Genomic DNA, 115,075 nt, shown 5'->3' on the forward strand with positions numbered 1-115,075 from the left:
CCTAGGGCTAGAAAGCGCGGTGCGCGAGGCGGTGCTCAAGCAGGCATTCGAGCTGTATTACCAACCCAAAATCAGCTTGGTAGACGGCCGCATCTGTGGCCTGGAGGCTCTGCTGCGCTGGCCGCGGCCGGGCCAGCCGAGCATTTCGCCAGCGGTATTTATCCCGGTGCTCGAACGCATCGGGCTGATCACCGACCTGGGCAAGTGGGTGATCGATAGCGTCTGCCGGCAGATCGCAAGCTGGCAAAGCGCCGGGTTGGGCCCTTGGGAGGTGGCGGTCAACGTGTCTGGCCAGCAGATTATCGAAGGCCACCTGATTGCCGACATCAAGCAGGCGTTGGCCCATCACCAGGTCGACCCGCGCTGGCTGGAAGTCGAACTGACCGAAGGGTCGCTGATGGAAAACACCACCCACACCGTCGCCAGCTTGCGCGAGCTACAGGGCAGCGGAGTGAAGATATCCATTGATGACTTTGGCACCGGTTATTCCAGCCTGGCCTACCTGCGGCGGTTCCCTCTGGACAAACTGAAGATCGATATTGCCTTTATTCGGGAGGTGACCAGCAACCCCAAGGACGCCGCGATCACCCGCACCATTATCGAACTGGCCCATAGCCTGGGCCTGCAAGTGGTGGCCGAAGGCGTCGAAACCCCGGAGCAATTGGCGTTCCTGACCGCCAACGACTGCGATCAAGTGCAGGGGTACTTGCTCAGCCGGCCCCTACCTTTGGGGCCACTGGAAGAGCTACTGCGTGAAGATCGCTGTTTCGTTAGCGATCTGGCCACGCCGTGAGTACATCGAAACCGTCAGGCGTGACCACTACCATGTGTTCCCACTGGGCAGACAGTGACTGGTCGCGGGTGACCACGGTCCAGCCATCAGCGAGGGTTTGCACCTGACGCTTGCCGGCATTGAGCATCGGCTCGATAGTGAAAATCATCCCCGGTTTGAGCGCCAGGCCTACTCCGGGCCGGCCGTAATGCAGCACCTGCGGCTCGTCGTGGTAGACCTGGCCGATGCCGTGGCCGCAGTACTCACGTACGACACTGAAGCCTCCGCGCTCGGCCACGGTCTGAATGGCGTGGCCGACATCGCCCAACGTCGCCCCCGGGCGCACGCTACGGATACCGGCCCACATGGCCTCGAAGGTCACGTCCACCAAACGTTTGGCTTCGGCACTGGGGGTGCCGACGAAATACATACGGCTGGTATCGCCGAACCAACCGTCCTTGATCACGGCGATATCGAGGTTGAGAATATCGCCCTCCTCCAGCACCTTGGGTGAGGGGATGCCGTGGCACACCACGTGGTTGACCGAGGCGCAAACCGTCTTGGGAAAACCATGGTAGCCAACGTTGGCAGGAATCGCCTTTTGCACATTGACGATATAGTCGTTGCACAAGCGGTCAAGCTCGTCAGTGCTGACGCCGGGTTTGACATACTCGCCGATCATCGCCAGCACGTCAGCGGCGAGCTGGGCGGCAACACGTGACTGGGCTATTTGCGCGGCGGTATTAAGGGGGATAGCGGACTTTTTCATGCCCGCTATGCTACCCGAGACCGGCCACTGGCAGCAATCACGGCGCCATCCTTGCGGTTTAATACCTAGCAGCCATGCTGCAAGTTATAAAAGTTATAACTTGCTTACTTTTCGGCACATTCATACCTTCTATAGTTAGACGAAAGAGTGATTGGATTTTTACTGACGCCCTCACTATTGTCGCTTCACCTCTTAACTTTCAGTGGGTGCTTGTTATGTCCATCGTATTTCAGCCGGTCGCCGGCCGTCTCGGCGCGCAAGTCAGTGGTGTTAACTTGGGCGCAGACCTCAGCGCGGAAACTTTCAATGCGGTGCATCAAGCCCTGCTCAAGTACAAAGTATTGTTCTTTCGCGAACAGCATTTGGACGATCGCCAACACGAACACTTATCCAGCTACTTCGGCGAACAAGTGCCCCACCCAACCGTCCGTTCGGCCCAGCAAAGCCAGGCGATCCTGCACCTGGACGCGCGGGAAACCCGGGCGAACTCCTGGCATACGGATGTGACGTTCGTGGCCAACCCACCCAAGATATCCATTCTGCGCGGGGTGGTCATACCGGCCTTTGGCGGTGATACCGTCTGGGCCAATACGGCGGCCGCGTATGCGGACTTACCGGCCCCGCTGCAATTACTCGCCGAACAACTTCGTGCCCTTCACAGTAATGTCTACGATTATGTCGTGCCGCGCCATACCGGCGAATTGGGCAGTCGCCGTTACCGTGAAGAGTTCACTGCGGATGTTTATGAAACCGAACATCCGCTGGTTCATGTACATCCTGAAACAGGTGAAAAGGCGCTGGTATTAGGGCATTTCGTAAAACAACTTCAGGGGCTTGCGCCTAACGATTCAAAACACTTGCTGCGTTTATTCCACGAGCGCATCACCCACTTGGACAATACCGTGCGTTGGCGCTGGCAAACCGGGGACGTGGTGATCTGGGATAACCGCGCGACCCAGCACGTGGCCATTAACGACTACGGCGAAGCCGAACGCATCGTACGCCGTACGACCCTGGACGGTGACGTGCTGGTAGGGGTCGATGGGCAACCGAGCCTTGCCATCAAGCCCAGTGCGGATGCGCGCTCGCCCAAACACGAAAGCGACAAAAAACACCTCGCTGCCTGACCACCCACCGGGACTCACTCTATGCCTAATCGCACCTTATCCAAGCGGCTGCGCCTATCGGCCGTGGCCGTCGCCCTCACCAGCCTGTTGGGTTTTAGCCAAGCCCAGGCCGACGTGTTGCGCATCGGCGTAGCCAGCGCCGGCGGCGGCGACCCGGTCACGTTCAGCGGCTCGTCATTAGGCATTGTGCGCAACCAGCAACTGCTGGAAAAAGCTTTCGCCGGCAGTGACACCCAAGTTCAGTGGTTTTTCTTTAAAGGGGCCGGGCCTGCGGTCAACGAGGCGTTGTCCAACCAGCAATTGGACTTCGCCTTTGAAGGCGACCTGCCCCAGGTCGTGGCCCGGGCCAACGGCCTGGACACCCGATTGCTCGCAGCCCTGGGGGTGCGCTCGCGGGTTTACCTGGCGGTGCCCAAAGGCTCACCGATCAAGTCGTTCGCTGACTTGAAAGGCAAGCAGGTGGCGATCTTTCGCGGCACCAATGGGCATTTGGTGGCGATCAACCTATTGGCCGCCCACGGTCTAAAAGAAAAAGACCTGAAAGTGATCAACCTGGACACCGGCAGCACCCTGGCCGCGTTGGCGTCCCAGGGAGTCGATGCCGCTTTCGGTGGCCGCGAGTTGTTCAAGCTACGCGACCAAGGCCTGATCGATGTGATCTACACCAACCCCGAGGAAGACGTGCGCTATACCCGACAAACCGCCCTGGTGGTGCGCGGCGACTATGAGAAGCACCACCCGGAGCAAGTGCAGAAGGTGGTCGATACCGTGGTGCAAGCGGCGCGCTGGGCCTCGGAGCAGGACAATCGCGACGCCGTTTTGGCCGAATGGGCCAAAACCAACGAACCCCTGGCGTCATTGCAGGCGGACTTCCCCCAGCCGGCGCTACGCGACAATGTTTCGCCGCTGATCGATGACTTCGTCCGCCAGCGCTACCAAGCAGTGGCCGACCAAGCCCGCGAGGAGAAGTTGATCCGCCGGCCGGTAAGCATCGACGGCTGGTTCGAGACCCGCTACCTCGAACAGGCCCTGAAAACCCAAGGCTTGCAGGGGTACTGGAGCGCCTACGGCGCCGACGGCAAATCGAGCGCCGCCAGTACCGCCCAGGCAGCGACCGTCAAGAGCGGAGGTTGAACATGGCCCAGGCAGATGCATTGGTGCGCCAACCGCGCACACTGGCAACTTCAACGCCGCCCCGGCGGGCGCTGCCCGGCGGCGCGAGCCGCTGGCGCATCCGCGTGACAGACTTGGGCCTGGCCTGGTTGCTGCCGCTGGCGCTGCTCGGGTTATGGACCCTGGGCACCGAACAGGGTTGGCTATCGGCCCAAGTGCTACCGCCACCGGCGTATGTCTACGAAACCTTGGCCGACCTGTTCAGTAGCGGCGAGCTATGGCTCAATACCGCCGCCAGCCTGCAACGGGTGTTGCTGGGTTTCGCCCTTGGCGCCGTGCTGGGCATCGCCCTGGGCTGTGCCATGGGGCTGTCACGCCGCGTCGAGGACTACCTACTGCCCACCTTCAATGCCCTGGTGCAGATCCCGGTACTGGGCTGGCTGCCCTTTGCCCTGCTGCTGTTCGGCATCGGTGAAACCCTCAAATACGTGCTCATCGCCAAGGCCGCCATGGTCCCGGTGGCACTGTGCACCTTGCAGGCCTTCCACCAGGCGCCTAAGGCACTTCTGGAAGTAGGCCGCGCGTTTGGTTTCAGCCCTCGCCAGGCGGTGTTGCGCATCGTCTTGCCCGCAGCGGTGCCTACCCTGTTCACCGGTTTGCGCCTGGGGTTTACCAAGGCCTGGTTATCGTTGGTGGTGGTCGAGCTGGTGGCGTCTAGCGAAGGTCTGGGCTATCTGATTGTCTACGGCCGCCAGCTGTTTCAACTGGACTTGGTCATGGCCGCAGTGATGGTGGTCGGGGCCCTAGGCTGGGTGATCGATCGCAGCTTCGAACGCCTCGAACAACGCCTGCACAAAGGCTGGGGGCAAGCATGAGCGACGCACTCAAGCCGACAAATCGCTATCGCGGCGCCGTCTTGCCATTGGCCGCGGTGGCCCTGTGGTGGTGGGCGGCGGACCAGGGCTGGAGCCAATCCCCCTTACTGGTGTCGCCGCAACAGGTGTTCGAAACCGGTTGGGAACAGGTGGCTTCCGGGCAATTCTGGCGGGCCATCAGCGCCAGCCTGGCGCGTAACTTGAGTGGTTTTGCCATCGGCACCACCCTCGGTTTATTGCTCGGCTGCCTGTTGGGGCTGTCGCCCTTGAGCAAGCGCCTGATCGGCCCCAGCTTCAATACCTTCAAGCAGATTTCCCTGTTCGCCTGGATCCCGCTGATTTCCGTGTGGTTCGGCCTGGGGGATGTGGCCAAGGTGGTGTTTCTGTCCCTGGCGGCGCTGGTGCCCGTGGTGGTCAACACCTGCGATGGCTTGCGCAACGTGCCTACCAGCCTACTGGAGCTGGCGCGGGTGTATCACTTCAGCCGCTGGCAAACCATCGTGGGGGTCATGCTGCCCGCCGCCCTGCCATCGATCTTTACCGGCCTGTATTTGGCCCTGGTGTACTCCTGGTTGGCGACCATTGGCGCCGAGTACCTGCTGGTGTCTGGGGTGGGTATCGGCAATACCCTGATTGAAGGCAGCGAGCACTTCATGATGGACCTGGTGTTGTTCGGCATGCTCGTAATCGGCCTGGTGGGCTGGAGCCTCAACGCCCTGGCGCGCATTGCCGAACGCCGTATGCAGCGCCTCTACGGCATTGCCCCACACTGATCAGCTTCCAAGGAGCCGCCCCATGCAACGCAATAGCTTGACCCTGGAAAACATCAGCAAACGCTTCCCCAACCAATCGGCGAACGATCGGCCCCTGCATGTGCTGGACAACATTGACCTGGACATCGCCGCCGGCGAATTCATCAGCATCGTGGGGGCCAGCGGCTGCGGCAAGTCGACCTTGCTGCGCCTGATTCTGGGCCTGGATGAAGCGTTCGACGGGCGTATCCTGCTCGATGGCAAAGCCATCAAGGGTACCGGCCTGGAACGCGGCATCGTGTTTCAGGACCACCGGCTGTTCCCCTGGCTGACGGTCGAACAGAACATTGCCGTAGGCTTGAAAAACGCGCCGCTGTCTGCCGCGCAGAAGCACGACAGCGTGCGCGAACACATTGCCCTGGTAGGGCTGGAGGATTTCGCCCAGGCCTACCCCCAGCAAATTTCCGGCGGCATGGCGCAACGGGTGGCGATTGCCCGGGGCTTGGTCAATCGGCCTCAGGTGCTGTTGCTCGATGAACCCCTTGGAGCGCTGGACGCCCTGACCCGGCGACGCCTGCAGGGGGAATTGCAGCGCATTTGGGAGAAAGAAAAAATCACCATGATCCTGGTCACCCATGACGTCGACGAAGCGGTATTTCTGGGCGACCGTGTGGTGGTCATGCAGCCGAACCCGGGGCGCATCCGGCGCATCCTCGACATCGACCTGCCGCGCCCCCGCAACCGCAGCGATTCGCGCTTCATTGCGTTGCGCGACGATGTGCTCAGCGATTTCGCCGAGGCGTGATCCAGGCCTGGTACTTTCTGCGCCTCGACCAAGCCCGCTGGGGCATCCCGGCCTATGAAAGCGACACAGGGATATTGCCGTTCAAAGCTGGGATCTTTGCAAACACCTCAGCCATAAAATCCATAAACACGATAGCCCGCGTAGGCAGCAATCGGTTGGCGACATAAACCATCTGCACCGGGACAGGGGGAGCCGTATGTTGGCTGAGGATAAACTGTAATTTCCCGCTGTTCAGCCCGGCCTCGAACAGCCAGGCGGGCCCGTGCGCCACACCCAGGCCTGCCACGGCCGCCGCGCTCACAGCGTCGGGCGAGTTGACCCTGAAGCGGCCGGTCAGGGGAATTTCCGTATCGCGGAAACGCCAGGTCGCCCCGGACGACAGTAAGGTGTAGATGATGCAGTCGTGGTCGCGCAGATCATCCGGGGTCTGCGGAACGCCGCGTTTAGCGAGGTAATCGTTGCTGGCAACGAATACCCGGTCGTACCAACCAAGCGGCCGGGCGCGCAAGGCGCTGTCCTCCAGTTGCCCTATGCGAATGGCCAGTTCGGTGCCTTCATTGACCAGGTCTACGTATCGATCGTTGAGTTGCAGATCCAAGATCAATCGAGGGTAGCGCTGCAAAAAGGCTGGCACGTACGGCAGCACGAACGCATGTGCGAGGGCTGTCGGACAGGCTACGCGCAAGAGTCCCGACGGGTCGACATTGTTTCTGAAGGACGATTCGGACTCATCCACCGCGTCCAGGATACGCCGGATGTCCGCATAGTAGCGCTCGCCCTCCGGCGTCAAGGACAGCTTGCGGGTCGACCGGTGGAGCAAACGCGTCTGCAAATGCTCCTCCAGCGCCGCTACATAGCGGCTTACATTGGGCTGCCCCAGGCCCAAATCACGCCCTGCCGCCGAAAAGCTGCCCGTTTCTACAGCACGCGCGAAGCATGTCATCAAAACAAATCGGTCCACTTCCCCACCTATTCATGCCTAAATTGCATGGATTATATGCCAATCGGCAGTCTTATCCGATAAAGAGCATAAGCGCATAGTTCTCCATATCGACCGCGGTGGTCGTCATTCACCGGAGAATTCATATGTCCCGCTTGCAAGGTAAACGTACGCTCATCACTGGCGGCACCAGTGGCATCGGGCTGGAAACGGCCAAGCAATTTCTGGCCGAGGGTGCCCGCGTGATCGTAACGGGTGTCAACCCCGATTCGATTGCCAGGGCTCAGGCCGAATTAGGCCCGCAAGTGCCGGTGCTGCGCGCCGACTCAGCCAGCGTTGCCGCACAACAGGAGCTGGCGCAGGTGATCAAGGAACACTATGGCCAACTCGACGTGGCCTTCCTCAATGCCGGGGTATCTGTCTGGAAGCCCATTGAGGAATGGACCCAAGAGATGTTCGACCGCTCCTTCGACATCAACGTCAAAGGCCCGTACTTCCTGATGCAGGCGCTGTTGCCGGTCTTCGCAAATCCTGCTTCGGTCGTGTTGACGACCTCCATAAGCGCGCATGCAGGCGCAGATCGCTCGTCTGTGTACGCCGCAACGAAAGCTGCATTGCTCAATATGTCGAAGACGCTTTCGACCGAATTGCTCGGCCGTGGCATCCGGGTCAACGCAGTGAGCCCTGGCCCGGTCGAGACTCCGCTCTACGACAAGCTCGGTATTCCCGAAGCTTATCGCGAACAGCTTAACCAAGAGATCGCGGCAACCATTCCGCTCGGGCGCTTCGGTACCGCCGACGAAGTGGCCAAGGCAGTACTGTATCTGGCCTCCGACGAGTCGCGCTGGACGGTGGGCTCGGAAATCGTCCTGGACGGCGGCCGCCTGCTAAATGGCTAAGCTGTTGCGCCACGAGACCTTTTTCGTTGGAGGCTCGCCAGAGAAATTCTAGGCAGTAAAGGGTTGCCGGCCGAAAAACGGATGGCTGGGGTCGTTGTAACCCGCTGTCGACGCATGTCCCGTCACGACCAGGTCGTTGACCAGCGCTTCGTCTTCGCCAGTGAACGCGTAATTGAGCGCCGGCAAATAGTCATCCCATTGCGCCTCAGTCCGTGGGCCGGCGATGGCCGAGGTGATCAAGCGATTGTTCAACACCCAGGCCAAGGCGAACTGCCCCGGCGAAATGCCGCGCGTTTCGGCGTGGGCCTTGATGCGCTGGGCCAGGTCGAGGGATTCGGGCCGCCATTCGGTCTGCTGCAAGCGTTTGTCCTGGCGCCCGGCACGGGTATCGGCCGCTGGCGCCTGTTGTGGGTCGTATTTACCCGTGAGCACGCCACGGGCCAAGGGGCTATAGGACACGACGCCGATTCCATAGTAGTCGGCCGCCGGCAGATGCTCGACTTCAATCTGGCGGTTGGCCAGGTTATACAGCGGCTGGCTGGCGGTTGGGCGCTCGATGCCGAGCAAGTCAGCGGTACGGCTGAATTCGGCGAGTTTCCAGGCGCGGTGGTTGGATAAACCGTAGCTGCGGATTTTCCCTGCACGCAGTAAGTCCGAGAGAGCGCGCAAGGTTTCCTCCACCGGGGTGCTGGCGTCTTCGCGGTGCAGGTAGAACAGGTCGATGTAGTCGGTGTTTAGGCGCCTGAGGCTGGCTTCCACCGATTGGATAACGTTGTTGCGCGAGGCGCCCTGATTGTTGGGGCCATGGCCGTCGGGGTCGGGGTTGACGAACTTGGTGGCCAGCACCCATTGCGCGCGACGTTCGGCGATCAACCGGCCGACGACGACTTCCGAGCGGCCGGCATTGTAGCCATTGGCGGTGTCGATAAAGTTGATGCCTTGCTCGAAGGCCTTGGCGGTTATGCGCGCGGCTACGTCGTCTGGCGTTTGCCCGCCGAACATCATGGTCCCCAGCGTTAGCGGCGAGACTTTCAGGCCGTGGCGGCCAAGGGTGCGATAGTTGATGGTGCTCATCGAGACTCCATTAAGCGATAGTCGAAACGGTTAACATCCATTCATTACTTAGCGTAAAAACGCACCGTACACACTTAATAAAAAGTCATAAGCCTATGCCGATTGAATAGCACTGTACGCCGAGCAACAGTCAATCATCAAATACGCTCCAATTCAAACTTACCGGGGTTTATTCGATAAATTTAAAAAACCGCTCAAAACCATATTAATCAACAAGTTAAACCAAATGGCACAGCACTTGCTCTGGCTTGTATATCAGGCCTTATTGTGGAGTACGTGAAGTGTCATCTTCGCCCCTGGATTACCCAGACAGCCCTTTATCCCAAGCGTTTCGCCAACCGTTATTTCTGGGTTTATTCCTCCCGGTACAGTCAGGCGGCTGGAGCCCCTCAGCGCTGCCACGCAGCACAACCTGGACGTTCGACTATAACCGCCAACTAACCTTGAGGGCGGAAGCCTTGGGTTTCGACTTGGTATTTGCCCTCGCCGAATGGCTGGGCAAAGGCGGCTATGGTGGCGATATCCGTTACCACGATGAGTCCCTGGACGCTTTTATCACCCAAGCTGCACTGGCCTCGGTCACCCAGCGCATCCTGCTGATATCGACCCTGCATGTTCTTTATGGCCCCTGGCATCCGCTGCACTTGGCCAAGTTCGGCGCAACCCTGGACCACATCAGCAATGGCCGCTGGGGGTTGAACCTGGTGACCGGGCACCGCCACCGCGAACACCGCCGGTTCGGCCAGGCGCCCATCGAACACGATCAGCGCTATCGCCAGGCCGAAGAGTTTATCGAGATCGTGCAACGCTTATGGCAGAGCCCGGACAACCTGGACTTTGCCGGCGCGCATTACCGCCTGGAAGAGGCCTATGTGAGCGTCAAGCCACGCTATGGCCGCCCCGTGCTGGTCAACGCGACCGGTTCGGCGGCCGGTATCGAGTTCGCCGCGCGCCACTCTGACATTGTCTTCACCACCAGCCCCGGCAGCGCCGAAATCGAAAACGCCCTGGAAAAACTGCCCGAGCACTTGCAGCGCATTAAGCACGCCGCACGCCAACACGGGCGACAGCTGCGCACCCTGATCAACCCCCTGGTGATCTGCCGCGACAGCGATGCCGAAGCCTGGGAGGTGCATGGCGCAATCAGCGCCGCCGGCGACCCCGGGGCATTGGCCGGCCATGCCAGGGAGGCCAGCGACGCCCACGCCTGGCGCGGCCATCAGCCAGAGCAGAAATACGTCGGCGGCAATATCCAACTGGTGGGCAGCCCCGAGACGGTCGTGCGCGACATTATCCGCCTCAAAGAGGCCGGCATCGATGGCCTGCAGTTGAGCTTCTTCGACTTTGCCCCCGACCTCGAACAGTTCGGCGAGCGCGTCTTGCCGTTACTGCGCCAAGCCGGCTTGCGCCACTAATCTCTTGCCCTGGACTTTGCCCATGACCGTCACCCGCCGCCACTTCGTCGCAGGCCTGTCTGCCCTTCCGCTGCTGGGCGCCACCCTACCCTTTGCAGCCAATGCCTTGGCCAGCACCAGCCCTGCCACGGGGCCACGTTTGCTCAGCCTCCTGAGCAACCCGGAACCACCCTCGTTAAGCGCTTTTAATACCAGTGCCGGCACCAGCATATTGGCTAGCAGCAAGGTGCTCGAAGGGCTGCTCGGTTATGACGATCAATTGCAACCCCGGGCCGTTCTGGCCACCGAATGGAGCGTGGCCGATGACGGCCTGAGCTACCACTTCAACCTGCGCCGCAACGTCAAATGGCACGACGGGCAGCCCTTTACCTCGGCCGACGTGGCTTTTTCCCTGGATCTGATCAAGCGTTATCACCCGCGCGGCAGTGCAACGTTCGCTAACCTGATCGGCGTTGATACACCGGATGATTTCACCGCCATTGTGCGTCTGAGCAAGCCGGCGCCCTACCTGATTCGCGGCTTTGCCGGTGGCGAAACGCCGATCTTGCCGCGCCACCTCTACGCAGCGGGCGATCCGCTGAGCAACCCGCACAACAATGCACCGATCGGCACCGGGCCGTTTCGCTTCAAGCGCTGGGAACGCGGCAGTTTTATCGAATACGAACGCAACCGCGACTATTGGAACCCAGCGCAACCGGCGATCGATACGCTGATCCTGAAAATCGTTCCTGACTCGGCCGCGCGCCTGGCAGCCCTGCAAAACGGCAGCCTCGACATTGGCGGCGAAACCCCCGTGCCGCTCAGCGACCTGCAACGCCTGACCGCCTCGGGGCAACTGCGCTCCACCACCCGTGGCTACCGCTATTCGGTCGTGCCGACCATGCTCGAATTCAACCTCGACCACCCGTTGCTGGGGCGCCTGGAAGTGCGCCAGGCGATTGCCCACGCGCTGGACCGCGAGGTCATCCGCAAGGTGGTCTACTACGGCTATGCCGAAGCCAGTGTGTCGCCCATTCCGGCCAGTTTCAAAGACTACGTTTACCAAGGCGCCAACCCCTACCCGTTCGACGTGGCACGGGCCAATGCGTTGCTCGATGAGGCTGGCTTGGCCAAAAACGGCGACCACCGTTTCAGCCTGACCCTCGACCCGCTGCCCTACGGTGACAGCTACCAACGTACCGGAGCGTATATCCGCTCGGCCCTGGCGCGGATCGGCATTGACGTGCAGCTGCGCGCGCAAGATTTTCCCACCTACGTCAAACGCATCTATACCGATCGCGACTTCGCCTTTGCCGTGGTCGGCATGGGCTCCATGTACGACCCCACGGTGGGTGTGCAGCGGCTGTTCTGGTCGAAGAATTTCCGCAAGGGCCTGCCCTTCTCCAATGGCAGCCATTACCACAACCCAGAAGTGGACCGCCTACTGGAAGCCGCCGCCGTAGAAACGGACGAAGTCCGCCGGGCTGAGCTGTTCAAAGCGTTCCAGAAAATCGTCATTGAAGAACTGCCGTCAATCACCCTGGTCATGCAGCAACAGGTCACCGTGTTCAACGCCCGGGTGCGCGGTTTCGAAGAAGACGGCAATGGCCTCAACGGCAGCCTGGCCGGCGTGAGCCTCGACGCCGAGGCAGTCGCCCATGGCTGAACGACGCTTATGGCGGCTGACCCGGCGCAGCCTATGGCAGGCCGTGCCCACCGTGGTCGGCATCGTGCTGCTGAACTTCTTTTTGCTGCGTTTGATTCCTGGCGATGCGGTGGACGTGCTCGCGGCCGAGTCGGGCAGCGCCACCGCGCAAACCCTCGCGCGCTGGCGCGAGCATTTCGGCCTGGACCTGAACCTGGGCCAGCAATTGTGGGCTTACCTGCACCACCTGCTGCAACTGGACCTGGGGCTGTCGCCGCGCTTCAACCTGCCCGTGACCGAGTTGGTGTTCGCGCGGCTACCCAACACTCTGCTGCTGATGCTCGGTGCCCTAGGTACGGCCTTACTGGTGGGGCTTGCCGCGGGGGCGGCCATGGCAACCTGGGTCGGGCGCTGGCCGGATCGGCTGATCTCACTGGTGGTGCTGCTGATGTACTCGACCCCCGGTTTCTGGGTCGGTCTGATGGCAGTCGTGCTGTTTTCGGTGCACCTGGGCTGGCTGCCCAGTGACGGCATCGCCACCCTTGGCCAAGACCTGCAGGGCAGCGCCTGGCTGCTGGACCGTGTCAAACACGCGCTGTTGCCGATTTTCACCCTGGCGACCTTCTATATCGCCCTCTACGCCCGCCTGACCCGGGCCGCCATGCTCGACGTACAGCGTCAGGACTTCGTGCGCACGGCGCGGGCCAAAGGCTTGCACCCAGCGCGGGTGGCCCTGCGGCATATTTTGCGCAATGCGCTGCTGCCGGTGACCACCCTGGCGGGGCTGCACTTCGCCGCGCTGTTCGGCGGCGCAGCCGTCACCGAGACCTTGTTCGGCTGGCCCGGCCTGGGCCGCCTGACCCTGGAGGCGGTGATGTCGCGCGACTTCAATCTGCTGCTGGGGATCCTGCTGTTGTCTTCGATGCTGGTGGTAGTGCTGAACATCGCGGTGGACCTGCTGCAGGCCTGGCTCGACCCACGCATTCAACCCGACTGACGATTGCCCCACGCAAGGAGCTGCACATGGACATCGCGCTATTGAACCCCGATCGAGGCGGGCACAGTGAAACGCTGTGGAGCGCCTTGCGGCGTAACCCCGCCGCCCTGGCCGGTGCGACCCTGCTGAGCAGCGTCGTGCTGCTGGCATTTGTCGCCGATCAGCTCTACCCCGGTGACCCGCTGGAGATGGTCGGCCTGCCCCTGCAATGGCCAGGCGCCGACCCCGCCTACCCGCTGGGGACCGACTCGCTGGGGCGCGACGTCGCCGCCGGCATTGCCCACGGCGCCCGCGTGTCGCTGTTGATCGCCTTGAGCGCCACGCTGCTCAGCGTGTTGATCGGCGTAACGGTGGGAGCCCTCGCGGGCTACCACGGCGGCTGGCTGGGGGACGCCCTGATGCGCGTCACCGAGGTGTTCCAGACCGTACCGTCGTTCCTCCTGGTCATCGTTATCGTCGCCATCGGCAACCCCAGCGTCGGGGTGATTGCCCTGGCCATCGGCGTCTCGTCCTGGCCCACCGTCGCACGCTTGACCCGGGCTGAATTTCGCACCCTGCGCGAAGCCGATTTCGTCACTGCGGCGCGCAGCCTGGGGTTCAGTCAGCGGGCGATCATCCTACGCGAGATCCTGCCCAATGCCCTGGCCGCCCTGGTGGTGACCAGCTCGATTCTGGTGGCTTCGGCGGTGCTGATCGAAGCCGGGCTGGCGTTCCTCGGCATGAGCGACCCAAACCACGCCAGTTGGGGCGGCATGATTGGCAGCGGCCGGGAACAGATCGCCGCTGCCTGGTACCTGACCGCCCTACCGGGCGTAGCGATCATTGTGCTGGTGCTGGCGTTGAACCTGCTGGGGGATGGCCTCAACGATGCCCTCAACCCGCGCCTGCGGCGGTATCGATCATGAGCCTGTTGGATGTGCGTGGATTAGGCGTGAGCTACGACGGGGTGGCCGCCGTACGCGATTTGAGCTTCACCCTTGGCGCCGGCGAAACCCTGGCATTGGTGGGGGAGTCGGGCTGCGGTAAGTCCACCACCGCCCTTGGGTTGATGCGCCTGCTCCCCGACAGCGCTCAACTCCACGGCCAAGCCTGGTTCGAAGGCCGCGACCTGCTGGCGCTGCGAGCGCGGCAGATGCGCCAATTGCAAGGCAGCGCCGTGGGGATGATTTTCCAAGACCCGCAGTCCAGCCTCAACCCAGTGCTCAGCCTGGGCGAGCAGGTGTGCGAAAGCTTGCTCGCCCACACTGACCTCACTCATCGCCAGGCCTGGTCGCGGGCTGAAGAACTGTTCGGCCTGGTGCGCCTGCCCCGGCCCAAAGCCCATCTGCGCGAGTACCCGCAGCATTTGTCGGGCGGCCAGCGGCAACGGGTGATGATCGCTCTGGCGATTGCCTGCGAGCCCCGGCTGTTGATCGCCGACGAGCCCACCACGGCCCTGGACGTCAGCGTGCAAGCGCAGATCCTCGATTTACTCGATGGCCTGCGGCGTGAGCTGCGCATGGGCCTGCTGCTGATTACCCACGACCTGGGGGTGGTCGAGCAGCACGCCGATCGGGTGATTGTCATGCACGACGGCCGCGCTCTTGAGACTCAGCCCGCTGCGGCGCTATTCGAAAACCCTCGGCACCCCTACACCCGGGGCTTGCTCCAGGCATCCCTGGGCCAGCAACACCGGCAACATTATCTGGACAATCGCCTGGCGGAAATTCACGTCACCCGCCACGCCCACCGGACGAACCATTATCAGGTCAGCCCCACCCACTACCCGGCCGCCCAACGCCCCCAGCCGCCCAAAGCCGGGCCGCCCTTGCTGGTCGCCGAAGGCCTCAGTGTGGGCTACGGCAGCCGCCAAGTGCTGGATCAACTGTCACTGAGCATCGGCGAGCGTGAAACCGTAGGCCTGGTGGGTGAGTCCGGCTGTGGTAAATCCACCCTTGGCCGCGCACTGCTCAACCTGCTGCCGCGCCGCCAGGGCCGCGTGCTCTACCAGGGTAACGACTGCGCCGAGCTGAGCGGCCAGGCCTTACTGCAATGGCGCAGCCAGGTGCAGATGATCTTCCAGGACCCCTCTGCCGCCCTCAACCCCCGCCACAGCATCGACACCCTGCTGACCCGCGTGCAGCGCCTGCACGGGCAAACCGATCGCCAGCAGATGCGCCGCGACCGCGAGGCCATGCTCGATGCCGTCGGCCTGCCGCGCAGCAGCCTGCAGCGCTTGCCCCACCAGTTTTCCGGCGGCCAGCGGCAACGGGTGGGCATTGCCAGAGCTTTGATTCTGCGCCCCAAACTGCTGATCTGCGACGAGCCCGTGTCGGCCTTGGACGTATCGACCCAGGCGCAGATCCTCAACCTGTTAGTGGAGCTGCGCGAGGCGTTTGGTTTGTCTTACTTGTTCATTTCCCATGACCTCTCGGTGGTGCGCTACTTCGCTGACCGCGTGCTGGTGATGCAAGCCGGACGCATCGTCGAACAAGCCAGCGCTCAGGCCCTGTGGGCACAACCCCAACACCCGTATACACGCCGTTTGCTCGAGGCCATTCCCGGCCCACGCAGGGCACCCATCATCGGCCTACCCTTTGCGCTGGGCTGGTAAGCATCGAGATTGTTCAGGAGCACTGCCATGACCCGTCGTACCGACCAACTCAAGCTGGGCCTGTTTCTGCGGGCCACCGGGCACCACCTGGCGGCCTGGCGCGACGTAGGCGCCCAGGCCGATGCCGGGGTGCGTATCGAGCACTACATCGGCCTCGCTCAACAAGCCGAAGCCGCCGGGTTCGATACGCTGTTTCTCGCCGATAGCGTCTCGGTACGCGGCATCGATTCGAGCACCTTCGACCGGGTGATCGCCCCCAGCCTGACGTTCGAGCCCTTGACGCTACTGGCCACGCTGGCAGCCGTTACTTCGCGCATCGGCCTGATTGCCACAGCCAGCACCAGCTATAGCGAACCCTACAACCTGGCGCGTCAGTTCGCGTCCCTGGACCACATCAGCGGGGGCCGGGTCGGCTGGAACCTGGTGACCAGCAGCGACCCGCAAGCAGCCGACAACTTTGGCGGCGCCGGCCAGGCCGCCCATGCCGACCGCTATCAACGCGCACGGGAATTCCACACGGTGGTCGACAAGCTGTGGGACAGCTGGGAAGACGATGCGCTGGTGCTCGACCGCGCCAACGGGATATTCATCGACCGCAACAAGCGCCATTTTACCGACCACCACGGCGAGCACTTTGCCGTACGCGGTCCCTTGAACGTGCTGCGCTCACCCCAAGGCAAGCCGGTGCTGGTGCAGGCCGGAGCCTCTGAAGATGGCCGAGCACTGGCTGCGGCCACGGCCGAAGCGATCTTTGCCGCCCACCAGAATCTGGCCGATGCCCAGGCTTTCTATCAGGACATCAAGGGCCGCGCGCAAGCCCTGGGGCGTAACCCCGAGTACATCAAGGTGCTGCCTGGGGTGAGCATCTTTACAGCCGCGACCTCCGCCCAGGCCCATGCCAAGCACCAACGTTTGCAAGACCTGGTGCACCCGGAGGTGGGGCTCAGCCTGTTGTCATCGCTGTTGGGCGGAGTCGATCTCAGCGGCTTACCGCTAGACGGCCCCTTGCCCGCCGATGTCCCAGCCACCAATGCCTCGAAGAGCCGCCAACAATTGATTCTGCAACTGGCCGAAGAAGGCCTGAGCCTGCGTGAGCTGTACCTGCGCCTGGCCGGCGCCCGCGGCCATTGGACCCTGGTGGGTTCACCTACGGAAGTGGTGGACCAATTGGAAGCCTGGTTCCAGGGCCGAGGGGCCGATGGCTTCAACATTTTGCCGCCGACCTATCCCGAGGGCCTCGACGATTTTATCCAGTTGATCCTGCCCGAGCTGCGCCGCCGTGGGCTGGTCGGCACGGGTTACGTTGGCAAAACCTTGCGTGAGCACTTGGGCCTGCCTTATCCGCAGCATCCAGCAGCGCGCCAACGTCAATTACGGGCCTCGGCCTAAAGCCCTCTGCTTCAAGGAGCAACCCTGATGAGCCAAATTGATTCCGCCTGGGGCGCCGGCCCCACCCCTGGCTACGAAGCCCTGGCCGAACCCTTCCGAGCACTCTTCGCCAGCCTTGCTGAAGGCGCCATCGAGCGCGAGCTGGACCGCCGCCTGCCCTGGCAAGAGCTGCAAAGCCTGAAAGACGCCGGGTTTACAGCGGTCCGTGTTCCCGTCGAATACGGTGGGCGGGGGGCTAACCTGCCTGAGCTGTTCAACTTGCTGATCGAGCTGGGCGCGGCTGACTCCAACTTGGTGCAAGCCTTGCGCGGGCACTTCGGCTTCGTCGAAGACGTGCTCAACCACCCAGACCCCGCCTATCGCCAGCGCTGGTTGGAACGCCTGGGCCGCGGTGAAGTAGTCGGCCCCGCCACGGGCGAAATCGGCCAGGCGCGCCAAGCCCAACATGGTACCCAGTTGCAATCGAGCGCCAACGGCTGGCGGCTCAACGGCAGCAAGTTTTACACCACAGGTTCCCTCTACAGTGATTGGATTTTCGTCAGCGCCAGCGGGCCCGACGGCGAACGCCTGGGCGCTACCGTGCGCAGCAATGCGCCGGGTGTCGAGGTGATCGACGATTGGAATGGCTTCGGTCAGACCTTGACCGCCAGCGGCACGGCGCACTTTCGTGACGTGCACGTGGACCCGGCCAATGTGGTCAGTTTCGAGCAGCGTTTCGGCTACTCGCCAGCGTTCTACCAGATGGTCCATCTGGCTAATCTGGCCGGCATCGGCCGCGCCCAGACCAACCAAGTCGCCCGTGCGGTAGCCCAGCGCACGCGCAGCTTCAGCAACGGCAATGCCGACCGCGTGGCCAACGACCCGCAGGTGTTGCAGGTGGTCGGGCAAGTGCGCGGGGCTGCCTACGGCGCGGGGGCCATCGTGCTGAAGATCGCCGAGGCGCTGCAACGGGCCCACGTCGCTACGCTGGCCGGTGACACCCAAGCCATCGAACAGGCGGTGATCATCGCCGAGCTGGAAGTGGCCCAATCGCAAACCCTGGTGAGCCAATTGATACTCGACGCCAGCACGCTGGCGTTCGATGCCCTCAGCGCCTCCGCCACGTTACGCCCCCAAGGGCTCGACAGGTTCTGGCGCAATGCCCGCACCCTGTCCTCCCACAACCCCAGGTTTTATAAAGACCGGATCGTCGGCGACTACGCGGTGAACGGCACCGCCCCGCCGGGCCAGTGGAAAATTGGCGTGGCTTGACCAGACAGGGCTGGGGCTGCCCATGGGGCGCATAAGCTAATGCATAAAATGTATTTAAATAATATTTTTTATAACTTTATGATCAGACCCAAATCCTATCCAACGTCCCACTGTGTTTGGAGCGCCCTATGCCACCGCGTTTTTCCCCGACCGCCTCAAGGCTGCGTCGGCCCCTCTGGATTGGCCTGCTGGCCGCTGCTGCCGGCTTGCTGGCAAACCCGGCCTATTCGGCAGAAACCGTGCGCATCGGCTACCAGAAATCGTCCACCCTGATGACGTTGCTGAAAACCCAGGGCACCCTGGAAAAAGCCCTGGCCAAAGACGACATCAAGATCACCTGGCATGAATTTCCCAGCGGGCTGCCCCTGCTGGAAGCCCTGAACGTAGGCAATGTTGACATCAGTGCGGATGTCGCCGATACGGTGCCCATTTTCGCCCAGGCGGCCCAGGCCAAACTGACCTATTTCGCCGAAGAGGCCGCCTCGCCGCAAGCGCAAGCCATCGTTGTGCGCCAAGACTCGCCCGTGCAGCAATTGGCCGACCTCAAAGGCAAAAAAATTGCCGTGACCAAAGCCGCTGGCAGCCATTACCTATTGATTGCCGCATTGAGAAAGGCCGGGCTGAAATTCTCCGACATCCAGCCCGCCTACCTGTCCCCGGCGGACGGCCGCGCCGCGTTCGAAAATGACAAGGTCGATGCCTGGGTGACCTGGGAACCGTTTCTCACCAGCGTGCAGCGCCAGTTGCCCACCCGCACCCTGGCCGACGGTAACGGCCTAGCCAGCTACAAGCGCTATTACCTCACCAGCACCCGCTATGCCCAGGCTCACCCCGAGGTACTCCAGCACGTCTATGCACAGCTGCAAGCCTCGGGTAACTGGGTAAAAGGCCACCCTGGGGAAGCCGCGCGAATCCTAGGCCCACTGTGGGGCAACCTGGACGTGGCCACGGTGGAGGCCGCCAACGCTCATCGCAGTTACCGGGTGCAGCCCGTCAAGCGCGAACAATTGGCTGAACAACAGCAGATCGCCGACGCCTTCTTCGCGGCCGGGCTGTTGCCCAAGGCGGTGGATGCCGGTGCGGTCGAGGTCTGGCAACCTTAAGTAGCCGGTTGATTGATGATGCCAAACGGCACATGTACCGATGGCGCCACCGCACTGGCGGACTTGAGGTGGCCGGGCTGGTCGTCGAAGAAAATATGCGGTTTGAGCACCGCCAATACCCGGCCTTTATCGATGCCGCCGAGGAAAAACGCATCATTGGCCATGACGCCCCAGCTTTTCAGGGTATTCATGGCGCGCTCGTGGGAAGGCGCGTTGCGGGCGGTGACAATGGAAACCCGTAGGCGGTTCTCGTAGTCCGGGTGCAGGACCTTGTGCTGTTCTTCGGCGGCCTGGATCCTGGCCATGCGCACCATAAACTCCTTCAACGGCCCGGGGTTGTGCGGTTGCATGACGTTTTTCACTTCATGGGCATGAAACTCGCGCAGCCCCTCGGCTTGCATCACCGACTCGGACTCATCCCCCGCCAGCACCCCGTCGAAGTCAAACGCGATGCGCAGGGTGCGGTCTTCATCATCATCGTCGAACTGCGAAGCCAATACCTGCCCAGCCGCGTGCCCCGCGCGAATGGCAGCGTCTACATCTGGCTTGTTGGCCGACAAGAACAGCGCAATGTTCAACGCCGGAATGTATTCGTAAGGCGAGCGACCCTGCATGAAAATCGCCCGGGTCATGCCTAACCCGTAGTGCTCAATGGTTTTCATCACCCGCAGGCCAGTGTCGGGGTCGTTGCGCGAAAGCAGCACCACTTCCACCAAGGGGTCGTTGGCGTCCGCGCTGAGGTCGTTGAGCGACAACAAACGCCTGATAAAAGGAAAGGCAATGCCCTTGGGCAGCGGGTCGTCGAGGTGGGCTTCCTGGAACTTGCGATACGCCGCTTCGCCTTGGCTCTTGAACACCGCGTCGGACGCCTGCAGGTCAAAAACAGCACTTGAGGCGACGCCGATGACCAGGCGGTTGTCCAGTTCGTAAGGCATCTAATTTCCTCTGACAAATAGGCATTCGAGCGCTGGCTGGGTGGAGATCAAAAGCTCGGGGGCAAGGCCCCCTCCTACGGCGCGCATCGATTATGAAGTGCGCCCCGTAGGAGGGGGCTTGCCCCCGAGCTCTCAAGCGTTTCAAAGGTCCCCAGAAACGAAAAAGCCCCGCATAAGCAGGGCTTCATCTCTATATGTGGCGGGGAACTAGGGATTCGAACCCTAGAAACGCTATTAACGTTCGCCGGTTTTCAAGACCGGTGCATTCAACCACTCTGCCAATTCCCCGCGGATGCTACACATCGCGGTCTGCCGCGTTGCGGGCGCCATAATACCGGAATGAAACACACTGTCAAACTCTCTGTGTAGCGGCTTTGCATGGGTCTGTTATGATCTTTGCATCCGAACGTTTCAGGAGCGCCATTAGGCGGCTCCGACCCCGGATCTAACGTAACGACCACAGGAGTCTCGCCATGCGCGAACAGGATTATGCAGTTAATCACAGCTCGCAGGCAGAGCAGCTAGAAGTTAGCCGCGTCCTGCGCAATACCTACGGCCTGCTGGCCCTCACCCTCGCCTTCAGCGGCGTCATGGCCTTCGTGGCGCAGCAGATGCGGGTGGGTTACCCCAACATTTTCGTCGTGTTGATTGGTTTCTACGGCCTGTTCTTCCTGACCAACAAACTGCGCGATTCCGCGTGGGGTCTGGTCTCGGCATTCGCCCTCACCGGCTTCATGGGCTTTCTGCTGGGCCCAATCCTCAACCGCTACCTGGGCATGCAGGGCGGCGCTGAAGTAGTTGGCTCGGCATTCGCCATGACCGCCCTGGTGTTCGGTGGCTTGTCGGCCTACGTGCTGATCACCCGCAAAGACATGAGCTTTCTCGGTGGCTTCATCACCGCCGGCTTCTTCGTGTTGATGGGTGCGGTACTGGCCAGCCTGTTCTTCCAGATCAGCGGCTTGCAGTTGGCTATCAGCGCCGGTTTTGTGTTGTTCTCGTCGGTCTGCATTCTGTTCCAGACCAGCGCGATCATTCACGGTGGCGAGCGTAACTACATCATGGCAACCGTTAGCCTGTATGTGTCCATCTACAACCTGTTCGTCAGCCTGCTGCAGCTGTTTGGCATCATGGGCCGCGACGACTGATCGCACCCCGCAGCGTAAAAGCCCGCTCTTTGTAGCGGGCTTTTTTTGCGCGTGTTTGAAGGCTGACGGGCAGCGCACCCACGTAGTCCTTGGTCGCTGCCAGCACAGGCTTTATCATTGCCGGGTTGCCCGCCAAAGAGCCGCCCATGAAATTCGCCATCGCTGTTTTTGCCCCTGCCCATGCGCCCGCCGCGCGCCGCGCCCTGCTGTTTGCCGAAGCGGTGCTGGCGGCAGGGCATGAGATCGTCCGCCTGTTTTTTTACCAGGATGGCGTGCACACTGCTTCGGCCAACGTGGTGGTGGGGCAGGATGAAACGGACGTCGCCGCGCAGTGGCGCGATTTCATCAGCCAGCACCGGCTGGACGCTGTGGTGTGTATTGCGGCAGCGCTGCGCCGTGGCGTATTGAACGCGCAAGAAGCTCAGCGTTACGCGCGGCCGGCGGCCAATCTGCCTGCACCTTGGGAGTTGTCCGGGCTGGGCCAGCTGCATGAAGCCGTGCAACAGGCCGATCGGCTTGTCAGCTTCGGGGGTGCTTGATGGCCAAATCCATGTTGATCATCAGTCGTCAGGCGCCCTGGGCTGGCCCTGGAGCCCGGGAGGCGCTGGACATCGCCCTGGCCGGTGGCGCTTTCGACCTGCCATTGGCCATGCTGTTTCTCGACGACGGCGTGTTGCAATTGCTGGATGGCCAGGCACCCGCCGCGTTGCAGCAAAAAAACCTCGGCGCCAACTTGCAAGCCTTACCGATGTTTGGCGTCGATGCCCTGTATGTCGCTGCAGCCGATCTGGCTGCTCGCGGGGTTAGCGCCGGGCAGTTGGCGATCCCTGCCCAGGCCCTCGATGAAGCCGAGTTGCGCGCACTGCTCGACCGCTACGACCACGTGGTAACCCTCTGATGAGTACCTTGCATATCCTCTCCCACTCGCCCTTCAGCGACGCTCGGCTCGACAGCTGCCTGCGCCTGCTGGGCGACGCCGATGGGCTGCTGCTGACTGGGGATGCCGTCTACGGCCTGCTGCCCAATAGCGAAGCGGCGGCAAAACTACACGCCGTGGGCCAGCTGTACGCGCTGAGCGAAGACCTGCAAGCGCGGGCGATCAGCCCCGATGCACGGGTGCAGGTGGTGAATTACCCAGGTTTCGTCGCGCTATCTTTGGCCTACCATAAGGTCAACAGCTGGCTATGAGTACCCTGACCGTCGACGGCCGTCACCTGGCGCTGGATCAGGACGGCTACCTGTGCGAATTGAGCGACTGGTCCCCTGAGGTTGCCAACGCGCTCGCCGGGCAGGCGGGCCTGACACTCAGTGCCGAGCATTGGGAAGTCATCGAGCTGCTGCGCCAGTTCTACCAAGAGTTTCAGCTGTCCCCGGCCACGCGCCCACTGATCAAGTACACGGCGCTGAAACTAGGGCCCGAAAAAGGCAACAGCCTGCACCTCAACCGCCTATTCAATGGCACCCCTGCCAAACTCGCCGCCAAGCTGGCGGGCCTGCCGAAGCCGACCAATTGCATATGACCGACCTTAGCCCGCTGACCCTGCAAACCCCAGCCGAACACCCGTTCGCGCAATTCGTGCGCATCCTTGGCAAGGGCAAACGCGGCTCGCGCGGCCTTGACCGCAGCGAGGCACGCGCGGCCATGGGGATGCTCTTGGACCAACAGGTCGAAGCCGCCCAGGTGGGGGCGTTCCTGATGCTGCTGCGCAACAAGGAAGAAAGCCCCGAGGAACTGGCCGGCTTCACCGACGCCCTGCGTGAGCGCTTGCAGGTGCCAGCCCTGGCAGTGGATATCGACTGGCCCAGCTACGCCGGTAAAAGGCGCCACCTGCCTTGGTACCTGTTGGCCGCCAAGTGCCTGGCCAATAACGGCCTGCGCATTTTTATCCACGGCGGCGGCGCCCATACCGCCGGGCGCCTGTACACCGAGCAGTTGTTGGAGCCTTTGGGTATCAGCCTGTGCCGGGACTGGCCGGCGGTCGCAGCGGCCCTTGACCAACACGGCCTGGCCTTCGCCCCGCTGCAAGACTGGGCGCCGGTGTTGCAACAGATGATCGAGATGCGCAACATCCTCGGCCTGCGCTCGCCCATCCACTCGCTGGCGCGCATTCTGAACCCACTCGGCGCCAAATGCGGCTTGCAAAGCATCTTTCACCCGGGCTACCAGGCAGTGCATCGCGACGCCAGCGGCCTGCTGGGCGATACGGCGATTGTGGTCAAGGGTGACGGTGGCGAGATCGAAATCAACCCCGACAGCCCCAGCCACCTCTATGGCACCCAAGGCGGCGTCAGCTGGGACGAAGAATGGCCCGCCCTCGCCGCCCAACGCCATGTCAAACCGGCGAGCCTGGACCCTGCCCTGCTGCTTGCGGTATGGCACGGCGAGGCCACTGACAGCTATGGCGAGTTGGCGGTGGTCGCCACCATGGCGCTGGCCTTGCGCGGCCTAGGCCAGCCCAAGGAACAAGCGTTCGCTGCCGCCCAAAGCTATTGGAGCGCCCGCCACCTATCGCGCTGATCGATCAATTGCACCTGCCGTTTGCACCTTTCGAGCGAACGCCTCACCGTACACTGGGCTCCAAGCTTCTATTACCGGCAAAGGAGTCCAGCATGGGCCTGTTGATCGAAGGACACTGGCGTGACCAGTGGTACGAAAGCAGCGAAGACGGCGCCTTCCAGCGCGAGGCCGCGAAACGGCGCAACTGGATCACCGCTGACGGCCAACCGGGCCCTAGCGGCACCGGTAGTTTCACGGCTGAAGCCGGTCGCTATCACTTGTACGTGTCCCTGGCTTGCCCCTGGGCCCACCGCACGCTGTTGCTGCGCAAGCTCAAAGGCCTGGAAGGCCTGATCGACGTGTCGGTGGTCAGTTGGCTGATGGGGGAAAACGGCTGGACCTTCGACACGGCACTGGGCTCCACGGGCGACGCCCTGGACAACCTGCAGTTTCTGCACCAACGCTACACCGCCGAAACCCCGGACTACACCGGCCGGGTGACAGTGCCGGTGTTGTGGGACAAGCAAACCGGTTGCATCGTCAGTAACGAATCGGCGGACATTATTCGCATGTTCAATGGCGCCTTCGACGGGTTGACCGGCAACCGCCTGGACTTCTACCCCGAAGCCCTGCGCCCGCGCATCGACCAGCTCAATGAGCGCATTTACCCAGCGATCAATAACGGCGTGTACCGCGCCGGTTTCGCCACTTCACAGGGCGCCTATGAAAAAGCGTTCGATGAAGTGTTCGCCGAGCTTGCGCGGCTCGAAGAGGCACTGGGCGAACAGCGCTACCTGGCCGGCGAATACCTCACCGAAGCAGACGTGCGCCTGTTCACCAGCCTGATCCGCTTTGACGCCGTCTACCACGGCCACTTCAAATGCAACCTGCGCCGCATCGTCGACTACCCGAACCTGTCCAACTGGCTGCGCGAGCTTTACCAGTGGCCCGGCATCGGCGAAACGGTCGACTTTCAGCATATCAAGGGCCATTACTACGGCAGCCACCCCACCATCAACCCCACCCGCATCGTGCCTAAGGGCCCGGCCCAGGCGTTCGACAGCGCCCACGACCGTGAGCGTTTGCCGGGCCTGGGCATCTGGGTCAGGGTCGCGCCGTAGGTTCCGGGCGCACCAGCTGCATCTGCTGGCGATAATCGTCGGTGACCTGGCGCGCCTGGCTGTTACTGGTGATCACCCGCGGAGTGATCAGCACGATCAGCTCGGTGCGGTCCTTGGACTTGCTGGTATTGCCGAACAGCCAGCGCAAGCCAGGGATGCGCCCCAGGTAGGGCACGGCTGACACGCTTTCGGAATTGTCCTGCTTGATCAAACCGCCGAGCAGCACCGTCTGCCCGCTCTGCACGGCCACTTGGGTAGCCACCGAACGGGTGGAAATGCGCGGGTTGCTCTGGGTATCAGTAATAGTGGAGTCGTCGGCGTCGCTGACCTGTTGCTGAATGTCCATATACACCAGGCCGCCCGGGTTAATGCGCGGTACCACGTCGAGGATCACCCCGGTCTGCAGGTATTCGACGCTGCTCAGGGTGGTGTCGGCATCGGTGGTGTTGACGGTGGTCTGGTTGATCGGAATGTTATCCCCCACCTGAATCTGCGCCTGCTGGTTGTTCATCACCACCAGCGAGGGCGCCGACAGCACCTGGGTGCGGCCATTGGTTTCCAGGGCGCGCAAGGCGACCTGCAAGTTGCTGCTGACGAACGAGTAGAACAGCGACGAATCGCCCACGTTGACCCCACCGCCGCCCAGCGCGCCCTGGCTGCCGGATTGGTTGGCGACACCCGTGGTGCCGGAATTACCCGCCAGGTTGCCCAGGTACCACTGCACGCCCAGATCCAACTCATTGGTCAGGCGCACTTCGAGAATGCGGGTTTCGATCTGCACCTGCATGGGCGGGTTATCCAGGCGCTTGATGGCGGACTCGATTTCCTTCCATTGCGCTGGGCGGGTGCGTACCAGCAGTTGGTTACTGCTTTTTTGTGCGGTGATGCGGGTGCTGTCGTCCAGGCTCTTGCCGCCGCTGCCGCCCCCTGCGGCATTGTCGCTTTCGTCCGGGCTGTCTTCGTCGCCGTCGCCGCCCTCTTCACCCCCTTGTATCCGTGTGCTGACGCCGCTGTTGCCATTCATGCCATTCATGCCATTCATACCGCCGCCACCGCTGCTGCCCAAGCCTTGCAGGGTGCCGCTACCGCCGCTACCGCTGCCGTTGAGCGACGATAGCGTGGTGGTGCGCAGGCCAGGGGCAACCCTGGCTGCTTCTTCGTCTTTGATCTGCCCGTTGCCGTAGATCTGGCGCAGGTAACGCGCCATGTCCGAAGCCTTCATGTTGCGCACATCATAGACGTACATCTGCGGCTCGTTGCCGCCGCCTTCGTCAATAGTGCGTACCCACTCGCCGACCTCATGCAGGTACTCGGGCTGCGACGACATTGCCACCACCGAGTTGGTCCGTTCGATCGGCAGGAACTTGACCATGCCGGCCAGCGGCGTACCGCTCTGCGGGCCGAACATTTGCAGAAGCTGGGGCATCAATTCGCCCACCGAAGCCCGTTGCAGACCATAAACGCCAATCGACATGCCTTTGAGCCAGTCCACATCGAAGGTGTCGATGGTGTCCTGATAGTTAGCCAGCTCTTCCGGGGTGCCGGCCATGCTCAGCACATTGCGCGAGGGGTCGACCAATAAAAAAGCGTTATCACGGGCGAACGGCTTGAGCAGTTTCTGCATTTCCGTGGCGCTGATATAGCGCAGCGGGAACAACCGCGCCGACAAGCCACTGGAAGGTTGCGCCACGGCCATCTCTGGCACCAGTTTGCCGGCCACTGCCTGGGCAGCCGGCAGGATGACGTAGCGGTCGCCCTGGCGGATCATTGCGTTATTGGTCCAGGACAACAGGGTTTCCAGGATCGACAGCGCCTGCTGCTTGTTCACGGGTTTTGACGTGGAGAAACTCACTTCCCCGGTCACGCCCTGGGCGATGCTGTAGTTCTCCTGCAGCAGGTCGCCCATGACCGTGTTGATCACCGCTTCGATGGGCTGGTTGTTGAAGTTGAACACGATATCGCCTTCGACCGCGTTGGCCCCCGCCTTCGGCGCCGCGCTGGGTGAGCGAATCATGCGCTGATTGCCGCGAATGATCTGCCGCTGGGGCGCGGGTACCGAGGCGCTGGCCTGCTCGCCAGCGCTGCCAGAGGCCGGGGTCACGGCGACACTGTCGGGCACCGGGCGGCGCTGGCTGCCGGTGCCGTCGAGGCCTTCGCGCATCAGCGCCTGGTCGCCTTTGAGCGAATAAGGAGGTGCCGCGCAGCCGCCTAGAGCGACGGCGGCGGCCAGGCAGAGCATGGGTGTGCGCAAAGTAGCGATGTTTCTGACTCCTGAAAGAGGGCCGTTCATGGCGCGGATACGTTAGGAAGTTTTGGCAGCGCCGACCGCGAAGGCGGTGGCAGGCGCGGCGACGGCAAGCGCAAGCTGCGCGTCTGCCCCTGAAGCGTGAAGCGCGCCTCATGGGGGTCGAGCTGTTCGAGGGTCCAGCCATTGTCCAGGCGCTGACCCCGGCGCACGCTGAGGCTACGGCCATTGGCCTGGCGTAGCAGCGCCACTTGGGTACCGCCGTCCAGCACTACCCCACTGAGCGTAAATCCGGCGAGGTCGGCGCTGGCCCCCTGCACGGCGACATCGGGGCTGCGGTCGGCGCTGAAAATCGGCTGCTGCCAGGCCAGTGCGTGGCTGTCGAGGTCGGTACTGGGGGCCTGGCGCGCCGGGCCCGCGCTCGCGGCCAGTGGCTTGGCGGCCGGCGCTGGCAGCCATTCGGGGCTCTGCCCCCAGCCGCTGAGCAGCGCCGCGCACGCGCCGGCCAGCCCCAGGCCTATGAGCAGCAACAGCAATGTGAGCATACGGGGGTTAAGCGTCATGAGGCGTTCTGCCGAGCGGGTGCTTGAGTAGGTGCGGGCGGCAGGTAGCCGCGAATCAGCAGATGCACCGCCAGTTTGCCCGCGCCACCTTTTTCGGGCGAATCGCCACCGCGACGAATATTAAAGCTTTCGATGAACAAAAATGGACGCTCGTACTCCAGGGTGTGCATTAGGGCGATCAACGGTTCGATCGAGCAGTCCATGGTCAGGCTGACCTTGACCTGCCGATATGGCTCGGCGCCGTCCTGTTCGGGGGTGATGGGCATGCGCTGAGTGACCACGCAGCCGGCACCGCGACGGGACTCACGCTTGATCAGGTCAGCGATGCGCTGCATCAAGTCAGCCGCCACGGCACTCGGGTCGCCAGCCGGTAGCAGGCTGTCACGGCTGGCAGGGTCGCGCTGGGCCTGTTCCAGCTGTTCTTGCAGCGCATCGCGCTGGCTCAGTTGGCCGACGTAGCGCTGTTGCTGCTCGCGCAGGGTCTCCAACTCAGCGTCGATGTCGGCCAGGGGGCCGGCGAACCAGCTGCCGATCAACAGCCAGTAAAGCAGCCAAATGGCGGCGACTAGCAGGATCAGTGCGGCGCCACGGCGCTCACGTAGGGTCAGGGGTCGGCGCATCAGCGGCCTCCTTGTGCAGTTGCGCGCGCAGGCTGAAGCGGTCTTTGCCGGTGTCTTCATCGGGGCGGATGACGCCTTCGAACTTGGCATCCATGAGGCTCGGGCAGCGGGCCATGGCACCGATCAAAGCACTGGCTTTGCTGCTTTGGCCAGAAAAAGACACTTCTCCCTGGTCATTGATTTCCAGCTGCTCGACGAAGCTGTCCTTGGGCAAACAACTGGCGAGCTCGGTCAGCACCGTGCTCAGGGTCGGTTGCGCCAGCTTGCGCTGGATCAGGTAACTGGCGGCGCCTTGGGTGTTGGCCAATTCCTGGCGCAACTGGCGGACCTCGGCGACCTGGCGCTGCTGTTCGCGCACTTCATCTTGCATCTGCGCCAGCAGCGCCTGGCGGCTGTCCAGCCAGAGCCACATCAGGGTCAGCAACAAGCCTGCGCAGGCCAGACCCAGCCACAGGTTCAAGCGTTTGCCGCGGGATTTGGCCTGCAAGCGTTGAGAACCCGGCAGCAAATCGACCCCCAGGCGCCCGCCGTCGGCCCCGCGCACGTCCACCCCACTGAGGTGCAACCCCTGGGCGCGGCATTCATCGAGGATCGGCTGCAGGCGTTCACGCAAGATCGCCACCAATTGCACCTGCACCGAATTAGCCTGTTTACCCAGGGTGCGTGCACAGTAATAAAGCTCTTGCGGGCGATACGGCGTGTATTTGTCCAGCTCATAGCCGAGCACGGCATTGACGTCGCGGGCTGCCGCCAACGGCAGGCTGATGGGTTGAATCAGCACCGTCGTGCGCGGCAACAGCAATACCTGACGCGCCTCGTTGGCCGCCGGTACACCCGCTAGCGGCCAGTCGATCAACTGCACGCTGGCACCGGCACCCAGGCGCGCGCGCACTGGGGCCGGGAGCATGCCCAGCAGTTCGTCGCGCCACCAATGCCAGCCACGCTCAGCCTGGCTGCCGCGCCAATGCCCGGCCAGGCGGTCGCGCCAGGCCAGCAGCGGGGTCAGGCGTTGTGGGTCGAGTAACTTCATTCTTCTTGCCAATGCAGGACCCGATACGGTCGGGCCCCGTCCGTGGATGGGTTAAGTAATAGGGTCACGCGCAACGTGGCCGCCTGCCCCTGGGGCAAACGTGCCGTGCTGATCAGCGTGACGATCGGCCCACCTTCATCGCTCACCGCCGCGACTGTAGGCAGGCTCAATACCCGCTTGAGCAAGGGCGTGGCAAACCCTGGGTCGGGCCGCTCCAGCCCGCTCCACAGCGTCATGTTCGGCGCCATGCAACTGTAGACCGCCGCGCGCATGCCCGGCAGTTGCCGCAGCTCCTCGACCACCCGCACCGGGGCCTGCCCACCATTGCGCCGCACTTCCAGCCCTCGGGCGGCGGTACGCGCCGCCGCGGGGTCGGCACCGCAGGCCACCAGCAAGCGGGTGAAGTCTGCAGCACTGGCCACATTGGCATCCAGGTGACCCACTTCACTGCGGGCACTCACACGCAAGGCCACACCATCGAACTGCAAATCATGTACCCGCCCGTCCGCCAGCCACTCACGCTGGCGTGCGGGATCGGTAATACCCGCCACCGCCAGGTTGACCCCGGCTTCGGCCGCCAGCAACGCCTGGGTATGCTGACGTTGCCAAAGCGCCTGGCGACTTTCCAATTGCACCCAGCCCGCCAGCCCCGCGAGCAACATACTCAGTAAGGCCAGCACCCAAAGCACCAGCAACAGGGCAACACCCCGTTGGCCCCTCATTGACCCACCGCCCCGGACAACTCCAACTGCAGGTTGATCGTTTGCGCCACCCAAGGTATTGCGCCTTTCACCTCGGCGTCGATGCGCACGCTACGCGGCAGCCGCGTGGGCCAAGGCCAGTTCGGCAGCCAGCCGGTCAGCTCGCCTTTGGGCGAATAACCACGGTAGCTAATGTTCAAGCTGTCCACACCCCGCAGCAGCACCTGGCTTTGCCCTAGGGGCTGCAAGTCACGCCCGCGCAGTTCAGCGAAGTCAACTTGCAGGCGCCCTTGGCGCAACGCCAGGGTATGTAAATACACGCCCCCGCCTAACGAGCTGGGCAATGGCGCGACAAATTCCAACTGCTGCGCCGAGCCGCCGAAGACTACACGCTGCTTGGCGCCGCTGCGAGCGTAATCCAATGGCAGCGCGCCACTTACCGCGCGGCGCAGGAAATTCTGCGCCGCGCGGGTTTCATCCAGCGCCGTGGTAAAACGCTCGGCCTTGGTCACCGCCCGGTTCGCCCCCACAATGGCCCCGCCCACCAGCGCCAGCAACACCGCCAACAAGCTCAGCACCACCAGAATTTCCAGCAGCGTGAAGCCACCTTCGGCGCGCCTCACGGGCGTTCACCCTTGGCCGGGCCGAGCAGCTTCAGGGTGCTGAAATTGGCTTCGCGGCCGTGCTCGCGCACGTTCAGGTTAAGGTGCAGCAAGCGGGCTTGGCGATGTCCGCCCGGCACCTCACGTATGTCCAACTGCCAACGGATGTCACCGGCCCAGCGCCCCTGGCGTTGGCCAGGCTGCAACGGCCCACTGGTTTCTTCATCCAGCACGGAACGGGCCGCCGCTACTAGCCGATCACTGCGCTGCACCTGCTGCAATGCCCGCGCTGCCTGCCCGAACGAGACCAACAAGACAGTACTGCACAGCGCCAGGATGACCAACGCCGCGAGCATTTCCAGCAGGGTAAAACCGCGCTCAGCCTTCATGGCAGTGCCTGTGACCTGACCGTGCCGGTGAGCCAGGCGATATCCACGCGCCAACGGCGCTCGCCCTGGCTCACCAGCACGTTACCGCCACTGGCGCCGCCGTCTGGGTAGAACTCGAACGCCGCGCCCAACTCGGCGGCGGTCTGCAACTGCACGCGCAGCCCCTTGGGCCAACTGCGCCTTGGCTGCCCGGGTGCCTGGAACTGTTGCTGGGCCAGGTCAAACTCGGTGCGTGCCGGCTGGCCGGTGACGATCGCCCGCACCCGGGTGGCGCGCAGGGCCTCGACCACTTGCGCGACCACCTTGCGCTCGCTGGCCTGGCGCAACCCCTGTTGCAGTCCAAAGCCCACCAGCCCCGTGGCGATGCCGATCAGCACGATCACTACCAGCAGCTCCAACAGCGTGAAGCCACGGTTGCCGCGCCGCGCGAGCATTTATTCCCAGTTACCCAGGTCGGCCTTGTAGCCTTCGCCACCGGCCTGGCCGTCCTGGCCGAAGAAGATCAAGTCGAAGCTGCCGTGCTCGCCCGGAAAGCGATAGCCAAACGCATGGCCAAACGGATCTTTGAGGTCCGACTGTTTGGCGTACGGGCCGGCCCAGCCGGTCACATTAGACGGTTTGCTGGCCAGGGCTTGCAACGTGGGCGGTGGTGCGCCGACGTCCAGGGCGTAGCTTTCGATTTTCATGCTCAGGCTGGCCAACTGCGCCTTACCGGCGCCGTACTTGCCTTTATCGACGTTACCGCCCACCTGGCGCACCACGATGGTCGCGACGATGCCCAGCAGCACAATGACCGCGAGCATTTCCAACAGAGTAAAACCGCCCTGGCGTTGGCGGCGGGCAGCATTGAATCGGTTCATCGTACAGTTTCCTCAAATATTACTGGTAAGGCTCATCAATGGCAGCATGATAGCGAGCATGATCACCGCCACCATCACTGCCATAACCACGGTCAGGGTGGGCACCAACGCGGCCAGCATACGGTCGATACCGCGCTTGGCTTCGACGTCGAACACATCGGCGACCTTGAGCAGCATGCCGTCGAGTTGGCCGGCCTGCTCGCCGACCTCGATCATTTGCAGCGCCAGGTCGGGCAACAGCGGATCGTCGCCGAACGCGCTGGCCAGGGTACTGCCCCCCTTGACCCATTCAGTGGCTTGGGCAATTTGCGCACGGATCGCCCGGTTGCCGCACACCTGCCGCACAATCAACAACGCCTGCAAGAGTGCCACGCCATTGTTAAGCAATGTACCGAGGGTACGTGCCAGGCGCGCCACTTCGATACGCTGCAACAATGGCCCGATCACGCGGACCTTGAGCAGCCGGCGGTCATTACGCTCGCGGCGCTGCGGGTCGCGCATGGCGGCGGCTGTAGCCCAGATCGCCACAATAATAGCGCCCAGCAGTACCAGACCATAACTGCCGAGAAACTCGCCCAAGCCAAGAATCACCTGGGTGATGAGGGGGATCGGCACGCCCAGGTCGCGAAAGATCGGCACGAACTGCGGCACCACATAGGCCAGCAGCAACGCCAGCGAGCCCAGCACACCCACCACCAGAAAGATCGGGTAAATCAGGGCGTTGATCACTTCACCGCGCAACACTTGGCTGCGCTCCAAGTAATCGGACAACTGGCGCAAGGTATTTTCCAGCGCGCCACCGGCTTCCCCGGCACGCACCATACTGATGTACAACGTCGAAAACTGCCCGCCCTCACCCTCTAGCGCCTGGGACAGCGGCTTACCCGCCTTCACTTGTTCGCGAATGCGCTCGATCAGCGCGTGAGCCTTGGGTTCGTGGTTCTGCTTGAGGAGGATGCCCAGCGAGCGCTCCAACGGTTGCCCGGCGCCCAGTAGAGTCGCCAACTGCTGAGTGAAACTGACCAACTGCGCACCGCTAAGGGTGCCGCGGCCCAGGCCCTGGCGCAGGCCGGGGCCACTGACGGGGTCGATCTTCAGCACCAACAGCCCGCGCTTTTGCAACAGGGCCAGGGCCGCCGCCTGATCGTTGGCGTCCAGGCTGCCGTTTTGCGTGGCGCCATCGGCGTCCAGGGCGCGGTATTTGAAATGAGCCATGCTTTATCAATCGCCGCGCGTGATGCGCAGCACCTCTTCCAGGGAGGTGACGCCGGCCACCGCTTGACGCAGCCCTTCTTCATAGAGCGTACGCAGGCCGCCACGGCGGGCCGCCTGCTCCAGGGTCGAAGCATCGGCCTGGCGCATCAGCAGGCTGCGCAGTTCTTCATTCATGACCAGCAGCTCAGTGATCGCGCTACGGCCAAAATAACCGCCGCCTGGCGCCTCAGTGGCGGGCCGATAGAGCAGGATCGGCCGCTGCTCGGTGAAGCGCTCCAGGCCGTGCTCGGCCACCAGCTCTGGCGGCGCCTCGAAGGCAATCCGCGTGGCTGGGTCCAAGCGCCGCACCAAGCGTTGGGCGAGAATGCCTTTAACCGTCGAGGCAATCAGGTAGCTTTCCACGCCCATATCGAGCAAGCGCGTGATACTCGCTGCCGCGCTGTTGGTGTGCAGGGTAGACAGCACCAAGTGGCCGGTCAGCGATGACTGAATGGCAATGCGGCAGGTTTCCAGGTCACGCATCTCACCGATCATGATCACGTCCGGGTCCTGACGCACGATCGAACGCAGGGCTCCGGCGAAATCCAGGCCGATGGCCGGCTTGACCTGGATCTGGTTAATCCCTTCAAGCTGATATTCCACCGGGTCTTCGACGGTGATGATCTTGCGTTCGGCGGTGTTGAGCCGTGACAGCGCGGTGTACAGGGTGGTGGTCTTGCCGGAACCCGTCGGCCCGGTGACCAATAAGATACCGTGGGGGTTCTCCAATACATCGAGAAAGCCCGCCAGGCGCTCGCCATCGAAGCCCAGGCTCTGGAAATCGAACTTGACTGTCTGCCGATCCAGCAAACGCATCACCACCGACTCGCCAAAACTGGTGGGCACGGTCGACACTCGCAGGTCGAGCTCTTTGCCCTGAATGCGCAGCATGATCCGCCCGTCCTGGGGCAGGCGGCGCTCGGCGATGTCGAGCCGGGCCATGATCTTGATCCGCGAAATGACCGCAGCCGATGAACTCGACGGCGGCGCTTCGGCTTCGTGCAGTACACCGTCGATGCGGTAGCGCACCTTTAACTGGCTCTCGAACGGTTCTATATGTATGTCGGAAGCACGCTGATCCACCGCACGCTGCATGATCAAGTTGACCAGGCGTATCACCGGTGCCTCGGAGGCAAGGTCTTTAAGATGTTCGATGTCTTCCAGGGAACCGCTGTCTTCGTCGAGGGTTTCGATCAACGAGCCCATGGCCGAGCGGCCTTTACCGTAGTAGCGCTCGATCAGGCTGTCGACTTCATTACTCAAGCCGACCGCCAGCAACACCGGCGCATCGCAGGCATAGCCCACGGCGTCGATCGGGTAGGTATTGGCCGGGTTGGCGGCCAGCAATTGCACGCCCTGCTCGTCCCAGCGCACCGGCACCACACGGTAGTGGCGCATAAAGCGCTCGGTCAGTGGCGGTAAGGGGTCGAGTACCGCTGGTGCGTCTTCGGCCATGACCAGCGGTGCCGACAACAGCGCCGACCAGGCGCGGGCCATTTCCAATTCCGAGACCAGGCCCAGGCGCGTCAGCAGCGCGGGCAGGTCGGTCTCGTCTTCAGGGCTTTCCGCTGCCAGGCGGCGTGCTCGTTCCAGGTCGACATTCTTCAGCCCGGCATTGAGGGTCAGCCAACGGCAGATCGCCTCGCTGGACGGGACTTGCAGGCTCGGAGCGTCGGCGTGGTTGAGCGGCATAGGCACGGGCATGGTTCATATGAGGGGCGGGAAAGGCATCAGGGTGACGCCCTTCCGTGACGCAAGGGCGATCAGTTGGACACTTTCGCCGCGTCGGAGTTCAGCGGACGGCCGCCTTTGGCGGACTCGTTCTTGTGCTTGGCCTGCGCCTTGTCGTTGCGCCCTTGGGTCATGACGCCAGCATCGGCCGCACCGGAAGCCTGAGCGGCCTGATCAGGGGTCTGTACGGTTTCGCTTTCTTCAGCGGCAAAAGTTGCGCTGGCGAAAGACAAAGTGAGGGCGGCACAGGCGGCTGCGAAAGACAGTTTCATAATAACTAACTCCAGGATGTAAAAAGTCCCGCGCCACCCTAAGCCGCCAATTACCGGCGAACTGTAGGACAATCGAGGGATATTAAAAGTGGCCTGCTAGCGAGGCGATTTTACTAAACCAATCGACCAGTAGGTTTAGTGAAGGTTCACACACTCAGATACAAAAACGCAAAAAAACACGAAAAAAAACCTTTCGATTGACAAAATCGGACAAGAATTGTCTTAATTCCGCCGCCGATCGACGTCAGGCAGACACAAACGATGGCACATTAATGGCAACTTCCCATATAAACAGAATGACCGATAAGTTTGCAGTAACTCGTTAAAACGTGTGGTTTTTAAAGTCACCCTAGTTTGAATTATTCGACCAGGGTTAAGACACGTTTTGCCCGGCGAAAGAGCGCGACAATAAGTCGCAGGAACTTAGCAAAGAACATTTTTTACAGTCCATTGGAGCAACAAATGAACAAACGCACTCAGTTGGGCGCACAGTCCGCCTTGGCCTTGTTAGCCTTGGCCGTGGCCCAGGTTCACGCCGCTGACAGCAGCACCCTGCAGGCGCGCGAACAACGCGCCGACCAGGCCGCCGCCAAGACCCTGGCGAAGATGACCCTGGAAGAAAAGCTCTACTACATCGGCGGTACCGGCGGCTGGGACGTCAAGCCACTGACCCAATACGGTATCCCGCAGATCCACGGTGCCGACGGCGGCGCCGGTGTTCGCTATACCAGCGAAGGCAACGACCAAGGCGTGGTCTATCCGTCTGGACCGAACCTGGCTGCCACCTGGAACCCGCGCCGGGCCATCGACTTCGGCCGCGCGCTGGGCTACGACACCGCGACCGGCGGCTACCAGTTCGTCACCGGCCCCGGCATGAACCTGTATCGCATGCCCTACGGCGGCCGTGCGTTCGAATACCTGTCCGGTGAAGACCCGTTCCTCGGCGCCAGCCTCGGCCCAGCCCTCATCAACGGTATCCAGCAGCGCGGTGTTTGGGCTAACGCCAAGCATTACGCGGCCAACGACCAGGAAACCAACCGCTTTATCCTCGACGAAAAAATCCCTGAGCGGGTTTTGCGTGAGATGACCCTGCCCACCTTCGAATCGGCTTCGAAGAACGGCAACGTGGCCATGATGATGTGCTCGTTCCAACTGGTGAACGGCGACTACGCTTGCGAAAGCGAGCACCTGATCCAGCAGATCCTGAAAAAGGAATGGGGGTTCAAAGGCTTCGTCCAGAGCGACTACAACGCCGTGGTCAATGGCCTCAAAGGCGCCAAGGGTGGCACCGATCTGGACATGATGGGCTACCAGATGAACAGCACCATCCTCAAGCCGTTCATCGACAGCGGTGACCTGGATGTTGCCACCATCGACGACAAGGTACGCCGCCTGCTCAAGCAGATCTACCTGTACAAGTTCGACAGCAAGACCCCGCTGACCACCCACAACATGAACAGCTCGACCAGCAACAAGACCGCGCTGAACGTAGCGCGCGAAGGCATCGTGCTGTTGAAAAACCAAGGCGACCTGCTGCCCCTGGATAAAACCAAGGTCAAGTCGATCGCAGTGGTCGGTAACCTCGCCAAGTACGCTCCGCCGACCGGTTTCGGCAGCGCCAACGTTGAAGCCCGCCAGTACATCAGCCAGTTGAGCGGTATTGCGCAAACGGCCAAGAACGTCAAAGTCGACTTCATCGATGCCCTGTCCCTGGACCCGGCCGCTTCGGTGTGGAGCCATGAAGACAGCAACGGCGATAGCAAAAAAGGCCTCAGCGCCGAGTTCTTCACCAACGCTAACTGGTCCGGCCAAGCAGCCGCCACCCGTACCGACCGCCAGGTCAACCTGGATTGGGCGAACGACTCCGACCTGCCCACCAATGGCGACACCAGTAACACGTCGGTGCGCTGGACCGGTAAGGTCACCCCGACCGTCAGTGGCGAGCAAGTGTTCAAGGTCCGTGCCGACGGTGCCGTACGCCTGTGGGTCAACGGTAAGGAAATCATCAACAACGGTGACGGCGAACACCTGCCGACCAACAGCATTCCGCCAACCATTCCGGAATTCGCCAAGGTCAACCTGGAAGCGGGCAAGGCTTACGACATCAAGCTCGAGTACTCGCGCCGCAACGGTTACATCTCCACCATGGGCGGCCTGGTTGGCGTGCAACTGAGCTGGGCGTCCCTGGCAGCGCCACAAGACCTGTCCAAGTACGACGCGGTCGTGGTTGCAGCGGGTAACAGTGCTGAATACGAAGGCGAAGGCTTCGACCATAGCTTCGACCTGCCGGAATTCCAAGGCCAGCTGATCCAGAACATCGCCAAGGTCAACCCCAATACCGTGGTCACCCTGTACGGTGGCACGGGCTTGAAGATGAGCGACTGGATCGAAGGCGTTGCCGGCGCCCTGCACGCCTTCTACCCTGGCCAGAACGGCGGCCAAGCGCTGGGCGAGATCTTGTTCGGCAAGGTCAACCCGTCGGGCAAGCTGCCGATCAGCATCGAACGCAACATCGAAGACAACCCGATCTACGCCACTTTCCCGAACTTCGACAACAACCTGTCGTTGAAGGAAATGAGCTACAAGGATGATCTGTTCCTGGGTTATCGCGGTTACGACAAGAAAGGCACCAAGCCGCTGTTCCCCTTCGGCTATGGCCTGTCGTACACCACCTTCAGCTATGGCAACGTGAAAGTCACCCCAGGCACCGCCGTGCCGGGCGCGACCATCAAGGTGTCGTTCGACCTGACCAACACCGGCAAGCGCGGTGGCTCCGAGGTCGCCGAACTGTACGTTGGCCAGCAGCACCCGAAAGTCGAGCGCGCGCTCAAGGAACTCAAGGGCTACAAGAAGGTTTACCTGGCACCGGGCGAAAGCAAGCGGGTCACCATCGAGCTCAACGATCGTTCGCTGGCCTACTACGACACCGACAGCAAGCAGTGGGTGATCGACGCCGATACCTTCAACCTGTCGGTGGGCGGCTCGTCTGACAACTTGCCGTTGAAGGCCACCCTGGTCAACACCATCCGCCAGGAACTGTCGACCACCACCAGCAACCCGTTGCCACGGGCGGCGTTGAAGTCGACCCAGGTGATCTTGCCGGCCATCAACACCAAAGGCTTGTACAACACCACGAAAAGCTCGGACGAAGACACCAGCGAAGGCGGCGACTACGACACTGAGTCGTCGACCAGCACTGGCCAAGGCAGCTCGGTCGGTTACTAAGGCTTAGCTAAACGACGTATGGCTCAAGGACGAGCCATATCCGGGTGGCGTATGGACGCATCCAGATGCGCGATATAGTCATCGAAACGCCCGACCAAATCGAACGTCTCGGGGAAACGCAGCCATTGCAGTTGCAACCCGTCCATCATCGCTAGAATTTCCTGCACCACCCCGCTCACATTCACATCCCCGCGCACTTCCCCCCTACGCTGCAACTCCTCGAACTGCCCCAATGAACGCTGGTGAATAGCCTCATAGCGCGACTGAAACCACGCCCATGCCGGGTGGCCGGGTAACAGGCTTTCGGCGTTGAGAATACTGAACGCGCGCACCACCCCCGGTGCCGTGGCGTTAGAGCGATTAATCGCGCGCAGGCTGTCGAGCAGGCCGGTGAGGCTCAGCTCTCGACGCACTTCTTCGGCGATCTTCAGGTTGACTTCGTCACGGCGCTCCAGCACCGCCATCAATAACGCACTTTTGCTGGGAAAATGGTGCAGCACACCGGCCACGGAGATACCGACGATGTCGGCGATACGGGCGATGGAGGTGCCACCGAACCCTTCCAGGGAAAACAACTGCAGGGCGGCATCAAGCAGTTCCTCGCGGCGTTTTTCACCTTTGGGCGCACGCCGTTTGCGCGGGCTGGGGGGTTGCGTTGAATCGGTCATAGCGGCCAGCGTCGTTCGTATGGGCCGTTCACCGTAGCTTGAAGCGTTTGCCCCTGCAACTGCCCGGCGGCAGATCGGGCCCGGCGGCCGCTGGCTTCAAGCTTATGGCGGACCCGTCGATAACACTGAATACGCGGCAAATGGCCGCACTCTGCGAGCCTACCTTCGTGCAAAGATCCCTTAGACACCCCCTGTTCAAAGTCCCCGCGCTGCTGTCGCTGTCGCTGGTGACGGTATTTCTGTTGGCCGCTTTATGGGAGTTCAAGCTCGAAGGTGTGGTATTGCCCGCGCTGGGTATCGAATACGACGGCGACTTCGAATTGGCCGAGCGCTGGCGCTTTATCATGACCTCGACCGGGTTCTCCGCCCTGTCCCTGTTGCTTCCGTGGTTATTGCTGACCCGCCTGCTCAAGGCCTTGCGCGCCAGCTATGTGGCCCTGGTCGAAGCCCAGCTGCAGTCTGAATCCCTGGCCCGCCACGACAGCCTGACCGGCCTGTTCAACCGCCGCGTATTGATTGAACACATCGACAGCTCGTTGGCCCGCAGCGGCCAACAAACCGTGGTGTGCCTAATCGACCTGGACCAGTTCAAGCCCATCAACGACCTGTATGGCCATGCGGCAGGCGACGCCGTGATCTGCGAAATGGCCGAGCGCTTGCGGGTGATTGCCGGGCAATGGCGAGGGATCGCCAGCCGTTTGGGCGGCGATGAGTTCGCCTTGGTGCTGGATCAAGCTTACAGCCGGGCTCAGTTGGCTGAGCTTGGCCAGGAACTGTGCAGCCGCCTGGCCGCGCCGCTGACCTGCATGGCGGGCAAAGTCACCGTCGCCGCGACGGTGGGCATTGCCCTTTCGCCCACCGACGCGAACACCGCCGAAGGTTTGCTGCAATGCGCCGACGGCGCGATGTACCGGGGCAAAAAGGCCGGGCGCGCGGTGTTCCATTTTTACGAAGCCGCATTCGACGAAGAACATCAGAACCAGGTGCGCTTCGAGCGCGAACTAGAGGGCGCGATTGGCCGCAATGAAATTGCCCCGTACTATCAACCTATCGTGAGCCTGGTCGAGCACCAACTGGTCGGCTTTGAGATTCTCGCCCGCTGGCACCACCCGGAGCGCGGCCTGGTGCCGCCGCTGGAGTTCATTCCGATCGCCGACCGCTTGGGCTTGATCCCGGACATGACCCGCTCGCTGCTGCATCAAGCCTGTACGGACGCGCAACAGTGGCCGAGCCACCTGACCCTGGCGATCAACGTCAACGCCGCCATGGTCGAAGACGACGGCTTTCCTGACCGCTTGTGCGCGCAGCTGGACGAAGAAGGTTTTGCCTATTCACGCCTAGAGGTGGAGGTCACGGAAGAAGCCCTGGTGGGCAACCTGGTGGCGGCTCGGCGTAATCTGCAGATCCTCCGGCAACGGGGTATCAGTGTGGCGCTGGATGATTTCGGCACCGGTTACTCTGGCCTTTACCACCTGACTAAATTGGCCATCGACAAGATCAAGATTGACCGCTCGTTTCTCAACTCCCAGTTGGACAATCAAGAGCAGATGGTCGACTCGATTCTGGGGCTGGGCAAGAGCCTGCGGATGAAAATTACCGCTGAAGGGGTGGAACAATTCGCCCTGGCGCAATGGCTCACCGAGCACGGCTGTGATTACGCCCAGGGGTATCTGTTCGGTAAGCCAATGCCTGCCGACCAAGTAGCGCTGGCACTGGATAACCCCATGCCGGCGCTGTTGGCCATGGCACCGCAATTGGCTATCCCGCGCAGCGACCCCTGGCCGCAGGTCCAGGCCTGAAGCCAGCGGCCAATTAAAAGATCGGGGCCAAGGCCCCTCCTACGGCCCCGATCTTTTCACCAAACAATGCCGTCCAACTCAGGACGACCCTGGCGGGATGCCGTTTTTGTTGAAGTCCTTCAACCGTTCCTTTTCTTCAGGCGTGGAATGGGCCGGGGTATCGTCCTGGGGCTCAGGTTTTTGCTCGTCGCTCATGGCGCTGTCCTCTGGCGGATGGTCTTTTTAAGGCCACAATCGCGCGCCACAGTTCAGCGCCATTGCCCATTACAACTTGTGCAAGAAGTTGAGCACCAGCTTGTCGCCCTCCGTGCGGTTCTCCGCGTCCTGCTCAAAGTAGGCATTGAGGGTCAGCACGTTTTTCGGGCTAAACGCGTAAACCAGACCCGGCCCGATGGCCCAGACCTTTTCCTTGCGCCCGCTCACTTCGCTACCGTCGATGCGGGTGTCGGTGATCTGCTTGAGCCAGTACCCGTTGATACCCAGGCTCAATTGCGGGGTCAGCGCGTATTGGGTCGTCAGGTTGGCGTGCAAGGCCTGCCCGGCCTGGGTGTCGGAGACGTCGCCGAAGCTGGTCAAGGGGTCGTCGTTCTTGCCGTTCCAGCGGTACATAAAGCGCCCGCTGAAACTCCACTGCGGCGTAGCCCACACGGTCGCCGCGTAATACGGCTCCACCGACCAGAAATTGCTGCCCGGGCTGATGGACTTATCACGGTCATAAGCCCCCGTTGGCAATACCACGTCCAGCTCGACGCGCTGCGTCAGCCGAGGCCCGCCCTGCGGGGTCATGATCGTCGGCAATTGCACAAAGGCGCCCAGGGTCAGGTCGCTGAAGCCTTCCCGGGCGCTCAACGCGGCATTGTTCAGGCCATCGTCGACGTCCACATGGGCCAAGGCCGGCAAAATCGCCGTAACGCCCAGGTTAGCGCCGTTGGCCAAGGGCTGGCCGAGGTAGATTAGTTGCGTAGTCGGCGCAAAGATTTCCAGGGTTTGCTTGGGCAACGGCAGTTTGTTGCCGCTGGCGTCGTTGAAGCGTGTCGCTCTGGAGTAGGCCAGATACTCCTCCACGTACCAGCCAGGGCCGTCGGGGGCCGGCGAACCGTCGTAAAAACTGGTGAGCCCCAGGTTCATTCCCGGCAAGTCATAAGCGAGTGCATTGAAGGCCAGCGAGGCGCAGGAAAGCGCTACGGCCTGGCGCAGGAGAGGCTTGAGCATGTTGTAGGTCCTGTTGTTATTGTTATGGGAGCCGACGCAGACGCCTGCGCCGACTTAGACCGCCGCCTAGACGTAGCTGGCCGCGAGTCCACCGTCCACCGGGATGTTCGCGCCATTGACCCAGCGCGAAGCATCACTGCACAAAAAAGTGATCACAGCCGCCACTTCGTCGGCCAGCGCTGGGCGTTTGATCCGCGCCGCGTCACGGGCCAGGCGCTCTTCACCGAGCATGCTGACAAAATCATCAAGGATGGGCGTGAACACCGGGCCTGGGGCCACGCAATTGACTCGAATCGAGTGGTCGCGAAACCACACCCCAGCCTGCTGCAGGCTCCACACGATCAGCGCTTCCTTGAAGTACTGGTAACAGGTGCTCTGGGGCACCGGGTTGGCTGCCAGCCATTGCTGACCTTCGGCGAAACCTTGCACCCCGGCCAGTGCCTTGTGCTGTTCCAGGCGCAGGGGCCACTCAGCGCCTAATACCGAGGCGATGTTGACCAGGCTACTGCCAGGCGGCATACGCGGCACCAGGGCCGTGCTCAGCGCGCGCAGGCCCAGGTAGTTGACCCGCCCGACCAGGTCCGTCGGGGAGGTGCCCGGCACCCCCGCCACGTTACACAGAGCGTCGATGCGTGCAGGCAATTGCGCCACCAGCGCTTGGATACTGGCGGGGTCGCCCAGGTCGGCTTGAAAAAAACCGTCCAGGGTCAGCTGTGGCAGATTACGGTCGATGCCAATCACCGTGGCGCCCTGAAAGCGCGCCAAGCGAGCCAGTTCTGCGCCGATGCCGGAGCAGGCGCCGGTGATCACGATGGTCTTATTGCTCAAGTTCATGTCGAAGCCCTCTTGTTTTTGTTAGGTGCTTGCTCACGTACGTCAGAACGGATAAGCCGGCGGCGCCTGTTTAACCGTGACCCACTGCCATTGGCTGTATTCGTCCCAATCGGACGGCCCGCCGACGCTGCCACCGTTGCCCGAGGCGCCGCGCCCGCCGAAGGGGTTGACGCACTCGTCGGCCACGGTCTGGTCGTTGATATGCAACATCCCGCAGTTCAGCCGTTCACCCAGGGCCATGGCCCGGCCCACGTCGGCCGAGATCACCGCCGCGCTGAGGCCGTAATCGCCTCGGTTGGCTAGGTCGATGGCTTGCTCGTCGTCGCTGAACGCAATGACCGAGGCCACCGGGGCAAAGAACTCTTCATCGAATGCGCGCATGCCTGGGCGCACATCACTGAGCACCGTGACCGCAAAGAAACGCCCATCCGCCGCGCCGCCCAGGTGCAAGGTGGCCCCTGCCGCCAGGCTGTCGGCGACAATCGACTGGGCTCGCTGCGCCTGGCGCTCATTGATCAGCGGGCCCAGGGCCGCTTCACCCCGGGCCGCATTACCTAGCGTCAACTGACGGGCTTTTGCGACCAGTTTGTCGGTGAACGCTGGCGCAATCGACTCGTGCACCAGGATCCGCCCGGTGGCCATGCAGATCTGCCCCTGGTGCAGCCAGGCGCCCCAGGCAGCATTGCTGGCAGCCAAGTCCAGATCGGCATCGGGCAGCACGATCAACGGGTTCTTGCCGCCCAGCTCCAACGCGACTTTTTTCAAATGACTGCCGGCCACCTGGGCCACCTTGCGCCCTGCTTCGGTTGAGCCGGTGAAAGCAATCATGCGCACATGGGGGTCGCGGCACAGTGCCTCGCCCGCGTTTACGCCGCCGGGCAGCACCTGCAATACGCCCTGGGGCAAACCCGCCGCCTCAAATAGCCGCGCGATGATAAAACCCCCGCTGACCGGGGTTTGCGGGTCCGGTTTGAGCACCACGGCGTTGCCCACGGCCAGCGCCGGAGCGACCGAACGCAGGGACAGTACCAAAGGAAAGTTAAACGGTGAGATCACCCCGACCACTCCGTGGGGCTGGCGCCTGGCATACGACAAACGGCCGCCAGCGCTGGGCAAGACCAAGCCCTGGCCTTGGGCCAACAGCCCACCCGCTTGGCGCAATAGCACCACCGCCTCACGCACCTCGTGTTCGCCCTTCATCAGGCTGGCCCCGGTTTCCCGGGCGACGTACAAGGCCAACTCGGCAAAATGCGCCTGGGCCAGGTTCGCGGCCTGATAAAACACCTCGGCGCGCGCGCGTGGGTCGCTTGCCGCCCACTGCGTTTGCGCAGCGGCCGCGCTCGCGCAGGCCTGGACAATATCCTGCGCCTCGGCGAACCCGACGTAGCCCAATGGCTCGCCGGTGGCCGGCTCGACCACCTGGCAACGCCCCCCCGCAGGCACGACCCACTGCCCATTGAATACACGTTCGGCCCATGTTTCGTCGCGCAGAAAGCGCTCGCTGTTCAACTCTGACATGCTTTGACTCCGGCTCTTGTGGTTGTAATCGCCTCATACCTAAGCTCATCAGAGCAAACCCTGTGCCGACTTGTCTCTACCCTCCCCCCCGCACCTCTCGGGGCGCTCTAGCCTGGCCCTGAGCCCATTACAGAGGTGTCTGGCGACCGCTGCAGTAGCCCCGCTCGGGGAAAATCGGCTTGTTCATTTGGTAAAGTTATGTTTTATAACTATTCCAGCAAGTCATCTTTTCATCTAGCCTCCCAAAGAGGATGCATGCCATGGCCCAACACAGCTGTCCGATCCCTGACGCCCGTATCCCTACCACCCATTTCGCGCCACGGGGTGACAGCAGCCAGTTGAACGCGGCCCACTCGCCCACCGCTGCCGAACTCACCGATTGCCTGTTTTTCTCCCCGGCGGACGGGCGCATTTGGCTCAATGACCAACGCATGCTGTTGATGCACAGCTCCTCGTTTGGCGCCTTGCGCCGGGAGATCATCGAACGCCAGGGCCTGGAGCAGGCACGCGGTCTGTTTACCCGCGCCGGTTATCTGTCCGGGGCCCGCGATGCCCGGCTGATCCGCGAACGTTGGCCCCAGGCCGACGCCGCCGCCGTGTTCGCCGCAGGCACGTACCTGCACACCCTCGAAGGCATGACCCGGGTCGAGCCGCTGCACTTTCGCTTCGATGCCGAGTCGGGGTTCTACGAAGGCGAGTTCGTTTGGCATCACTCCTGTGAAGCCGATGAACACATCGCCGGGTTCGGCACGGGGCAAGACTCGGTGTGCTGGACAGAAGTCGGCTACGCCATGGGTTTTGTCAGCGGCCTGTTCGGCCATTTGGTGGTGTTCCGCGAGGTCGAATGCCGTGGCATGGGCCATCAACAATGCCGGGTGCAGGGCAAGACCGCTGAGCAATGGGGAGATGCCGAGCACGACCTTAGCTACTTGAATGCCGGCAGTGCCCCCTTCAAGCCTGAACAGGCGCCGGCCCCTGCGCCGCCCGCCTCGCCCGCTGAACCCCATAGCAGCGCTGGGCAACGCCCGATTGGCGCGAGTGCGGCGTTCAACTCGGCGATGCTGGCCCTGCAACGGGTCGCGCCGACCCCGGCCACGGTCTTGTTGAGTGGCGAGTCGGGCGTTGGCAAAGAGTTGTTCGCCCGCCAACTGCACCTGCTCAGCCCGCGCCATGCAGGGCCTTTCGTGGCGCTCAATTGCGCGGCCATACCGGAGAACCTGATCGAGGCCGAGCTGTTTGGCGTCGAGCGCGGCGCGTTCACCGGCGCCACCCACGCCCGTGCCGGGCGTTTCGAGCGGGCCAACGGCGGCACGCTGTTTCTCGATGAAATCGCCTGCCTCGACCTGCCCGGGCAAAGCAAGCTGCTGCGCGCCTTGCAAGAACGCGAGGTGGAACGAGTGGGTGGCAGCCAGCCGCTGAAAGTCGATGTACGGGTGGTCGCCGCCACCAACCTGGACCTGCGCAAAGCCGTGGCACAGGGGCGTTTTCGCGAAGACTTGTTCTATCGGCTGAACGTGTTCCCGGTACAACTGCCGCCCCTGCGCGAGCGCCGCGACGACATCCCATTACTGGCCAATGCGTTCCTGCGGCGCTTTTGCCACGAATACCAACGCAGCAACGCTGGGTTGAGCATGCGCGCCCTTAAAGTATTGCTGCGCCATGATTTCCCCGGCAACGTGCGCGAGCTGCAAAACCTGATGGAACGCGGCCTGATCGCCAGCGAAGAGGGTGAAGCCATTGACGTACAACACTTGTTCAGCAACGAGTCGCTGCCTGAGCCTGTCTACGGCGTCGACGCCCATGGCAGCCTGGCCGTGCCCCTGGACGAGCCAGCCAAGGCCCCTGCTCTGCTCGACAGCCTGACCCGCTTGGATCAGGCGTTCACCATCGACGGGCTCGAAGCGCGCTTGATCAACGAGGCATTACACACCGCAGCCGGCAATGTCGCCGCCGCCGCGCGCCTGCTGGGCCTCAGCCGGGCGCAATTTGCCTACCGCCTGAAAAAGCATCAGCCGCCAGGCCCAGCTTCTTAATGCAGCGCACGCTGCTCAAGGTCCGCGACCACCTTTTTCAAATCGATGAGGGTGACCCAGCGGTTCTGCTCGCCATTGCCGATACTCACCAGGCTGCGTACCCGGCTGTTGGCCGAAGCGGCTTTGTTTTCCCCTGCGCGCCAGCCCTCGGGGTGTCGATCGGACGAGTGGGTGAAGGCTTCGATGGAGTCGGTGCTGCACACTGCCAGGCCGAAACTGCGCTGCTCGCCGCGCACCAACAGCACCCGCGACTCGATGCCCGGCGCTTGGGGCGCGCCTTCGATCAGGCTGCTTAGGCAAATCAGTGGGATCTGCTCGCCGCGCAGGTTGAACTGGCCGAGCAGGTGATTTTCCGGTTGCGGCAAACCAATGAATGCATCGGGTATCTCGAGAATTTCCAGAATCTGCTCCAACGCCACCACGAACTGCACCGGTGCGTGAAACACCAGGCAAGCCTGGTTGAAGCGCTGGGTGTCGCTGACTGCCATTCCCGCCGCTGGCGGCGAGGTCTGATGAATTTTGGCAAAGTTCAGCGTCTGCGGGCGGTCGAGCAGCGCCACGTGCTCGAGCAGCAATGCCTGGTTGCCGTTGGTGCGGCCTATGACCCCAGCGAACAGGCTCGGCTCACGCAAGCCATAGGTTGGGATCGGCAAAATATCCTGCGCCCGTACCCGCTCGATGGCCACCAAGTGATCATAGGCAAAGCCGATTCGGTAACCCGCCGTGGAGGTCAGCACCAATAGTTGCTGCTTGCTCTGCAGGTCCACTTCGACCTCTAGCCCGAGCGTCAGACTAAGGTTCAGGGCAGGCACATCGACGCCGCGGCGGTTGGCGATACCCAGGCAGTACTCGTGGCCGAACTTACTCGCTTGCAACTCTGGGCGGTCCACCAATTCAGTGATCGCTCGGGCGTCCACGGCAAAACGCTGCCGGTCGCACTCGAACACGAACAGGTGACGCACCGCGTAGTTCGCCTGCTGCGTGGGCGCCAACGCTAGCGTGCGGGGTACCTGGGCCATCAATACATCAGGCAGCGCCGCCAGGGCCGCGAGGTCGAGCAAATAGACCATGCGCTCCTCGCCCAGCAACGCCAGTTCCGGCAACAAAGCCGGTGACGCGTGGGGTTGCTGCAGGCGGCAGATGTGCTGAGCGTCGATCTTCACCACATCGCTGACGGCGTCGATCACCAAGCCAAAACGGCCACCTTCATGGTGAACGATGGCCACCTTGGCGGCGCTCGGTTCGTGACGCTCGGCGCCGAGCAAGTGAGGCAGGTCGATCAACGGCAAAGCCTTGCCCCGTAGGCTGAACAGCCCCAGCAAGGCACCACCGGTCAGCGGGTGGCGCTGGATCTGGGCCGGCCAGTTGACTACCTGCTCCAGCGCCAGCCCGTCCAGGGCCACCTCGATTTGCGCCACCTTCAACACACCGAAGGCTCGATCAGTGGTCATGCCGCCGGGTCCTTACCGCCCATACCGTTGCTCACTTTGATCTGGTTCAGCTCCTTGATCAGCTCGCCGACCCGTTCGGCGGAGCGCAGTTGGTCAGTGGTCGCGGTGTTGATGGTGTCCATGGCGTCGGTGGTATTGACCACTCCGGCGACGATCCGCGCAAAGGCATCGCCCGCGCTACGGGAGATCGCATTGCCGCTGTCGATACGCTTTACCGTTTCCTGAATCAGCTTGTTGATTTCCTTGGTCGCATGGCTGGATTTTTCCGCCAACTTACGCACCTCGTCGGCCACCACCGAGAAGCCCAGGCCATGCTCGCCAGCCCGCGCCGCTTCGATGGCAGCATTGAACGCCAGCATGTTGGTCTGCCCGGCGATCTCGCTGATGACTTGAATGATCTCCTGAATATCTTCGGCCGACTTGCCGATAGCGACCATCGCGTCGGTGGCCTGGTCGAGGGTCTGCGCACCGCGCTCGGCTTCGTCGCGGGTGATACGCGCCAAGTCATTGGCATGGCCGGTATTCTGGGCCACCTGACCGATGGCCTCCATCAGGGTTTCTACGGACTGGTCCATGGCCTGGGTCTTGGCTTCGATGGCCTCTTCCAGCTCGACCTGGGCGGTGATGTCGATGGCGAACTTGACCACCTTATAGGGCTGGTTCAATTCATCGAACACTGGGTTGTAGGTCGCTTGAATCCAAATACGCTGGCCGTATTTGCTCACCCGCATAAAGCGCCCGGTAAAGAACTTACCGTTGCCCAACGAGCTCCAGAACTCTCGGTAGGCAGAGCTCTTCACATATTCAGGTTCGCAGAACAGACGGTGATGCTGCCCTTTCAATTCGTCCAGGCGATAGCCCAACAAATTGAGAAAGTTGCTATTGGCACTCAGGATATTGCCGCTCAGGTCGAATTCGATCACCCCTTGGGCGCGGTCAATGGCGTTGACCTTGCCCTGGAACTCCATATTACGCAGTTTGCTCTGAGTGACATCCGTGGCGAACTTAACCACTTTGTACGTATGGCCCTGGGGGTCGAGGATCGGGTTATAGGAAGCCTGAATCCACACGTCACTGCCATCTTTACGCACGCGCTTGTATTCGTTGGAGTCGTACTCGCCGCGGGCCAGTTTTTCCCAGAATTCCCGATAAGCATGGCTGGTGGCGTAGCCTGGCTCGCAAAATATACGGTGATGTTTGCCCACCAATTCTTCCAACTCGTACCCAACGGCATCCAGGAAGTTACGGTTGGCATACATGATGTGGCCATCCGGAGTGAACTCGATCATGGCCTGGGAGCGGTCGATGGCGATGATCTTGCCTTCCCACTCGGCGTTACGGTTACGGCTCTCGGTGACATCGCTGGCGAATTTGACGATTTTGATCGGCTTGCCACGTTTGTCCATCACCGGGTTATAGCTGGCCTGCAACCACACTTGGCTGCCGTCTTTGGCCAGCCGCTGGTACTGCCCGGAGTCATAACGGCCAGTTCCCAGTTTTTCCCAGAACATCAGGTATTCTTTGCTGGTGGCGTAGTCCGGCAGGCAAAACAAGCGGTGGTGGCGCCCCCTGATTTCTTCCAGCTCATAGCCCATGCGGTTGAGAAAGTTCTTGTTGGCATTGAGCACATTGCCCTGCAGGTCGAACTCGATAATGGCCTGGGAGCGATCGATGGCATTCAACAGCGACCCAAGGTCGGTGTTCTCATCGTTGAGATCAATGAAGGTGGAATTATCTTGGGTCATGGTGCAAGTCCGGAGGAAGTTCGGGTAATGACATGCGCATGACAGACGGCGAAAACGTTCAGCTTCGCCCAGTTGTACGCCCGTCCTAGGCAATGTATCGGCGCGCCCCGCCTGGGCTTGAGGGTTTTGCGAGGATAAAATACGGCATATAGCTATTACCGCAGGGCGCTATGATCCGTCCTGTTTCCCACGTTTCGAAGGCATGATCGATGTCGCTGACCCTACGCCAACTTCGCTATTTCATCGCGACCGCCGAAATCGGCCAGATTTCCCAGGCAGCCCTGCACCTGAATATTTCCCAGTCGGCCGTTACGACCGCGATTAAAGAGCTCGAAGCGTTGCTGGGCACGGTGCTGTTCGTGCGCTCTGCCCACGGCATGAGCCTGACCGAAGCCGGGCGGCACTTTCTCAACCGCGCTTATGGGGTCCAGCGCAGCGTCGACGATGCCCTCAATAGCCCCTTGCCAGGCCTGCGGGCCAGCGGCCGGTTGCGCGTGGCCGCCAGTTATACGGTGATCGGCTACTTCCTTCCGCACCACTTACAGCGCCTGGGCCATTGGCACCCAGACGTCACCATCGACATTTACGAACAGGAACGCAGCGCTATCGAAGAAGGGCTATTGAGCGGCCAATACGACATGGCGGTGGTGCTGACGGCCAATCTGATCCACCCGGATATCGTCTCCGAGACGCTGTTCAATTCTGAACGTCGGCTATGGCTGCCAGCCCAGCATCCGCTTAGCCAGCGCGCTAACGTCGGGCTGGCCGATGTTGCCCAGGAGCCCTACATCATGCTGACCGTGGATGAAGCCGAACACAGTGCGCGCCGCTATTGGGCCCAGGCGGGCCTTGAGCCGACGGTGCGGTTACGCACCAGTTCGGTGGAGGCAGTGCGCAGTATGGTTGCCAATGGCAGTGGAGTGGCGATCCTTTCGGACCTGGTCCATCGGCCGTGGTCACTGGAGGGCAAACGCATCGAGACCGTAGGCCTGAGCGACCCGGTAGCGCCCATGAGCGTGGGGCTGGCGTGGCACCGAGGGCACCCGTTCACCCCAGCCATGCAGGCGTTTCGTGACTACTTTCACGAAGCGCAGGGCACGCGACGCTGATCGAACTCAGTCGCTCAAGCGATTAATCGACCTTGACCACCCAGCCCTCTGGACCTTCGATGTCGCCGGTTTGAATGCCGGTCAATTCGGCATACAGGCGCTTGGTCACCGGGCCCACTTCCTGCTCGCTATGGAACACGTGCATTTTGCCTTTGTATTGAATACCGCCAATGGGCGTGATCACCGCCGCCGTGCCGCAGGCGCCAGCCTCGACGAAGCGGTCTAGTTGATCGATATGCACTTCGCCCTCGACCACGGTCAAACCCAGACGGCTTTGGGCCAACTCCAGCAGCGACAGACGGGTGATGCCAGGCAGTACCGATGGCGACTTAGGCGTCACGAACTCATTGTTCGCGGTAATACCGAAGAAGTTGGCGGAACCCACTTCCTCGATCTTACTGTGGGTCTGGGGGTCCAGATAAATGCAGTCGGCAAACCCCTGCTTCTTCGCTTCAGCGCCCGGCATCAAACTGGCGGCATAGTTGCCACCGACTTTCGCCGCACCAGTGCCACTGGGGGCCGCGCGGTCATAACCGGAAATCAGGAAGTTGTGCGGTTTCATACCGCCTTTGAAATAGGCCCCCACCGGAATCGCAAACACCGAAAAGATAAACTCGGGCGCCGTGCGCACGCCGATATTGTCACCCACCCCAATAACGAATGGGCGCAGATACAGCGCCCCGCCGGAACCATAAGGCGGAATAAAGCGGTCGTTGGCTTTGACGACTTGGCGGCAGGCATCAATGAACTGTTCAGTGGACACCGCAGGCATCAGCACCCGGTCACAACTGCGCGCCATGCGCAGAGCGTTTTGGTCGGGGCGGAACAGGTTAACCGAGCCATCCTTGCAGCGGTACGCTTTAAGCCCTTCGAAGCACTGTTGGCCATAGTGCAGCGCGGTCGAGCCTTCGCTGATATGCAACTGGTTGTCTTCGGTCAGGGTACCTTCATCCCAAGCGCCATCGCGCCAGTGCGAGAGGTAGCGCTGGTCCGTCTTGATATAGTCGAACCCAAGCTTGTCCCAATTAATGCTTTCGTTACTCATGACACCCTCTATCACGTGGCAAGCGCCTGGCGGGCCAGGCTTCCGACTTTTCTTCAGTGCCAACAATACTGTATTCATCGCTGAAACACAGTCAGCAAAACAACCAATTCGGCAACTTTCTGGGTGAAGCCTTACATCTCAGGGCGGCCGCTTAATACCATACGCACCATTGCCTGCAGCGTTTGCGGCCCGTAGGGCTTGCTGAGCAAGTGGATATCAGGGGTCAGTTCGTGGTTGACCGAAATCAGGTCGCGGGTGTGCCCTGAGGTGAACAACACGGCGATAGGCGGTGTTCGCGCCCGGGCCCAGGCGGCCAGCGCCGTGCTCTTGACCTGCCCTGGCATGACCACATCAGTAAACACCAGGTCCACCTGCGCCCCGTCTTGAAGCAGGCGCAAGGCTTCGTCGCCGTTCGCCGCAATCGACACCCGATAACCGAAACTGCGCAACAGGTCGACCGCCGTGGCCCGCACCTCTTCGTCGTCTTCCACCACCAGGATACTGGCCTGGTCCAGGCTGCTGGGGACGATAGGCACTGCCGGCGGTGCCAGTGCCTGGTGGTCGATGCTGCGCGGAAAGTACAGGTGCACGCTGGTGCCCCGCCCGACCTCACTGACCATCTCCACATGGCCGCCGCTCTGTTTGACAAAACCAAACACCATACTCAAACCCAAGCCAGTGCCCTGGCCAACCGGTTTGGTGGTAAAAAATGGCTCGAATGCCTGCTCAAGGACCTGTGGCGGCATGCCGCGCCCTCGGTCGGTCACGGCCAGGTGCACGTATTCGCCAGGGGTGATCTCTTTGCCAGCACAGAAAACCGCATCCAGCACCACGTTGGCGCCCTCGAACGCGATGGTGCCTTCCCCGCCCAACGCATCCCGGGCATTGATGGCCAGGTTCAGCACTGCATTTTCCAACTGGTGGCGGTCGACATGGATCGACCACGGCTCGGCAGGCAGCTTGACGCTGATTTGAATGGTCTCACCCAAGGCCCGCTGCAGCACTTCGTCGAAACCTTCATGGAGCTGGCCCAGGTCATACAAGACCGGGCTCAATGGCTGACGCCGAGCGAAGGCGAGCAATTGCGAGGACAACTTGGCGCCCCGCTCCACCGCTGTCACCGCCGATGCCACCCGCCGCTGAATCTTGTCGTTATCCGGTTCAATGCGAGCCAGCAGGTGCAGGTTGCCAGAGATTATCTGCAGCACATTATTGAAGTCATGGGCTACGCCGCCGGTTAGCCCGCCAATGGCTTCCAATTTACGCGACTGGCGCAATTGCTCCTCGGCGTTGGAACGCGCCAGTACTTCTTCGCTAACCCGCTGCTCCAGTTCGCGGGTTAGCTGCATCAGGGCCTCTTCAGCCTGCTTACGTTTATCGATATCGATCAACACCCCGGGAAAGCGCTGCGGTTGGCCGCTTGCGTCAAACTCACAGCGGCCACTGGCGAGCACCCAGAGGTAACTGCCATCCGGGCGCCTGATGCGATATTCAGTGTGGTACGGGCAGCCGGTGGCAACGGTGGCCTCGATATCGGCATCCACGCGGTCGCGGTCGTCGGGGTGGATAATCTCGCTGGCGACCTGGCCCGGCAGCCCTTCGGTGGACTGCTCGAGGGGATAGGAAAAGGTGCGGGCAAAGCGTTCGTCGCCGGAGACTCGGTTATTCGGGATGTCCCACACAAAGCTGCCGAGCACCGCACCGGTATTGAGCGCCAACTGCAAACGCTCGTCGGCCGCCCGGAAACCCGCTTCGGCATGCTGGCGGGCACGCTCGGACACCACGTGGGCGGTGGTTTCAACCACAATCGCCATGACCCCGGCAGGCGCGCCGGAGTCGTCCGCTACCGGGCTGTAGTTGAGGTCCAGCCAAAGGGTTTCCGGCTCGCCGTTACGCAGTAGTACCAGCTCTTTGTCGCGAAACGACAAAGTGCCGCCGGCCAGGCAGGTATCCAGTACTTGGCGGTTAAGCTCTGCGACTTCAGGCCAGCCCAGCTCCACCGCACGACCAAGCAACTGCGGATGCCGCGCGCCAGCGAACAAAGAATAAGCATCGTTGTAAATCATGTAGCCCTGGCGGCCCCAGAGCATTACCAACGGCACCGGCGAGCCCAACATAAATTGCACGGTGGCCCGCAGGCTCTGCGACCAACTATCGATCGGCCCCAGGTCGGTAGGGGTCCAGTCGAACGCTCTGATGCGCTCGGACATTTCGCCGTGCCAACCTTGGCAACCGTGGCTTTCTGAAAGGAAAGACATTAAAACGCTCTGTACGTGGGGACAGGTTCAAATTTAACCTGAGATATAGCGTAATGACACTAATGATGGCAATGCGTTTCAATTTGAAGATTCAGACACACCGAAGCCCGAGCTTCATATAACGGAAGTGACATTTGCGTTCATTCTGCATGCTTTATGGGCATACACCAGGGCATGTCAACGACGCGACAAACGATCTTAATAGTCCGATGAAGTGTTTGACTTGGCGGGTATTTTTCAACCCGTATGAGTGAAACGTTTAACCTCCCGCAGTGAATAATTTCGATCCTGATGCCGCCGTTGCTGCAATAATGATGCAAATGTCATTTTATCGGCGCCACTTGAACGTCACAGCTAAATAAGAGCGTTGCGCTTGCACTTGTGCATTATTCACATCGCAGACTGTATGAACCCTGACATATAGGGCTTAACCCCTTGTAAAACAAGGCTTTTATGGATTGTGAAAAACTCGATTGAGCGTTGACCGTCCCGTTTGTGTCAATAAATATTCAAAGAGATGATGACACTTTGATAACTTCTTATAAATCAATCACTTACGAAGTTTCAGTTTTTATAAATGCCACCTGTACACTTTTTTGACGAAAAAATTTGACAGCCTTTCTGAAATAGTAGATATATCTCTCCACGAGCGCTGCATGCCGCTCGTGCAGTCGTGCCGCAGAGCACACTTCTAAAACAAGCTTCGCCACAAATGCTTTACCCATTCCCGCTGTCGATTCACAAGGCCTGCCGGTTCGCGAGGCTTTGCGCGTTGGCGATACAGCTTCGGCTCAAAAGGGTGAGTTAGGCGGCAATTGGCGGTCGAGAACGCTGCCCCATAGGGCAGAAAGATGAGGCGCTAAAGGAGTTTTTGCCGCGCCAATAAATAGGCGGTGCGGCGCGCAACTGTTACTCGGGTGAAACACCGCTGGCGGTGACAGAGCAAGATTTTAAGAGTTCAAAGTTTTTTAAACCACTGGTCGGATATTGCTAAACCAAATACGCACTTGCTGACACCCTCCACCGCCGTCAGCCAGTGATCCAAAAGTTAATAGTGCACTGTTGTAATATTGACTCGAGTCATGGCAATATGATGGCAACTTGAGATTCACCACGCCCCGCACTGTTAGCGGCGGCGAATTTCTCCGAACGACACTTACCACAGGGAGCCCGGTCAGCCATGCATACACCACGCACATCTCACGCCGACTCTCTGTTGCAGTGCACCTTGCGCCATGGCCTGGCGGCCGCCGCCGATGCCGACCTCGAGCATCAGCGCAGCCCCTGTCGAGAGAACGTGCGGGCCTGACTAGACATTTCTGACGATCATTACGAACTGCTCAACTTTTCAGCCAAGCAAACCTCAAGGGCCCGGCAATACGCCCTGGACGCGAGTATGGCTGGAGCTCAACCCAATGGCGCTGGCCGCCTACAGTAAGGACCTACACATGCGCAGCACACTCATTGCAGCAGCCTTGGCGATTTTGGCAAGCAATGCGGCTCATGCAGACCCCGCAACGGCCGATGCATTGAAAGCAGCCAATATCGAGATCAGCGCCGAACAGCTTCAGGCCATCAGTGCAGCCGAAGGTGACGCCTTGGTCACCCTGTTGGGTCAGTTGGTGTTGGTCACCCCTGAGCATGCCGCAGCCATCATCGCCGCGAGCGTACCGCTGAACCCGCAATTGGCCGGGCCGATCATGAGTGCAGCCCTGGCTGCCGCGCCCGCCCAATCCGAACAGATTTTTGCCGCAACGGTTCAAGCAGCACCTGAGCAGTCTGGCCAATTGGCGGTTCTGCTCACTGAAACCCAGCCCACCGCGGCGGGCCCTGAGGCCAACACCGTGGGTGTGAATGCGCCGGGCGCACCGAGCAGCGCCAATGCAGGCACCGGCAGCGTCAGCGCTGCCAGCCCGAACTGATTACTTAACGATACAAGCACTCTGTATGGGTCGCTTGCCGCGACCTCACTGAACCACCATGGACCTGCTAATGAAATCGATCCGTCGGCTTGCGATGATTCTGGCCACTCCTGCATTCCTGCCCTCGCAAGCGTCGGCCGTCGAAGCGGCCAGCGTGGACATTCTCGGCTTTCAGTTCACCCCGACCCTGAAAGTCGGCGAAACCTTCGACGACAACTTTCGCGAAGTGGAACGCAATAAAGAGAGCTCCTGGATCACCACGGTCGCACCGGGTTTCGAATTCAAGGCAGAAGACCGCAACAGCGCTTACCGCCTGACCTACCTGGGCTCGCGGGACATTTTTCACGACGCCGAAAGCGCTAGCCACACCGACCATGACGTCAAGCTCGAAAGCATTTTGGAGTTCACCTCGCGCAACCGCCTGAACCTGGAGGCCGGTTATGCCAAGAAAGAGGTCACCAACTCCACCAGCGTGCTGGATGAGAACGACAAGTATCACACCCAGTACGTTGGCGGCGTATTTAGCTACGGTGCGCTAACGGCGGCAAACCGCATTGACCTGGCGGCCAAATACCAGGAAATGCGCTTTGACAATAGCAACGGGGTGAACTCGGACGAAGAACGCGACACCTCGTCTCTGGGGGCGACCTGGTTTCACCGCCTGGGCGGTTCAACCCGCGCGCTGGTGGAACTGCGCCACAACGATTACGACTACCTGACCCCCAGTAGCCCACGCAACAGCGTAGAAAACGCCCTGCTGGTGGGCGGCACCTGGGACGCCACCGCACGCACCACCGGCAAGCTGCGGGTGGGCTATGCCAAGAAAGACTTTGAAGACAACAGCCGCAAAGACCTTTCCAGCCCAATGCTGGAAGCCAGCGTCGACTGGGCTCCACTGACTTATTCGAAATTCAGCGTCAGCGCCCGCCAGGCCTTCGACGAAGGCGACGACGGCGCTGACGCGATCAAGAGCACCAGCGCCGGCGTGGCCTGGGCCCACGGTTGGACCGAGCGCGTGGTCTCCACCGCCAGCTTCAACCTGACCCGCCTGGCCTACGAAGGCCAGGACCGCACCGACGACATCAGCGAAGGTGGCCTGTCCGTGGCTTACAAAATGCGCCGTTGGCTGGATATCTCGGCCGGCTATCGGCACCGGGTGAACGACTCGACCGCCGATGACCAAAGCTTCACCCGCAACATTTATATGATCAGCATGACCGCGAGCCTTTGATACACAGCGAATAGAGCCCTAGCTATGACACGCATTATCGTTTTTATGTTTCTAAGCCTGCTGCTGACCCCTTTCGCTTTTGCGGACGACCAAAGCGTTGGGCAATACAAATTGGCCTCCGGTGATGTGGTGAAACTCGTGGTCTATGGTGAGCCCGATCTTAGCGCTGAGGAGATCCGCCTCAATGATGCGGGCAACTTCTCCGCGCCCTTTATCGGCATGATCCCAGCCGCTGGCAAGACTGCCTATGAAGTTTCGCAGATCATCAAGCAAAAACTGGTCGACGGCGGCTACTTGAAAGCCCCCGAGGTGACGATCTCTGCGGTGTCCTATCGCGAGTTCTATATCTCTGGGGAAGTGATCAAAGCCGGCGGTTACCCCTACCAGCCTGGGCTGACGGTCGACAAAGCCGTGGCCTTGGCCGGTGGCCTGACAGAGCGCGCTTCAAAGAAAAAAATCTCCATCACCCGCGGTACCGGCGACAAACGTTCGGAGCTGCAAGCCGAGTTCAACTCCAGAGTTGAACCGGGCGACACCATCACCATCGACCAGGGCTTTTTCTGATGAATATGATTCAGCGTAACCACCTCGATGGTGTCGCGCCACCTGTCCACCACGCCGAAGAGAGCGACGCCATTGACCTGGTGAAGTTCTGGAAAGTGGTTTGGCGCGCCAAGTGGAACATCGCCGCCCTGGTGGTGATCGTGACCATGCTGGCCGTGGTCGCGGTGCTCAACCTGACGCCCCAGTATCGCGCCACCGCGACCTTGGTGATCGAAGAGAAAAACAAGCCGGTGCTGTCGTTTCAGCAGGTGGTCGACCCGTCGAACAACACCAGCGAATACCTGCAGACCCAGCTGGGCCTGCTGCAGTCCCGTGGCTTGGCCGAACGCGCCGTGCGCAAGCTCGACCTGACCCACAACCCGCTGTTCGACCCACGCCAACAGGCACAACCGTCGTTTACCATCCGCGGCCTGCTGCACACATTCCGCATCGACGAGTTCATCCCGATCTTGCGCGTGCCGGAAGAAACCGTGGCGCCGACCGAACAAGACATTCTCAACTTCGTCACCCTCCGCTTGATGGACCGCATCTCGGCCATGCAAGTGGGCAAGAGCCAACTGCTCGCCGTCAGCGTCGAGCTGCCTGACGCGCAACTGGCCGCCGACGTGGCCAACGCCCTGGCGGAGGGTTTTAACGAAAGCCAGCTGGACGCCAACCTGGCCGTGTCGGTATCCACCACCAATTGGATGAACTCGCGCCTGGACGAACTGCGGCAGAAACTGCGCGCGGCGGAAAACCTGTTGCAGGGCTACCGTGAAAGCCAGGGCCTGGTCGACGTCGACGGTGTTGCTACTATTAGCGCCAACGAGCTGTCGGAAACCGGCAACCGCATGATCGACGCGCGCCGCCAGCGTGCCGAAGCCGAAAGCCAGTTCCGCCAAGTGCAGACCCTGAAAAACGGTGGCATCGACCGCCTGGCCAGTGTGCCTGCGGTGCTCGGCCACCCGCTGATTCAGCAATTCAAGGGTGACCAGGCGCGCGCCCAGGCTAAAGTCGACGAACTGTCGGCTCGCTACGGCGACCGCCACCCGGCCATGATCGCCGCCCGTTCGGACCTCACCGCCGCCACCGCCAGCCTACAGTCCCAGGTTGACCTGGTCGTGGCCGGTATCGAGCGCAACTACCAGCTGGCCCGCGCCAACGAAAACTCCTTGAGCGCGTCGTTCGACAAGAACAAAGCGCAGATCCAGGACATTTCCCGTAAGGAATTCAAACTGCGCGAGCTGCAACGTGACGTCGACAGCAGCCGCGTGCTGTACGAGACCTTCCTGACGCGCTTGAAAGAAACCGCTGCCACGTCCGACATCAACACCTCGAACGCACGCATCGTTGACCCGGCCATTGCCCCGAGCAAACCAGCCAAGCCTAACAAGTCGCTGATCATCGCCATTGCCGGGATCCTGGCAGGCGTTATCGGTATCGGCCTGACCCTGCTGTTCGACGCCTTGAACAACACTTTCAAGAACGCCGAAGAAGTCGAAAGCAAGCTCAACGTACCAGTGCTCGGCATCGTGCCCCTGGTGCCGAAAAAGAACCGCAAGCAGATCGCCAACCTGTTCGAACAGAACGACGATGGCTATTTCTGTGAGTCGATACGAACCTTGCGCACCAGCTTGATTCTGTCGGCCCTGGATACCCCGCGCAAAGTCGTGCTGATCACCTCGTCGGTGCCCGGCGAAGGCAAGAGCAGTATCGCCAACAACCTGGCGTTCTCGCTGGCGCACATCGAACGCGTGTTGCTGATCGACGCCGACTTGCGTCAACCGACCATGGCCCGCAGTTTCAGTTTCCCGGTAGGCCAGCCTGGCCTGGCTAACGTCATCGCTGGTACGGCTGACCTGGCTGACTGCATTCGCACCGTTGGCAATGTCGACATGCTCTGTGCCGGCATGGTGCCGCCTAACCCCCAGGAGCTGCTGTCCTCGGTGCGCCTGACGCGCATTCTGGAAGAACTCAAAGGCCGTTACGAGCGCATCATCATCGACTCGCCACCGACCCAAGCGGTCAGCGACCCGATGCTGCTGGCCAACCATGCCGATGCGGTCATTTATGTGATTCGTGCCGAAAGCACATCGATTCCCCTGGTGCAAAAAGGAATCAGCCAGTTACTGCAGAACAATGCACCGTTAACCGGGATGGTCCTCAACTTGGTCGACCGCACGCGTACTGAGAAGAGCCGTTACAGCTATGCCAATTACTACCAGAGTTACGGTTCGGCGCAAGCCAAGAGCTGAGTAAAACCAGGGTTCATGCCGGCGGCGTTCGCTACCGGCTTTCACCCTAATTAGATATTTATTTTTGAATGCCTTGCCGCCCTGCCCGCGCTGTTGCGCGGTGTCACTAAGCAATGGCAAGGACGCGTTCGTCCCGAGGCCGCATGATTGACCTGCACTCCCACCTGCTACCCGGTATCGATGACGGCGCAGATAACATGCAAGATGCCCTGGAAATGGCCGCACACGCCGTTGCCTGTGGCACCACGCATATGCTCTGCACGCCGCATCTGCACGAGGGCCGCTATAGCAACGATGCCGCCAGCATCGCGGCCGCTTTGCGCGGTTTTCGCGACGCGCTGGAACAGGCTGGGGTGCCCTTGCAGGTCAGCGCGGGGGCCGAAGCACGCTTCGACTCGCAACTCATGACCTTGGCCAAGAACCACCAATTGCCGTTTCTCGGCGAATGGGACGAACGTCAAGTGTTGTTGCTGGAGTTTCCCCATGCACGGATCCCCGCCCATGCCGAAAAACTCACCGGCTGGCTGCTGAAAAACGGCATCCAACCGCTCATTGCTCACCCGGAACGCAACCGCGGGCTGATGGGCGAAGGTAACCACCAGCAACTGACGCCGTTCCTCGACCAAGGCTGTTTATTGCAAGTGACCGCCGGTTCGCTCACGGGCAACTTCGGCAGCTCGGCGCAAGCCCTCGCCGAGCGGCTGTTGCTCGACGGCAACGTCTGCGTCATCGCCAGCGATGCCCACAACATGCGCCATCGGCCGCCTAATCTGCTGCCTGGCTTGGAACAGGCGATCCGCCTGGTCGGCGAAAGCGCAGCGCGCAAACTGGTGCAAGACAACCCGTGGCGCATTGTCCGGGACCAATTCAAGGCGAATGCAGCATGAACGATAGTGTCCTCGACACCTCCGGCTGGAGCACTGAGCGCCGCCGTAGCCGCACGGTGCAGAAGCCGGCCTCGAAGCTGCAGAAAGCCGCCAACGCTGCGTGCCTGGCTACCACCGCCGCAGCGCTGGTGCTGGGCTGGCAGTTACTCAGTGCCGGCTTGGCCAGTAGCCACGTGAGCGCGTCACTGCAGCAATGGAGCCGTCTTGGCCAGGCGCCCGAAGCACAACAGTTTCAGGCGGTACTGGAGTCGGCGAAACGGGCCAACGCTCGCTACCCGGTTGCCAGCGGCGCCTACCTCGATCAGCTCGGCCAAGTGCAAGCCTGGCAAGCCTTCGACGTACCGGCGGGCGCGCCCCAGGCGCGGGAATCGCGACTGGCCGCGTTGCAAGCGTACCGCCAGGCCGTGGCCGCGCGGCCGACTTGGCCCAACACCTGGGCGCGCCTGGCGACCATCAAGTTCGCCCTGGGTGAACTGGACAGTGAATACCAACACGCCGTGCAACAGGCTAACCAATGGGGCGCCTGGCGCCCAGACGTGCAACTGGAGTTGGCCAGCATTGGCCTGCGCGCCTGGCCAGAGCTTAACAGCGGGCAACGCGGTACGGCCCTGGAGTCGATGCACAAAGTCATGGCAGGCCCACGTGGCGATGCCCTGACCCTCTTTCGATTGGCCCGGCTCGCCGGGTTGCAACACGTAATCTGCCACGGAGCGGCTGAACACAACACCAGGGCCCAACAGCTCTGCACATCCACTGGGGGTAAAATCTAATGGCTTCCCAACACAGCAGTTTCGTAGCAAACCGCCGCGGCCTAACGTTCTGGGGTCAGTGGGCGGCGTCGATGTTCATGGTCAACGCCCTGCTTTCCATCCTGGTTTTACTGCATTTTGAAACCGTCCCCAGCGAATACCGTCTGCTTGGCATCCTGACCATCCTGGGTTCAGTGCCGGCCTATGCGGTGTGCCAGGTTTACCACAAGCGCCACCGCATGATCTCGGGCCTGGCTCGCTTGGCGGCTGCTTGGGCACTGCTGTTGTGCGGCCTGCTGACCGTTGCGTTCGCCACCCAGACCTCGCACTTGTATTCCCGTGAAGTGATGTTCACCTGGGCCATGCTGGGCATGCTGGTACAGGTCCTGACCTACCTGCCCCTGCGCCTGCTCACCCGTATGCACTCACGCAGCCTGCGTAACGAACGCCGTTCGGCGATCGTCGGCACCGGCGTGCTGGCCCGTACCCTGGCGCAGAAACTCAGCAGCCCTGGCCGCGTACCGCTGCTCGGCCTGATCACCACCAGCCGCAGCCAGCCCGACGCCAACTGCAGCCTGCCGATCCTCGGCGACCTGAAAGACTTGCGGCAAATCATCGAGACCTCAGGGATTCGCCGGGTTTATATCGCCCTGCCCCTGGAAGAAGTCGCCAGCATCGAAAGCATCTATATCGACCTGCTGGACTTGAGCGTCGACGTGGTCTGGACCCCAGACTTCGGCGGCATGCTGTTGCTCAACCAGTCGATCTCGGAAATCGAGCACATGCCGGCGATCTACCTCAATGAGAGCCCGATCAGCTCGCACCCGGCCGCCCTGTTCCTCAAGAGCGCCATGGAACGCAGCCTGGCCGCGCTGGCCATCCTTATGCTCAGCCCACTGATGATCGGCACTGCTATCGCGGTCAAGCGCTCCTCCCCTGGCCCCGTGCTGTTCAAGCAGGACCGTCACGGCTGGAACGGCGAAGTGATCAAGGTGTGGAAATTCCGCTCGATGCGCGTGCACAACGACGAAACCGTGGTCAAGCAGGCCACCATCGGCGACCCGCGCATCACCTCGGTAGGCCGCTTTATCCGGCGCACCTCGATCGACGAATTGCCGCAACTGTTCAACGTGCTGTTCGGTGAAATGGCCCTGGTCGGCCCGCGCCCCCACGCCGTCACCCACAACATGTATTACAACGACAAGATCAACGCCTACATGGCCCGCCACCGCATCAAGCCCGGCATTACCGGCCTGGCGCAGATCACCGGCCACCGCGGCGAGACCGAAACAGTCGAAAAAATGCAGATGCGGATTAACCAGGACCTCAACTACATCAACCATTGGTCGTTGTGGCTGGACATCAAGATCCTGGTGAAGACCCCGTTGTCGCTGTTTTCCAAGAACATCTATTGAGCCTTAGGGCCCATAGCGTAACGCGCCGGCCGGGGATCTCCCGGCCTGGCGGTTTCAACTTTATCTGTAGAGCATTGCGATAAACCATGGAAGCGCTACCCATCCTCCTGTTCTGGGGCCTCGCCTTGTGGGCCCTGTTCGGCAAAGCCCAGGTACAGCTGTACCTGTTCTTTGGCTCGATGGCGTTCGGCGCGTTCGCGGTTATTCCGTCGGAATTGACCGGCGGCCTGACCTTTACCCCGACGCCCATGGTGCTCATGCTGATCATTGCCCGCAGCTTGTGCAGCCCGGGCGGCTTCGTATTCTTCGCCACCTCGGCGCTGTCGCCCAAGCGCTTGCTGTTGCTCTTGCTGTTCTGGATCACCGCGATCCTGGCAACCCTGTTCTTGCCGCGTTTCTTCGCCGGTCAGATCATCATTATTCCGGTACGCCTGGAGCTGTCGACGTTCGGCGAACCCCTGTTTCCCACTACGCAAAACATTTCGCAACTGGCCTACATGACGATCTCCATCTTCGCCGTGTTCGCCTTCGCGCGCTTGTTGCGCGATCCGCTGATTCGCCAGCACGCCCTCAAGGCCATGTGCGTGGGTGCTGGGATGGCGGTCTTCACTGGGCTGCTCGACTTCGCCAGTGGTTACGTCGGCCTCGACCCCCTGCTGTCGCCGTTTCGCACCGCCAGCTATTCGCTGATGACCGAAGTGCAGATCATGGGCGGCAAGCGCGTGGTTGGCCTGATGCCTGAGGCGTCGGCCTACGGTGGCCTATGCGTGATGTTCCTGAGCCTGACTTACTTCTTCCGTTACGCCATGCACAAGCGCCAGACCCGCGAACGCACCGCGCCCATCCTGATCCTGCTGTTGATCGCGATGATCTGGCTGTCGACCTCTTCGGCTTCCTATGTGGGCCTGTTTGTCTTCTTGCTCTGCGCCACCATCGAGTGGACGGTGCGCAAGGGCACCCGCCGCGCTGGGCGCATTTCGCCCAAAGGCATGGGGGTCGAATTCTGGACCGCCTGGAGCCTGCTGGTGGTGGTCGGCTGCGTGGTGCTGTTTGCCCCCTCGCTGCTCGACCCTATCGTGGAGAAAGTCAACGAGATGGTCCTCAACAAGTCGCAAACCAGCTCCTTCGAAGAGCGCAGCATGTGGACCGCGACGGGCTGGAACGCCTTGATCGATACCTGGGGCCTGGGCGTGGGCATCGGCGCCACCCGTACCTCCAACTTCGCCGCCGCGGTGTTCAGCAACACCGGGCTGATCGGCGGGCTGCTGTACTTCGGTTTCGTGCTGCAAACGGTGCGCCGCAAGCTTTCACCTGGGGCCGACCCGACCAGCCAAGTGATGCTCGGCGCCGTGCGCTATGCCTTTATTCCCTCGTTCATCGTGGCCCTGCTGACCGCCACCACGCCGGACTTCGGCAGCTATAACGCGTTCCTGTTCGGCATCGCCCTGGCGGTGGTCATCAGCGACCTTAAACGCCAGCGCGAGATGCCTCGACCAACGCCCTACCCACTGGCCATGCCGCTGTCCGCGCATGTCAGCCATGGAATGCCAAAATGACCGCTACCACCACCGACAACACTGTGGACACGCGTCGCTCGCGGGCCGACTTTTATTTCGTCTACATCGCCTACGCGTTGCGCTACCTGTACCTGTTGCTGCTGATCCCGTTCTTCGGCCGGGTACTGGGCGTCGAAGGCTATGGCGTGGTGCTGGCGGCCATGTCGCTGATGACCATCGCCTGGCGGGTGGTCGAGTGGGGTTTTTCTCCGGTGGGCATGCGCGATATCGCCACCGCCAGCCCGTCACGCTATAGCGCCCTGTTCGGTGCCCATGCCAGCGGCCGTTTGCTGCTCAGTGGTCTGGCCGTGGTCGGCGGCGGTATCGCCATTGTGGCCTCGCCGGTGTTGTCGGCCAACCCGTTGACGGGCATCGCGGCAGTGGCGCTGGGGATCGTCTCGGCCTTTAACCTGGGCTGGTATTTCATCGGTAGCCACCGCCCCCGCAGCGCGGTCAAGCTGGAAGTACTCGGCTTTGCGGTCAGCCTGGTGCTGATATTCGCCCTTGTGCGTGGCAAAGGTGATGCCCATGTGGTGATGCTGTCGTTGCTCTGCTCGGCGATCATTGCCCTGGCCGTTGCCCACTGGTGGGTACGCGGCGAGATTCGTCCGGTGAGCCTAGGCCTGAAATCCGGCGCCGGGCTGATACGCTCCTCTGGCACGATCTTTCTGTACACCGGCAGCTCGGCGCTGCTGGTCGCCTCCTCCACTTATCTGCTCGGGTTGCTTGCCGGCCCGGCTGAAGTCGGTGCCTTTGGCGGCGCCGAGCGTTTGGTCGCCGTCGGTTTGAGCGTGATGGCGCCGGCCGGGCAGATCTTCCTGCCACGGGTCACCGCGCTGTTCGTCAGCGATGAACGCGCCGCCTACGCCTTGGTGCGCAAAGCCATGCTCTTGCTGTTGGCCATCGGTTGCGCCGGGCTGGTGTGCAGCCTGCTGCTCGGCCACTGGGTCGTGCCACTGATCTTCGGCCCTGGCTTTGAAGGCAGCGTGGCGATTCTGCAATGCATGGCGCTGCTGTTCCCAATCAACGCAATCACCCTGATTCTCAGCAGCTACGTGCTGATCCCGCTTCACCAGGAACGCCTGCTGGCTAAGGTCGTGCTGATCAGCGCTGCCATAAGCCTGCTTTGCGCGGTGCCCCTGGGCCTGCAGTACGGCGGTATTGGCATGGCTATTGCGCGCATCGGCGGGGAAACCCTGGTGCTGCTCGGCCTGACATTCGCCTGCTGGAAAATGGGCATCCTCACCCGTCTGTTCACTCTCGATTCCAAGGGACACACCAAATGAAGGCATTCGTCGTTATCGCCACCAAAGGGCGCGCGAAGGAGACTTATGTACTGCTCGATTACCTGGCCCAGCAAACGCTGGCGGCCGAGCAGATCCTCTTAGTCGGCAGCGAGCCAAAAGACATCGAAGGCTTCGATCGTCACCCGCTGAGCGTGCAGGGCCTGGCGGTCAGCATGCTGTCCAGTGCCGGCCTGACCACCCAGCGTAACGCCGGCTTGAATGCCCTGACCCCTGCGGTCAAAGACCTGCGCCCTGAAGAGTGGTTCGTGGCGTTTTTCGACGACGACTTCCGCCCTGCCCCGGAATGGCTGGCCAATACCGCCAAGGCCATGGAGCAGGACCGGCAGATCGTTGGCATCACTGGCAATGTCCTGGCCGACGGCGTGTTGACCGAGTTCGGGATCCCCGAGGCCGATGCCCCGTTGTACCTCAGTGGCGCCAAGGCCCCTATGAGCCACTGGTCCAGCTCCACCAAGGTCGAGCAACTGGAAGGCCTATACGGATGCAACATGGTTTACCGCGGCACCATGGCCGGTTCTTATCGCTTCGACGAAAACCTGCCGATGTACGGCTGGCAGGAAGACTGGGACTACTCCAACCGCGCCCTGGCCCTCGGCAAGCTGGTGCTGCAGCCGGACTGCCTCGGGGTTCACCTGGGCGTCAGTGGCGGTCGCACCAGCGGTGTGCGCTTTGGCTATTCGCAGATCTCCAACCCAGTGTTCCTGCTGCGCAAAGGCACCATGAGCTGGCGCAAGGCGTTGACCCTGATGTTGCGCAACGTCACCGCCAACTCGGCCAAGACGGTACTGGGGGTACGTATCAAAGATTTCCCCGGGCGCTTGCGCGGCAACCTAATGGCGTTGGGGCACTTGCTCACCGGCAAGTTGCACCCGCTGCACGTGTTGAAAATCTGATCGACGGCCGCCGACGTGCATTCCCCTTTGCAAAGGACTTCCAGCTTGATTTACGTAAACGCCCGTTTTCTCTCGCAACCCACCACGGGCGTGCAGCGCTATTCCCAGGAAATCAGCCTGGCGCTGGCCAAACTCGCGCCGACGATTCGCTTCGTCGCGCCAGCCAATATTATCCACCCCGAGCTTGCCCGCGAGTTGAATGTCGAAGTCATCGGCAGCCGCACCGGCCACGCTTGGGAGCAGCTTGACCTGCCGGCTTTCTTGCGCAAGCAGGGCAGCCCGCTGCTGGTGAACCTGGCCAACACCGCGCCGCTGTCCTATCGCAACAAGATCTGCACCTTGCATGACGTGGCTTTCGAGCGTTTCCCCCAGAGCTTCTCCTGGAAGTTTCGCCTGGCTTATCAACTGACCACGCCGTGGACAGTGAAAACTTCACGCAAAGTCATGACGGTGAGCGAGTTTTCCAAGAAGGAAATTTGCGAAATCTACAAAACCGCCCCCGACAAAGTGGTGGTGATCCCTAACGCCGTGTCCGATGCCTTCTGCCCCAGCGGCCAGGTGCCAGCCGAGCGTTACCTGCTGGCGGTGTCGTCGATCAACCAGCAGAAAAACTTCCATGGCCTGATCGATGCCTTCAGTCAGCTCACGCAAAACAGCCACAAGCTGTATATCGTCGGCTCGCTGAACCGCAACTTCGCCGACCCGGGCCTGCTGCGCAAAATCGAAAACGACCCACGCATCAAACTGCTGGGCCGGGTCAGCGATGCTGAATTGGTCGATTTGTACAGTGGCGCCGAAGCGTTTATCTACCCCTCATTCTATGAAGGCTTTGGCTTGCCTCCGCTGGAGGCCCAGGCCTGTGGCTGCCCGGTGATCGCAGCCAATGCAGCAAGCCTGCCGGAAGTCTGCCAGGGCTCGGCGTTGTACTGCGACCCGTACGACCCGCGCGACATTGCCCGCAGCATCGAGCAGCTGATTTCTAACCCGGAACTCGCCCGCAGCCTCAAGGAGCAGGGTTTCGCCAACATTACACGCTACAGCTGGACAGCATCGGCCAAGAATCTTCTTGCGGCGATAGGGGAATTACAATGAAAGTCGCAATCATCCATTACTGGTGGCTCAGCAATCGCGGTGGCGAAGCCGTGTGCTCGGCCCTGGTCGAGCTCTACCCGCACGCCGATCTGTTCATCCATGTCTGCAATGAAGACGTGGTGCGCCAAGCGCTGCCGGCCAGTTTCACCGGCAAGATCCACAACACCTTTATCTCGCGCCTGCCCGGGGCCAAGAAACACTACCAGAAGTACCTGCCGTTCATGCCCATGGCGTTGGAGCAGCTCGACCTGAGCGCTTACGACCTGGTGCTGAGCAGCGAGTCGGGCCCAGCCAAGGGCGTGGTCACCCGCCCCGACGCCCTGCACATTTGCTACTGCCATTCGCCGATGCGCTATGTCTGGGACATGTACCACGACTATCTGGCCGGCGCCGGGCGCTTGATCCGTACCCTGTTCCCCATGGTCGCCCATTGGTTGCGCGTGTGGGATCGGTTGTCGGCCGACCGTGTCGACCACTTCATTGCCAACTCAGGCTTCGTTGCCGCGCGGATCCGCAAGTTCTACCGGCGTGACGCCGAGGTGATCTACCCGCCGGTGAACACCACCGAGTTCGACCCTACCCAAGAGCGCGGTGACTTCTACCTGTGCCTGGGCCAGTTGGTCGCGTACAAACGCGCTGATCTGGCGGTCGAGGCCTTCAACCAACTGGGGCTGCCCCTGGTGGTGGTCGGTGAAGGCGAACTGTTCGAGCGGCTCAAGACCCTGGCCAAGCCCAATGTCACGCTGATGGGCCGCCAGCCCTTCCCGGTGATCAAAGACCTGCTGCAGCGCTGCCGCGGCCTGATTTTCCCGGGCATGGAAGACTTCGGTATTGTCCCGGTCGAGGCCATGGCCGCCGGTGCGCCGGTGATTGCCTACGCCAAGGGCGGCGCCCTGGAAACCGTGATTCACGGGCAGACCGGTGTGTTGTTCAACGAACAGAGCGTGGAAGCGTTGATCGCCGCCGTGCGCCGCGTCGAGGACCGTGAGTTCGACTTCCCGGCCGCCACCATGCGGGCCCACGCCGCCGGTTTCGATAAGGCCATTTTCAAACAGAAGGTCCAGGCCTTTATCGACCAAAAGCTGGCCGAGCCACTGTTTGTGCCGCCAAATAAAACGCTGCCCGCGCCGACCGAAGTCTGAGCCCCATGGGCCTACCCTATTCATTTATTGTTCAAGGATCATCACTATGAGCTGCGCAGTCATTTTTGGAGGCTCTGGCTTTATCGGCGTGTTTTTCGCCCGCCAACTACTGAGCGAAGCCGGTTTCACTAAGGTCTACCTGGTCGATAAAGAGCAGGTTGCGCAAAAGCCGTTCCCTTACCGCACGCAGTTGGTGCGCGAAGCCAGCGGCATCGTCGAAGTTCGCGCCGATGTGCGCCAGGCCATCGACTGGCAGCCCGAAGAACCGGTCACCCTGGTGGCGAACTTCGCCGCCGTGCACCGCGAGCCCGGCCACGAAGATTTCGAATACTACGAGACCAACCTGCTGGGCGCCGAAAACGTCTGTGCCTGGGCTGAACGCCTGGGTTGCCAGGACATGATCTTCACCAGTTCCATTTCGCCTTACGGCCCCAGCGAACAGACCAAGGACGAACGCACCGTGCCCGTCCCGGCGACTGCCTACGGCGGCTCCAAGTTAGCTGCAGAAAAGATTCACTTGGCGTGGCTGGCGGCCGACAAGGATAATCGCCACCTGGTGATCGTGCGCCCAGGCGTGGTATTTGGCGCGGGTGAAGGCGGTAACGTGTCGCGCCTGATCAAAGCCGTGATCAAACGTTACTTTTTTTACATGGGCAACCGTAAAACCCGTAAAGCGGGCACCTACGTGAAAGAACTGTGTGCAGCGTTGTGCTGGGTACTGCAGCGGCAGAAAGACCGCGGTGAGCATTTTTCGCTGTTCAACATGACCATGAACCCTGGCCCGTCCATTGAAGAGTACGTGCAGGCAGTGTGCCGAGTGGCCAATGTCGAGCGTAAAATCCCTGCGGTTCCCTATCCCCTGCTACTGGTCGTCGCACATAGTATCAATTTGATTGCACAGCCCTTGGGAATCAAGCATCCTTTCAGTCCGGTTAGAATAAAAAAATTGGTTCGTTCGAACGATATTCGTCCTACTTTCCTGGTAGAAAACGCCTACCCGTATCGCTATACCCTGGAGTCTGCCTTCGCTGACTGGAAACAAAGCTGCCCGCAAGAATGGCAGTGATGTCCAGGCAACCCGCGGGCCGGTAGCTTCGTTCACCCAATTTTTTATCGGAAGCTTTACTGATGCAGTCAAGACCTGTTGCTTTCGTGCTGCTGGCGCGTGGATTTGGCGCCGCAACCTGGAACAAGCGGTTTCACCAAGGGAAGATCATTGGCCTCAATGAAGAGTACGCCTACGGTTACCACCACGCTGAAAAAGCCGGTGTTGACGTCCGCTATTCCGAAGATGCCCCTGAGGGATTGCTGGGTAAATTCGTCCGTCTGGCGACGCGGGCTGTGCTGGGCTTCGACCTGGTACACGCCTGGCACAACCGCGAGGCGTTCTTTGCGGCCGATGTGGTGTGGACCCATACCGAAAGCCAGGGCCTGGCAGCGGGCCTGCTGTGCTGGCTACACCCTCGGACAAGGGCGCCGCGCATGATTCTGCAGTCGGTGTGGATCTGTGACCGCTGGGACAGCTACAGCCGGCTCAAGCAAAGCCTTTACCGCAAGTTATTGGCTAAAGGGTCGATTCTGACGTTCCATTCGCCGCTGAACCTGGCCAAGGCTCAAGCGACCTTCCCCGGGCAGCGCTGCGAACTGGTGCGTTTCGGGATTGCCGCTGACCAGAAGGTCGCGCCGCAAGTCACGCCGGGTCAGCAGCCGGTACGGTTACTGGCCCTGGGCAATGACCGCCATCGCGACTGGGCGACCCTGATCGAGGCAGTGCGCGGCCGCGATGACCTCAGTTTGACCGTGGTCTCCGGCACCATGCCCAAGGCGCTGATCAAGCACATGAGCAACTGCCAGGTGGTACGCCCTACGCACAACGATGAACTCAATGGTCTGTTCGCCAATGCCGACATGGTCATAGTGCCGCTGCAGCCCAACCTGCATGTGTCCGGTATCACCGTGCTGCAAGAGGCGGTGATCAAAGGCCGGCCGGTGATCGTCAGTGATGTCGGTGGGCTGCGTGCCTACTTTGGCGATGACGACGTTTGGTACGTTCGGCCCAACGATATCGCCGCGCTCCAGGCCACCATTGCAGAGATTGCCGATCAGCCGGAACGGGCTTTGGCCAAGGCCATTACCGCCCAGGCCAAAACCGGCCCGGACGGCCTCAGTTCCAAGGCCTTCGCCCGGGATCACGTGCGCTTGAGCCTGGAATTACTGAACAACGAAACGACACCCGAGCTGCGTGGAAGATTGCGCGAATGCTCATTCTAGAGCTCCCCATTTATTGCTCCGGCAAGGAGGCTGCAACATGACTGAAACGATCCTGGTAACAGGCGGTGCAGGTTATATCGGTTCCCACACCACCCTGGCTTTGCTCGAAGCAGGCTATGACGTCGTGGTGCTGGACAACCTATGCAATAGCTCGAATGAGTCGCTACACCGGGTCGCGCAATTGGCGAACAAAGCGGCGCTGTTCGTCGAAGGCGATATCCGCGACGCAGCGCTGCTCGACAGCCTGTTCGCCAAGCACCCCATCAGCGCTGTGTTGCACTTCGCCGGCCTCAAGGCCGTGGGCGAAAGTGTGCGTGAACCGCTGCGCTATTACGAAAACAATGTCGCGGGCACCGTCACCCTGTGCCAGGCCATGGCCCGCGCAGGTGTGTATCGCCTGGTCTTCAGTTCGTCGGCCACGGTGTACGGCGAGCCGACCCAGATGCCTATCCGCGAAGACTTCCCTACCGGCGTCCCCACCAACCCTTACGGGCGCTCCAAATTGATGGTGGAGCAACTGTTCGCCGACCTGGCCCAGTCCGAGCCAAGCTGGCGCATTGCGGCGCTGCGCTATTTCAACCCGGTAGGCGCGCACCACAGCGGGCAGATCGGCGAAGACCCCAACGGCATCCCCAACAACCTGCTGCCCTATATCAGCCAAGTGGCGATCGGCAAGCTGGCCCAGTTGGCGGTGTTCGGCAACGACTACCCCACGGTCGATGGCACCGGCGTGCGGGACTACATCCACGTCGTCGATCTGGCCGACGGCCACTTGAAAGCGCTGCAGGCGATGACCTCACGCAGCGGCCTGCACATCTGGAACCTGGGCACCGGCGTTGGGTACAGCGTGTTGCAGATGCTCAAGGCGTTCGAACAAGCCAATGGCCTGACCATCCCCTACCGTTTGGTGGCGCGTCGGCCGGGTGATATTGCCGAGTGCTGGGCCGACCCCGCCAAGGCTGAAGAAGAATTGGGATGGCGCGCGACCCGTGGGCTGACTGACATGATGGCCGACACCTGGCGCTGGCAGTCGGCAAACCCCCAAGGCTATGCCGTAGCCGCCGCCCTGAATGAGCCGTTATCGGCCTAAAGAAATATGCGCAGCCCAGCGTTGGCTGCCAGGGTGTTTTTTGCTGCACCGCCAACTGGTGAATCCCCGCGAGGGGCCCGTTGGCTTTGTTGTTATTTTTTCAGGGTTACCCTTTATATAAGGCGCGTTTTACCTATGTTGACTCACATCAACTGGATCAGGGGCATTGCAATTGTCCTGATCGTTTTCATTCACATGGCCGACGGGTTGGTCTACAACCTCGGCCCGGTGGAAACGATCGCCATCAGTTTATTGACCAAGGAAGCCACTTGTATTTTTGTCGTGGTCTCCGGGTTTTTCTTTCAGTTGAATATCGACAAGTACAGCTACCAGGTTTACCTGACGAAGAAAATCAATAACGTCATTATTCCCTACATACTCATTTCGATTCCGGCCATTCTGATTTACGTATTGGAGTTCAAAACCGAACACAAGTGGGTCGATATGCCGGCCTTTTACAGTAAGCCGGTGATCGACCAGGTGTTGTTTATGCTGGGCACCGGGGCGCACCTGGGGCCGCTGTGGTTCATTCCCGCCCTGGCCCTGCTGTACCTCGTTGCACCGCTGCTCAAGGCGCTCTCGAAAACGCCTGTTTTCCCTTTGCTGGTGGGCATGGGGGCGGTGTTCTTCGCCCTCACCGAACGGCCGGAAAACGACTCCAACCCGCTGCTTGCGGCAGTGCACTTTCTGCCTATTTACCTGCTTGGCATGCTGTTTTGCCAACACCGGCAACGCCTGCAAGCGCCGCGTTTCATTCCGGTATTTGCAGCCTTGTTCCTTATTTTGTCGGTGATGTCCTGCTACGACATGAACCTGATCGGCCTACAGAAGGCCGCTTTGTGCTTTCTCCTGTATGGCACCCTGCTCGCCTACCGTGAGTACATCGAACGGCGCCATGGGCGTATCGCCGAATGGCTGAGCTTGATCGGCACCTACAGTTTTTCGATTTACTTTATCCATGGTTATTTCGCCGGTGCCTTTCGCATCATCAGCGACTACCTGACATTCGATCAGTTTTTTAGTTACCTCGGTGCTCGTATCCTGCTCACCGTGGTAACGGTGCTGGCGTGTATCGCCATCACCCAATGTGTAAAAAATGTGGCAAAGCGCAATAGCCGAATCCTGATTGGCTCATGAACTGACCCGCAACATAGAAACCGGCAACCCAGCACAGGCGAGACCATGAGCAGCGCGATTAAGAACTTCCGAACCGATATCAACGGGCTAAGAGCCTGGGCCGTGGTGGCCGTTATCTGCTTTCACTTCGGCATTCCGGGTTTTTCCGGAGGGTTCGTGGGGGTCGATATCTTTTTCGTGATATCAGGCTTCTTGATGACAGGGATCATTTTGCGTGGCCTGGAAAAAGGCGAGCAACGCGGGGCCCGGCGCTTTTCCATCATCGATTTCTACCTGGCCCGGGCCCGGCGCATCATTCCGGCGCTGCTGGTGCTGTGTGCCGTGTTGTTGCCATTAGGTTGGCTATGGCTGCCTGCCGTAGAGTACAAGGTGCTGGGGACGCATATCGTCAGCGCCCTGGGGTTCTTCTCGAACATGACTTTCTGGCATGACGCCGGTTATTTCGACAGTGACTCCCATGACAAGCTGTTGCTGCACACCTGGTCGTTGTCGGTGGAATGGCAGTTCTATCTGATTCTGCCGGTGGTAATGGCCACCATCTGGAAAATCCGCCCTGGCCGTGGCCCGCAGCTGTTTATCGTGGCCGCCGGTTTGTTGCTGTCGCTGGCGATCTGCATCATCGCCACGCCGATCCGCACCAGCGCTTCTTTCTACCTGCTGCCGACTCGCGCCTGGGAAATGCTCGCCGGCGGCCTGGTTTACCTGTGGCTCGGCCGTATCGCCTTGACTGCCATGTGGCAGCACATTCTGGAGCTGGTCGGCTTCGCCATGGTCATCGCCTCATTGGTGATCTTCGATGCAGACACCATCTGGCCGGGCTGGCGTCCGCTGTTGCCGGTCGTCGGCACCATGCTGATCCTCACCGCTGCGCGTCAGGGTTCGCTGTGGACCGGCACCCGCTTGGCGCAGTGGCTGGGCGACTGCTCCTATTCGCTGTACCTCTGGCACTGGCCGCTGGTGGTGGCGCTGGTTTATATGCAACTGGAAAAAGACCCGCTGGCCATCGCCGCGGGCCTGGTCTGGACCCTGCTGCTGGGGCGTCTGTCGTATAACTTGATCGAGAACAAAACCCGTACCGCCCTCGACCGCATGCCTAAATGGCAGGGCGCCGGCGCCATCGCCGCCGCCTTGGTGATCGTCGCCTTGCCAAGCCAGGTGATTCGCCAGGACGACGGCGTGCCTGGCCGGTTGTCGGCGCAGATCGACGCGGTCTTCAACGAAGGCGAAAACACCAACCCGGATCAAAAGCGTTGCCTGGTGAGCGAGTTCTCCAACCCGCCTGAATGCGTGCACGGGGGGGATGAGACTGGCGCGATTGTGATCGGTGACAGCCATGCTGAAGCGATGATCCATGCCGTCGAAGACGCCCTGCCCAGCACCCGCTTCAACATACGCAACTTGACCATGAGTAACTGCCCGACCATCGCCGGGATCAAGGCCATTGGGCAACCCACCTATACCTGCGGCAAGTACATCGCGCAGAAGGTCAAAGAACTCGAAAGCAGTAACGACCGCCTGCCCTTGATCATCATCAACCGTACTTCGTACTACGTCTTTGGCCCCAACGAACCGGACCGTACCCGTGAGTTGGCCGTGCCCTACCTGTACTTCAACCAGCCTTACAACGCACGCTCCCCGCAGTTCCTCGGCGACATGCGTGAAGGCATCATTGCCACCGCGTGCGAGTTCGCCAAGAACCGCCCGGTGTATATGATGCGGCCGGTGCCGGAACTGATGTTCAACGTGCCCAAGACCATGGGCCGGGCGCTGATGCAGGGCAAGAAAGTGCAAATCAAGATGTCCATGGCGCAGTACAAACAGCGCAATGACTTTGTCTGGAAAACCCAGGACATGGCCGCCGAACGCTGCGGGGTGAAGATCCTCGACCCGCTGCCGTACCTCTGCAAAAACGGCCAGTGCGCGGGCGACGTCGCCGGTCTGCCGGTTTACTACGATGACGACCACCTGAACATGGACGGCGCGGCGCTGCTGACCCCTATGTTCCGCCAGGTGTTCAACGCTCCGGCCGAAGCCAATAGCATGACTGCCGCCCAATAAGCCCTGGTCTTTACAGAAGAACACCCTATGAAATTCCAGATACCTGAACGTTTTCACTCGCTAGACCTGATCCGTGGCATTGCCGCGTTGTCCGTGGTGTTTTGGCATTGGCAGCACTTTTTCTACAACGGCACCGCTGCAGGTCCTTATGAGCTGCAGGCGCAGCCCTTTTATTCAGTGTTTTTCGTACTGTATGAAACGGGCTGGTTGGCGGTGGACTTCTTCTTCTCGCTGTCGGGCTTTATCTTCTTCTTTCTATATGCCGAAGCCATCGCTTCGCAGAAAGTCAAAGCCTGGCCGTTTTTCGTGCTGCGCTTTTCCCGGCTGTACCCGCTGCACATCGCCACGCTGCTGTTCGTGCTGGTGATGCAGCAATGGGTATTCGCGCACACGGGCGATTACTTCGTGATCCCGTTCAACGACGGCTACCACTTTTTGCTCAACCTGTTCCTGGCGTCTAACTGGGGGCTGGAGAACGGCTATTCGTTCAACGGGCCGATCTGGTCGGTGTCGGTCGAAGTGCTGATGTACCTGATGTTCTTCGCCATGTGCTGGCTGTGCAGCCGTCGCCTGGCGGCGACCCTGGCGCTGGTAGCCATCGGCTTGGTGCTGTTCGCGATTTTCCCGGTGCTGGGCCGTGGGGTGTTTTCGTTTTTCTTTGGCGGCCTGACCCTGATGTTCTTCCGCTACCTGTGCCAACGGGATTGGGTCAACCCAGCCCTGACCATCGCCGCCAGCATCACCGCGCTGCTGTGGGTGGGGACCGTATTGGAAGTGGCTTCGCCGTGGTTCTGGCCTGCCGTGATGGGTATCTTGAACGCCCTGCTGCCGGAGCACCTGCACGGCCTGGCGGACAAAGCCGTGCACCTGGCTACGCGCTTTAGCATCGTCGGCTTGCTGTTCCCCATGACCATCCTCACCCTGGCCCTGGCCGAAACCCGCCGGGGCCACTTGGGCCGGCGCTTCGCGATCATTGGCAACCTGAGCTATTCATCCTACCTGCTGCACTTTCCGTTGCAGTTGGTGATGTTCACCCTGGTCACCCAGTTAGGCGGCAGCGCCCAGTACTTCTACAACCCGACGTCCATGTTGCTGTTTTTTGGCATCCTGATCCCGCTGTGCCTACTGAGCTATTACTACTTCGAGGCACCGGCGCAGAAGACCCTGCGCAAGCTGTTACTGCGCGGCTCGCGCCGGCCAAGTACCGCGGCGGCGAGTTAAAGCTAATTGCGCGGTTGGGTGCGCCGTTCCCTATAGTGCTTGTTGGTTAGCACGGCAATGGCGCACAGCACTACATAGGTAGCGGCGTTGGCCGGGATCTGCAGGTTGAAATCGCTGGCGCTGTGGATCAGCAGTGACAGCAAGCCGATGCTGACCCCCAGGCCCATGCCGCTGCGGTATAGCGAGTCGCGCTGCCACATGGCCCGTTGCGCGTGATACAACGCCAATAGCACGAACAGCGCCAGCGGCAGGCTGCCGATCACGCCGTAGTCGATGACGAATTCTAGGTAATCGTTGTGGGCATGGTCGAAATGGTAGGGAATATCCGGCCCGGCCACTTGCGGCAGCACGACTTCGAAGGTGCCAGCGCCCTGCCCCGTCAGCCAATGATCGGCCGCCAGCGGCAAGGCCGCCGCGAACACATTGACCCTTAACTCATTGGCCTTTTGCAGGGTCTGGCCATTGACCACGACATCTTCGAGCTGGGTCGTCGACAAGCGGTCGACCAGCTTCTCCAGGCCAAAGTACTGGCTGACGATCAGCACATCGATCAGCAGCAGGCTGGCCAGGATCAAGCCATTGCGCAAGCGATGCTCCCGGCTCGACAGCAAAAACAGGCCGCCCACCAGCAGGATACTGGTGAACAAGGCGACATTGCCCATGCGCGAATGGCTCATGACCAAGGCGATCATCATCAAAATCAACGCCAGACGCAGCCGTGCCTTGGGGCCGAGCAAGGTTTCCAGCACATGCAGCCAGCGAAATGGCCGCTCGTCGCGCAACGCCAAGAGCAAACCAATGCCGCAGGCGACGGTGATTTCCAGGTACCCGGCGAAATGGTTGCGGTTGATAAAGGTGCCCGTGGCATCGCCGAAGTAAGCGCTCTTAGGGCCGAACAACAGCCACTCGACGCCAGACAGGGTCATCACCGTGCCGTAAAACGCCTGGCACGTGCCGCTCAGCACCAGCGTTCCCAACAATAGGCTGAGGCGCCGACGGGTGCGGAACAGGTCCACCGTGACGAGAAACAACAGGCAGTAAGCCAAGCCCAAAAGCATTTGCTGGAAGGTTGCGCCGGGGTCGACGCTGATCCCGCTCAACCACTGCACCGCCACCCACGCCTGGCACAGCAACAACAGGCCCAGCATCGGCAAACCGGCCTTGAGCGTAGGGCTGGTTTCGCGGTTACGGCGCACGGCGTTCACCGCCCAACCCAGCCCGAGTACGCAACAGGCCAGCAACAATAAGGCCACCGACCAGTCGCGGTTACTGCCGACCGGCAAGGGGAGCCAGAACAGCAGCAGCAGAACGCCAGACATCACGGTGCGTTCGAGTTTTTTTGAAGGGGGGGTCATGACCGAAACAGGGTCCTTGCGCCAAGCGGCGTGGAGAGAAAAGGCGATAGCAAAGCGACGGCGAATTTAACGTAAAAACAGCCTTTTCGCCAGTAATGCGTGGTGCGGGTAAAAGTCGTCAGCCCGACACTTTTGTATAAATGGCTGTATCTGTAGTTCCGTCTACGGACGGTCGTTGACAGCGTCGTACTTTAGGATACGATGGCGTCAAGTGTCATTGTGCCACTGCGCCAACCCCCCATTTTACGCGGCCTCTCACCTGAACTCAGCAGCTGAGCTCTATCAGTGGCGGGCGTCGCGGAATTATCGTGTGAAATAAGGTCCAACCATTCAGGCCAACTGGCCAGGCGGGCCTATTACCCGTTACTTTTAACTCAGGACGTTACAACATGAACTTAGGCGGCGTATTAATCCCGTGCATTATTTCCGGTGGTGCAGGCACTCGCTTGTGGCCGGTCTCGCGTCAAAACATGCCTAAGCCTTTCATTCGCCTGGCCGATGATCAAAGCCTACTGCAAAAGACTTTCCTGCGTGCCAGCCATCTGCCCGATGTCAGCACCATCCTCACGGTGACCAACCGTGAACTGGTGTTCCGTACGTTGGACGACTACCGCAGCATCAACAAGGCGCGCATGGGCCTGGAGCTGCTGCTGGAGCCTTTCGGCCGCAACACCGCTGCAGCTATCGCGGTCGCGGCTTTGCACGTGCAAGAGTCCCACGGCGATACGGCGCAGTTGCTGGTGTTGCCCGCAGACCACCTGATCAGCGACGAGCGTTCATTCGCCAGCGCCGTGCGTCAGGCCCGCGCTCTGGCCAACGATGGCTACCTGGTCACCTTCGGCATCGAACCTGAGCACGCCGAAACCGGCTTTGGCTACATCGAAAAAGGCGACAGCCTGGGCGAAAATTTCCGCGTCGCGCGCTTCGTTGAAAAACCCGACGCCGCTACTGCGCAAGGCTACATCGACGGCGGCCGGCACCTGTGGAACGCCGGCATGTTCTGCTTCCAGGTTGGCGTTCTGCTGCGCGAGATGGCCGCTTACGCGCCCGAAGTGCTGGCAGCCGCCAAGGCCAGCCTGGAAACTGGCGAAGAAATGCACAACAAGCATTGCCGCCAGCGTGAGCTGGGCGCCGATGCATTTGGCCAATCCCCGGATATTTCCATCGACTTCGCCCTGATGGAGCGTTCCGAGAACGTTGCCGTGGTGCCGTGCAAGATCGGTTGGAGCGATATCGGCACCTGGGAGGCGTTCCGCCAACTGACCCAAGCCGATGCCAATGGCAACCAGATCGTCAGCGGTGAAGCGGTTCTGCATGAAGTCACCGACTGCTACTTCGACGTGCCCAAGCGCGTGCTCGGTGCCGTAGGCCTGCATAACCTGATCGTGATCGATACCCCGGACGCGCTGTTGATCGCCGATTCGGCGCGCAGCCAGGACGTACGTTTTATCGTCAAGGAACTGCAGCGCCTGGAGCACCCGGCCGTTAGCCTGCACCGCACCGTGATGCGCCCTTGGGGCACCTACACCGTGTTGGAAGAAAGCGACCGCTACAAGATCAAGCGCATCGTGGTCAAACCTCAAGGCCAGTTGTCGTTGCAGATGCACCATCACCGCAGCGAGCACTGGATCGTCGTCAGCGGCGCGGCCGTGATCACCAACGGCGATCGCGAGATCTTCCTCAACAGCAACGAGTCCACCTACATTCCCGCTGGCCATCAGCACCGTTTGAGCAACCCAGGCAAAATCGACCTGGTGATGATCGAAGTGCAGAGCGGCGAATACTTGGGTGAAGACGATATCGTGCGCTTTGACGATATCTACGGCCGTGCGCCTGAGTTGAAATAAGCGCTACTTGCTGGGTTCTGTTCGTAAAGTCGCCGAGCGGCGATCAGGCAAGGCAAAAACAGGCGAGGAAGCGCAGTTGACTGGTTGTCAATGAGCATTCCGATCGGACTCGCGCTCGAGCCTGTTTTTAACGCAGCATGGTCGACGCGCAGGCACTTTACGTACAGAACCTAGATCGGGGGGCAAGCCCCCGATCTGCTTTACGTCAGTTCACCTTGAAACTTCGATCAAAACTCCCCTCTACTACCAACGCCTTGGGAATCATCCCGCTGCGCAGGTAAAAATCGGCGGCATCCTGCTGCTGCGCCTCGGTCGGCGCATCCAGTGCCTGCCAACGCAACTGGCGGCGCTCGAATTGCAGGCGGGCCACTTCTTCTGGAAAACCGATGATTTTGGCCAGGGTCTGCGAATAGCTGTCCAGGTTGGCATAGCCCCAGCGTTGGGCATCCGCCAGGCGTTGCAGATAATCCTGCAAAGCGGCATGGCGGGCGGGGTCGGCCAGGGCTGCCTCAGTGGCTGCCAAGAAGCTATTGCCTGCGGTCAAGCCGCGGCCGTTGGCGATCACCCGTGCTTTATCGACAATCTCCGACTGCGCGGTGTAAGGGTCCCAGGTCGCCCAGGCGTCTACCGAGCCATTGGCCAGAGCCATTTTCGCGTCCACCGGGCCGAGAAAACGTAAGTCCACGTCTTTAGCACTCAGCCCGACCGAGTCCAAAGCGCGCAGCGCCACATAATGGCCGATGGAGCCGCGCCCGGTGGCGATGCGCTTGCCCTTGAGGTCGGCCGCCGAGTGCAACGGCGAGTCGCCGCGCACGATCACCGCCGTCCCATAGGGATCGGACTTATCCACGGCAATGGCCTTTAACTGCGCGCCAGCGGCCAGGGCGAACAGCAAGGGACCGTCACCGATGATACCGGCGTCAACCGCCTGGGCATTGAGGGCTTCGGCCAGGGGCGCCGCAGCGGCGAATTCGGACCACTCGATGCGGTAGCCAGGTAGATCGCGCAGGGCGTCGGCCGCTTCCATCTGCGCGCGCATATTGCCCTTCTGGTCGGCGATGCGCAGGGTCAAGACGGGTTCGGCATTGGCCAGCGTGGAACCGAGTAATAGGGTAGCTAACAGTACGAGCGCCTTCATCGTTGGGCCTGCGCATTGCCAGGGGTCGGTTGCAGCGCCGAGGCGAAAGAGTCATCGAACAAGCTGGCCGCCGAATAACTTTTGATCAGCCCCAGCCCACTGAAAAAATCCACCGTCTGCTGAGCTTGGCCGATGGCTTGGGCGTTCACTGGGCCCAAGTCGGTGGCCGACCGGGCAAACCAGCGTTGCGCCACATCCGCATCCGCACGGGTTAACTTAGCCCAGGCCTGGGCGTACTGCGCCGTGTGCGCCGGGTCGCGCGCGGCCCACTCCCGTGCGGTGCGCAAGCGCTGGAGAAAGTCCGCGATGATTGCCCGCTTGTCGGTCAGGGCCTTGGTGTTGGCGACCACGAACGCCTGGGCTGGGATCAAGCCTTTGGCGGTGGTCAATACCCGGGCGCCCTGGCGTTCCAGTTGGGTGACATAGGGTTCCCAGGTGGCGATCACATCCACCGAGCCGCCTTCCAGGGCATGGGAGGCATCCAGGGCGCTCAAGTAGCGCAACTCCAGGCTGTCGCGGGGCACCTTGGCCTGGTCCAGCGCGGTGAACAGCAACTGCTGACTCCAGGAGCCCTTCCAGACCGCCGCACGCTTGCCGCGCAAATCGGCCAGGGTGTGGATGGACGAATCCTTGCGCACCACAATAGCGACGCCGTCGAGGTTTTGCCGGCTCACCGCGATCACTTTGATCGGCGCACCCAAGGCGCCGAGGAACAAGGGTGGGGCATCGCCCAGCAGCCCAATGTCGAGGCTACCCACGTTGAGGGCCTCGGCCACCGGAGAGCCGGCCGTGAATTGCTTCCAGTCCAGGCTGTAGGGTAAATCGGCCAACACGCCAGCGGCTTCCATCACCGTACGGTTGTTATAGCTTTGGTCGCCCACTACCAAAGTTTCGGCGCGCGCGCCCAGGCTAAGGCTTGCGGCCAGTAAGGCGGCGGACAAGCTGAAGAGTTTCAACACGGGTCACTCCAGACGCTCAAATGAGCGGGAATCGGTGGTGCCCGGTCCGCAGGTGCGGTGGCAGGCCGGTAGCGGAAAATTCAGGCGCTTTCGCGGGCCTGGCGGTGGGCGATTTTCGCGCGGGTCAGGGGGATCAGTTCGCGGCCATAGTCACGAGCGTCCTCTAGGGGGTCGAAGCCGCGGATCAAAAAGGTCGTGACGCCCAGCTCGTAGTAGTCCAGCAAGGCATCGCTGACTTGCTCTGGGGTGCCCACCAGCGCAGTGGAGTTATGCCCGCCCCCGACCAGTTTGGCGATACCGGTCCATAGGCAACGGTCGACCCGCTCACCCTGCGCCACGGTGGCCATCAGGCGTTGCGCGCCGACGCTCTGGGGCTTGGGCGCCAGGGACGGGCCGCTGGCCTCGACGCGCTCGCGGGCGGTTTGCAAAATGCCGTCGGCACGGGCCCAGGCCTGCGCTTCGGTGGCGCCCAGGATCGGCCGGAACGACACGCTGAAACTAACCTGGCGGCCGTGGCGGGCAGCCTCGGCGCGCACCGCCTTGATGGTTTCGCGGGTCTGCTGCAACGACTCGCCCCACAGGGCGAAGACATCCGCGTGTTTGCCAGCGACGGCCAGCGCCGCCGCCGAAGAACCGCCGAAATACACCGGCAACTGCGCTTTGTGCAAAGGTTTGATGGCGCTGAACGCGGCCTGGGCTTGGTAATGCTCGCCCTGGTGGTCGAAGGGCCGCTCGGCGTTCCACACCTGCTTGAGGACGCTGAGAAATTCATCGGTGCGCGCGTAGCGTTGGTCGTGGTCGAGGTAGTCGCCGTCTTTGCGCTGCTCGGTGTCGCTGCCGCCACTGATCACGTGCACGGCCAGGCGGCCGTCGAGCAGGTGGTCAAGGCTCGCCAGTTTACGCGCGGCCAGGGTCGGCGCGACAAAGCCTGGGCGGTGCGCCAGCAGAAAGCCGATGCGCGAAGTGGCCAGGCCAGCTAGGGCGGTGACCAAGAAACCGTCCGGCTGATCGGACCAGTAGCCCACCAACAGCCGGTCGAAGCCCGCTGCTTCGTGGGCCTGGGCGAGTTCGGTGATGTAAGGCTTGTCGAAAATCGGGCCGCTAGGCGCAATGGTTTCCGATGATAGCCGGTGGCCGATCATGCCAATAAAGTTGACGGTCATGTGCTGAACTCCTGTTGCGCGGCTTACTTATAAGAAATAGGTTAAACCCTATATTTCCCTTATAAGCTAACCGCCAGGAGCTATTCTGTGAAATTCATTTTAGGAATTAGCTAATATGCATAATTCGCATTAATGGCTGATCATCCACGGCCGCCCTTGGGGTTTGCCCTTAAGGCCGTGGGGGTTTGCCGCGCTGGCGACCACGGGTTGAGTGGGGCCGCAGCAGCTACAGCCACTGGGGTGGCGGCGGCTTTCGCGGTATTGCTCGAGGTTCTTCGGTTCGTGGCGGCTGCGTTCATTGATTTCCATGCCTCGCCGGGTGTGCCCCGGCATGCACGCCAGGCCCGGTGCGGTGAGGATCACGCGGCGGGCAGCGCTGCCGCAGGCGGGGCATTGGCACGGTACATCACGCTGCGCCATGGGCCGCAGGGCGGTGAAATCGCCGCAGGTGGTGCAGTCGTATTCGTAGATCGGCATGGATGGGGCTCCTAATGGGGGTCAAGAGATCGGGGGCAAGCGGACCGCCGCCCGGCCCCCTCCTACGGCTGGTACACATTCGCGTAGGAGGGGGCTCGCCCCCGATCTTTTATCTTTTATCTTTTATGTTTATTTGTCCTGGGCAATGGGCAGGTCGATGCTGCCATCGAGGAATCGCGTTGGGCCGTTGGCATTGGGGTTGATGTCGAATTCGAAGATTTCGGTCGGCAGCCACAACGTTGCGCAGGCGTTAGGGATGTCCACTACCCCGCTGATGTGCCCCTGCACGGGCGCGGAACCGAGCAACGCGTAGCCCTGGGCCGGTGAATAGCCGAACTTGGTCAGGTAGTTGATCGCGTTGAGGCAGGCCTGCCGGTAGGCAACGTTGACGTCCAGGTAATGCTGCTTGCCCTGCTCGTCCACGGAAATACCTTCGAAGATCAGGTAGTTGTTGTAGTTCGGCACAATCGGGCTGGGTTTGAACACCGGGTTTTTGATGCCGTACTTGGCCATGCCCCCCTTGATCAACTCCACTTTCATGTGCACCCAGCCCGCCATCTCGATGGCCCCGCAAAAGGTGATCTCGCCATCGCCCTGGCTGAAATGCAGGTCGCCGACCGACAGCCCGGCGCCGTCGACGTACACCGGGAAAAACACTTTTGAACCCCGTGACAGGTCTTTGATATCGCAATTCCCGCCGTGCTCACGGGGCGGCACGGTGCGTGCGCCGGTGGCTGCGGCGCGCTCGCGGGCTTCACCCTTGAGTTTGCCCAAGTGCGCCGTGGCGGCCAGCGGCGGGTTGGCCAACGGCGGCACCCGCTGCGGGTCGGTGTCGATCAGCTCCTGCTCGCGGCGGTTCCAGTCGTCGAGCATCTTCTGATCCGGCAAGCAGCCAATCAGCCCCGGGTGGATCAAACCGGCAAAGTTCACCCCAGGAATATGCCGGGAGCTGGTAAACATTCCTTTGAAGTCCCAGATGGCTTTTTGCGCCAGGGGGAAGTGATCGGTCAGAAAGCCGCCGCCGTTCTGTTTGGAGAAAAACCCGTTGAAGCCCCACAGCGAGTCTTGGCGGGCGCCGATGTCGAGCAGTTCGACCACCAGCAAATCCCCAGGCTGGGCCCCGTGAACGCCAACCGGCCCGGACAGGTAGTGCACGGTGGAAAGGTCGACGTCGCGCACATCACTGGCGTCGTCGTTGTTCTTGATGGCGCCGGCGGTCCAGTCGTAGGTCTCCAGAATGAAGTCATCGCCCGGCTTGACCCAACAGGCCATGGGGATCTCCGGGTGCCAGCGGTTATGGATCTGCTCGTTTTCAGTGACGGGCTGGTTGAGGTCGACTTTGATCAAGGTTTCGGTCATGGCACTGCTCCTGGTGGCAAGGGGGTTAACGACTAACTGTCACACCGACAGGTAACGGCTGATGCTGGCTTCGTCGACATTGGCGCGGGTCTCCTCGACCACGAAACGGCCCTTCTCGATCACCAGAAAACGGTCGGCGATCTCCAGGGTGAACGACAACACCTGCTCGGAGACCACGATGGTCAACGCCCGCAGGTCGCGGATTTCTTTCAAGGTGCGGGCAATGTCTTTGATGATCGACGGCTGGATGCCCTCGGTGGGCTCGTCGAGCAGCAGCACCTTGGGGTTGGTCGCCAGCGCGCGGGCGATCGCCAGTTGCTGTTGCTGGCCGCCGGAAAGGTTGCCGCCTTTGCGCCCGCGCATGTCGTAGAGCACGGGAAACAGCGCATAGAGGTCTTCCGGCACCTGCCCGCGGGCGCTGCTGGGCAGGCCGGTCTGGATATTTTCCAGCACGCTCATATTGGGAAAAATCATCCGCCCCTGGGGCACGTAAGCCATGCCTCGGGCGACCCGGGCATGGGTCTCCAGGCCCGAGACCTCGACCCCGTCCACCTGGATCTGCCCGCGCCATTGGCCGAGCACCCCCATCAGGCTTTTGAACAAGGTGGTCTTGCCCATGCCGTTACGCCCCATGATGGCAACGATTTCCTGCTTGCCTACGGTGAGGTCGAGGTCGTGCAGAATCTGGCTCTGGGCGTACCCGCAGGCCAATTGACGAACGTTGAACATGGCGTGCTCCTGATCAATGGCCAAGGTAAACCTCGATGACTTTCGGATTGCTCTGCACCGCCTCCATGCTGCCTTCGGCGAGCACTTTGCCTTGATGCAGCACCGTGACTTTATGGGCGATGCTCTTGACGAACTCCATGTCATGCTCGATCACCAGTACCGAGCGGCCTTGGCTGATCCGTTTGAGCAAGTCGGCGGTCTGCACCCGCTCGCTCACGCTCATGCCGGCGACGGGCTCGTCGAGCATCAACAGGTCGGGGTCTTGCATCAGCAACATGCCGATCTCCAGCCATTGCTTCTGCCCGTGGGAGAGCAAACCGGCCTGGGCGTGCAGGCGCTCGCCGAGGAAAATCTCTGCAGCCACCTGCTCCACCCGCGCAATCACCTCGGCGTTACGTTGGAAAAACAACGCGCCGAACACACTGCGCCCGGCAGGAAACGACATTTCCAGGTTCTCGAACACCGAGAGGTTGTCGTAGATCGAAGGGTTCTGGAACTTGCGCCCCACGCCCGCACGGACGATGTCGTATTCGTGCATCTTGGTCAGCTCGCGGCCATCGAACTGGATGCTGCCACTGGTGGCGCGGGTCTTGCCGCAGATCAAGTCAAGTACCGTGGTCTTGCCCGCGCCATTAGGGCCGATCACCACACGCACCTCGTTGCGGTCGATGTATAGGTTCAAGTCATCCACGGCCTTGAACCCATCGAACGACACGGTCAGGCCCTCGATGGCCAGCACCGGTTTATTCAGCTGGAAAGCCACCGGAGAGGTCATGGCTGCACCTCCACCGAGGCATTCGGCGCCACCTTGGGCTTGGGTTTGAAGCGTGCCAGCCATTTACGCGAGTGCTTGTCCCAGACACCGGCCAGGCCATCAGGGAAATACATGACCACGGCGATAAACAGCCCGCCCATGAGGTACAGCCACAGCTCGGGAAACGACTCGGAAAAATAGGTCTTGCCGTAGTTCACCAGCAAGGCGCCGTACACCGCGCCCAGCAGCGACAGGCGCCCGCCTACCGCCGCGAAAATCACCATCTCGATGGACGGCACGATGCCCACGAACGACGGCGACATAAAGCCCACCTGCAAAGCGAACATGGCCCCGCCGATGGCGGAAAACGCTGCGGCCACGCAGTACACGAAGATTTTGAACGCGGCCACGTCGTAGCCCGAGAAGCGCACGCGCTCCTCCTTATCACGCATCGCCATCAACAGGCGGCCGAGCTTGGACGCCAGGATAAACTTGCCGAGCACAATGCAGCCCAGCAGCAATGCGGCATTGATGAAATACAACGCCAATTTGGCGCCGTCACCGCGGATGTCCCAGCCCATCAGGGTCTTCAGGTCGGTGATACCGTTGACGCCGCCGGTCAGGCCCTGCTGGCCGATGATCAATACCGTGAGGATCAGCGCGATAGCCTGGGTGACGATGGAAAAGTACACATCGCCGACCCGCCGCTTGAACATGGCCAGGCCAATCACCCCCGCCAGCAGCACCGGTACCAGTACCACCGCCACCACGGTGAAGGTGAAGCTATGGAACGGCACCCATAGCCACGGCAGCTCGGTGATCTGGTTCCAGTCCATGAAGTCCGGGATCCCCGGAGTCGACTGAATGGCCGTGCTGGTGGGGTCCGAGGCTTCGAGCTTGAGGAACATGGCCATGCAATAGCCGCCCAGGCCAAAGAAAACCCCCTGGCCCAGGCTGAGAATGCCGCCATAACCCCAGCACAGCACCAGGCCCACCGCGACAAAGGCGTAGGTCAGGTATTTACCCACCATGTTCAAGCGAAAGGCGTCCAGCACCAGGGGGAACACCAGCAGGATCAGCGCTGCCAGGATCAGCAGGCCGACGGTGCCCTGGCGCCCACCCAAGAGTCTGTCAAAAGCATTCATGCACGACCTCACTTACGGATTTTGCTGGAGAACAAGCCTTGCGGGCGCAGCATCAAGATCAGAATCACGGCCGACAGGGTCAGCACCTTGGCCATCGAACCACTCATAAAGAACTCTGAGATCGACTGGGTCTGGGCAATGGCGAACGCCGAGGCAATGGTCCCGAACAGGCTGGCGGCGCCGCCGAATACCACGGTCAAAAAGGTGTCGACGATGTACAGGGAGCCTGCCGTGGGGCCCGTGGAACCAATGGTGGTAAACGCCGCACCGGCCACCCCGGCGACACCGCAGCCCAAAGCGAATGTCATACGGTCGACCCGCCGGGTGTTGATCCCCACGGCCCGGCTCATTACCCGGTTCTGCATGGTGGCGCGCACGTGCAGGCCCCAGCGCGAACGGTAGAGCAGGACAAAAATCAGGGCGGTCATCAGCACCGTCAGGCCCATGGTGAAGACGCCATTGCGCGGGATATCGATGGCATCGGTCAGGCTGAATGAGCCCATCAACCACTCAGGCGGGGTGGCACTGACTTCCCGCGCGCCGAAGATCGAGCGAAACGCCTGTTGCATGACCAGCGACAGCCCCCAGGTGGCCAACAACGTATCCAACGGGCGGTGGTAGAGCCGGCTGATCATGACCCGCTCCACCAACCAGCCAAAGGCCCCCGCCACCACGAACGACAGCGCAATGGCGAAGAAAAAGTAGTACGGCTGCAGCGCGGGCACATACTGGGTAGTCAGGCTCGACAACAGGTAGGTGGTGTAGGCGCCGATGGTCAGGAACTCGCCATGGGCCATGTTGATGACACCCATCTGGCCAAAAATGATCGCCAGCCCCAACGCCATCAACAGCAATACGCAAAACACCGACAGCCCGTTGAAGCCTTGCATGGCCGCAATCGCGCCAAATTCCGATAGCCATTCCATCGAGAAGTCTCCGAGGGGGCGAACGAGGGTCAACCAGCGGGGGCCAGGCCCCCGCCCGTTTATCGACTACTGATAACCCTTGGGAAACGGATTGGGTTCGATCAGCTCGGACTCGTACACCACCTTGAATTGCCCGTTAGGCAAAACCTCGCCAATGCGCGTCTTGCTCCACAGGTGATGGTTTTCGTGGACCTTCACATAGCCCTCAGGCGCGGTGTTCAGCTCGATACCGGGCGATGCCGCAGCGACCTTGTCGACATCGAACGAGCCTGCCTTCTCCACCGCCGCTTTCCACAACCAGGGGCCCAGGTACGCGGCCTGAGTGACATCGCCGATGACCGAGTCTTTGCCGTAACGGGCCTTGAAAGCGGCGACGAAGGCGGCGTTGTTGGGGTTATCCAGGCTCTGGAAATACTTCATGGAAGCGAAGAAGCCCGACATGTTCTCGCCGCCGATGCCCAGCAGTTCGTCTTCGGTCACCGACAAGGTCAGCAAGGTCTGCTTGGCGCTGGTGACGCCCGCCGCCTTCATCTGCTTGTAGAACGCCACGTTGGAACCGCCCACCACGGCGGCGAAGACCACGTCGGGCTTCTTCAATTTGACTTTGTTGATCAACGAGCCGAACTGGGTATTACCCAGTGGGTAATAGTCTTCGCCGACCACTTCGCCTTTGAGCACGTTTTCGATGTGCTTGCGCGCGATTTTCATCGAAGTACGCGGCCAGATGTAGTCCGAACCGATCAGGTAAAAGGTCTTCGCGCCCTTGGTCTTGGCGATCCAGTCCAGGCTGGCGAGGATCTGTTGGGTCGCTTCCTGCCCGGTATAGATCACGTTCTTCGACTGCTCCAGGCCTTCATAGAAGGTTGGGTAGTAGAGCAGGCCGTTTTCTTTCTCGAACACCGGCAGCACGGCTTTGCGCGAGGCTGAGGTCCAGCAGCCGAACACGGCAGCGACTTTATCGCCTACCAGCAGCTTGCGAGCTTTTTCCGCGAAGGTCGGCCAGTCGGACGCACCGTCTTCTTGCACCACTTTGATCTGTCGGCCCAAGATCCCCCCGGCCGCGTTGATCTGCTCGATGGCCAGGCGCTCGGCCTGGATCGAACCGGTTTCGGAAATCGCCATGGTGCCGGTGGCCGAATGCAGCTGACCGACCGTGACCGTGGTATCGGTCACCGCTAACCCGGTGGTGTTGGCGGTATCGGCCCAAGCGGCCGAACTCAAAACACTGGCGGCGAGCAGCGACAAAGCCGCCGCGCCCAGGGTCAAGCGTTGTGGCAATAGCCGCCGCACGCCCGTTATCGAGGGTAATTGCATGGTTGCGCTCCTGGTGGGTCTGGTTTGTACCCAGCATGGCCGCGTCAGCCTGTAGCGCCCATACGCCGCATGACGTAGGCCCATACGTCATTTGACTAGGGGCGGCTTTTAGCCCTTTAAGGCATGATCACGGGCGCCCAGTAGGCAGGGCATGGATCTTGCTCTCGATGGACTTCACCCCCCTGTGCCAGGTAGCCGGCCGTGCCCCCTTCCCGCTCGCAACGCATCGTCAAGATTCGCCGTGACTACAACCGCTGGGTCGCCGACGAGACCATGGAAGATTACGCCCTGCGCTATACGCCCAAGTCGTTCCGGCGCTGGTCAGAGTTTCGCATCGCCAACACCGCCTTGGGCGGTGTGTCGTTTCTGGCCCTGGAGGCGATCGGCGGCGCCCTGGTGATGAGCTATGGCTTCACCAATACGCTGTGGGCGGTGCTGGCGATGGCTGTGGTGATTTTTATCAGCGGCTTGCCCATCAGCTACTACGCCGCGCGCTATGGCGTGGACATGGACCTGCTCTCGCGCGGCGCCGGCTTCGGTTACATCGGCTCGACCATCACTTCGCTGATCTACGCCAGCTTCACGTTCCTATTTTTCGCCCTGGAAGCGGCGATTATGGCCCTGGCCCTGGAACTGTATTTCCGTATCCCGCTGGCCCTGGCGTACGTGCTGTGCTCGGTGATCGTCATCCCGTTGGTGGCCTACGGCATCACCTTGATCAGCCGCTTGCAGATGTGGAGCCAGCCGCTGTGGCTGACCCTGTTGCTGGTGCCCTACCTGTTCGTCATCGCCAAGAACCCCCAGGCGTTCGCCGACTTGCCCAGTTTCGCCGGGCGCCTGGGGGAAGGTGGCACCTTCAACTTGCTGTATTTCGGTGCAGCCCTGAGCGTGGCGCTGTCGCTGGTGACGCAAATCGGCGAACAGGTCGACTACATTCGCTTTCTCCCGGAAAAAACCGCCGCCAACCGCAAACGCTGGTGGGCTGCGTTACTCATGGCAGGCCCGGGCTGGATTCTCCTCGGCGCGCTGAAAATGCTTGGCGGGGCCTTTCTGGCGTTCCTCGCCCTGCAACATGAAGTGCCCATGGAACGGGCCGCCGAACCCACGCAGATGTACCTGGTGGCGTTCAACTACGTGTTCGACTCGCCGCAGTGGGCGCTGGCTGCGATGGTGCTGTTTGTCATCGTGTCGCAGATCAAAATCAATCTGACCAACGCCTACGCCGGGTCCCTGGCCTGGTCGAACTTTTTCGCCCGGGTCACCCACAGCCACCCCGGCCGGGTGGTATGGGTGGTGTTTAACGTGACCATTGCCTTGATGCTGATGGAGCTGGGGGTGTTCGACGCCATCGAGCAAGTGCTGGGGCTGTACGCCAATATCGCGATCGCCTGGATCGGCGCCCTGCTGGCCGACTTGCTGATCAACAAGCCCTTGGGGCTTTCACCCCCGCACATCGAGTTCAAGCGCGCGCACTTGTACGACATCAACCCGGTCGGCGTCGGCGCCATGCTGATCGCTTCGGTGACCTCTTTCATGGCCCACTTCGGCCTGCTTGGGGCGCTGGCCCAGGCCGCGCCGCCCCTGGTGTCCCTGGGCACGGCGCTGGTGTGTGCGCCGCTGATCGCCTGGTGGACCGGCGGGCGCTTTTACATCGCCCGTAGCAGCGACAGCGGGTTGTTATTCCCCCACGGCGCGCAGAGCACACTCGTCTGCGGGCTGTGCAGCAATGCTTTCGAAACCCCCGACATGGCCTGGTGCCCAGCCTATGCCGCGCCCATCTGTTCGCTGTGCTGCTCACTGGACGCGCGCTGCGGCGACAAATGCAAACCGCGCGCACGCCTGTCGATGCAGTTCGAAGACTGCGTGGCCTGGCTACTGCCGCGTTTGCCGTTGGCCCGTTTGCACACGCGGCTGGCCCATTACCTGGCACTGCTGACGATGCTGATGCTAATGGTCTCCGGGGCATTGGCGCTGATCTACAGCCAGGTGGCCTATAACCTGGTGGACCAGTCCCCGCAGGTCCGCCACACCCTGTTCCTGGCCTTCGTCAAAGCCTTCCTGACCCTCAGCGTGTTCGCCGCGATTCTGGCCTGGTGGGTGGTGTTGACCCGGGAAAGCCGGCGCGTCGCCCAGCAGGAGTCCGACCGCCAGACCTTGCTCTTGATGCAAGAGATAGAAGCCCACGACAAGACCGACCAAGCCCTGCAAAAAGCCAAGGAAGCCAGCGAAGCCGCCAACGCCGCCAAAAGCCGCTACGTCACGGGGCTCTCCCATGAACTGCGCACGCCGCTCAACAGTATTCTGGGCTATACGCAAATCCTCCAGCGTGACGCCAATACGGCGCCGCAACAGCAAGACGCCCTGGCGACGATCCTGCGCAGCAGCCTGCACCTGCTGTCGCTGATCGACGGCTTACTCGACGTGGCCAAGATCGAAGCAGGCAAGCTGCGCCTGGAGCACTCGGAAATCGCCTTTCAGGAATTCATTCACGACCTGCAACGCATGTTTACCCCCACCGCCCAGGGCAAGGGCCTGCACTTTCATCTGGAAGTGGTCGGGCGCATGCCCGCCGTGGTGCGCGGCGACGAAAAGCGCGTACGGCAGATCCTGATCAACCTGCTCGGCAACGCGGTGAATTTCACCGACCGCGGCGAGGTGCGCCTGCGCGTCAGCTATTTGCGCGAAACTGCCTGCTTTGAAGTGATCGACACCGGGGTCGGGATCGCTGATGAGCAACTGGAACGGATTTTCCAGCCCTTCGAGCGCGGCGACCTGCAGCGCCAGGACAACGGTGTCGGCCTGGGCCTGACCATCACCCGTATGCTCACGGCCTTGATGGGTGGGGAGTTGCTGGTGAGCAGCCGGCCGGGTGAAGGCACGCGCTTTCAGGTCCGCCTGTTTCTCTCCGAAGTGCGCGTGCCCAAAGCGCTGATCCAGACTGACCACGACATCATCGGCTACGACGGCCCGCGGCGGCTGATCCTGGTGGTCGATGACCACCTCGAGCATCGCCAGGTGCTCAGCGGCATGCTCAGCCCGCTGGGCTTCGACGTCGCCCAGGCCGCCAATGGCCAGGAAGCCATCCGCCAGGTCTCGCTGCTGCACCCCGATCTGATCCTCATGGACTTGTCGATGCCCGCCATGGATGGCTGGCAGACCAGCCGCCTGATCCGCCGCAATGCCTTATCACTGGCGCCGATCATTGTCGTTTCAGCCAATGCCAACACCCATGCCGGCGAGGCCGCGCTGCATAGCGACTACCTGGCCAAACCGGTGCACTTTCAATCCCTGCTGGAGCGCCTGCAGGTGCATTTGCAACTGCAATGGCGGCGCCGCCCACGGGCGCTGGAAAGCGCAACGCCGGCGTTGATGTGCCGGCCCGAGCGCGCGCAATTGCAAGCCCTCGAAGAGCTCTGCGCACTGGGCTACGTGCGCGGCGTACAGGCCAAGTTCGATGAAATCGAACGAGCCAACCCCGCCACCGCCGCCTACCTGGCTGAGCTGAGGGCGTTGGCCAAAGGCTTTCAATTAGATGAAGTCAGCTTAAAACTCAAGGAGGCCCTGCATGTACCCACTGACACCCTCGGTTGAGCCGGGCGTGATCCTGATCGTCGACGACACCCCGGATAACCTGGCGCTGCTGTCGGACGCCCTGGATGAGGCCGGCTACATGGTGCTGGTGGCGCTCGATGGCCACAGCGCCCTGAACCGCATTCAGCGGCGGCGCCCCGACCTGATTCTGCTCGATGCCATGATGCCCGGCCTGGACGGCTTCGAAACTTGTCGGCAGATCAAGGCGCAGCCCCACGGGGCTGATATCCCGATCCTGTTCATGACCGCTCTGACCGACAGCGAGCACGTGGTCAAAGGCTTCGAAGCCGGGGCCATCGATTACGTCACCAAACCGATTCAATGTGCCGAAGTGCTCGCCCGGGTGGCCTCGCACTTGCGTACCGCGCGCATCTTGCAGGCCGCCAGGGTCGCCGAGCACGGCGCCAAGCCGGGTTTCGATAACCAGCGCCTGGCTAGCCGCTATCAGCTCACCGAACGTGAGATCGAAGTACTGCGCTGGGTCGCGTGCGGCAAGACCAACAAGGATATCGCCGATATCCTCGGCCTGAGCCCGCGTACGGTGAACAAGCATTTGGAGCATATCTACGTGAAGCTCGGAGTCGAGACCCGGGCCGCCGCGACCTCGGTTGCGCTGGTTGCCCTATAGCGCCAGGTGGCTCACCAACTGCGGCAGTACGCTCTCGCATGAGGCCGAGACTTTAAGGTGCAATAACCCGTCAGCGCGGGTGCGCCCCAGGTTGATCGCCAGCAGCGGCTTGCCGTGGCGCGACATCTCCTGGCACAGGCGAAAGCTCGAATAGGCCATCAGCGAAGTCCCCACCACCAACATCGCTTGCGCTTGCTCGGCCGCGCGCCAGGCCGCGTCCGCGACATGCTGGGGGACGCCGCCGCCAAAAAACACCACGTCAGGTTTCAGCAGGTCACTGCCGCAGCTCGGGCAGTGGGGCATCTTGAAACCTTCGAGAAAGGCCGCCGCCAACTGCGCGTCACCATCAGGCGCCAACACGGCGTTGACATTGAGTAGGCTCGGGTTGAGCTGATCCAGTTGGGCCTGGACCTGCGCGCGGGGCAGGCGCTGACCGCAATCGAGGCACACCACCCAATGCAGGTTGCCATGCAATTCGATCACCTCGCGGCTGCCGGCGGCCTGATGCAGGTTATCGACGTTCTGCGTGATCAGCCCCGCCACATACCCCGCAGCCTGCAGTTGCGCCAGTGCCTGATGCGCCGCATTGGGCTGTGCGCGGCTAACGCCCTGCCAGCCCACCATGGCCCGCGCCCAGTAGCGCTTACGGGTGGCGGCGCTGTTCATGAAGTCCTGATGCATGATCGGCGCATTGCCCCGGCGCACGCCGTTGACGTCCCGGTAATCAGGGATACCCGAAGGGGTGCTGATACCCGCGCCGGTCAAGACCAGCAGCGGGTGTTGGCGCACCTGTGCGCAGAGCGTTTGCAGGGCATCGGGCATGGCCATCTCGCCTCCAGAGGTTACACGCGGTTACATCCTGCGCCTTTGTCGGCCGTTGTTCCACTCGCACCGCACCAGGATTTTGGAACTTCCGCGGCCCATACCTGCCGACTCTACATAGGCTGACAGCTTTATATGACCACTTTAGAGGAGAATCTGCAGATGCCCGATGCACAAGGTAAAGTTCGCTACGCGGTGGTAGCCGGCGGTTGGATATCCCAAGGCGCCTTTATGCCAGGCGTTGACCAAACCGATAATTCGGTTATGACCGCCCTGGTCACCGGTGACCCCGTCAAGGCCGACAAACTGGCCGAACTCTATGACCTGAAAAGCTACCACTACGACGAGTTTCCTAAGCTGCTGGCGTCAGGTGAGATCGACGCGATCTACCTGGCCACGCCCAACTTTCGCCACCGTGAATTCGCGGTGCCTGCACTGGAGGCTGGCATCCATGTGTTGCTGGAAAAACCCATGGCCACCAGCGAGGAGGACTGCCAGGCGATTAACGCGGCGGCACAACGCTCTGGCGCCAAGCTGATGATCGCCTACCGCTTGCACTGCGAGCCCGGCACCGTAGAAATGGTGCAACGGGTGCGCCGCGGCGACATTGGCGACCCGCGCCTGTTCACTGCCACCTTCAGCCAATGCACTGACCCGGCCAACCACCGCATGCACAGTGGCTACTGGGCCGGCCCTGCCACCGACATGGGGCCCTACCCGCTCAACGCAGTGCGCAACCTGTTTCTCAGTGAGCCGCTGGAAGTCCACGCCGTGGCCGCGCAAACCCCTGGACGGCCGATCAATACACCGGACACGGTAACCGTGACCCTGCGCTTCGCAGAAGAACGCATGGCGGTGTTTACCGTCAGTTACAGCCTGCCCGCCAGCGAACGCTTTCAGCTGCTGGGCAGCAAGGGTGAGTTCGAAGCCTCGCCATGCTTTGGCTTCGGCGAAGGGGTGGGCATCGCTTACCGCGCCACCATCGACGGCGACACCCAGGAGCACCGCCACCCGGTGGTCGACCATTTTGGCGGTGAGACCCAGTATTTCTCCGAGTGCATCCTCAAGGGTACAGCGGTGGAACCCGACGGCGACGAGGGCTGGCGCGATGTGCGGGTGCTAGCTGCGATCGAACGTTCGTTGCAAACCGGCGAGGTGCAGCACCTGGAACCTCTGCCAGCCCGCGCGGGCATCCAGCCCGACCAGGCGCGCCGCCTGCCGTTGGCCAAGGTGCCGGAGTATATCAATACCGACGAGCCTAACTGATTAGGCCCCTGCCGCGAGCCCCCCACTCGCGGCAGTTTTTTTACCGGCAAAATCCAATTGAACCCCTACCCCATCGCCACTGACCAATCTTTTAACCAGCGCCCATAGAGGTGCGACTCTAACGACCTGATGAAGAGGCCTTGCGCCATGTCCCCGAACCGCCCCGAGTACGAAGACGCCTGCGCTACCGCCCAGCGACCCGCCCATGCATCGGCCAGCCAGCCGCTGACCCTCAAGGTCAACGGCAAACTCACCACTGTGGATGTCGACCCGCGCACCACTCTGTTGGACGTGCTGCGCGAGCGCCTGGCATTGACCGGCACCAAGAAAGGCTGCGACCACGGCCAATGCGGCGCCTGCACCGTGCACGTCGATGGTCGTCGGGTCAACGCTTGCCTGAGTTTCGCGCTGATGCACGACGGTGCCGAGATCACCACCATCGAAGGCCTGGGCACTCCGGCTGACCTGCACCCGATGCAAGCCGCGTTCGTCGAGCACGACGCCTACCAGTGCGGCTACTGCACCAGCGGCCAGATCATGTCGGCGGTGGCCTTGGCCAACGAGCCCTGCGGCGGCTCCAATGCCGAGATCAAAGAAGCCATGAGCGGCAACATCTGCCGTTGCGGCGCCTACTCGAACATTCTCGCGGCTATCCAGCAGACCCGCAAAGCCTGAGGCTCGTCCCATGCAGACTTTTACCTTCCAGCGCGTCGACGACCCAGCTCAGGCTGTGCGTTTGGCCAGCGCTTCGACCAGTGCCCAACAGGGCGCCTCAGTGCGCTTCATCGCCGGCGGCACCACTCTGACCGACTTGATGAAACTGGGGGTCGAACAACCCGGCCAACTCATTGACATCAACCACCTGCCCCTCGCCGATATCCGCGCCACGCCTGAAGGTGGCTTGGAAATCGGCGCGTTGGTACGAAACAGCGACCTGGCTCAGCACGAGCAGGTCAAGCGCGACTACCCCGTACTCAGCGAGGCCTTGCTGTCAGGTGCTTCCGGGCAACTGCGCAATATGGCCAGTACCGCCGGTAACCTGCTGCAACGTACCCGCTGCATGTACTTTCGCGACAACCTCAGCGCGTGCAACAAGCGCGAGCCGGGCAGCGGCTGCGCGGCTATCGAGGGCATTCACCGCAGCCTGGCTATTCTGGGCACCAGCCAACACTGCATTGCCAGCAATCCATCGGACATGAACGTGGCCTTGGTAGCCCTGGATGCGCAAATCCGCATTCTGGGTGCAGCAGGCGAGCGAACCGTGCCGGCGACTGAGTTTTTCTTATTGCCGGGCACCACCCCTGAACGGGAAAACGTATTGCAGCCAGGTGACCTGGTCACCCACGTGGTGCTGCCGGCGCCAGTGTCGGGCGCGCACTCGGGTTACCTGAAATTGCGCGACCGGGCGTCCTATGAGTTCGCCCTGGCTTCGGCTGCGGTGGTCCTGCACATCGAAGCCGGCCAGGTGCTTGACGCCCGCGTCGCGTTGGGCGGCGTGGGCACGCGCCCGTGGCGCTCGGCCGAAGCGGAGCATGCGCTGATTGGCGCAACGGCGAACGAAGCCACCTGGCAGGCGGCCGCCAGCGCAGCGCTCGCCCATGCTCAGCCACTGCCGGGGAATGCGTTCAAAGTCGAATTGGCCAAGCGTTGCCTGGCTCACGCCCTCGCCACCGTCGCGAAAAGCGCCTGATCCGGAGAATCTCCCATGGCAATGCCTTCACCTGTTTCACCCGACATCATTGGCCAGGGTGCCCCGCGCATCGACGGCCCGAAAAAAGTCAGCGGGGCGGCGCGCTATGCGTCCGACCACCATTTCGATGAGTTGGTGTATGCCGTCCCGGTCACTGCCACCATCGCCAAGGGGCGTATCACCTCCCTAGACCCTGCCGCCGCCCTGGGTATGCCCGGCGTGCTAGAGGTGTTGCACCACGGCAATTTTGCCGACCAGGTTGAACAAAGCGACCCGGATGCCGGCAAGACCGATGAAACCCGGCCGCCCTTGAAAGACGAGCGTATTCGCTACTACGGCCAGTACGTGGCCGTGGTCTTGGCCGAGACCTACGAGCAGGCCATGGCCGCTGCGGCGGCGGTGAAGGTCAGCTACGCTGCCGAGCAGCCGGACGTGCACTTGCACCTCAAGCCCGAAGACCCGGAGCAAGTCGACACTGAGCGCGGTGATGTACTGACCGCGTTCCAGAGCGCCGAGGTGCGCGTCGATCAGACCTACACCACTCCGGTACATGCGCATAACCCGATCGAGCTGCACGCTACGGTCGCCCTATGGGATGGCCAGGGGTTCACCCTGTACGAAACCTCCCAGGCGATCATGAACCACAGCAAGGTCATGGCGCAGATGCTCGGTGTCGCTCCGGAGCAAGTGCGGGTGTTCACCGAATACCTGGGCTCGGGCTTCGGAGGCAAGTTGTGGCCGTGGGGCCATTCCCTGCTCGCTGCCGGTGCCGCGCGCTTGCTGGAGCGGCCAGTGAAGCTCGTGGTGGACCGGCGGATGATGTTCCAAACCGTGGGCCATCGCACTAATACGCAACAACGGATGCGCCTGGGCGCCAGCCGTGACGGGCGTTTGCAGTCACTGCAACAAGACTACCTGTTCCACAACTCACGGCTGGATACGTACAAAGAAAACTGCGGCGAGGCTACGGGTTTTCTCTACAGCACACCTAACCTGCGGGCAGCCTGGTCCCTCGCGCGCCGTGATATCGCGCCGCCTACTTCCATGCGCGGTCCAGGCGCGGTACCGGGCCTGTACGCACTAGAAGCGGCGATGAATGAGCTGGCGGTGGCGTTGGACATGGACCCGCTGCAGTTACGCCTGCTCAATCAACCGGAAATCGATGAAAGCACGGGGCTGCCGTTTTCTTCGCGCCACTTGAACGAGTGCCTGACCTTGGGCGCCCAGCGTTTCGGTTGGGACGAGCGTAACCCCACGCCCGGCAGCATGCGCAACGCCCAGGGCGTGCGCGTGGGTTGGGGCATGGCGGCGTGCTCGTGGATGGCCAAGTCGCTGCCTGCCGAAGTACGGGTAGAGTTGACGGCCGATGGCCGTGCGCGGGTCTCCAGCGGCACCCAGGACATCGGCACGGGCACCTATACAGTGGTCGCGCAGATGGTCGCCCAGCTGACTGGCCTACCGCTCAAGCACATTGACGTGGTGCTGGGCGATACCCGCCTGCCCCCCGGCCCGATGTCGGGTGGTTCCATGGCGACCGGGTCGATGGTTCCTGCTGTGCAAGAGGCGACCCGCAATGCGTTGGGTCACGCCATGCAAACCGCCCTCGACGTCCACCCGCCGTTCAAGGGCCGACGCGTCGAAGACCTCAGCGTCAACGAGGCCCATGTCCACTTGGAAGGCCAAGCACCGCACAGCGGTATCGGCCTGGCTGAGTTGCTTACAACCGCCGGGCTGGAGCACTTCAGCGGTAGCGGGAAAAGCGCGGGCAGCGACGAGATCGAGAAGAAAGTCTCGCTGCACTCCTACGGCGCCCACTTTGTCGAAGTGACTTGGGAGCCAGAAATCGCCCGCTTGCAGGTCAGCCGGGTGGTCACCGTGATTGACGGTGGCAAGGTGATCAACAGCCGCACTGGGCGCAATCAGATCGAGGGGGCAATCGTCATGGGCGTCGGCATGGCGCTGTTCGAAGAGACCGAGTACGACAGCCGTAGCGGTGCACCGATGAACAGCAACCTGGCCGACTACATCATGACCACCCATGCCGATGCGCCTGATGTGGACATTACCTTCCTCGACTATCCGGACTTAGCCCTGAACCCGCTGGGTGCCCGTGGCATCGGCGAAATTGGTCTGGCGGGGATTTCCGCAGCGATTACCGACGCCGTGCGCCACGCCACCGGGGTGGTGGTGCGCGACCTACCGGTACGTATCGAGGATCTGCTGGAATCGAAGGTGGTTTAACCGATTGGGGGCAGTGCGGCTGCCCCCCATCTTGACTTTATTTAGCTCCCCTATGGCCTGCCAGAACCATGTCCGACCCTCTAGAAGTCATCGCTCTGCCCCCAGATTTGCATTACGTCGACGACACCCAGCCTGGCCTGCGCCGCAAAGTGTTGCGCGGTAAATTCGCCTATTTCGACACCCAGGGCCAACGCATAAAAGACCCTGACGAAGTCAAGCGTATCAACGCCCTGGCCGTGCCCCCCGCCTACACCGATGTGTGGATTTGCGCCGATCCCATGGGCCATCTGCAAGCGACAGGGCGCGACGCCCGGGGCCGTAAGCAGTACCGCTACCACGCGCGCTGGCGCGAAGTGCGCGACGAGAATAAATACTCGCGCATGCTCGAGTTCGGCGCGGTATTGCCTAAGGTGCGTAAGCAGATGGAAGCGCACCTGGGGCTACCTGGGCTGCCTCGGGAAAAAGTCATGGCTACGGTGCTGTCGTTGCTCGACACCACCTTGATTCGCGTGGGCAACAGCCAATACGCGCGGGACAACCGCTCCTACGGCTTGACCACCTTGCGCGGGCGCCATGTGGACGTCAAAGGCTCGTCGATTGCCTTCGAGTTTCGCGGCAAAAGCGGGGTTGAGCATAAGGTCACGGTCAAGGACCGGCGCCTGGCCGGCATCGTCAAGCGCTGCCTGGAACTGCCCGGGCAAAACCTGTTTCAGTACCTGGACGCTGACGGCGAGCGGCACACAGTCAGCTCCCATGACATCAACGCCTACCTGCAGCAACTGACCGGCGCCGAGTTCACTGCCAAGGACTACCGTACCTGGGCGGGCAGCGCGTTGGCCTTGCAGATGCTGCGCGAGCTGCACTGGGAACCGGAGCCCGACGCCAAGAAGCATATCGTTGAGATGGTCAAACAAGTCGCACGGCAATTGGGCAATACACCCGCTGTGTGCCGGCGCTGTTACATTCACCCGGCAGTGCTGGAACACTTCGTTCTTGGGGAACTGGCCAAGCTACCCAAGCCGCGCCAACGCAAGGGCTTACGCCTGGAAGAGGTCGCCTTGGCGAGTTTCCTGGAAAAACTCACCGCGCAGACCGCTTGAGGGTTTTTATCGCCGTAATGTAGCCGGACGTATCTTCAGCGTTACCCGATATCCCTTGCTGCCCGCCTGGGCGATGGCTATATACGGGTGATCGAACGACTGAAGATACACCCGATGCAGATAGACCCCGAGCAAATCCACATTACCCGGCTGTTCCCGACGCCCATCGCCAGCTTGCAACACCCCGAACACGAGCGCCTCAACGAACACCTGCGGGCGGTGATCCTGGCCCGGGCCGAGCATCACCCCGGCACCCTGCACAGCAATCAAGGTGGCTGGCAGTCCGAAGATGACTTCGCTGACTGGGCCGGCGACGCCGGGGAGCAACTGGTTGCCTTCAGCCAGGCCTTGGCCAACCAGTTGTCGGCGGTCAGTTCGCCGCAACACGGGCTGATCGAGGCCAACCTGCAGTGGAAATACAGCGCCTGGGCCAACGTCAACCGCAAGGGCCATTCCAATGCGTTGCACGGGCATCCGGGATCGTTCTGGTCGGCGGTGTATTGGGTCGACGACGGGGGCTGCCAGGCCGACCGCGCGCTGGGCGGTGAGCTGGAGTTCGTTGACCCGCGCGGCATCACCCCGATGTTGCTCAACCCGGCGTTGCGCATGCGCATCGAAGGTTGCCTGGCGGCTGGCTACGTCAGTACCGTGACGCCCAAAAGCGGGACGCTGCTGATGTTCCCCTCGTGGCTGATGCACGCGGTACGCCGCTACGAGGGCACCACGCCACGCATCTCGGTGGCGTTTAACTTCGCCATCTGAGGCGTAATGCGGCTGAATTAACCGGGGCAGGCAGGGTCGGTTGTACATCCCTAGTCTGCCCAGGAAGCCCATGAAACCTCTGAAGCCCACCGGCTATGTCCAGGTTCGCGGCGCGCGCGAACACAACCTGAAAAACGTCGATGTCGATATTCCCCGCGATGCCCTGGTGGTCTTTACCGGCGTATCCGGCTCCGGCAAGTCATCCCTGGCGTTCGGCACCCTGTATGCCGAGGCGCAGCGGCGCTACTTCGAGTCCGTGGCGCCCTACGCCCGGCGGCTGATCGACCAGGTGGGTGTGCCCGACGTCGACCGCATCGATGGCCTGCCCCCTGCCGTAGCACTGCAACAACAGCGCGGCACGCCGAGTACGCGTTCCTCGGTGGGCAGCGTGACCACCCTCGGCAGCGCGGTGCGCATGCTCTATTCGCGGGTCGGTGAATACCCCAAAGGCCAGAGCCTGCTATATGCCGAGGACTTTTCCCCGAATACGCCCCAAGGCGCCTGCCCCCAGTGCCACGGCCTGGGCCGGGTCTATGAAGTCACCGAACGGGCCATGGTGCCCGATGACTCCCTGAGCATCCGTGAACGCGCCATTGCCTCGTGGCCGCCGGCTTGGCAGGGCCAGAACCAGCGCGACATTCTGGTGACGCTGGGCTATGACGTGGACATCCCCTGGCGCGACCTGCCGAAAAAGCAGCGCGATTGGATTCTCTTCACTGAAGAGCAACCCACCGTTCCGGTGTACGGCGGGCTAACCCCGGAGCAGACCCGCGAGGCGCTCAAGCGCAAGCTTGAACCCAGCTACCAAGGCACATTCACCGGTGCCCGGCGCTACGTTCTGCATACCTTTGCCCACTCCCAAAGCGCGCTGATGAAAAAGCGCGTCAGCCAGTTCATGAGCGGTACCGCCTGCCCGACCTGCCAAGGTAAACGCTTGAAACCCGAGGCCCTGAGCGTGAAATTCGCCGGCCTGGATATCGGTGAGTTTTCCCAACTGCCCCTGGAGCGTTTGGTAGAGGTATTGCGCCCTGTGGCCGATGGTAGCCAGGTGGCTGACCGCCCACCCGAGCAGCGTCTGGCGGGGCAGCAACTGGCGCAGAACCTATTGACGCGCATGGCCGCCTTGACGGACCTGGGCCTTGGTTACCTGGCCCTGGAGCGCAGCACGCCGACGCTGTCGTCGGGTGAGCTACAACGCCTGCGCTTGGCCACCCAGCTCAATTCACAGCTATTCGGCGTGGTCTACGTGCTCGACGAACCCTCAGCCGGCCTGCACCCCGCTGACGGCGAAGCGCTGTTCGAGGCGCTGCAACGGTTGAAGGCTGCCGGCAACTCATTGTTTGTGGTCGAGCACGACCTGGAAACCATGCGCCGCGCCGACTGGCTGGTGGACGTCGGCCCGGCTGCCGGCGACCAGGGCGGCCAGGTGCTGTACAGCGGCGCGCCGGCCGGGCTTAAAGAAGTCGAAGCGTCGCGCACGCGGGAGCATCTGTTCGCGGCAAGCCAGGCTGTGCAAGCCGGCCGCCGGCCCACGTCGACCTGGCTGAGCCTGGCGGGGATTACCCGCAATAATCTACGGGATGTGGCGGTGGACTTTCCGCTGCACTGTTTCACCGCAGTCACCGGGGTGTCGGGTTCGGGCAAGTCAAGCCTGGTCAGCCAGGCGTTGTTGGAGCTGGTCGGTGAACAGCTTGGGCAGCCGATTGAGGCCGAGGAAGAGCAGCACCTGGAAGACGTCGCCCCGCAGACCGAGGCTGGGCACATCGTCGGTGGACTCAAAGGCATCCAGCGGCTGGTCAAAGTCGATCAAAAACCCATCGGGCGCACGCCGCGCTCGAACCTGGCCACTTACACCGGCCTGTTCGACCAAGTGCGTAAGCTCTTCGCCCAGACCCCTGAAGCGCGGAAACAGGGGTACGACGCCGGGCAATTTTCCTTCAACGTCGCCAAGGGCCGCTGTAGCCACTGCGAGGGTGAGGGCTTTGTCAGCGTCGAGTTGCTTTTCATGCCCAGCGTCTACGCGCCCTGCCCCACCTGCCACGGCGCCCGCTACAACCCGCAGACCCTGGCCGTGCAATGGAATGGCCTGAACATCGCCCAAGTGCTGGGGCAGACCGTGGACCAGGCCTGGGCGTTTTTCCAGGACCAGGCTGCCGTGCTGCGGCCGTTGACGGTCCTGCGCGATATCGGCCTGGGCTACTTGCGCCTGGGCCAGCCCGCCACCGAATTGTCCGGCGGTGAAGCCCAGCGCATCAAATTGGCCACCGAGCTGCAACGCAGCCAACGCGGCGCGACCCTCTATGTGTTAGACGAACCGACCACCGGCTTGCACCCCAGCGACGTCGACCGCCTGCTGGAGCAGCTCAATGGCTTGGTGGACGCTGGCAATAGCGTGATCGTGATCGAACACGACATGCGCGTGGTGGCCCAGGCCGATTGGGTGATCGATATCGGCCCTGGGGCAGGCAACCGCGGTGGTGAAGTGGTCGCTAGCGGCCGTGCCGACGCGGTGTGTGAAGAGGCGCGAAGCAAGACAGCGCCCTATCTCCAGGCCCTGTTCAAGAGTTAGGGCTTGCCCCCCTTCTCCGGGGCCTCTGATTCAGGCTCCCGGGGCTGTTCGCCCTGCTCGTTGAGGTGTTTGTGCTCTTCACCGACATCGCCGGCGTTATCCGGTTGATGGTCAAGGTCTTCGCGTTGCGATTCACGGTTCATCAGGATTGCCTTCTTTGTTGTAGGAGACGCGTTGTTATACAAGCTTTGGCAACGCCAGGCGTGCAAGGTGCCGTAACATTTGCCGGGTGAACTCCCCAGGCCTATGCCAGTCAGCTTTAAAAGGCTTACGAGGAGGTTCACCGTTTCATGCATATCTCATTGGACAAGCAAGTTGCACTGGTCACTGGCGCCAGCTCGGGTTTAGGCGCTGCAGCGGCTCGGGGCCTGGCCGAAGCCGGGGCTGCCGTGGTGATCAATTACAATTCCCAACCGGAGCCGGCTGAGGCGTTGGCCGAGGAAATCAAGGCAAACGGCGGCCAAGCCATCGCCGTGGCCGCTGACGTGTCCAAGGAAGAGGATGTGCTGCAGCTGTTCGAGGCTACCCTGCAAGCTTTCGGCAGGCTCGATATCCTGGTGGCGAACTCGGGTTTGCAACGCGACGCAGCCACCGTGGATATGACCCTGGCTGACTGGAACAAGGTGTTGGACGTGAACCTCACCGGCCAGTTTCTCTGCGCGCGTTCCGCGCTGCGCCAGTTCGCGGCGCAGGGCCCCTGCCCGGATATTTCCCGCGCCACCGGCAAGATTATCCATATGAGCTCGGTGCACCAACTGATCCCCTGGGCCGGGCATGCCAACTACGCAGCCTCCAAGGGCGGCGTCGATCTGTTGATGCGCAGCATCGCCCAGGAAGTCGGCGAACAGAAAATCCGCGTTAATAGCATTGCACCCGGGGCCATTGCCACGGCGATCAACCGTAAAGCCACTGAGGGCGACGCGGCACAAGCGCTACTCAAGCTCATCCCTTACGCGCGCATCGGCGAGGGCGTGGACGTCGCCAATGCAGTGGTGTGGCTGGCATCGGATGCGTCCGACTATGTGCACGGCACTACCCTTTTCGTCGATGGCGGTATGAGCCTTTACCCAGGGTTCAAAGACAATGGCTGAACGCGTTAACGACTTCAGCCAAAGCGCGATCGAAGACCACGGCATCATTGGCGACATGCGCAGCGCCGCCCTGATCGCCGACACCGGCACGGTGGACTTTTTCTGCTGGCCCGACTTCGACAGCCCCTCCATTTTCACCGCCCTGCTCGACTCCGACCGCGCCGGTGCCTTCGAACTGGCGCCCCATCTGCCTAACGCACGGCGCCAGCAGATCTACGTGCCCGACAGTAATGTCCTGCAAACCCGCTGGATCGATGCTGACGCTGTGGTGGAGATCACCGACCTGATGCCCATCGGCGCCGACGCCGACGATTTGCCGCGGTTGGTGCGCAGGGTGCGGGTGGTCAGCGGTGAAGCGCGCATCAGCTTGCGCTGTCGCGTGCGCCACGACTACAGCCGCGCCGACACCACGGCAAAGCTGGACCACGGCAGTGTGCTATTCGAAGCCCGCGGCCAACCCAGCGTACGCCTATGCGCTAGCTTGGCGCTGCAACTGGACGATGGCGCCGCCACCGCGAGCTTTACCCTAAGCGCCGGCGAGACTGCGGCCTTTGTCCTGGGGGGTAGCGACGATCCATTGGTACGGCCTGACGACGGCGCCCATTGCCTGGAAGAAACCCTGGCATTTTGGCGCCGCTGGCTGGGCCAGTCGAATTACCGTGGGCGCTGGCGCGAAGCTGTCAACCGCTCGGCCCTGGCCCTCAAGCTGCTGACCTCGCGCAAGCATGGCGGCATCATTGCCGCCGCCACGTTCGGCCTGCCAGAAACCGTGGGCGGCGAGCGTAACTGGGACTATCGCTACACCTGGATCCGCGATGCGTCGTTTACCGTCTATGCGTTTATGCGCCTGGGCTTTACCGAGGAAGCCAACGCCTTTATGCGCTGGGTGCGCGGCCGCGTCGACGACTCCTGCGAAGGCTCCTCGCGGCTGCATATTCTCTATAGCCTGGAAGGCGAGGAACGCCTGCCAGAAGAACACTTGGACCACTTGGCTGGCCATCAGGGGGCGCTCCCGGTACGCGTCGGTAACGATGCCTACGACCAGGTCCAACTGGACATTTACGGCGAGCTACTGGACGCGGTGTACCTTGCCAATAAGTACGGTGAGGCGATTTCTCACGACGGTTGGCGACACGTCACGCAGTTGGTGGACAAAGTCTGCGACAGCTGGCGCGATACCGACGTCGGCATTTGGGAGATGCGCGGCGAAGGTAAACACTTCCTGCACTCACGCCTGATGTGCTGGGTAGCGTTGGACCGCGCGTTGCGCTTGGCCGCCAAGCGCTCCCTGCCCGCACCATTCGCCCGCTGGGATGCCGAGCGCCAAGCAATCCATGACGACATCTGGAAGCATTTCTGGGATGCCGACGCAGGCCATTTCGTTCAGCACATCGGCAGTCGTAAATTGGACGCAGCCATGCTGCTGATGCCGTTGGTACGCTTCGTCGGCGCGACCGACCCCCGTTGGTTAACTACCCTGGACGCCATCGAGCGCACCCTGGTGCGCGATGGCATGGTCTATCGCTACCGCAATGACGACGACCACAGCGACGGCCTGAGCGGCGAAGAAGGCGCGTTTACCGCGTGCTCGTTCTGGTACGTGGAATGCCTGGCCCGCGCCGGGCGTATCGAGCAGGCCCACTTGGAATTCGAGCAGTTACTACGCTACGCCAACCCGGTTGGGCTATACGCCGAAGAGTTCGACACCCACGGTCATCATTTAGGCAATACCCCCCAGGCACTCAGCCACCTGGCACTGATCAGTGCGGCGAGTTTCCTGGACCGCAAACTCAGTGGTGAGCGCACGCAATGGCAACCCTGAGCTATTTACCGCAAGAAAATCACACAGAGGTCGATAACATGGATAAGGAACTCGAAAAAGAAGTACTGACACGCTTATTGCACTCCCACCCTACTGGGCTTGGCAAAGAGTTGTTAGATAACTATCGAGGCGAGCGATCGGTTGCCGAATGCCTGAACCAGTTGAAAGAGCGCGGTCTGATCCATAACCACGCCAAAGGCCAAAGCGACGAGTTGGTTTACCCGATCAAACTGAGTTCATCTGGGGTCGAGGCCGCCAAGGCATTCGAGTAATAAGGGTTGCGGGGCAAGCCACAGTGCGCTTGCCCCGCGACATTGAAAACCTAGGCGCTGTGGGTTGATTCAGGCCATAATTACATCAGTTTCACGCTCAAATTGCGTAGTACCGCCTACAATGCGCTGTACGAAACATCAGGGGCTTTAATCAAGTCATCTCGCCCCACGCTGGAGCGTAGCCGACTCAAACCAATATTGGATAAATCGAGCAGGGAATCATAGGAGCCGTACATGCTGATACTCACCCGCAAGGTAGGCGAAAGCATCGTCATTCATGACGACATCAAGATCACTATTCTGGGCGTAAAAGGGATGCAGGTGCGCATTGGCATCGACGCACCTAAAGACGTTCAGGTACACCGTGAAGAGATTTACAAGCGCATTCAGGCAGGTAGCCCAGCGCCGGACAAGGGAGAGTCTGACCAGTAAGGTCGATAGCCTGATGCGAGCGGAGGGCTCCGCTCGCGGCAGTTCAATGCAATAACTTGTGCAGTCAGATCGGGGTTTCCTGCGGCGGATGATCTGGAGTCGTTCCACCATAGCCACCGGCGGTGCGCTTGGCATTGTCGACACCTTTCTTCAGCCCATCCCGCGCCGTCAGGCCTTCCTCATAAGTCTTGGTGTATTCCTTCACAGACTTACCGTTCGGGTCCATCACGTTGATCGCGACATCCACACGTTCATCGCTGACCTTAGTGGCCACTACTTTGTAGGTAAAACCGTTTTCAGCTTTGCCGGTGTGCTGATGCGTGAGTGCATCCGCGCTCAGTGCTTCGAACTGGTCGTGTTCAGTGCTCGCCATGTCGCTTCCCCTCGATTGCTCTTATGAGTACTACAAATCTCTTTATAGAAGACTAATCTCGCACGAGGAAGGTTCAGTTGCTCAGGCTCTGTACGTAAAGTGCCTGCGCGTCGACCATGCTGCGTTAAAAACAGGCTCGGGCGCGAGTCCGATCGGAATGCTCATTGACAACCAGTCAACTCCGCTTCCTCGCCTGTTTTTGCCTTGCCTGATCGCCGCTCGGCGACTTTACGTACAGAACCTAGCGCGCTTACGCTGGCGAACTCGCGGCGCCATTGATTGCCTTGCGCAACTTGGCTGCCAGTTCGTCTTGGCGAAACGGCTTTTGCACGATTTCAAACTCATCGGCGTGCAAACCTTCGAGGTCCGCATAGCCGGTGATAAACAGGATCGGCAGTGAGGGCCGCTTGGCCCGGGCCCGCCGGGCCAGTTCCCCACCGTTGACCACCGGCATTGCATAGTCGGTGAGTATAAGGTCGATATCATCGTCTAACCTGGCCAAGGCCGCCTCGGCGCTATCGGCTTGAATCACCTGATAACCGAACGTGTCGAGCAGCATCGCTGTCACTTCGCGAACGCTGTCGTCGTCATCGACCAACAAAATGGTCGAGCCTGACTGATGTTGATCGGCGCTGAGGGCCAGCGCTTCGCCCGACTCGACCTCGGCGGTGTCGTTGCGCACGCCCGGCAGATAGACTTTCACCGTGGTGCCCTGCCCCGGCGCGGTAACGATCGCCACGCCGCCGCCCGATTGCTTGGCAAAACCGAACACCTGGGCCAGCCCCAAGCCCGAGCCCTTACCCACCTCTTTAGTGGTAAAGAACGGCTCAAACGCCTTGGCCAGCACTTCATCACTCATGCCGCTGCCAGAATCGCTGATGGACAGCACCACGTAATCGCCCGGCTCTGGGTCTTGCAGACGTTGAGGGGGCCGGGTGACGGTTTCGTTATGGGTTCCCAGGCTCAGGGTGCCGCCGGTGGGCATGGCGTCGCGGGCGTTGATTGCCAGGTTGAGAATGATCATCTCGGTTTGCGTGGGGTCGACCAGGGCGTGCCAGAGTTCTGGGAGTGTCTGGGTTTGAATCCAGATACTGCCGCCCAGGGTTCGCCGTAGCATTTCCAGCATGCCCGAGACCGTGGCGTTGAGGTTGACCGCCACCGGCTCCAGACGCTGACGACGGGAGAACGACAGCAGTTGCCCGGTCAACTTGGCGCCGCGTTCCCCCGCGACCATGATGTTCTGCAGGCGGCTCTGGCTTTTATCCAGCCTGCCTTTTTCCAGGTCACGAGCCACGAACGACGCGCTGGTCAGAATGACCGTCAGCAAATTGTTGAAGTCGTGGGCAACGCCGGCGGTCAATTGCCCAACGGCTTCCAGGCGCTGCATCTGTTGCAGGGTCGCCTCTATGCGTTCGCGTTCCTGTATTTGCTCACGCAAATGCTGGTTGGCCGCGGCGAGTTCGTCGAGCACCGCCCGCTCCCCGGTGATATCGCGCACTGCGGCATACATCAGGTCTTCGTCGGGCACCACCGTCCACGACAGCCAGCGATAATCGCCTGTGGCGTGGCGCATGCGGTTGACGAAGCGGGTCGAGACGTTTCCGTTGGCGATGTTGCGCATTTCCAACAGGGTCGGGTCCAGGTCCTCGGGGTGCAGTAACTCCCAGAGGTGCATGGTGGTCAACTGCTCGCGCGACCAACCCAAAACGATTTCCCACGCTGGGTTGAGGGACACCGGAGTCATGTCAAAGCGCATGACTGCGAGCAATTCGCGGGACAATTCCCAGGTACGGTCGCGTTCGCGGGTACGCTTCTGTACTCGTTCCCCGAGCAAATCATTGAGCCGCTCCAGCGCCTCAGTGGCTTGTTTCTGCTCGCTGATGTCTTTGATCATGCCGGTGAAGCGGATACAGCGCTCGCCATCGAAGAACGCCTGGCCACTGACCGATACCCAGCGTTCGATACCGCTGGGTACCAGCAGGCGAAATTCAGCCTGATAGGCACCGTCACCGGCAGGGTTCATAGCGTTCGCCACCGCCTGCTCGACGATGGGTCGTTCGGCCGGGTGGCAGTGTTCGATAAAATAATGCATGTCGACCGGGCTGTCGGCCGCGACCTCGAACAACGCCCTGCAGCGCTCGTCCCAGATTAATTCGCCGGTACTCGGGTTCAGGTCCCACAAGCCCATGCGCGCCGCATCCATGGCCAAGCGAGCCCGCACTTCGACCTCGAGCAAGGATTTTTCGGCGCGACGCAGTTTTTTCCGTTCCTGAACTTCATTCAGCGCCCGCTTAACGGCCTTGGGCAGCAGGCTCATGCTTTGCTTGAGCACGTAGTCGATGGCGCCCAGGCGCATCATTTCTACCGCATGGGCTTCGCCGAATACCCCAGAGAGGAAGATAAAGGGGGTATGGGGGGCGCACCGCTGGGCGGTCTGCAACACCTGCGCGCCGGATGAGCCGGGCAACAGGAAATCACAGAGGATCAGATCGAAAGAAGACTCAGCCAGGTGTTCTTCGACGCCCTGATGGTTGTACGCAACCGTCGCCTCGACCGTTAGGCCACCCCGCTCCAGGGTCAGCAAAGCCAACTCGGCGTCACGGGCACTGTCTTCGACAAGCAAAAGTTTAAGGGGTGTTGACGGCATCATTCTCGATCATCGAAGGGCGTGTACTATCGCCGTAGACCCGCTGGGTAGCTTGAAAGTTCAGGCCCCTGGCCGGCGCAGCAGTCGCAGGGAGCCCGGTGGCGGCTCGTTGAGTACCGCCCAGAACACCCCAAGGTCGGAGATCGCCGAGACGAACTCCTTGAACTCGACGGGTTTTACCACGTACGCGTTGACTCCCAGGGCATAGGCGCGCTCAAGGTCTGGTTCTTCCCGTGAAGAGGTCAGCATGACCGTAGGGATGCTGCGCAGCTCCGGCGCCTCGCGAATGGCCTTGAGCACTTCGAGCCCATCGACTTTCGGCAATTTCAAATCCAGCAAAAGCACCGCCGGGTTGCCCTCGGCACGCACGGCGTGTTCGCCACGGCGAAACAGGTAGTCCATGGCTTCGGCGCCATCGCGTAGCACAATCACCTCGTTAGCCAATTGGCTACGCTCAAGGGCGACCAAGGTCAGCTCTAGATCCTTGGGATTGTCTTCCACCAAAAGGATGGGTTTCAGCATTAAGAACCTCTTGAGAATTCATTCCACAGCCGGGTAGCCACGCCTAGGGAGGGCAAAAAAGAACACAGCGCCTGAACCTGGGGAGCTTTCTGCCCACACCCGGCCGTCGTGGCGCTCGATTATACGGCGAACACTGGCCAAGCCAATCCCCGTTCCTTCGAACTCTTCCATGCGGTGCAGGCGTTGGAATACGCCGAACAGTTTGCCCGCATAGGCCATGTCAAAACCCACACCGTTGTCGCGCACCGAAATAACCACCTCTTCGGCGGTCTCATGAGCGTTGATTTCGATGACCGCAGGGTCGCTTTTACGGGTGTACTTGATCGCATTGGACAAAAGATTACGCATCGCCAGGTGCAAAAAGGCAGCGTCGGCGATCACTAGAGGCAACGGCGCGACCTTCCACTCAACGTTGCGGCCTTCGTAGTCCGGCAGCATTTCCCGACGAATGGCTTCAACCAAAACATTCAGGTCGACATCGGAATGGTGCAGCGCCGAACGGCCCATTTGCGAAAAACTAAGGAGGTTGTCCACCAGGGTGCCAGCAAAACGCGCTGACTCGCCGATGTGCTCGAGAAAGCGCAAACCGCGCTCAGAGAGCTTGGTGCCTTCGAAATCACTGAGCAGCTCGGCATAACCGGCGATATGCCGTAACGGCGCACGCAGGTCGTGGGACACGCTGTAGGAAAATGCTTCGAGCTCTTTATTGGACTTGGTCAACTCGCCTGCCAGCGCGGCGACTTCTTCGGCCTTGCGCAGAACAATGCCCAACGTCGCCATGCGCAGCTCTGCGACACCTTCGAGTTCAAGCGTGTCCCAAGGGCTGGAATAGCCGCGGACGGTTTGCTCCCAGGACTCAAAACTGGCGCGGGGGTTGAGTGCGCCGCTCGGGTTGATGGTCTTGGTGGGCTGCCCGGCCCAACTGACGGTACGCGCCTGCTCCGGCTTGAACCAGATCAGATAATGCGAATGCAACTGGGAGATCGCTACCGCCAACACCCCGCCCACATGCTCGGCCAGGGCTGGCAACTGGGGAATATCGCGCCCCACGTTGTCGCTGCTGAACACCTCGCCGGCTTCCCGCGAAGCTAGCCAGCTGGCGAGTTTCTCGACCTGCATTTTGGTCGGTGTGCGCCCCAACAAGTGACATTGATTGTGGGTGATGATGGCAGCGCCCTGGGCTCGGACAAAGCTCATGAACACGTCCGGCTCGCTCAGCAGGCCTTCGGCCACGCTGTCGCGGTCGGCCATGGCCGACAACAGGCGCACGATCTGATGGCGCAAACCAAGCATGTGCTGACTGGTGGCATGGGCTAGCTTGGACTCGACTTGCAAGGCCAGCACACCGCCCAGCAGCTCGCAGGCGGTGCGGGTCTGCACTTCAACCGAATGGGGCTTGGCGTGGTGGCCAGTGATCAAACCCCACAACTGGCCCTGCACGACGATGGAAATCGACATGGAGGCCGCTGTGCCCATGTTGCGCATGTATTGCAGATGGACCGGGGACACCGCACGCAGCGCCGCAAAGCTCATGTCCAACGCCCGCCCGGTGACCGGGTTGAGCGCGGGCACCAGCGGCGAAGGCTGGTAGTCGCAGTTTTCGATCACCCGGATGCGGTTGTTGCAGTACAGCTGGCGCGCCTGAGCGGGGATGTCCGAGGCCGGGAAACACAACCCCAGGTAACTGGGGTAATCAGGGTCGCGGGCTTCGGCGAGTACGACGCCATTGCCTTCACGATCGAAACTGTAGGCCTTGACCCGGCCAAACCCGGTGATGCGCTTGACCTCGGCCACCGCACGCTCACAGAGTTCCTGGATGTCTTCGGCCTCCTGCATCCGGCCAATGAACGTGCGGACCAATGGGTAGAGGTTACCGTAGGCGGTGGCGACGTCTTCGCGCACCGGCTCGAATTCGGCGATGGTCAGGCCATCGTAGCTGTGCACCATCATCGAAATGGGCTGCTCCAGCCGACTGCCGCGACTAAATCGCACTTCACCAAAATGGAACGGATGCTGTTCGTCGCCTGGCCAGTCACGCAAGCGCGCGGCGACCCGTTCGCCGTCTTCCAGCAACTCGGCCAGCCCCTGGCCCAGCATAGCCGCGGGCGCAAGGCCGAGCCACTGCTGAACATTCTCGCTGACCTGCAAGACGCTCGAAATGGCTTCGTCAAGAACGATCATAAAGCCATGCGGCTGGATGCTGCCCGGAATATGAATGGGCTCCTCAGCGCATTGCAGGCTGGCCGCGGCAATGCCAACGGTTTCGCTTGATGTCACAGAAGACCTCCTCGTTCTTCCCGCCTTGATGACCCATGAATGCCTGCATCCGGGATCGCACAGAGGACTACCGGATGGCGCAAATCGACAAGGGTGGTAAATAGTGCTGCACCATAGCAAAGAACCATACCTTCAAGTGACGAAGAATGCACCGCCCGTGAAAAAAATGGGAAGTTTCATACAGTCATTGTTCGGCCCTCCGGCAAACGCATTTACGCATGACATTTGCCAGACATATCAGTATGATGCGTGCCCATGCGAGGTTGGCGGAATTGGTAGACGCATCAGACTTAAAATCTGACGACCTTAGGTTGTGCGGGTTCGATTCCCGCACCTCGCACCATGTATTGAAGATGAAGAGCTCGGGGGCGAGCCCCCTCCTACGGTTGGCGACATATTTATATCTCGCCGATCGTAGGAGGGGGCTTGCCCCCGAGCTCTCCGCATTCTGCCCCCAACACAATGCGGTAATCCGTTTTTAGCGCCATACTCGCGCTAGACATCATGGTGCGCAGGATTCCCCTGAAACCGCAGCTTCCTGGAGCGCTTCATGCAAAGCCTTTCCCCCGAAGAAACCCTGCGTATGGCTTTGCGTATCTCCCATACCCGCCTGCGCGGCCAGCACGAACTGGTGGTGTCGTTCGGGGTAGCCTCGCTGCGCGCCCATCACCTCGA

101 protein-coding genes, 2 tRNA genes and 1 pseudogene (2 of these 104 cut by a window edge) are annotated in these 115,075 nt (G+C 61.4%); 61 read left to right on the plus strand and 43 right to left on the minus strand.

The genetic code is table 11. The features are described from left to right. Positions 1–793 carry the end of an EAL domain-containing protein gene (locus QCL65_RS14530; RefSeq protein WP_407309763.1) on the plus strand. It extends 1,343 nt beyond the left edge of the window, so 793 of the gene's 2,136 nt are visible here — the last part of the coding sequence; the start codon falls outside the window, past its left edge; it ends in the stop codon at positions 791–793. Here the strand turns inward: QCL65_RS14530 and map are convergent. Beyond that, positions 771–1,541, minus strand: coding sequence for a type I methionyl aminopeptidase (gene map / locus QCL65_RS14535; RefSeq protein ID WP_407309765.1), 771 nt, complete (start codon positions 1,539–1,541; stop codon positions 771–773). The two genes, QCL65_RS14530 and map, sit on opposite strands and share 23 nt — an antisense overlap. Positions 1,542–1,756: 215 nt before the next feature. On the opposite strand from map, the gene QCL65_RS14540 reads away from it, so the two are divergent. Genes QCL65_RS14540 through QCL65_RS14560 form a run of 5 tightly spaced genes read left to right on the plus strand, consistent with a single transcriptional unit; the run spans position 1,757 to position 6,213 of the window. Next, the gene (locus tag QCL65_RS14540; protein WP_407309767.1) at positions 1,757–2,668 is read left to right on the plus strand and encodes a TauD/TfdA dioxygenase family protein; all 912 of its coding nucleotides are present in this window, start codon (positions 1,757–1,759) and stop codon (positions 2,666–2,668) included. A gap of 21 nt (positions 2,669–2,689) precedes the next feature. Continuing rightward, complete coding sequence (locus QCL65_RS14545; RefSeq protein ID WP_407309769.1) at positions 2,690–3,802, plus strand: ABC transporter substrate-binding protein; 1,113 nt, start codon at positions 2,690–2,692, stop codon at positions 3,800–3,802. Between the two features lie 2 nt (positions 3,803–3,804). Further along, the gene (locus QCL65_RS14550) at positions 3,805–4,656 is read left to right on the plus strand and encodes an ABC transporter permease (RefSeq protein ID WP_407309771.1); all 852 of its coding nucleotides are present in this window, start codon (positions 3,805–3,807) and stop codon (positions 4,654–4,656) included. Beyond that, positions 4,653–5,429, plus strand: coding sequence for an ABC transporter permease (locus QCL65_RS14555; protein ID WP_407309773.1), 777 nt, complete (start codon positions 4,653–4,655; stop codon positions 5,427–5,429). The genes QCL65_RS14550 and QCL65_RS14555 overlap by 4 nt, the downstream gene beginning before the upstream one ends. A gap of 22 nt (positions 5,430–5,451) precedes the next feature. Beyond that, positions 5,452–6,213, plus strand: coding sequence for an ABC transporter ATP-binding protein (locus QCL65_RS14560; RefSeq protein ID WP_407309775.1), 762 nt, complete (start codon positions 5,452–5,454; stop codon positions 6,211–6,213). A gap of 52 nt (positions 6,214–6,265) precedes the next feature. On the opposite strand, the gene QCL65_RS14565 is transcribed toward QCL65_RS14560, so the two are convergent. Beyond that, complete coding sequence (locus QCL65_RS14565; protein ID WP_407309777.1) at positions 6,266–7,174, minus strand: LysR family transcriptional regulator; 909 nt, start codon at positions 7,172–7,174, stop codon at positions 6,266–6,268. Between the two features lie 125 nt (positions 7,175–7,299). On the opposite strand from QCL65_RS14565, the gene QCL65_RS14570 reads away from it, so the two are divergent. After that, positions 7,300–8,052, plus strand: coding sequence for an SDR family oxidoreductase (locus QCL65_RS14570; RefSeq protein ID WP_407309779.1), 753 nt, complete (start codon positions 7,300–7,302; stop codon positions 8,050–8,052). Between the two features lie 48 nt (positions 8,053–8,100). Here QCL65_RS14570 and QCL65_RS14575 read toward each other — a convergent pair whose 3' ends face one another. Beyond that, a complete protein-coding gene (locus tag QCL65_RS14575; RefSeq protein ID WP_407309781.1) occupies positions 8,101–9,126 on the minus strand; it encodes an aldo/keto reductase in 1,026 nt (341 codons plus the stop codon). A 281-nt stretch (positions 9,127–9,407) separates the two neighbouring features. Between QCL65_RS14575 and QCL65_RS14580 the strand changes: the two genes are divergently transcribed. From QCL65_RS14580 to QCL65_RS14615, 8 genes are all read left to right on the plus strand, one after another. Further along, positions 9,408–10,541 (plus strand): LLM class flavin-dependent oxidoreductase, encoded by a 1,134-nt coding sequence (locus QCL65_RS14580; protein ID WP_407309782.1) that lies wholly within the window; start codon positions 9,408–9,410, stop codon positions 10,539–10,541. Positions 10,542–10,563: 22 nt separating this feature from the next. After that, a complete protein-coding gene (locus tag QCL65_RS14585) occupies positions 10,564–12,186 on the plus strand; it encodes an ABC transporter substrate-binding protein (protein WP_407309784.1) in 1,623 nt (540 codons plus the stop codon). After that, on the plus strand, positions 12,179–13,162 hold the full coding sequence (locus QCL65_RS14590) for an ABC transporter permease (protein WP_407309786.1): 984 nt from the start codon (positions 12,179–12,181) through the stop codon (positions 13,160–13,162). The genes QCL65_RS14585 and QCL65_RS14590 overlap by 8 nt, the downstream gene beginning before the upstream one ends. Positions 13,163–13,188: 26 nt before the next feature. Next, positions 13,189–14,067: an ABC transporter permease gene (locus QCL65_RS14595; protein WP_407309788.1), complete on the plus strand. Its 879-nt coding sequence runs from the start codon at positions 13,189–13,191 to the stop codon at positions 14,065–14,067. Continuing rightward, a complete protein-coding gene (locus QCL65_RS14600) occupies positions 14,064–15,755 on the plus strand; it encodes a dipeptide ABC transporter ATP-binding protein (RefSeq protein WP_407309790.1) in 1,692 nt (563 codons plus the stop codon). Before QCL65_RS14595 ends, QCL65_RS14600 begins: the two co-directional genes overlap by 4 nt. A gap of 27 nt (positions 15,756–15,782) precedes the next feature. Further along, on the plus strand, positions 15,783–17,144 hold the full coding sequence (locus QCL65_RS14605; protein ID WP_407309792.1) for an LLM class flavin-dependent oxidoreductase: 1,362 nt from the start codon (positions 15,783–15,785) through the stop codon (positions 17,142–17,144). 27 nt (positions 17,145–17,171) lie between these two features. Next, positions 17,172–18,395, plus strand: a complete 1,224-nt coding sequence (locus QCL65_RS14610) for an acyl-CoA dehydrogenase family protein (protein WP_407309794.1) — start codon at positions 17,172–17,174, stop codon at positions 18,393–18,395. Positions 18,396–18,523: 128 nt separating this feature from the next. Further along, entirely contained in the window at positions 18,524–19,498 is a 975-nt protein-coding gene (locus tag QCL65_RS14615; RefSeq protein WP_407309796.1) for an aliphatic sulfonate ABC transporter substrate-binding protein, read from the plus strand. Here QCL65_RS14615 and QCL65_RS14620 read toward each other — a convergent pair. Together QCL65_RS14620 and QCL65_RS14625 are read right to left on the minus strand one after the other, a co-directional pair. Beyond that, a complete protein-coding gene (locus QCL65_RS14620; protein WP_407309798.1) occupies positions 19,495–20,433 on the minus strand; it encodes a 5'-nucleotidase in 939 nt (312 codons plus the stop codon). The two genes, QCL65_RS14615 and QCL65_RS14620, sit on opposite strands and share 4 nt — an antisense overlap. A gap of 197 nt (positions 20,434–20,630) precedes the next feature. Then, positions 20,631–20,721 (minus strand) — tRNA-Ser (locus tag QCL65_RS14625). A gap of 185 nt (positions 20,722–20,906) precedes the next feature. On the opposite strand from QCL65_RS14625, the gene QCL65_RS14630 reads away from it, so the two are divergent. The 7 genes from QCL65_RS14630 (at position 20,907) to QCL65_RS14660 (ending at position 25,196) form a co-directional block, all read left to right on the plus strand. Then, positions 20,907–21,578 carry a Bax inhibitor-1/YccA family protein gene (locus QCL65_RS14630; protein ID WP_407309800.1) on the plus strand — a complete coding sequence of 224 codons (672 nt, stop codon included), beginning with the start codon at positions 20,907–20,909 and terminating at the stop codon, positions 21,576–21,578. Positions 21,579–21,724: 146 nt separating this feature from the next. Further along, positions 21,725–22,117, plus strand: coding sequence for a sulfurtransferase complex subunit TusD (tusD, locus tag QCL65_RS14635; RefSeq protein WP_407309802.1), 393 nt, complete (start codon positions 21,725–21,727; stop codon positions 22,115–22,117). Beyond that, complete coding sequence (gene tusC, locus QCL65_RS14640; RefSeq protein WP_407309804.1) at positions 22,117–22,476, plus strand: sulfurtransferase complex subunit TusC; 360 nt, start codon at positions 22,117–22,119, stop codon at positions 22,474–22,476. Before tusD ends, tusC begins: the two co-directional genes overlap by 1 nt. Then, a complete protein-coding gene (gene tusB, locus QCL65_RS14645) occupies positions 22,476–22,766 on the plus strand; it encodes a sulfurtransferase complex subunit TusB (RefSeq protein ID WP_407309806.1) in 291 nt (96 codons plus the stop codon). The genes tusC and tusB overlap by 1 nt, the downstream gene beginning before the upstream one ends. After that, positions 22,763–23,098 carry a TusE/DsrC/DsvC family sulfur relay protein gene (locus QCL65_RS14650; RefSeq protein ID WP_407309808.1) on the plus strand — a complete coding sequence of 112 codons (336 nt, stop codon included), beginning with the start codon at positions 22,763–22,765 and terminating at the stop codon, positions 23,096–23,098. Before tusB ends, QCL65_RS14650 begins: the two co-directional genes overlap by 4 nt. After that, positions 23,095–24,096 carry a glycosyl transferase family protein gene (locus QCL65_RS14655; protein WP_407309810.1) on the plus strand — a complete coding sequence of 334 codons (1,002 nt, stop codon included), beginning with the start codon at positions 23,095–23,097 and terminating at the stop codon, positions 24,094–24,096. Before QCL65_RS14650 ends, QCL65_RS14655 begins: the two co-directional genes overlap by 4 nt. A 92-nt stretch (positions 24,097–24,188) precedes the next feature. Further along, a complete protein-coding gene (locus tag QCL65_RS14660) occupies positions 24,189–25,196 on the plus strand; it encodes a glutathione S-transferase family protein (RefSeq protein ID WP_407309812.1) in 1,008 nt (335 codons plus the stop codon). Here the strand turns inward: QCL65_RS14660 and gspD are convergent. The 12 genes from gspD to QCL65_RS14720 all read right to left on the minus strand — a co-directional run bounded on the left by gspD (position 25,180) and on the right by QCL65_RS14720 (position 35,463). Next, complete coding sequence (gene gspD / locus QCL65_RS14665; RefSeq protein WP_407309814.1) at positions 25,180–27,486, minus strand: type II secretion system secretin GspD; 2,307 nt, start codon at positions 27,484–27,486, stop codon at positions 25,180–25,182. The two genes, QCL65_RS14660 and gspD, sit on opposite strands and share 17 nt — an antisense overlap. Beyond that, positions 27,483–28,004: a hypothetical protein gene (locus QCL65_RS14670; protein WP_407309816.1), complete on the minus strand. Its 522-nt coding sequence runs from the start codon at positions 28,002–28,004 to the stop codon at positions 27,483–27,485. Before QCL65_RS14670 ends, gspD begins: the two co-directional genes overlap by 4 nt. Next, positions 28,001–28,624 (minus strand): type II secretion system protein GspM, encoded by a 624-nt coding sequence (gspM, locus tag QCL65_RS14675; RefSeq protein ID WP_407309818.1) that lies wholly within the window; start codon positions 28,622–28,624, stop codon positions 28,001–28,003. The genes QCL65_RS14670 and gspM overlap by 4 nt, the downstream gene beginning before the upstream one ends. Continuing rightward, the gene (locus QCL65_RS14680; protein WP_407309820.1) at positions 28,599–29,654 is read right to left on the minus strand and encodes a PilN domain-containing protein; all 1,056 of its coding nucleotides are present in this window, start codon (positions 29,652–29,654) and stop codon (positions 28,599–28,601) included. The genes gspM and QCL65_RS14680 overlap by 26 nt, the downstream gene beginning before the upstream one ends. Then, a complete protein-coding gene (locus QCL65_RS14685) occupies positions 29,651–30,376 on the minus strand; it encodes a type II secretion system minor pseudopilin GspK (RefSeq protein ID WP_407309822.1) in 726 nt (241 codons plus the stop codon). The genes QCL65_RS14680 and QCL65_RS14685 overlap by 4 nt, the downstream gene beginning before the upstream one ends. Continuing rightward, complete coding sequence (locus tag QCL65_RS14690) at positions 30,373–30,978, minus strand: prepilin-type N-terminal cleavage/methylation domain-containing protein (RefSeq protein WP_407309824.1); 606 nt, start codon at positions 30,976–30,978, stop codon at positions 30,373–30,375. The genes QCL65_RS14685 and QCL65_RS14690 overlap by 4 nt, the downstream gene beginning before the upstream one ends. After that, positions 30,975–31,346: a type II secretion system protein gene (locus QCL65_RS14695; RefSeq protein WP_407309826.1), complete on the minus strand. Its 372-nt coding sequence runs from the start codon at positions 31,344–31,346 to the stop codon at positions 30,975–30,977. Before QCL65_RS14695 ends, QCL65_RS14690 begins: the two co-directional genes overlap by 4 nt. Continuing rightward, positions 31,343–31,780 (minus strand): prepilin-type N-terminal cleavage/methylation domain-containing protein, encoded by a 438-nt coding sequence (locus tag QCL65_RS14700; protein ID WP_407309828.1) that lies wholly within the window; start codon positions 31,778–31,780, stop codon positions 31,343–31,345. Before QCL65_RS14700 ends, QCL65_RS14695 begins: the two co-directional genes overlap by 4 nt. Further along, the gene (gene gspG / locus QCL65_RS14705; protein WP_407309830.1) at positions 31,781–32,206 is read right to left on the minus strand and encodes a type II secretion system major pseudopilin GspG; all 426 of its coding nucleotides are present in this window, start codon (positions 32,204–32,206) and stop codon (positions 31,781–31,783) included. A 12-nt stretch (positions 32,207–32,218) separates the two neighbouring features. Then, positions 32,219–33,421, minus strand: coding sequence for a type II secretion system inner membrane protein GspF (gene gspF / locus QCL65_RS14710; protein ID WP_407309832.1), 1,203 nt, complete (start codon positions 33,419–33,421; stop codon positions 32,219–32,221). 6 nt (positions 33,422–33,427) lie between these two features. Continuing rightward, complete coding sequence (gene gspE, locus QCL65_RS14715) at positions 33,428–35,152, minus strand: type II secretion system ATPase GspE (RefSeq protein WP_407316862.1); 1,725 nt, start codon at positions 35,150–35,152, stop codon at positions 33,428–33,430. Positions 35,153–35,223: 71 nt separating this feature from the next. Beyond that, positions 35,224–35,463 carry a hypothetical protein gene (locus QCL65_RS14720; protein WP_407309834.1) on the minus strand — a complete coding sequence of 80 codons (240 nt, stop codon included), beginning with the start codon at positions 35,461–35,463 and terminating at the stop codon, positions 35,224–35,226. A 462-nt stretch (positions 35,464–35,925) separates the two neighbouring features. Here QCL65_RS14720 and QCL65_RS14725 point away from each other — a divergent pair, with 462 nt between their 5' ends. Then, positions 35,926–38,688, plus strand: coding sequence for a glycoside hydrolase family 3 C-terminal domain-containing protein (locus tag QCL65_RS14725; protein ID WP_407309836.1), 2,763 nt, complete (start codon positions 35,926–35,928; stop codon positions 38,686–38,688). Between the two features lie 23 nt (positions 38,689–38,711). On the opposite strand, the gene QCL65_RS14730 is transcribed toward QCL65_RS14725, so the two are convergent. Continuing rightward, positions 38,712–39,356 carry a TetR/AcrR family transcriptional regulator gene (locus QCL65_RS14730; protein WP_407309838.1) on the minus strand — a complete coding sequence of 215 codons (645 nt, stop codon included), beginning with the start codon at positions 39,354–39,356 and terminating at the stop codon, positions 38,712–38,714. Between the two features lie 167 nt (positions 39,357–39,523). Between QCL65_RS14730 and QCL65_RS14735 the strand changes: the two genes are divergently transcribed. After that, on the plus strand, positions 39,524–41,155 hold the full coding sequence (locus QCL65_RS14735; RefSeq protein ID WP_407309840.1) for a putative bifunctional diguanylate cyclase/phosphodiesterase: 1,632 nt from the start codon (positions 39,524–39,526) through the stop codon (positions 41,153–41,155). Positions 41,156–41,419: 264 nt separating this feature from the next. Here the strand turns inward: QCL65_RS14735 and QCL65_RS14740 are convergent, their stop codons facing one another. The 3 genes from QCL65_RS14740 to QCL65_RS14750 all read right to left on the minus strand — a co-directional run bounded on the left by QCL65_RS14740 (position 41,420) and on the right by QCL65_RS14750 (position 44,719). Then, a complete protein-coding gene (locus QCL65_RS14740; protein WP_407309842.1) occupies positions 41,420–42,367 on the minus strand; it encodes a transporter in 948 nt (315 codons plus the stop codon). Between the two features lie 66 nt (positions 42,368–42,433). Beyond that, complete coding sequence (locus QCL65_RS14745; RefSeq protein ID WP_407309844.1) at positions 42,434–43,201, minus strand: coniferyl-alcohol dehydrogenase; 768 nt, start codon at positions 43,199–43,201, stop codon at positions 42,434–42,436. A gap of 42 nt (positions 43,202–43,243) precedes the next feature. Further along, complete coding sequence (locus QCL65_RS14750; protein ID WP_407309846.1) at positions 43,244–44,719, minus strand: benzaldehyde dehydrogenase; 1,476 nt, start codon at positions 44,717–44,719, stop codon at positions 43,244–43,246. Between the two features lie 260 nt (positions 44,720–44,979). On the opposite strand from QCL65_RS14750, the gene QCL65_RS14755 reads away from it, so the two are divergent. Next, entirely contained in the window at positions 44,980–46,752 is a 1,773-nt protein-coding gene (locus QCL65_RS14755) for a sigma 54-interacting transcriptional regulator (RefSeq protein ID WP_407309848.1), read from the plus strand. On the opposite strand, the gene QCL65_RS14760 is transcribed toward QCL65_RS14755, so the two are convergent. The 3 genes and pseudogenes from QCL65_RS14760 to QCL65_RS14770 all read right to left on the minus strand — a co-directional run. Then, positions 46,749–48,203 carry a chemotaxis protein CheW gene (locus tag QCL65_RS14760; protein ID WP_407309850.1) on the minus strand — a complete coding sequence of 485 codons (1,455 nt, stop codon included), beginning with the start codon at positions 48,201–48,203 and terminating at the stop codon, positions 46,749–46,751. The genes QCL65_RS14755 and QCL65_RS14760 overlap by 4 nt on opposite strands. Continuing rightward, a complete protein-coding gene (locus tag QCL65_RS14765; RefSeq protein ID WP_407316864.1) occupies positions 48,200–48,778 on the minus strand; it encodes a methyl-accepting chemotaxis protein in 579 nt (192 codons plus the stop codon). Before QCL65_RS14765 ends, QCL65_RS14760 begins: the two co-directional genes overlap by 4 nt. Positions 48,779–48,811: 33 nt before the next feature. Further along, positions 48,812–49,948: pseudogene (locus tag QCL65_RS14770) on the minus strand (PAS domain-containing protein); the annotation flags it as partial. Between the two features lie 209 nt (positions 49,949–50,157). Here QCL65_RS14770 and QCL65_RS14775 point away from each other — a divergent pair. Next, positions 50,158–51,057: a LysR family transcriptional regulator gene (locus QCL65_RS14775; RefSeq protein WP_407309852.1), complete on the plus strand. Its 900-nt coding sequence runs from the start codon at positions 50,158–50,160 to the stop codon at positions 51,055–51,057. 22 nt (positions 51,058–51,079) lie between these two features. Here the strand turns inward: QCL65_RS14775 and QCL65_RS14780 are convergent, their stop codons facing one another. Continuing rightward, the gene (locus tag QCL65_RS14780; RefSeq protein WP_407309854.1) at positions 51,080–52,102 is read right to left on the minus strand and encodes a branched-chain amino acid aminotransferase; all 1,023 of its coding nucleotides are present in this window, start codon (positions 52,100–52,102) and stop codon (positions 51,080–51,082) included. Between the two features lie 131 nt (positions 52,103–52,233). Beyond that, positions 52,234–54,360 (minus strand): PAS domain-containing protein, encoded by a 2,127-nt coding sequence (locus QCL65_RS14785; RefSeq protein ID WP_407309856.1) that lies wholly within the window; start codon positions 54,358–54,360, stop codon positions 52,234–52,236. Positions 54,361–55,540: 1,180 nt separating this feature from the next. Here QCL65_RS14785 and QCL65_RS14790 point away from each other — a divergent pair. The 19 genes from QCL65_RS14790 (at position 55,541) to QCL65_RS14880 (ending at position 77,129) form a co-directional block, all read left to right on the plus strand. Beyond that, positions 55,541–55,669 (plus strand): hypothetical protein, encoded by a 129-nt coding sequence (locus QCL65_RS14790; protein ID WP_407309858.1) that lies wholly within the window; start codon positions 55,541–55,543, stop codon positions 55,667–55,669. Positions 55,670–55,808: 139 nt separating this feature from the next. Then, positions 55,809–56,282, plus strand: coding sequence for a hypothetical protein (locus QCL65_RS14795; RefSeq protein ID WP_407309860.1), 474 nt, complete (start codon positions 55,809–55,811; stop codon positions 56,280–56,282). A 70-nt stretch (positions 56,283–56,352) separates the two neighbouring features. Then, positions 56,353–57,513 (plus strand): outer membrane beta-barrel protein, encoded by a 1,161-nt coding sequence (locus tag QCL65_RS14800; protein ID WP_407309862.1) that lies wholly within the window; start codon positions 56,353–56,355, stop codon positions 57,511–57,513. Between the two features lie 24 nt (positions 57,514–57,537). Next, on the plus strand, positions 57,538–58,077 hold the full coding sequence (locus QCL65_RS14805; RefSeq protein ID WP_407309864.1) for a polysaccharide biosynthesis/export family protein: 540 nt from the start codon (positions 57,538–57,540) through the stop codon (positions 58,075–58,077). Then, complete coding sequence (locus QCL65_RS14810) at positions 58,077–60,311, plus strand: GumC family protein (RefSeq protein WP_407309866.1); 2,235 nt, start codon at positions 58,077–58,079, stop codon at positions 60,309–60,311. Before QCL65_RS14805 ends, QCL65_RS14810 begins: the two co-directional genes overlap by 1 nt. 143 nt (positions 60,312–60,454) lie before the next feature. Continuing rightward, entirely contained in the window at positions 60,455–61,198 is a 744-nt protein-coding gene (locus QCL65_RS14815) for a tyrosine-protein phosphatase (protein ID WP_407309868.1), read from the plus strand. Next, positions 61,195–61,968, plus strand: a complete 774-nt coding sequence (locus QCL65_RS14820; protein WP_407309870.1) for a hypothetical protein — start codon at positions 61,195–61,197, stop codon at positions 61,966–61,968. The genes QCL65_RS14815 and QCL65_RS14820 overlap by 4 nt, the downstream gene beginning before the upstream one ends. Beyond that, positions 61,968–63,362, plus strand: a complete 1,395-nt coding sequence (locus QCL65_RS14825) for an undecaprenyl-phosphate glucose phosphotransferase (RefSeq protein WP_407309872.1) — start codon at positions 61,968–61,970, stop codon at positions 63,360–63,362. Before QCL65_RS14820 ends, QCL65_RS14825 begins: the two co-directional genes overlap by 1 nt. 86 nt (positions 63,363–63,448) lie before the next feature. After that, entirely contained in the window at positions 63,449–64,918 is a 1,470-nt protein-coding gene (locus QCL65_RS14830; protein WP_407309874.1) for a hypothetical protein, read from the plus strand. Further along, the gene (locus tag QCL65_RS14835; protein ID WP_407309876.1) at positions 64,915–66,204 is read left to right on the plus strand and encodes an oligosaccharide flippase family protein; all 1,290 of its coding nucleotides are present in this window, start codon (positions 64,915–64,917) and stop codon (positions 66,202–66,204) included. The genes QCL65_RS14830 and QCL65_RS14835 overlap by 4 nt, the downstream gene beginning before the upstream one ends. Further along, entirely contained in the window at positions 66,201–67,118 is a 918-nt protein-coding gene (locus tag QCL65_RS14840; protein ID WP_407309879.1) for a glycosyltransferase family 2 protein, read from the plus strand. Before QCL65_RS14835 ends, QCL65_RS14840 begins: the two co-directional genes overlap by 4 nt. A 45-nt stretch (positions 67,119–67,163) precedes the next feature. Next, a complete protein-coding gene (locus QCL65_RS14845; RefSeq protein ID WP_407309881.1) occupies positions 67,164–68,210 on the plus strand; it encodes a glycosyltransferase family 4 protein in 1,047 nt (348 codons plus the stop codon). Continuing rightward, entirely contained in the window at positions 68,207–69,352 is a 1,146-nt protein-coding gene (locus QCL65_RS14850; protein WP_407309883.1) for a glycosyltransferase, read from the plus strand. Before QCL65_RS14845 ends, QCL65_RS14850 begins: the two co-directional genes overlap by 4 nt. Before the next feature lie 46 nt (positions 69,353–69,398). Further along, the gene (locus tag QCL65_RS14855) at positions 69,399–70,418 is read left to right on the plus strand and encodes an NAD-dependent epimerase/dehydratase family protein (protein ID WP_407309885.1); all 1,020 of its coding nucleotides are present in this window, start codon (positions 69,399–69,401) and stop codon (positions 70,416–70,418) included. 62 nt (positions 70,419–70,480) lie between these two features. Further along, positions 70,481–71,623 carry a glycosyltransferase gene (locus tag QCL65_RS14860; RefSeq protein ID WP_407309887.1) on the plus strand — a complete coding sequence of 381 codons (1,143 nt, stop codon included), beginning with the start codon at positions 70,481–70,483 and terminating at the stop codon, positions 71,621–71,623. Positions 71,624–71,660: 37 nt separating this feature from the next. Then, the gene (gene galE / locus QCL65_RS14865) at positions 71,661–72,713 is read left to right on the plus strand and encodes a UDP-glucose 4-epimerase GalE (RefSeq protein WP_407309889.1); all 1,053 of its coding nucleotides are present in this window, start codon (positions 71,661–71,663) and stop codon (positions 72,711–72,713) included. A 135-nt stretch (positions 72,714–72,848) separates the two neighbouring features. Then, positions 72,849–73,850: an acyltransferase family protein gene (locus tag QCL65_RS14870; protein WP_407309891.1), complete on the plus strand. Its 1,002-nt coding sequence runs from the start codon at positions 72,849–72,851 to the stop codon at positions 73,848–73,850. Positions 73,851–73,895: 45 nt separating this feature from the next. After that, the gene (locus QCL65_RS14875) at positions 73,896–75,908 is read left to right on the plus strand and encodes an acyltransferase family protein (RefSeq protein ID WP_407309893.1); all 2,013 of its coding nucleotides are present in this window, start codon (positions 73,896–73,898) and stop codon (positions 75,906–75,908) included. Positions 75,909–75,935: 27 nt separating this feature from the next. Beyond that, complete coding sequence (locus tag QCL65_RS14880) at positions 75,936–77,129, plus strand: acyltransferase family protein (protein WP_407309895.1); 1,194 nt, start codon at positions 75,936–75,938, stop codon at positions 77,127–77,129. Positions 77,130–77,131: 2 nt separating this feature from the next. Here QCL65_RS14880 and QCL65_RS14885 read toward each other — a convergent pair whose 3' ends face one another. Then, positions 77,132–78,484, minus strand: coding sequence for an O-antigen ligase family protein (locus QCL65_RS14885; RefSeq protein WP_407309897.1), 1,353 nt, complete (start codon positions 78,482–78,484; stop codon positions 77,132–77,134). A 389-nt stretch (positions 78,485–78,873) separates the two neighbouring features. Here QCL65_RS14885 and QCL65_RS14890 point away from each other — a divergent pair, with 389 nt between their 5' ends. Further along, positions 78,874–80,331, plus strand: coding sequence for a mannose-1-phosphate guanylyltransferase/mannose-6-phosphate isomerase (locus tag QCL65_RS14890; protein ID WP_407309899.1), 1,458 nt, complete (start codon positions 78,874–78,876; stop codon positions 80,329–80,331). A gap of 205 nt (positions 80,332–80,536) precedes the next feature. On the opposite strand, the gene QCL65_RS14895 is transcribed toward QCL65_RS14890, so the two are convergent. The 10 genes from QCL65_RS14895 to urtA form a co-directional block, all read right to left on the minus strand. After that, entirely contained in the window at positions 80,537–81,469 is a 933-nt protein-coding gene (locus tag QCL65_RS14895) for an ABC transporter substrate-binding protein (protein ID WP_407309901.1), read from the minus strand. Next, the gene (locus QCL65_RS14900) at positions 81,466–82,428 is read right to left on the minus strand and encodes an ABC transporter substrate-binding protein (protein ID WP_407309903.1); all 963 of its coding nucleotides are present in this window, start codon (positions 82,426–82,428) and stop codon (positions 81,466–81,468) included. The genes QCL65_RS14895 and QCL65_RS14900 overlap by 4 nt, the downstream gene beginning before the upstream one ends. A gap of 80 nt (positions 82,429–82,508) precedes the next feature. Next, positions 82,509–83,591: an LLM class flavin-dependent oxidoreductase gene (locus QCL65_RS14905; protein ID WP_407309905.1), complete on the minus strand. Its 1,083-nt coding sequence runs from the start codon at positions 83,589–83,591 to the stop codon at positions 82,509–82,511. Between the two features lie 129 nt (positions 83,592–83,720). After that, complete coding sequence (locus QCL65_RS14910; protein ID WP_407309907.1) at positions 83,721–84,068, minus strand: FmdB family zinc ribbon protein; 348 nt, start codon at positions 84,066–84,068, stop codon at positions 83,721–83,723. 129 nt (positions 84,069–84,197) lie between these two features. Next, positions 84,198–85,427, minus strand: coding sequence for a formamidase (gene fmdA, locus QCL65_RS14915; protein ID WP_407309909.1), 1,230 nt, complete (start codon positions 85,425–85,427; stop codon positions 84,198–84,200). 39 nt (positions 85,428–85,466) lie between these two features. After that, the gene (gene urtE / locus QCL65_RS14920; RefSeq protein ID WP_407309911.1) at positions 85,467–86,156 is read right to left on the minus strand and encodes an urea ABC transporter ATP-binding subunit UrtE; all 690 of its coding nucleotides are present in this window, start codon (positions 86,154–86,156) and stop codon (positions 85,467–85,469) included. A 13-nt stretch (positions 86,157–86,169) separates the two neighbouring features. Beyond that, positions 86,170–86,931, minus strand: a complete 762-nt coding sequence (urtD, locus tag QCL65_RS14925) for an urea ABC transporter ATP-binding protein UrtD (protein ID WP_407309913.1) — start codon at positions 86,929–86,931, stop codon at positions 86,170–86,172. Further along, positions 86,928–88,055 carry an urea ABC transporter permease subunit UrtC gene (gene urtC, locus QCL65_RS14930; protein ID WP_407309915.1) on the minus strand — a complete coding sequence of 376 codons (1,128 nt, stop codon included), beginning with the start codon at positions 88,053–88,055 and terminating at the stop codon, positions 86,928–86,930. The genes urtD and urtC overlap by 4 nt, the downstream gene beginning before the upstream one ends. 8 nt (positions 88,056–88,063) lie before the next feature. Further along, a complete protein-coding gene (gene urtB, locus QCL65_RS14935) occupies positions 88,064–88,981 on the minus strand; it encodes an urea ABC transporter permease subunit UrtB (RefSeq protein ID WP_407309917.1) in 918 nt (305 codons plus the stop codon). A gap of 66 nt (positions 88,982–89,047) precedes the next feature. Next, entirely contained in the window at positions 89,048–90,295 is a 1,248-nt protein-coding gene (gene urtA / locus QCL65_RS14940) for an urea ABC transporter substrate-binding protein (protein WP_407309919.1), read from the minus strand. Positions 90,296–90,496: 201 nt separating this feature from the next. Between urtA and QCL65_RS14945 the strand changes: the two genes are divergently transcribed. Next, a complete protein-coding gene (locus tag QCL65_RS14945; RefSeq protein ID WP_407309921.1) occupies positions 90,497–93,886 on the plus strand; it encodes an ATP-binding protein in 3,390 nt (1,129 codons plus the stop codon). Further along, positions 93,861–94,514, plus strand: coding sequence for a response regulator (locus tag QCL65_RS14950; protein WP_407309923.1), 654 nt, complete (start codon positions 93,861–93,863; stop codon positions 94,512–94,514). The genes QCL65_RS14945 and QCL65_RS14950 overlap by 26 nt, the downstream gene beginning before the upstream one ends. Here QCL65_RS14950 and QCL65_RS14955 read toward each other — a convergent pair. Beyond that, positions 94,509–95,336 carry an NAD-dependent protein deacetylase gene (locus QCL65_RS14955; protein WP_407316866.1) on the minus strand — a complete coding sequence of 276 codons (828 nt, stop codon included), beginning with the start codon at positions 95,334–95,336 and terminating at the stop codon, positions 94,509–94,511. The genes QCL65_RS14950 and QCL65_RS14955 overlap by 6 nt on opposite strands. Positions 95,337–95,498: 162 nt before the next feature. Between QCL65_RS14955 and QCL65_RS14960 the strand changes: the two genes are divergently transcribed. The 7 genes from QCL65_RS14960 to QCL65_RS14990 all read left to right on the plus strand — a co-directional run bounded on the left by QCL65_RS14960 (position 95,499) and on the right by QCL65_RS14990 (position 104,964). Continuing rightward, complete coding sequence (locus QCL65_RS14960; protein ID WP_407309925.1) at positions 95,499–96,602, plus strand: Gfo/Idh/MocA family protein; 1,104 nt, start codon at positions 95,499–95,501, stop codon at positions 96,600–96,602. A 147-nt stretch (positions 96,603–96,749) separates the two neighbouring features. Continuing rightward, positions 96,750–97,277, plus strand: coding sequence for a (2Fe-2S)-binding protein (locus tag QCL65_RS14965; protein WP_407309927.1), 528 nt, complete (start codon positions 96,750–96,752; stop codon positions 97,275–97,277). A 10-nt stretch (positions 97,278–97,287) separates the two neighbouring features. Further along, positions 97,288–98,292, plus strand: a complete 1,005-nt coding sequence (locus QCL65_RS14970; RefSeq protein WP_407309929.1) for an FAD binding domain-containing protein — start codon at positions 97,288–97,290, stop codon at positions 98,290–98,292. A 15-nt stretch (positions 98,293–98,307) separates the two neighbouring features. Next, a complete protein-coding gene (locus tag QCL65_RS14975) occupies positions 98,308–100,533 on the plus strand; it encodes a xanthine dehydrogenase family protein molybdopterin-binding subunit (protein WP_407309931.1) in 2,226 nt (741 codons plus the stop codon). 68 nt (positions 100,534–100,601) lie between these two features. After that, positions 100,602–101,633: a DNA topoisomerase IB gene (locus tag QCL65_RS14980; protein WP_407309933.1), complete on the plus strand. Its 1,032-nt coding sequence runs from the start codon at positions 100,602–100,604 to the stop codon at positions 101,631–101,633. Positions 101,634–101,747: 114 nt separating this feature from the next. Continuing rightward, positions 101,748–102,395, plus strand: a complete 648-nt coding sequence (locus QCL65_RS14985) for a TIGR02466 family protein (protein ID WP_407309935.1) — start codon at positions 101,748–101,750, stop codon at positions 102,393–102,395. 70 nt (positions 102,396–102,465) lie between these two features. After that, complete coding sequence (locus QCL65_RS14990) at positions 102,466–104,964, plus strand: excinuclease ABC subunit A (RefSeq protein ID WP_407309937.1); 2,499 nt, start codon at positions 102,466–102,468, stop codon at positions 104,962–104,964. On the opposite strand, the gene QCL65_RS14995 is transcribed toward QCL65_RS14990, so the two are convergent. Then, a complete protein-coding gene (locus QCL65_RS14995) occupies positions 104,961–105,107 on the minus strand; it encodes a hypothetical protein (RefSeq protein ID WP_407309939.1) in 147 nt (48 codons plus the stop codon). The genes QCL65_RS14990 and QCL65_RS14995 overlap by 4 nt on opposite strands. A 147-nt stretch (positions 105,108–105,254) precedes the next feature. Between QCL65_RS14995 and QCL65_RS15000 the strand changes: the two genes are divergently transcribed. From QCL65_RS15000 to csrA, 4 genes are all read left to right on the plus strand, one after another. After that, positions 105,255–106,055, plus strand: coding sequence for a glucose 1-dehydrogenase (locus QCL65_RS15000; RefSeq protein WP_407309941.1), 801 nt, complete (start codon positions 105,255–105,257; stop codon positions 106,053–106,055). Next, on the plus strand, positions 106,048–107,877 hold the full coding sequence (locus tag QCL65_RS15005; protein WP_407309943.1) for a glycoside hydrolase family 15 protein: 1,830 nt from the start codon (positions 106,048–106,050) through the stop codon (positions 107,875–107,877). The genes QCL65_RS15000 and QCL65_RS15005 overlap by 8 nt, the downstream gene beginning before the upstream one ends. A 38-nt stretch (positions 107,878–107,915) precedes the next feature. Then, the gene (locus tag QCL65_RS15010) at positions 107,916–108,149 is read left to right on the plus strand and encodes a hypothetical protein (RefSeq protein ID WP_407309945.1); all 234 of its coding nucleotides are present in this window, start codon (positions 107,916–107,918) and stop codon (positions 108,147–108,149) included. Between the two features lie 234 nt (positions 108,150–108,383). Continuing rightward, positions 108,384–108,581: a carbon storage regulator CsrA gene (gene csrA, locus QCL65_RS15015; protein WP_407309947.1), complete on the plus strand. Its 198-nt coding sequence runs from the start codon at positions 108,384–108,386 to the stop codon at positions 108,579–108,581. Positions 108,582–108,645: 64 nt separating this feature from the next. Here csrA and QCL65_RS15020 read toward each other — a convergent pair whose 3' ends face one another. The 4 genes from QCL65_RS15020 to QCL65_RS15035 all read right to left on the minus strand — a co-directional run bounded on the left by QCL65_RS15020 (position 108,646) and on the right by QCL65_RS15035 (position 114,400). After that, entirely contained in the window at positions 108,646–108,954 is a 309-nt protein-coding gene (locus QCL65_RS15020; protein WP_407309949.1) for a hypothetical protein, read from the minus strand. 250 nt (positions 108,955–109,204) lie between these two features. After that, positions 109,205–111,601 (minus strand): response regulator, encoded by a 2,397-nt coding sequence (locus QCL65_RS15025; RefSeq protein WP_407309951.1) that lies wholly within the window; start codon positions 111,599–111,601, stop codon positions 109,205–109,207. Between the two features lie 60 nt (positions 111,602–111,661). Continuing rightward, on the minus strand, positions 111,662–112,123 hold the full coding sequence (locus QCL65_RS15030) for a response regulator (protein WP_407309953.1): 462 nt from the start codon (positions 112,121–112,123) through the stop codon (positions 111,662–111,664). Positions 112,124–112,141: 18 nt separating this feature from the next. Then, entirely contained in the window at positions 112,142–114,400 is a 2,259-nt protein-coding gene (locus tag QCL65_RS15035; RefSeq protein ID WP_407309955.1) for an ATP-binding protein, read from the minus strand. 257 nt (positions 114,401–114,657) lie between these two features. On the opposite strand from QCL65_RS15035, the gene QCL65_RS15040 reads away from it, so the two are divergent. Then, a tRNA-Leu gene (locus QCL65_RS15040) sits at positions 114,658–114,743 on the plus strand. A 207-nt stretch (positions 114,744–114,950) separates the two neighbouring features. Continuing rightward, a protein-coding gene (locus QCL65_RS15045; RefSeq protein ID WP_407309957.1) for a sensor histidine kinase crosses the window boundary here: on the plus strand, positions 114,951–115,075 show its start. Its footprint extends 1,429 nt past the window's final position; only the first 125 of its 1,554 coding nucleotides appear in the window; its start codon is at positions 114,951–114,953; the stop codon falls past the right edge of the window.

The sequence above is a fragment of the Pseudomonas sp. nanlin1 genome (assembly GCF_045571515.1).
In the GTDB taxonomy this organism is placed as follows: domain Bacteria; phylum Pseudomonadota; class Gammaproteobacteria; order Pseudomonadales; family Pseudomonadaceae; genus Aquipseudomonas.

What these genes read in the sequence shown, in the direction of transcription:
- map (WP_407309765.1), bottom strand. Translation starts at nt 1,541, where the DNA reads ATGAAAAAGTCCGCTATCCCCCTTAATACCGCCGCGCAAATAGCCCAG.
- QCL65_RS14540 (WP_407309767.1), top strand. Translation starts at nt 1,757, where the DNA reads ATGTCCATCGTATTTCAGCCGGTCGCCGGCCGTCTCGGCGCGCAAGTC.
- QCL65_RS14545 (WP_407309769.1), top strand. Translation starts at nt 2,690, where the DNA reads ATGCCTAATCGCACCTTATCCAAGCGGCTGCGCCTATCGGCCGTGGCC.
- QCL65_RS14550 (WP_407309771.1), top strand. Translation starts at nt 3,805, where the DNA reads ATGGCCCAGGCAGATGCATTGGTGCGCCAACCGCGCACACTGGCAACT.
- QCL65_RS14555 (WP_407309773.1), top strand. Translation starts at nt 4,653, where the DNA reads ATGAGCGACGCACTCAAGCCGACAAATCGCTATCGCGGCGCCGTCTTG.
- QCL65_RS14560 (WP_407309775.1), top strand. Translation starts at nt 5,452, where the DNA reads ATGCAACGCAATAGCTTGACCCTGGAAAACATCAGCAAACGCTTCCCC.
- QCL65_RS14570 (WP_407309779.1), top strand. Translation starts at nt 7,300, where the DNA reads ATGTCCCGCTTGCAAGGTAAACGTACGCTCATCACTGGCGGCACCAGT.
- QCL65_RS14575 (WP_407309781.1), bottom strand. Translation starts at nt 9,126, where the DNA reads ATGAGCACCATCAACTATCGCACCCTTGGCCGCCACGGCCTGAAAGTC.
- QCL65_RS14585 (WP_407309784.1), top strand. Translation starts at nt 10,564, where the DNA reads ATGACCGTCACCCGCCGCCACTTCGTCGCAGGCCTGTCTGCCCTTCCG.
- QCL65_RS14590 (WP_407309786.1), top strand. Translation starts at nt 12,179, where the DNA reads ATGGCTGAACGACGCTTATGGCGGCTGACCCGGCGCAGCCTATGGCAG.
- QCL65_RS14595 (WP_407309788.1), top strand. Translation starts at nt 13,189, where the DNA reads ATGGACATCGCGCTATTGAACCCCGATCGAGGCGGGCACAGTGAAACG.
- QCL65_RS14600 (WP_407309790.1), top strand. Translation starts at nt 14,064, where the DNA reads ATGAGCCTGTTGGATGTGCGTGGATTAGGCGTGAGCTACGACGGGGTG.
- QCL65_RS14605 (WP_407309792.1), top strand. Translation starts at nt 15,783, where the DNA reads ATGACCCGTCGTACCGACCAACTCAAGCTGGGCCTGTTTCTGCGGGCC.
- QCL65_RS14610 (WP_407309794.1), top strand. Translation starts at nt 17,172, where the DNA reads ATGAGCCAAATTGATTCCGCCTGGGGCGCCGGCCCCACCCCTGGCTAC.
- QCL65_RS14615 (WP_407309796.1), top strand. Translation starts at nt 18,524, where the DNA reads ATGCCACCGCGTTTTTCCCCGACCGCCTCAAGGCTGCGTCGGCCCCTC.
- QCL65_RS14620 (WP_407309798.1), bottom strand. Translation starts at nt 20,433, where the DNA reads ATGCCTTACGAACTGGACAACCGCCTGGTCATCGGCGTCGCCTCAAGT.
- QCL65_RS14630 (WP_407309800.1), top strand. Translation starts at nt 20,907, where the DNA reads ATGCGCGAACAGGATTATGCAGTTAATCACAGCTCGCAGGCAGAGCAG.
- tusD (WP_407309802.1), top strand. Translation starts at nt 21,725, where the DNA reads ATGAAATTCGCCATCGCTGTTTTTGCCCCTGCCCATGCGCCCGCCGCG.
- tusC (WP_407309804.1), top strand. Translation starts at nt 22,117, where the DNA reads ATGGCCAAATCCATGTTGATCATCAGTCGTCAGGCGCCCTGGGCTGGC.
- tusB (WP_407309806.1), top strand. Translation starts at nt 22,476, where the DNA reads ATGAGTACCTTGCATATCCTCTCCCACTCGCCCTTCAGCGACGCTCGG.
- QCL65_RS14650 (WP_407309808.1), top strand. Translation starts at nt 22,763, where the DNA reads ATGAGTACCCTGACCGTCGACGGCCGTCACCTGGCGCTGGATCAGGAC.
- QCL65_RS14655 (WP_407309810.1), top strand. Translation starts at nt 23,095, where the DNA reads ATGACCGACCTTAGCCCGCTGACCCTGCAAACCCCAGCCGAACACCCG.
- QCL65_RS14660 (WP_407309812.1), top strand. Translation starts at nt 24,189, where the DNA reads ATGGGCCTGTTGATCGAAGGACACTGGCGTGACCAGTGGTACGAAAGC.
- gspD (WP_407309814.1), bottom strand. Translation starts at nt 27,486, where the DNA reads ATGAACGGCCCTCTTTCAGGAGTCAGAAACATCGCTACTTTGCGCACA.
- QCL65_RS14670 (WP_407309816.1), bottom strand. Translation starts at nt 28,004, where the DNA reads ATGACGCTTAACCCCCGTATGCTCACATTGCTGTTGCTGCTCATAGGC.
- gspM (WP_407309818.1), bottom strand. Translation starts at nt 28,624, where the DNA reads ATGCGCCGACCCCTGACCCTACGTGAGCGCCGTGGCGCCGCACTGATC.
- QCL65_RS14680 (WP_407309820.1), bottom strand. Translation starts at nt 29,654, where the DNA reads ATGAAGTTACTCGACCCACAACGCCTGACCCCGCTGCTGGCCTGGCGC.
- QCL65_RS14685 (WP_407309822.1), bottom strand. Translation starts at nt 30,376, where the DNA reads ATGAGGGGCCAACGGGGTGTTGCCCTGTTGCTGGTGCTTTGGGTGCTG.
- QCL65_RS14695 (WP_407309826.1), bottom strand. Translation starts at nt 31,346, where the DNA reads ATGAAGGCTGAGCGCGGTTTTACCCTGCTGGAAATGCTCGCGGCGTTG.
- QCL65_RS14700 (WP_407309828.1), bottom strand. Translation starts at nt 31,780, where the DNA reads ATGCTCGCGCGGCGCGGCAACCGTGGCTTCACGCTGTTGGAGCTGCTG.
- gspG (WP_407309830.1), bottom strand. Translation starts at nt 32,206, where the DNA reads ATGAACCGATTCAATGCTGCCCGCCGCCAACGCCAGGGCGGTTTTACT.
- gspF (WP_407309832.1), bottom strand. Translation starts at nt 33,421, where the DNA reads ATGGCTCATTTCAAATACCGCGCCCTGGACGCCGATGGCGCCACGCAA.
- gspE (WP_407316862.1), bottom strand. Translation starts at nt 35,152, where the DNA reads ATGCCGCTCAACCACGCCGACGCTCCGAGCCTGCAAGTCCCGTCCAGC.
- QCL65_RS14720 (WP_407309834.1), bottom strand. Translation starts at nt 35,463, where the DNA reads ATGAAACTGTCTTTCGCAGCCGCCTGTGCCGCCCTCACTTTGTCTTTC.
- QCL65_RS14725 (WP_407309836.1), top strand. Translation starts at nt 35,926, where the DNA reads ATGAACAAACGCACTCAGTTGGGCGCACAGTCCGCCTTGGCCTTGTTA.
- QCL65_RS14730 (WP_407309838.1), bottom strand. Translation starts at nt 39,356, where the DNA reads ATGACCGATTCAACGCAACCCCCCAGCCCGCGCAAACGGCGTGCGCCC.
- QCL65_RS14740 (WP_407309842.1), bottom strand. Translation starts at nt 42,367, where the DNA reads ATGCTCAAGCCTCTCCTGCGCCAGGCCGTAGCGCTTTCCTGCGCCTCG.
- QCL65_RS14745 (WP_407309844.1), bottom strand. Translation starts at nt 43,201, where the DNA reads ATGAACTTGAGCAATAAGACCATCGTGATCACCGGCGCCTGCTCCGGC.
- QCL65_RS14750 (WP_407309846.1), bottom strand. Translation starts at nt 44,719, where the DNA reads ATGTCAGAGTTGAACAGCGAGCGCTTTCTGCGCGACGAAACATGGGCC.
- QCL65_RS14755 (WP_407309848.1), top strand. Translation starts at nt 44,980, where the DNA reads ATGGCCCAACACAGCTGTCCGATCCCTGACGCCCGTATCCCTACCACC.
- QCL65_RS14760 (WP_407309850.1), bottom strand. Translation starts at nt 48,203, where the DNA reads ATGACCACTGATCGAGCCTTCGGTGTGTTGAAGGTGGCGCAAATCGAG.
- QCL65_RS14765 (WP_407316864.1), bottom strand. Translation starts at nt 48,778, where the DNA reads ATGGACCAGTCCGTAGAAACCCTGATGGAGGCCATCGGTCAGGTGGCC.
- QCL65_RS14775 (WP_407309852.1), top strand. Translation starts at nt 50,158, where the DNA reads ATGTCGCTGACCCTACGCCAACTTCGCTATTTCATCGCGACCGCCGAA.
- QCL65_RS14780 (WP_407309854.1), bottom strand. Translation starts at nt 52,102, where the DNA reads ATGAGTAACGAAAGCATTAATTGGGACAAGCTTGGGTTCGACTATATC.
- QCL65_RS14785 (WP_407309856.1), bottom strand. Translation starts at nt 54,360, where the DNA reads ATGTCTTTCCTTTCAGAAAGCCACGGTTGCCAAGGTTGGCACGGCGAA.
- QCL65_RS14790 (WP_407309858.1), top strand. Translation starts at nt 55,541, where the DNA reads ATGCATACACCACGCACATCTCACGCCGACTCTCTGTTGCAGTGCACC.
- QCL65_RS14795 (WP_407309860.1), top strand. Translation starts at nt 55,809, where the DNA reads ATGCGCAGCACACTCATTGCAGCAGCCTTGGCGATTTTGGCAAGCAAT.
- QCL65_RS14800 (WP_407309862.1), top strand. Translation starts at nt 56,353, where the DNA reads ATGAAATCGATCCGTCGGCTTGCGATGATTCTGGCCACTCCTGCATTC.
- QCL65_RS14805 (WP_407309864.1), top strand. Translation starts at nt 57,538, where the DNA reads ATGACACGCATTATCGTTTTTATGTTTCTAAGCCTGCTGCTGACCCCT.
- QCL65_RS14810 (WP_407309866.1), top strand. Translation starts at nt 58,077, where the DNA reads ATGAATATGATTCAGCGTAACCACCTCGATGGTGTCGCGCCACCTGTC.
- QCL65_RS14815 (WP_407309868.1), top strand. Translation starts at nt 60,455, where the DNA reads ATGATTGACCTGCACTCCCACCTGCTACCCGGTATCGATGACGGCGCA.
- QCL65_RS14820 (WP_407309870.1), top strand. Translation starts at nt 61,195, where the DNA reads ATGAACGATAGTGTCCTCGACACCTCCGGCTGGAGCACTGAGCGCCGC.
- QCL65_RS14825 (WP_407309872.1), top strand. Translation starts at nt 61,968, where the DNA reads ATGGCTTCCCAACACAGCAGTTTCGTAGCAAACCGCCGCGGCCTAACG.
- QCL65_RS14830 (WP_407309874.1), top strand. Translation starts at nt 63,449, where the DNA reads ATGGAAGCGCTACCCATCCTCCTGTTCTGGGGCCTCGCCTTGTGGGCC.
- QCL65_RS14835 (WP_407309876.1), top strand. Translation starts at nt 64,915, where the DNA reads ATGACCGCTACCACCACCGACAACACTGTGGACACGCGTCGCTCGCGG.
- QCL65_RS14840 (WP_407309879.1), top strand. Translation starts at nt 66,201, where the DNA reads ATGAAGGCATTCGTCGTTATCGCCACCAAAGGGCGCGCGAAGGAGACT.
- QCL65_RS14850 (WP_407309883.1), top strand. Translation starts at nt 68,207, where the DNA reads ATGAAAGTCGCAATCATCCATTACTGGTGGCTCAGCAATCGCGGTGGC.
- QCL65_RS14855 (WP_407309885.1), top strand. Translation starts at nt 69,399, where the DNA reads ATGAGCTGCGCAGTCATTTTTGGAGGCTCTGGCTTTATCGGCGTGTTT.
- QCL65_RS14860 (WP_407309887.1), top strand. Translation starts at nt 70,481, where the DNA reads ATGCAGTCAAGACCTGTTGCTTTCGTGCTGCTGGCGCGTGGATTTGGC.
- galE (WP_407309889.1), top strand. Translation starts at nt 71,661, where the DNA reads ATGACTGAAACGATCCTGGTAACAGGCGGTGCAGGTTATATCGGTTCC.
- QCL65_RS14870 (WP_407309891.1), top strand. Translation starts at nt 72,849, where the DNA reads ATGTTGACTCACATCAACTGGATCAGGGGCATTGCAATTGTCCTGATC.
- QCL65_RS14875 (WP_407309893.1), top strand. Translation starts at nt 73,896, where the DNA reads ATGAGCAGCGCGATTAAGAACTTCCGAACCGATATCAACGGGCTAAGA.
- QCL65_RS14880 (WP_407309895.1), top strand. Translation starts at nt 75,936, where the DNA reads ATGAAATTCCAGATACCTGAACGTTTTCACTCGCTAGACCTGATCCGT.
- QCL65_RS14885 (WP_407309897.1), bottom strand. Translation starts at nt 78,484, where the DNA reads ATGACCCCCCCTTCAAAAAAACTCGAACGCACCGTGATGTCTGGCGTT.
- QCL65_RS14890 (WP_407309899.1), top strand. Translation starts at nt 78,874, where the DNA reads ATGAACTTAGGCGGCGTATTAATCCCGTGCATTATTTCCGGTGGTGCA.
- QCL65_RS14895 (WP_407309901.1), bottom strand. Translation starts at nt 81,469, where the DNA reads ATGAAGGCGCTCGTACTGTTAGCTACCCTATTACTCGGTTCCACGCTG.
- QCL65_RS14905 (WP_407309905.1), bottom strand. Translation starts at nt 83,591, where the DNA reads ATGACCGTCAACTTTATTGGCATGATCGGCCACCGGCTATCATCGGAA.
- QCL65_RS14910 (WP_407309907.1), bottom strand. Translation starts at nt 84,068, where the DNA reads ATGCCGATCTACGAATACGACTGCACCACCTGCGGCGATTTCACCGCC.
- fmdA (WP_407309909.1), bottom strand. Translation starts at nt 85,427, where the DNA reads ATGACCGAAACCTTGATCAAAGTCGACCTCAACCAGCCCGTCACTGAA.
- urtE (WP_407309911.1), bottom strand. Translation starts at nt 86,156, where the DNA reads ATGTTCAACGTTCGTCAATTGGCCTGCGGGTACGCCCAGAGCCAGATT.
- urtD (WP_407309913.1), bottom strand. Translation starts at nt 86,931, where the DNA reads ATGACCTCTCCGGTGGCTTTCCAGCTGAATAAACCGGTGCTGGCCATC.
- urtC (WP_407309915.1), bottom strand. Translation starts at nt 88,055, where the DNA reads ATGAATGCTTTTGACAGACTCTTGGGTGGGCGCCAGGGCACCGTCGGC.
- urtB (WP_407309917.1), bottom strand. Translation starts at nt 88,981, where the DNA reads ATGGAATGGCTATCGGAATTTGGCGCGATTGCGGCCATGCAAGGCTTC.
- urtA (WP_407309919.1), bottom strand. Translation starts at nt 90,295, where the DNA reads ATGCAATTACCCTCGATAACGGGCGTGCGGCGGCTATTGCCACAACGC.
- QCL65_RS14950 (WP_407309923.1), top strand. Translation starts at nt 93,861, where the DNA reads ATGTACCCACTGACACCCTCGGTTGAGCCGGGCGTGATCCTGATCGTC.
- QCL65_RS14955 (WP_407316866.1), bottom strand. Translation starts at nt 95,336, where the DNA reads ATGCCCGATGCCCTGCAAACGCTCTGCGCACAGGTGCGCCAACACCCG.
- QCL65_RS14960 (WP_407309925.1), top strand. Translation starts at nt 95,499, where the DNA reads ATGCCCGATGCACAAGGTAAAGTTCGCTACGCGGTGGTAGCCGGCGGT.
- QCL65_RS14965 (WP_407309927.1), top strand. Translation starts at nt 96,750, where the DNA reads ATGTCCCCGAACCGCCCCGAGTACGAAGACGCCTGCGCTACCGCCCAG.
- QCL65_RS14970 (WP_407309929.1), top strand. Translation starts at nt 97,288, where the DNA reads ATGCAGACTTTTACCTTCCAGCGCGTCGACGACCCAGCTCAGGCTGTG.
- QCL65_RS14975 (WP_407309931.1), top strand. Translation starts at nt 98,308, where the DNA reads ATGGCAATGCCTTCACCTGTTTCACCCGACATCATTGGCCAGGGTGCC.
- QCL65_RS14980 (WP_407309933.1), top strand. Translation starts at nt 100,602, where the DNA reads ATGTCCGACCCTCTAGAAGTCATCGCTCTGCCCCCAGATTTGCATTAC.
- QCL65_RS14985 (WP_407309935.1), top strand. Translation starts at nt 101,748, where the DNA reads ATGCAGATAGACCCCGAGCAAATCCACATTACCCGGCTGTTCCCGACG.
- QCL65_RS14990 (WP_407309937.1), top strand. Translation starts at nt 102,466, where the DNA reads ATGAAACCTCTGAAGCCCACCGGCTATGTCCAGGTTCGCGGCGCGCGC.
- QCL65_RS14995 (WP_407309939.1), bottom strand. Translation starts at nt 105,107, where the DNA reads ATGAACCGTGAATCGCAACGCGAAGACCTTGACCATCAACCGGATAAC.
- QCL65_RS15000 (WP_407309941.1), top strand. Translation starts at nt 105,255, where the DNA reads ATGCATATCTCATTGGACAAGCAAGTTGCACTGGTCACTGGCGCCAGC.
- QCL65_RS15005 (WP_407309943.1), top strand. Translation starts at nt 106,048, where the DNA reads ATGGCTGAACGCGTTAACGACTTCAGCCAAAGCGCGATCGAAGACCAC.
- QCL65_RS15010 (WP_407309945.1), top strand. Translation starts at nt 107,916, where the DNA reads ATGGATAAGGAACTCGAAAAAGAAGTACTGACACGCTTATTGCACTCC.
- csrA (WP_407309947.1), top strand. Translation starts at nt 108,384, where the DNA reads ATGCTGATACTCACCCGCAAGGTAGGCGAAAGCATCGTCATTCATGAC.
- QCL65_RS15020 (WP_407309949.1), bottom strand. Translation starts at nt 108,954, where the DNA reads ATGGCGAGCACTGAACACGACCAGTTCGAAGCACTGAGCGCGGATGCA.
- QCL65_RS15025 (WP_407309951.1), bottom strand. Translation starts at nt 111,601, where the DNA reads ATGCCGTCAACACCCCTTAAACTTTTGCTTGTCGAAGACAGTGCCCGT.
- QCL65_RS15030 (WP_407309953.1), bottom strand. Translation starts at nt 112,123, where the DNA reads ATGCTGAAACCCATCCTTTTGGTGGAAGACAATCCCAAGGATCTAGAG.